Annotated in this window: 102 protein-coding genes; 67 read left to right on the top strand and 35 right to left on the bottom strand. The window is 46.8% G+C overall.

Annotated elements, in window-relative coordinates; translation table 11 throughout:
• Positions 1-257: 257 nt before the first annotated feature.
• From F458_RS0109315 to F458_RS0109285, 7 genes are all read left to right on the top strand, one after another.
• Complete coding sequence (locus tag F458_RS0109315) at positions 258-2,582, top strand: efflux RND transporter permease subunit (protein WP_018983141.1); 2,325 nt, start codon at positions 258-260, stop codon at positions 2,580-2,582.
• Positions 2,560-3,366, top strand: a complete 807-nt coding sequence (locus F458_RS0109310) for an outer membrane lipoprotein-sorting protein (RefSeq protein WP_018983140.1) — start codon at positions 2,560-2,562, stop codon at positions 3,364-3,366. The genes F458_RS0109315 and F458_RS0109310 overlap by 23 nt, the downstream gene beginning before the upstream one ends.
• Before the next feature lie 4 nt (positions 3,367-3,370).
• The gene (locus tag F458_RS0109305; RefSeq protein ID WP_018983139.1) at positions 3,371-4,567 is read left to right on the top strand and encodes a hypothetical protein; all 1,197 of its coding nucleotides are present in this window, start codon (positions 3,371-3,373) and stop codon (positions 4,565-4,567) included.
• 26 nt (positions 4,568-4,593) lie between these two features.
• Positions 4,594-5,136, top strand: coding sequence for an outer membrane beta-barrel protein (locus tag F458_RS0109300; RefSeq protein ID WP_018983138.1), 543 nt, complete (start codon positions 4,594-4,596; stop codon positions 5,134-5,136).
• A 95-nt stretch (positions 5,137-5,231) separates the two neighbouring features.
• Positions 5,232-5,489 (top strand): DUF3081 family protein, encoded by a 258-nt coding sequence (locus tag F458_RS0109295; RefSeq protein WP_018983137.1) that lies wholly within the window; start codon positions 5,232-5,234, stop codon positions 5,487-5,489.
• Between the two features lie 140 nt (positions 5,490-5,629).
• On the top strand, positions 5,630-6,556 hold the full coding sequence (gene lpxL / locus F458_RS0109290) for an LpxL/LpxP family Kdo(2)-lipid IV(A) lauroyl/palmitoleoyl acyltransferase (protein ID WP_018983136.1): 927 nt from the start codon (positions 5,630-5,632) through the stop codon (positions 6,554-6,556).
• A gap of 81 nt (positions 6,557-6,637) precedes the next feature.
• Positions 6,638-7,231 carry a TcpQ domain-containing protein gene (locus F458_RS0109285; RefSeq protein WP_018983135.1) on the top strand — a complete coding sequence of 198 codons (594 nt, stop codon included), beginning with the start codon at positions 6,638-6,640 and terminating at the stop codon, positions 7,229-7,231.
• A gap of 41 nt (positions 7,232-7,272) precedes the next feature.
• Here the strand turns inward: F458_RS0109285 and glnE are convergent, their stop codons facing one another.
• The gene (gene glnE, locus F458_RS0109280; RefSeq protein WP_018983134.1) at positions 7,273-10,125 is read right to left on the bottom strand and encodes a bifunctional [glutamate--ammonia ligase]-adenylyl-L-tyrosine phosphorylase/[glutamate--ammonia-ligase] adenylyltransferase; all 2,853 of its coding nucleotides are present in this window, start codon (positions 10,123-10,125) and stop codon (positions 7,273-7,275) included.
• A 137-nt stretch (positions 10,126-10,262) separates the two neighbouring features.
• On the opposite strand from glnE, the gene F458_RS0109275 reads away from it, so the two are divergent.
• The gene (locus F458_RS0109275) at positions 10,263-11,174 is read left to right on the top strand and encodes a DUF350 domain-containing protein (protein ID WP_018983133.1); all 912 of its coding nucleotides are present in this window, start codon (positions 10,263-10,265) and stop codon (positions 11,172-11,174) included.
• Here F458_RS0109275 and F458_RS19335 read toward each other — a convergent pair.
• Positions 11,166-11,528, bottom strand: coding sequence for a GIY-YIG nuclease family protein (locus tag F458_RS19335; protein ID WP_018983132.1), 363 nt, complete (start codon positions 11,526-11,528; stop codon positions 11,166-11,168). The two genes, F458_RS0109275 and F458_RS19335, sit on opposite strands and share 9 nt — an antisense overlap.
• 23 nt (positions 11,529-11,551) lie before the next feature.
• Here F458_RS19335 and hldE point away from each other — a divergent pair, with 23 nt between their 5' ends.
• The 3 genes from hldE to F458_RS0109255 all read left to right on the top strand — a co-directional run bounded on the left by hldE (position 11,552) and on the right by F458_RS0109255 (position 15,184).
• Positions 11,552-12,982, top strand: a complete 1,431-nt coding sequence (hldE, locus tag F458_RS0109265; RefSeq protein ID WP_018983131.1) for a bifunctional D-glycero-beta-D-manno-heptose-7-phosphate kinase/D-glycero-beta-D-manno-heptose 1-phosphate adenylyltransferase HldE — start codon at positions 11,552-11,554, stop codon at positions 12,980-12,982.
• A 111-nt stretch (positions 12,983-13,093) separates the two neighbouring features.
• Positions 13,094-14,176 carry an XrtA/PEP-CTERM system-associated ATPase gene (locus tag F458_RS0109260; RefSeq protein WP_018983130.1) on the top strand — a complete coding sequence of 361 codons (1,083 nt, stop codon included), beginning with the start codon at positions 13,094-13,096 and terminating at the stop codon, positions 14,174-14,176.
• A gap of 132 nt (positions 14,177-14,308) precedes the next feature.
• Positions 14,309-15,184, top strand: coding sequence for a hypothetical protein (locus F458_RS0109255; RefSeq protein WP_018983129.1), 876 nt, complete (start codon positions 14,309-14,311; stop codon positions 15,182-15,184).
• Between the two features lie 815 nt (positions 15,185-15,999).
• Here the strand turns inward: F458_RS0109255 and F458_RS0109250 are convergent.
• Positions 16,000-17,412, bottom strand: a complete 1,413-nt coding sequence (locus F458_RS0109250; protein ID WP_018983128.1) for a TIGR03013 family XrtA/PEP-CTERM system glycosyltransferase — start codon at positions 17,410-17,412, stop codon at positions 16,000-16,002.
• Positions 17,413-17,565: 153 nt separating this feature from the next.
• On the opposite strand from F458_RS0109250, the gene F458_RS0109245 reads away from it, so the two are divergent.
• The 5 genes from F458_RS0109245 to F458_RS21195 all read left to right on the top strand — a co-directional run bounded on the left by F458_RS0109245 (position 17,566) and on the right by F458_RS21195 (position 22,751).
• Positions 17,566-18,198 (top strand): XrtA/PEP-CTERM system exopolysaccharide export protein, encoded by a 633-nt coding sequence (locus tag F458_RS0109245; RefSeq protein WP_018983127.1) that lies wholly within the window; start codon positions 17,566-17,568, stop codon positions 18,196-18,198.
• 20 nt (positions 18,199-18,218) lie between these two features.
• Entirely contained in the window at positions 18,219-19,787 is a 1,569-nt protein-coding gene (locus F458_RS0109240) for an XrtA system polysaccharide chain length determinant (RefSeq protein WP_018983126.1), read from the top strand.
• A complete protein-coding gene (locus F458_RS0109235) occupies positions 19,784-20,704 on the top strand; it encodes an XrtA-associated tyrosine autokinase (protein WP_018983125.1) in 921 nt (306 codons plus the stop codon). The genes F458_RS0109240 and F458_RS0109235 overlap by 4 nt, the downstream gene beginning before the upstream one ends.
• Positions 20,643-22,325 (top strand): porin family protein, encoded by a 1,683-nt coding sequence (locus F458_RS0109230; RefSeq protein WP_169334835.1) that lies wholly within the window; start codon positions 20,643-20,645, stop codon positions 22,323-22,325. The genes F458_RS0109235 and F458_RS0109230 overlap by 62 nt, the downstream gene beginning before the upstream one ends.
• Before the next feature lie 330 nt (positions 22,326-22,655).
• Positions 22,656-22,751 carry a hypothetical protein gene (locus F458_RS21195; protein ID WP_408640335.1) on the top strand — a complete coding sequence of 32 codons (96 nt, stop codon included), beginning with the start codon at positions 22,656-22,658 and terminating at the stop codon, positions 22,749-22,751.
• 527 nt (positions 22,752-23,278) lie between these two features.
• On the opposite strand, the gene F458_RS0109225 is transcribed toward F458_RS21195, so the two are convergent.
• Complete coding sequence (locus F458_RS0109225; RefSeq protein WP_018983123.1) at positions 23,279-24,280, bottom strand: polysaccharide deacetylase family protein; 1,002 nt, start codon at positions 24,278-24,280, stop codon at positions 23,279-23,281.
• Positions 24,281-24,686: 406 nt separating this feature from the next.
• Here F458_RS0109225 and F458_RS0109220 point away from each other — a divergent pair, with 406 nt between their 5' ends.
• Complete coding sequence (locus tag F458_RS0109220; protein ID WP_018983122.1) at positions 24,687-25,571, top strand: XrtA system polysaccharide deacetylase; 885 nt, start codon at positions 24,687-24,689, stop codon at positions 25,569-25,571.
• Positions 25,572-25,679: 108 nt separating this feature from the next.
• Here F458_RS0109220 and F458_RS0109215 read toward each other — a convergent pair whose 3' ends face one another.
• Genes F458_RS0109215 through F458_RS0109200 form a run of 4 tightly spaced genes read right to left on the bottom strand, consistent with a single transcriptional unit; the run spans position 25,680 to position 30,294 of the window.
• The gene (locus F458_RS0109215) at positions 25,680-26,750 is read right to left on the bottom strand and encodes a GNAT family N-acetyltransferase (RefSeq protein WP_083928611.1); all 1,071 of its coding nucleotides are present in this window, start codon (positions 26,748-26,750) and stop codon (positions 25,680-25,682) included.
• Entirely contained in the window at positions 26,684-27,979 is a 1,296-nt protein-coding gene (locus tag F458_RS0109210) for a FemAB family XrtA/PEP-CTERM system-associated protein (RefSeq protein WP_018983120.1), read from the bottom strand. The genes F458_RS0109215 and F458_RS0109210 overlap by 67 nt, the downstream gene beginning before the upstream one ends.
• 3 nt (positions 27,980-27,982) lie before the next feature.
• Positions 27,983-29,152, bottom strand: a complete 1,170-nt coding sequence (locus F458_RS0109205) for a DegT/DnrJ/EryC1/StrS family aminotransferase (protein WP_018983119.1) — start codon at positions 29,150-29,152, stop codon at positions 27,983-27,985.
• Positions 29,149-30,294: a glycosyltransferase family 2 protein gene (locus tag F458_RS0109200; protein ID WP_156824209.1), complete on the bottom strand. Its 1,146-nt coding sequence runs from the start codon at positions 30,292-30,294 to the stop codon at positions 29,149-29,151. Before F458_RS0109200 ends, F458_RS0109205 begins: the two co-directional genes overlap by 4 nt.
• A gap of 350 nt (positions 30,295-30,644) precedes the next feature.
• On the opposite strand from F458_RS0109200, the gene xrt reads away from it, so the two are divergent.
• The 11 genes from xrt (at position 30,645) to F458_RS0109145 (ending at position 43,667) form a co-directional block, all read left to right on the top strand.
• Positions 30,645-32,099: an exosortase gene (gene xrt / locus F458_RS0109195; RefSeq protein WP_018983117.1), complete on the top strand. Its 1,455-nt coding sequence runs from the start codon at positions 30,645-30,647 to the stop codon at positions 32,097-32,099.
• A complete protein-coding gene (locus F458_RS0109190) occupies positions 32,096-33,184 on the top strand; it encodes a glycosyltransferase (protein WP_083928610.1) in 1,089 nt (362 codons plus the stop codon). Before xrt ends, F458_RS0109190 begins: the two co-directional genes overlap by 4 nt.
• A 50-nt stretch (positions 33,185-33,234) precedes the next feature.
• A complete protein-coding gene (locus F458_RS0109185) occupies positions 33,235-34,272 on the top strand; it encodes a glycosyltransferase (RefSeq protein WP_018983115.1) in 1,038 nt (345 codons plus the stop codon).
• Positions 34,262-35,200: a glycosyltransferase family 2 protein gene (locus F458_RS20125; RefSeq protein WP_018983114.1), complete on the top strand. Its 939-nt coding sequence runs from the start codon at positions 34,262-34,264 to the stop codon at positions 35,198-35,200. The genes F458_RS0109185 and F458_RS20125 overlap by 11 nt, the downstream gene beginning before the upstream one ends.
• 48 nt (positions 35,201-35,248) lie before the next feature.
• Positions 35,249-36,376: a glycosyltransferase family 4 protein gene (locus F458_RS19325; RefSeq protein ID WP_018983113.1), complete on the top strand. Its 1,128-nt coding sequence runs from the start codon at positions 35,249-35,251 to the stop codon at positions 36,374-36,376.
• A gap of 35 nt (positions 36,377-36,411) precedes the next feature.
• Positions 36,412-37,125 (top strand): sulfotransferase family 2 domain-containing protein, encoded by a 714-nt coding sequence (locus F458_RS0109170; RefSeq protein ID WP_169334834.1) that lies wholly within the window; start codon positions 36,412-36,414, stop codon positions 37,123-37,125.
• Positions 37,126-37,182: 57 nt separating this feature from the next.
• On the top strand, positions 37,183-38,997 hold the full coding sequence (locus tag F458_RS0109165) for an ABC transporter ATP-binding protein (protein WP_018983111.1): 1,815 nt from the start codon (positions 37,183-37,185) through the stop codon (positions 38,995-38,997).
• Between the two features lie 4 nt (positions 38,998-39,001).
• Entirely contained in the window at positions 39,002-39,871 is an 870-nt protein-coding gene (locus F458_RS19320) for a glycosyltransferase (RefSeq protein WP_018983110.1), read from the top strand.
• Positions 39,849-40,784 (top strand): glycosyltransferase family 2 protein, encoded by a 936-nt coding sequence (locus F458_RS20120; RefSeq protein ID WP_018983109.1) that lies wholly within the window; start codon positions 39,849-39,851, stop codon positions 40,782-40,784. The genes F458_RS19320 and F458_RS20120 overlap by 23 nt, the downstream gene beginning before the upstream one ends.
• Before the next feature lie 698 nt (positions 40,785-41,482).
• The gene (locus F458_RS0109150) at positions 41,483-42,322 is read left to right on the top strand and encodes a glycosyltransferase family 2 protein (RefSeq protein ID WP_018983108.1); all 840 of its coding nucleotides are present in this window, start codon (positions 41,483-41,485) and stop codon (positions 42,320-42,322) included.
• A 517-nt stretch (positions 42,323-42,839) separates the two neighbouring features.
• On the top strand, positions 42,840-43,667 hold the full coding sequence (locus tag F458_RS0109145; RefSeq protein ID WP_018983107.1) for a hypothetical protein: 828 nt from the start codon (positions 42,840-42,842) through the stop codon (positions 43,665-43,667).
• Between the two features lie 306 nt (positions 43,668-43,973).
• On the opposite strand, the gene F458_RS0109140 is transcribed toward F458_RS0109145, so the two are convergent.
• Positions 43,974-44,957: a polysaccharide deacetylase family protein gene (locus F458_RS0109140; RefSeq protein ID WP_018983106.1), complete on the bottom strand. Its 984-nt coding sequence runs from the start codon at positions 44,955-44,957 to the stop codon at positions 43,974-43,976.
• Between the two features lie 6 nt (positions 44,958-44,963).
• Positions 44,964-46,187: a carboxylate--amine ligase gene (locus tag F458_RS0109135; RefSeq protein ID WP_156824208.1), complete on the bottom strand. Its 1,224-nt coding sequence runs from the start codon at positions 46,185-46,187 to the stop codon at positions 44,964-44,966.
• A 433-nt stretch (positions 46,188-46,620) separates the two neighbouring features.
• Between F458_RS0109135 and F458_RS19310 the strand changes: the two genes are divergently transcribed.
• Genes F458_RS19310 through F458_RS20115 form a run of 5 tightly spaced genes read left to right on the top strand, consistent with a single transcriptional unit; the run spans position 46,621 to position 51,851 of the window.
• On the top strand, positions 46,621-47,757 hold the full coding sequence (locus F458_RS19310) for a glycosyltransferase (RefSeq protein WP_169334833.1): 1,137 nt from the start codon (positions 46,621-46,623) through the stop codon (positions 47,755-47,757).
• Positions 47,758-47,759: 2 nt separating this feature from the next.
• A complete protein-coding gene (locus F458_RS0109125; protein WP_018983103.1) occupies positions 47,760-48,311 on the top strand; it encodes an arsenate-mycothiol transferase ArsC in 552 nt (183 codons plus the stop codon).
• 1 nt (position 48,312) lies between these two features.
• Positions 48,313-49,596 (top strand): O-antigen ligase family protein, encoded by a 1,284-nt coding sequence (locus tag F458_RS0109120; protein ID WP_018983102.1) that lies wholly within the window; start codon positions 48,313-48,315, stop codon positions 49,594-49,596.
• Positions 49,593-50,882: a phenylacetate--CoA ligase family protein gene (locus tag F458_RS0109115; RefSeq protein ID WP_018983101.1), complete on the top strand. Its 1,290-nt coding sequence runs from the start codon at positions 49,593-49,595 to the stop codon at positions 50,880-50,882. Before F458_RS0109120 ends, F458_RS0109115 begins: the two co-directional genes overlap by 4 nt.
• A 30-nt stretch (positions 50,883-50,912) precedes the next feature.
• Positions 50,913-51,851: a glycosyltransferase gene (locus tag F458_RS20115; RefSeq protein ID WP_018983100.1), complete on the top strand. Its 939-nt coding sequence runs from the start codon at positions 50,913-50,915 to the stop codon at positions 51,849-51,851.
• Positions 51,852-51,853: 2 nt separating this feature from the next.
• Here F458_RS20115 and F458_RS0109105 read toward each other — a convergent pair whose 3' ends face one another.
• Positions 51,854-52,918 (bottom strand): hypothetical protein, encoded by a 1,065-nt coding sequence (locus F458_RS0109105; RefSeq protein WP_018983099.1) that lies wholly within the window; start codon positions 52,916-52,918, stop codon positions 51,854-51,856.
• An 863-nt stretch (positions 52,919-53,781) separates the two neighbouring features.
• Here F458_RS0109105 and F458_RS0109095 point away from each other — a divergent pair.
• Positions 53,782-54,747 carry an acyltransferase family protein gene (locus F458_RS0109095; RefSeq protein ID WP_018983097.1) on the top strand — a complete coding sequence of 322 codons (966 nt, stop codon included), beginning with the start codon at positions 53,782-53,784 and terminating at the stop codon, positions 54,745-54,747.
• 97 nt (positions 54,748-54,844) lie between these two features.
• Here F458_RS0109095 and F458_RS0109090 read toward each other — a convergent pair whose 3' ends face one another.
• From F458_RS0109090 to F458_RS0109040, 10 genes are all read right to left on the bottom strand, one after another.
• Positions 54,845-55,936 carry an acyltransferase family protein gene (locus tag F458_RS0109090; protein WP_018983096.1) on the bottom strand — a complete coding sequence of 364 codons (1,092 nt, stop codon included), beginning with the start codon at positions 55,934-55,936 and terminating at the stop codon, positions 54,845-54,847.
• 29 nt (positions 55,937-55,965) lie between these two features.
• Complete coding sequence (locus F458_RS0109085) at positions 55,966-57,099, bottom strand: glycosyltransferase family 4 protein (protein WP_018983095.1); 1,134 nt, start codon at positions 57,097-57,099, stop codon at positions 55,966-55,968.
• Between the two features lie 121 nt (positions 57,100-57,220).
• A complete protein-coding gene (locus F458_RS0109080; RefSeq protein WP_018983094.1) occupies positions 57,221-58,006 on the bottom strand; it encodes a hypothetical protein in 786 nt (261 codons plus the stop codon).
• Positions 58,007-58,030: 24 nt separating this feature from the next.
• Positions 58,031-58,942, bottom strand: coding sequence for a glycosyltransferase family 2 protein (locus F458_RS0109075; RefSeq protein ID WP_018983093.1), 912 nt, complete (start codon positions 58,940-58,942; stop codon positions 58,031-58,033).
• A 103-nt stretch (positions 58,943-59,045) separates the two neighbouring features.
• Complete coding sequence (gene prsT / locus F458_RS0109070) at positions 59,046-61,613, bottom strand: XrtA/PEP-CTERM system TPR-repeat protein PrsT (RefSeq protein ID WP_018983092.1); 2,568 nt, start codon at positions 61,611-61,613, stop codon at positions 59,046-59,048.
• A gap of 218 nt (positions 61,614-61,831) precedes the next feature.
• Positions 61,832-62,587, bottom strand: coding sequence for a flocculation-associated PEP-CTERM protein PepA (pepA, locus tag F458_RS0109065; protein WP_018983090.1), 756 nt, complete (start codon positions 62,585-62,587; stop codon positions 61,832-61,834).
• A 282-nt stretch (positions 62,588-62,869) separates the two neighbouring features.
• Entirely contained in the window at positions 62,870-63,625 is a 756-nt protein-coding gene (gene pepA, locus F458_RS0109060; protein WP_018983089.1) for a flocculation-associated PEP-CTERM protein PepA, read from the bottom strand.
• Positions 63,626-64,118: 493 nt separating this feature from the next.
• On the bottom strand, positions 64,119-64,874 hold the full coding sequence (gene pepA, locus F458_RS0109050; protein WP_018983087.1) for a flocculation-associated PEP-CTERM protein PepA: 756 nt from the start codon (positions 64,872-64,874) through the stop codon (positions 64,119-64,121).
• Positions 64,875-65,381: 507 nt separating this feature from the next.
• Positions 65,382-66,149, bottom strand: coding sequence for a flocculation-associated PEP-CTERM protein PepA (gene pepA, locus F458_RS0109045; RefSeq protein ID WP_018983086.1), 768 nt, complete (start codon positions 66,147-66,149; stop codon positions 65,382-65,384).
• 172 nt (positions 66,150-66,321) lie between these two features.
• Positions 66,322-67,179: a ThiF family adenylyltransferase gene (locus F458_RS0109040; protein WP_018983085.1), complete on the bottom strand. Its 858-nt coding sequence runs from the start codon at positions 67,177-67,179 to the stop codon at positions 66,322-66,324.
• Between the two features lie 193 nt (positions 67,180-67,372).
• Between F458_RS0109040 and F458_RS0109035 the strand changes: the two genes are divergently transcribed.
• From F458_RS0109035 to F458_RS0109025, 3 genes are all read left to right on the top strand, one after another.
• Positions 67,373-68,143 (top strand): S1 family peptidase, encoded by a 771-nt coding sequence (locus F458_RS0109035; protein ID WP_018983084.1) that lies wholly within the window; start codon positions 67,373-67,375, stop codon positions 68,141-68,143.
• Positions 68,144-68,225: 82 nt separating this feature from the next.
• On the top strand, positions 68,226-69,500 hold the full coding sequence (gene tviB / locus F458_RS0109030) for a Vi polysaccharide biosynthesis UDP-N-acetylglucosamine C-6 dehydrogenase TviB (protein WP_018983083.1): 1,275 nt from the start codon (positions 68,226-68,228) through the stop codon (positions 69,498-69,500).
• A gap of 13 nt (positions 69,501-69,513) precedes the next feature.
• Positions 69,514-70,530, top strand: a complete 1,017-nt coding sequence (locus F458_RS0109025) for an NAD-dependent epimerase (protein WP_018983082.1) — start codon at positions 69,514-69,516, stop codon at positions 70,528-70,530.
• A gap of 193 nt (positions 70,531-70,723) precedes the next feature.
• Here F458_RS0109025 and F458_RS19300 read toward each other — a convergent pair whose 3' ends face one another.
• The 4 genes from F458_RS19300 to F458_RS0109005 all read right to left on the bottom strand — a co-directional run bounded on the left by F458_RS19300 (position 70,724) and on the right by F458_RS0109005 (position 77,013).
• Positions 70,724-71,611, bottom strand: a complete 888-nt coding sequence (locus tag F458_RS19300) for a PEP-CTERM/exosortase system-associated acyltransferase (RefSeq protein WP_211213192.1) — start codon at positions 71,609-71,611, stop codon at positions 70,724-70,726.
• 331 nt (positions 71,612-71,942) lie between these two features.
• Complete coding sequence (locus F458_RS0109015) at positions 71,943-74,135, bottom strand: malate synthase G (RefSeq protein WP_018983080.1); 2,193 nt, start codon at positions 74,133-74,135, stop codon at positions 71,943-71,945.
• Between the two features lie 82 nt (positions 74,136-74,217).
• Positions 74,218-75,174, bottom strand: a complete 957-nt coding sequence (locus tag F458_RS0109010; protein ID WP_018983079.1) for a LysR family transcriptional regulator — start codon at positions 75,172-75,174, stop codon at positions 74,218-74,220.
• 243 nt (positions 75,175-75,417) lie between these two features.
• Positions 75,418-77,013, bottom strand: a complete 1,596-nt coding sequence (locus F458_RS0109005) for an isocitrate lyase (RefSeq protein ID WP_018983078.1) — start codon at positions 77,011-77,013, stop codon at positions 75,418-75,420.
• A 262-nt stretch (positions 77,014-77,275) separates the two neighbouring features.
• On the opposite strand from F458_RS0109005, the gene F458_RS0109000 reads away from it, so the two are divergent.
• Positions 77,276-78,229: a chemotaxis protein CheV gene (locus F458_RS0109000; RefSeq protein WP_018983077.1), complete on the top strand. Its 954-nt coding sequence runs from the start codon at positions 77,276-77,278 to the stop codon at positions 78,227-78,229.
• 102 nt (positions 78,230-78,331) lie between these two features.
• Entirely contained in the window at positions 78,332-79,756 is a 1,425-nt protein-coding gene (locus F458_RS0108995) for an alkaline phosphatase (RefSeq protein WP_018983076.1), read from the top strand.
• Between the two features lie 235 nt (positions 79,757-79,991).
• On the opposite strand, the gene F458_RS0108990 is transcribed toward F458_RS0108995, so the two are convergent.
• From F458_RS0108990 to F458_RS0108950, 9 genes are all read right to left on the bottom strand, one after another.
• Positions 79,992-80,699, bottom strand: a complete 708-nt coding sequence (locus tag F458_RS0108990; protein ID WP_018983075.1) for a VC0807 family protein — start codon at positions 80,697-80,699, stop codon at positions 79,992-79,994.
• Positions 80,700-80,841: 142 nt separating this feature from the next.
• Positions 80,842-81,402, bottom strand: a complete 561-nt coding sequence (locus F458_RS0108985) for a rhomboid family intramembrane serine protease (RefSeq protein ID WP_018983074.1) — start codon at positions 81,400-81,402, stop codon at positions 80,842-80,844.
• Positions 81,399-82,562 (bottom strand): glutathionylspermidine synthase family protein, encoded by a 1,164-nt coding sequence (locus tag F458_RS0108980; RefSeq protein ID WP_026294596.1) that lies wholly within the window; start codon positions 82,560-82,562, stop codon positions 81,399-81,401. The genes F458_RS0108985 and F458_RS0108980 overlap by 4 nt, the downstream gene beginning before the upstream one ends.
• A 5-nt stretch (positions 82,563-82,567) precedes the next feature.
• Positions 82,568-83,182, bottom strand: a complete 615-nt coding sequence (locus F458_RS0108975) for a DUF1190 family protein (RefSeq protein ID WP_018983072.1) — start codon at positions 83,180-83,182, stop codon at positions 82,568-82,570.
• Positions 83,183-83,197: 15 nt separating this feature from the next.
• Complete coding sequence (locus F458_RS0108970; RefSeq protein WP_018983071.1) at positions 83,198-83,614, bottom strand: DUF350 domain-containing protein; 417 nt, start codon at positions 83,612-83,614, stop codon at positions 83,198-83,200.
• Between the two features lie 10 nt (positions 83,615-83,624).
• Positions 83,625-84,275 (bottom strand): YjfK family protein, encoded by a 651-nt coding sequence (locus F458_RS0108965; protein WP_018983070.1) that lies wholly within the window; start codon positions 84,273-84,275, stop codon positions 83,625-83,627.
• Position 84,276: 1 nt separating this feature from the next.
• Positions 84,277-85,329 (bottom strand): potassium channel protein, encoded by a 1,053-nt coding sequence (locus F458_RS0108960; protein WP_018983069.1) that lies wholly within the window; start codon positions 85,327-85,329, stop codon positions 84,277-84,279.
• A gap of 121 nt (positions 85,330-85,450) precedes the next feature.
• Positions 85,451-86,131: a PspA/IM30 family protein gene (locus tag F458_RS0108955; protein ID WP_018983068.1), complete on the bottom strand. Its 681-nt coding sequence runs from the start codon at positions 86,129-86,131 to the stop codon at positions 85,451-85,453.
• A gap of 22 nt (positions 86,132-86,153) precedes the next feature.
• The gene (locus F458_RS0108950) at positions 86,154-86,543 is read right to left on the bottom strand and encodes a DUF2170 family protein (RefSeq protein WP_018983067.1); all 390 of its coding nucleotides are present in this window, start codon (positions 86,541-86,543) and stop codon (positions 86,154-86,156) included.
• A 205-nt stretch (positions 86,544-86,748) separates the two neighbouring features.
• Between F458_RS0108950 and F458_RS0108945 the strand changes: the two genes are divergently transcribed.
• The 8 genes from F458_RS0108945 to F458_RS0108910 all read left to right on the top strand — a co-directional run bounded on the left by F458_RS0108945 (position 86,749) and on the right by F458_RS0108910 (position 94,189).
• Positions 86,749-86,991 (top strand): DUF6471 domain-containing protein, encoded by a 243-nt coding sequence (locus tag F458_RS0108945; protein ID WP_051085011.1) that lies wholly within the window; start codon positions 86,749-86,751, stop codon positions 86,989-86,991.
• 208 nt (positions 86,992-87,199) lie between these two features.
• A complete protein-coding gene (gene queA, locus F458_RS0108940) occupies positions 87,200-88,234 on the top strand; it encodes a tRNA preQ1(34) S-adenosylmethionine ribosyltransferase-isomerase QueA (protein WP_018983065.1) in 1,035 nt (344 codons plus the stop codon).
• A gap of 133 nt (positions 88,235-88,367) precedes the next feature.
• Entirely contained in the window at positions 88,368-89,480 is a 1,113-nt protein-coding gene (gene tgt / locus F458_RS0108935) for a tRNA guanosine(34) transglycosylase Tgt (protein ID WP_018983064.1), read from the top strand.
• Positions 89,481-89,504: 24 nt separating this feature from the next.
• Complete coding sequence (gene yajC / locus F458_RS0108930; protein WP_018983063.1) at positions 89,505-89,840, top strand: preprotein translocase subunit YajC; 336 nt, start codon at positions 89,505-89,507, stop codon at positions 89,838-89,840.
• Between the two features lie 60 nt (positions 89,841-89,900).
• Positions 89,901-91,745: a protein translocase subunit SecD gene (gene secD, locus F458_RS0108925; RefSeq protein WP_018983062.1), complete on the top strand. Its 1,845-nt coding sequence runs from the start codon at positions 89,901-89,903 to the stop codon at positions 91,743-91,745.
• A 12-nt stretch (positions 91,746-91,757) separates the two neighbouring features.
• Positions 91,758-92,699 (top strand): protein translocase subunit SecF, encoded by a 942-nt coding sequence (gene secF, locus F458_RS0108920; RefSeq protein WP_018983061.1) that lies wholly within the window; start codon positions 91,758-91,760, stop codon positions 92,697-92,699.
• 186 nt (positions 92,700-92,885) lie between these two features.
• Positions 92,886-93,788: an aspartyl protease family protein gene (locus F458_RS0108915; protein WP_018983060.1), complete on the top strand. Its 903-nt coding sequence runs from the start codon at positions 92,886-92,888 to the stop codon at positions 93,786-93,788.
• Positions 93,789-93,928: 140 nt separating this feature from the next.
• The gene (locus F458_RS0108910) at positions 93,929-94,189 is read left to right on the top strand and encodes a hypothetical protein (protein ID WP_018983059.1); all 261 of its coding nucleotides are present in this window, start codon (positions 93,929-93,931) and stop codon (positions 94,187-94,189) included.
• A 42-nt stretch (positions 94,190-94,231) separates the two neighbouring features.
• On the opposite strand, the gene suhB is transcribed toward F458_RS0108910, so the two are convergent.
• A complete protein-coding gene (gene suhB, locus F458_RS0108905) occupies positions 94,232-95,008 on the bottom strand; it encodes an inositol-1-monophosphatase (RefSeq protein ID WP_018983058.1) in 777 nt (258 codons plus the stop codon).
• A 187-nt stretch (positions 95,009-95,195) separates the two neighbouring features.
• On the opposite strand from suhB, the gene trmJ reads away from it, so the two are divergent.
• From trmJ to der, 20 genes are all read left to right on the top strand, one after another.
• Positions 95,196-95,921 (top strand): tRNA (cytosine(32)/uridine(32)-2'-O)-methyltransferase TrmJ, encoded by a 726-nt coding sequence (gene trmJ / locus F458_RS0108900; protein ID WP_018983057.1) that lies wholly within the window; start codon positions 95,196-95,198, stop codon positions 95,919-95,921.
• Between the two features lie 2 nt (positions 95,922-95,923).
• The gene (cysE, locus tag F458_RS0108895; RefSeq protein ID WP_018983056.1) at positions 95,924-96,748 is read left to right on the top strand and encodes a serine O-acetyltransferase; all 825 of its coding nucleotides are present in this window, start codon (positions 95,924-95,926) and stop codon (positions 96,746-96,748) included.
• Between the two features lie 104 nt (positions 96,749-96,852).
• A complete protein-coding gene (gene iscR, locus F458_RS0108890) occupies positions 96,853-97,329 on the top strand; it encodes a Fe-S cluster assembly transcriptional regulator IscR (protein WP_018983055.1) in 477 nt (158 codons plus the stop codon).
• Positions 97,329-98,498 (top strand): IscS subfamily cysteine desulfurase, encoded by a 1,170-nt coding sequence (locus tag F458_RS0108885; protein ID WP_018983054.1) that lies wholly within the window; start codon positions 97,329-97,331, stop codon positions 98,496-98,498. The genes iscR and F458_RS0108885 overlap by 1 nt, the downstream gene beginning before the upstream one ends.
• Before the next feature lie 289 nt (positions 98,499-98,787).
• The gene (gene sufB / locus F458_RS0108880) at positions 98,788-100,224 is read left to right on the top strand and encodes a Fe-S cluster assembly protein SufB (protein WP_018983053.1); all 1,437 of its coding nucleotides are present in this window, start codon (positions 98,788-98,790) and stop codon (positions 100,222-100,224) included.
• Positions 100,225-100,226: 2 nt separating this feature from the next.
• Positions 100,227-100,988, top strand: a complete 762-nt coding sequence (gene sufC / locus F458_RS0108875; protein WP_018983052.1) for a Fe-S cluster assembly ATPase SufC — start codon at positions 100,227-100,229, stop codon at positions 100,986-100,988.
• Positions 100,985-102,244 (top strand): Fe-S cluster assembly protein SufD, encoded by a 1,260-nt coding sequence (gene sufD / locus F458_RS0108870; protein WP_018983051.1) that lies wholly within the window; start codon positions 100,985-100,987, stop codon positions 102,242-102,244. Before sufC ends, sufD begins: the two co-directional genes overlap by 4 nt.
• Positions 102,241-103,458 carry an aminotransferase class V-fold PLP-dependent enzyme gene (locus F458_RS0108865; RefSeq protein ID WP_018983050.1) on the top strand — a complete coding sequence of 406 codons (1,218 nt, stop codon included), beginning with the start codon at positions 102,241-102,243 and terminating at the stop codon, positions 103,456-103,458. Before sufD ends, F458_RS0108865 begins: the two co-directional genes overlap by 4 nt.
• Before the next feature lie 12 nt (positions 103,459-103,470).
• A complete protein-coding gene (locus F458_RS0108860) occupies positions 103,471-103,827 on the top strand; it encodes a HesB/IscA family protein (RefSeq protein ID WP_018983049.1) in 357 nt (118 codons plus the stop codon).
• 8 nt (positions 103,828-103,835) lie between these two features.
• A complete protein-coding gene (sufT, locus tag F458_RS0108855) occupies positions 103,836-104,372 on the top strand; it encodes a putative Fe-S cluster assembly protein SufT (RefSeq protein ID WP_018983048.1) in 537 nt (178 codons plus the stop codon).
• A gap of 24 nt (positions 104,373-104,396) precedes the next feature.
• Complete coding sequence (locus F458_RS0108850; protein WP_018983047.1) at positions 104,397-104,810, top strand: SufE family protein; 414 nt, start codon at positions 104,397-104,399, stop codon at positions 104,808-104,810.
• Positions 104,811-104,960: 150 nt separating this feature from the next.
• Positions 104,961-105,392: a nucleoside-diphosphate kinase gene (gene ndk / locus F458_RS0108845; protein WP_018983046.1), complete on the top strand. Its 432-nt coding sequence runs from the start codon at positions 104,961-104,963 to the stop codon at positions 105,390-105,392.
• Positions 105,393-105,608: 216 nt separating this feature from the next.
• Positions 105,609-106,727: a bifunctional tRNA (adenosine(37)-C2)-methyltransferase TrmG/ribosomal RNA large subunit methyltransferase RlmN gene (locus tag F458_RS0108840; RefSeq protein WP_018983045.1), complete on the top strand. Its 1,119-nt coding sequence runs from the start codon at positions 105,609-105,611 to the stop codon at positions 106,725-106,727.
• 23 nt (positions 106,728-106,750) lie between these two features.
• Positions 106,751-107,920, top strand: coding sequence for a type IV pilus biogenesis/stability protein PilW (gene pilW / locus F458_RS0108835; protein WP_018983044.1), 1,170 nt, complete (start codon positions 106,751-106,753; stop codon positions 107,918-107,920).
• 8 nt (positions 107,921-107,928) lie between these two features.
• The gene (locus F458_RS0108830) at positions 107,929-108,951 is read left to right on the top strand and encodes a RodZ domain-containing protein (protein ID WP_018983043.1); all 1,023 of its coding nucleotides are present in this window, start codon (positions 107,929-107,931) and stop codon (positions 108,949-108,951) included.
• A 2-nt stretch (positions 108,952-108,953) separates the two neighbouring features.
• The gene (ispG, locus tag F458_RS0108825) at positions 108,954-110,075 is read left to right on the top strand and encodes a flavodoxin-dependent (E)-4-hydroxy-3-methylbut-2-enyl-diphosphate synthase (protein WP_018983042.1); all 1,122 of its coding nucleotides are present in this window, start codon (positions 108,954-108,956) and stop codon (positions 110,073-110,075) included.
• A gap of 76 nt (positions 110,076-110,151) precedes the next feature.
• Positions 110,152-111,429, top strand: a complete 1,278-nt coding sequence (gene hisS, locus F458_RS0108820) for a histidine--tRNA ligase (protein ID WP_026294594.1) — start codon at positions 110,152-110,154, stop codon at positions 111,427-111,429.
• 46 nt (positions 111,430-111,475) lie between these two features.
• Positions 111,476-112,096 carry a YfgM family protein gene (locus F458_RS0108815; RefSeq protein WP_018983040.1) on the top strand — a complete coding sequence of 207 codons (621 nt, stop codon included), beginning with the start codon at positions 111,476-111,478 and terminating at the stop codon, positions 112,094-112,096.
• A 19-nt stretch (positions 112,097-112,115) separates the two neighbouring features.
• Positions 112,116-113,375 (top strand): outer membrane protein assembly factor BamB, encoded by a 1,260-nt coding sequence (bamB, locus tag F458_RS0108810; protein WP_018983039.1) that lies wholly within the window; start codon positions 112,116-112,118, stop codon positions 113,373-113,375.
• A 108-nt stretch (positions 113,376-113,483) separates the two neighbouring features.
• Positions 113,484-114,929 carry a ribosome biogenesis GTPase Der gene (gene der, locus F458_RS0108805; protein ID WP_018983038.1) on the top strand — a complete coding sequence of 482 codons (1,446 nt, stop codon included), beginning with the start codon at positions 113,484-113,486 and terminating at the stop codon, positions 114,927-114,929.
• Positions 114,930-115,343 lie beyond the last annotated feature (414 nt).

Below are 115,343 nucleotides of genomic sequence, written 5' to 3'. Positions count from 1 at the left end.
ATTAACTCATCCGCTCATCTGACCAGTTGTTTAAATGAAGTTTACATCAAATTTTGCAAAGATCAAATCAGGGTAAGAAAAATGTTAATAACTAACGCAGATGTAATCTTCATCGGTATAAACAGCGACAGTAAGAGGTGGGGCAGGGCGCAGGCTCATACCTATTGATAGGAATAAAAACCTCACTGCGGCTTATACTCGAGCGTGATTCTCGCTACACTAGGCAATGTTTTCTATTAACAAGAGCTCGCCTGTTCATGCAAAAACTGCCCGAATGGATGAAGTGGTGCCTGCACTCACCAAAACTTGCGATTCTGATATTTATTCTGCTTTGCTCTGTTACCGGGTGGGGCGCACAGAATCTTTATTTCCGCGGTGACTATAAAGTCTTCTTTGAACCAGATAATCCTCAGCGTAAAGCTTTTGAGGATATGCAGAACATATTCAATAAAAGTGAGAATGTCTCATTTTTGATTGTCCCCAAAGAGGACACGGTTTATCAGTCAGACACCTTTGAGCTGATTTATCAGCTTACTGAAGATGCCTGGCAATTACCGCTGTCAACGCGGGTGGAGTCTATCTCTAATTATCAGCATACCTATGCTGAAGATGAAGATCTGGTGGTAACGGATCTGGTGCGTGAGGGCCAATACGACAGCGACCATGTAAACTGGGTTAAAAATGTGGTGCAGAGTGTACCGGAAATTGACGGCCGCCTGGTCTCTGATACCGGCGACGTGGCAGTAATCAATGCCACTATCCAACTGCCAGACGGGGACCAGACCAAAGAAGTTATCGAAATAGCTGATTATGCCCGGGAGCTGCAGACCAAGTATGAGCAGGCTTTTCCTGATCATGAGATATACCTGACCGGCATGGTCATCATGAATGATGCGTTTGCGGTAGCTGCACAGGATGACGCGCAAACCCTCATCCCGTTAATGTTTGTTGTCATTACCATCATGATTGCGCTGCTTACCCGCTCTGTGGTCGCAGCACTGGCTACCCTGCTAATTGTTGGTTCCTGTATTGTAGTAACGATGGGGCTGGCCGGTTGGGCGGGTATCTTCCTAAGTACGGCAACCGTCAATGTGCCTACCATGGTCATGACTCTGGCAGTGGCCGATTGTATTCACGTCATCGTCAGCTTCCGCCAGTACGCCCGCCAGGGCATGGCTAAACACGAGGCGCTCACAGAAAGCCTGAGGGTGAATACCAAGCCGGTATTTATCACCAGTGCCACCACCGCCATCGGTTTTTTGATGCTGAATTTTTCAGCGGTACCGATTTTATCGGACCTGGGAAACATGACGGCCGTGGGTGTGATGTTTGCCTGTTTGTTTTCGCTGACCGTGCTACCAGCAATTCTAAACCTTGCGCCGTTGCGCGTCCCGACAGAAGCCGACACCACACATTCAAAATACTTACAAGCCAGTGAATGGATTTGCCGGCATTACCGCCGCATTCTGCCCATATCGGTTTTTGTGGTGGTGGTGGCGATGGTGGCTTCAACCAACAATGTGTTAAACGATATTGCGGTAAAATATTTCGATGATTCCAGCACTTTCCGTCAGGCGGTAAATGTGCAGGAAGAGACCATGGGCGGCATGTCTAACATCGACTTTGTGATTTACACCGAACAAGAGTACGGCGTTACTGATCCGGATGTGTTGCAAAAAGTAGACGCGTTTTCCACCTGGCTTAGCGTGCAGCCAGAAGTGCATCACGTTACCAGCTTCAGCGATACGATGAAGCGCCTCAATATGAACATGAATAACGATGCGCCTTCTGCGTACCGGCTTCCCGACACCCAGGAGGAGGCATCTCAGTATCTGTTATTATATGAAATGTCATTACCCTATGGGTTAGACCTCAATAACCAAATTGATATAAATAAATCTGCCGTCAGGGTCATAGCCGTATTAGATAACCTGGGTAGTAATGAATTTACGGAGTTCGAGCGTCGCGCCAAGGCCCAGTTTAAACAACTGGCACCGCAATTGCGTGTCGAAGCTGCCAGCCCACCGCTGATGTTTGCCCACATCGGCGCCCGCAATATGAAAAATATGGTGTGGGGTACGATACTGGCGCTGGTGTTAATTTCCGGTCTCATTATTATTGCCCTGCGCTCATGGCGACTGGGTCTGGTTAGTCTGATGACTAATCTGATCCCTGCCGGTATAGGCTTTGGTGTCTGGGGTATTTTGTCGGGGCAGATTAATATGGCCTTATCGGTGGTGCTGAGTATGACGATGGGAATTATCGTTGATGATACGGTACACTTTCTTTCAAAATACCAGCTCGCCAGGCATCGGGGGCAAAGTGTCAGAGAAGCGGTAGGTTATACTTTTGCCACTGTTGGACAGGCACTGGTAACCACAACTATCGTTCTGGCCGCAGGATTCGGTATTTTAATGTTATCCAGTTTCAGGTTAAATTCTGATATGGGTACATTAACCGTCATTATTATTGTTGCCGCATTGCTAGTAGATTTATTATTCCTGCCAGCATTTTTAATGTGGTTAGATCGCAAAAAAGAGCAGTCCAGAGGTGAGAAAGATGCAATATCTGAAACAAATTAACACCTGGTTTTTGTGTGTGGCGGTGACACTGGCCGCTCCGGTGTGGGCCGATGAGAAATCACAGAAGCAAGGTTTGAAAATTGCGCAGGAACGCAAAGACAGAGACCGTGGCTGGCAAAACAGTGTGGCAGAGATAACCATGATTTTGCGCAACGCCAGTGGTCAGGAAGCGACCCGCGAAATGCGCGTGGATAGTCTGGAAATGCAAGAGGACGGGGATAAGGCCCTCACTGTCTTTGAATCGCCCCGGGATGTCAGCGGCACTGCATTTTTAAGCTTTTCCCATGCTATGGAGCCGGATGAACAATGGATCTACCTGCCAGCCATTAAACGGGTAAAACGAATCGCCTCACGCAATAAGTCCGGCCCGTTTATGAGCAGCGAATTTGCATTTGAGGACATGACCTCTTTTGAGGTGGAAAAATTTAATTATGACTTCCTGCGCGAGGACACGTATCAGGGTGATAAGGTTTATGTCATTGAGCAAATTCCCCAGGATGAATTCTCTGGCTACTCAAAACAAATTGTGTGGATCGATCAGGAACATTATCGCGTGCGCAAGGTTGATTTTTTCGACCGCAAAGGCGATGAGCTGAAAACCCTGGAGTTTGAAGACTATGAAAGTTACGAGGTCGACGGCAAAACATTCTGGCGGCCCAAACGCAGCTACATGTTCAATCACCAGACTGGCAAATCGACGGAACTTATCACCGATGAATTAGTGTTTAAACAAGACCTTGATGAATCGGATTTTGATAAAAACAGTTTACGCAGAGCACGTTAATCGCATGAGTAAACCAAAGATAACCCTATTGGCAGCGCTGGTCGCTGCCTCTTTTTCTTCTCAGGCCGAAGTGGAGCTTGGCGGTAGTACTGCGTTTGAAGGCCGTTACTTCCTGCAGGATGCCGCGTATCCGGGCCAGCCCCGCACACAGGTATCCGTTGCCATCGAGCCAGAAGCCTACACCGAGTGGAATGATGGACAGGATAGTCTGTTGTTCAGGCCGTTTGCCCGGCTGGATAACCGGGATGACGAACGTACTCACTGGGATATCCGTGAGCTACAATGGCTTCATGTAGCCGATGAGTGGGAATCCCGAGTGGGTATTGGCAAAGTGTTTTGGGGGCAGACCGAATCTTTACACCTGGTGGATATCATCAATCAGACTGATATGGTTGAGCATGTAGACGGTGAAGACAAACTCGGACAGCCTATGGTCAACTTTACCACCTACGGCGACTGGGGTACGGCATCTGCTTACATCCTTCCCTATTTTCGTGAGCGGACCTTTCCGGGGATGGATGGCCGGTTACGTCCACCCATTCCCATAGTCAGTGATCGTGCTCAATACGAATCGGATGCTGAACAAAATCATATTGATTATGCCCTGCGGTACCAGAACAGCTTTGGCGCGTATGAAGTTGGCTTGTCATATTTTAATGGCACGACCCGCGAGCCCGAGTTAAGTGTTGCCCAGGACGACATTACTAATCCGTTCGTGGTGCCTTACTATGCGCAAATTCAGCAGTTCGGTGTCGATCTGCTCAAGGTTCAGGGCGCCTGGCTGCTGAAGTTTGAGGGGATTTATCGTGAGGGCCAAAGCGAAGATTTTGCAGCTGCGGTGGCAGGCTTTGAGCGCACCACTGTCGGTGTGCTGGGCACCAATCACGATCTTGGCTTTCTGATGGAATATCAGTACGATGAGCGGGAAAACAATTTTTTCAGCACCGGTCAGAATGACTTAATGGCAGGGGTGCGGTGGTCGTTCAACGATATCGATGGTACCGAGGTACTGGCAGGCTTTGTTCAGGACCTGGATGAAGCCAGCACCTATAATGCGTTTTTAGAAGCTTCCAGTCGCATCACTGACAGCTGGCGCTGGAAGGTCGATGCCTATTTGTTCTCTTCGGATGATAATATGGACACCTTCTTTTTTATGCGTCGTGATGACCATCTGCAGGTTACGCTCGAATATTTCTTCTAACTCTACTTCACGCGGTAAAATGAGCCATGAAAAAAATAGGGATAGGCGCATTGCTAACAATCGCCAGCCTGAATGTACAGGCAACGGAAAAGCTTTATGGCATAGCCGGGGCTGGTTATTCTGAAGCCGACTATGAAAATGCCGAAGCCAGTAGTGAAAACTTTTATCTGGCACTAGGCCACGAGTTTGCGCCCAAATGGTATGTTGAGGCGGGCTATAAAAGATTGTTTGACGAGCAAACTGAGACAGCGGATATTAAAGGCGATGCTTTGTATCTGGCTGTATTGGGAAAAGCCGGTAGCAGAAGCGGTGAATTGTTCTATAAGCTGGGTGTGATGCGCGCTGATATCAGTGGTTTTCGCACGCCGGAAGGGGACTGTGAGGGGACCATGACGGCCCCTGGCCGGTGCATGTTCGACGAAGGTGTAATTGCGGGTATGGCCGGTTTAGGCTTTGATTTTCATGTGGGCATAAATAGCATGATTCGCGTGGAGTACGAGTATATTCACGGCGAGAAAGATCTGTCCGCCAACATGATAAATATCGGTTATCGCTATAATTTTAATTAATCGCCCGGGCACACGGCGCTAATATTGTGAAAATTAAACTTTACCTGAAGCTATGTGGTATCAATAGGTAAACCAAATAAGGGGTACTGATATACATGAAGAATGAGTTGGATAATACGTTTATACTTCGCGTGTTCGACAAAATTCGTCAGTTCGGGACTAAACAGGATGACCGGTATGAACTAAACGGTATCACGGCGTTCACCGATATGGATGGGTATACGCTGTTCATTGAAGATATTAAAGTAAAGTTGCAATACGGGTTTCACAACCAGTATCACTATGACTACGAAGACGACGAGCACGTTAAACAGTTTACAAAAAAGCTAAAAGAAATAGACGAAGAATATTGATTTTGACCGCGTTATGACAACGAAACAAACAACCCGCCATCAGGCGGGTTGTTTGTTTCCGGGCCTGGTTATGTCACCTATATTGGTATCCGCAACAAGTATGGGTACAATAGCCAAAAATTTTTTCAGGTAGTTAAGCGTTGTCGGCAATTAAACCTCCCTCTTTCAAGCTTGCGTTTCTCGGGCCCCGCTACTGGCTGGTGTGGGTCGGTGTGGTTATCTTATATCTGCTGATCTGGTTGCCTTTTCCGGTTATTCGCTGGCTGGGCAGTGGCGCGGGCCGGTTAATAGGGCTTATCGTACCTAAGCGGGTAAAGGTGGCGCGACGAAATATTCAGCTTACCTGGCCATCCATGTCAGACGAGGACATCGAGCGACTGACTCGCGAGAATGTGCGCCGTGCCGGTATGGCGCTGTTTGAAACTGCCATGGGCTGGTGGTGGCCAGGCTGGCGTATCAAACGCCATTTTACATTAGAAGGTTATGAACATGTTGAGGCCGCGCTGGCCCAGAATAAAGGGGTTTTTGGTCTGGCCCTGCACAATATGAATCTTGAGTTTGCCTGCCGGGGAGTCGGCTACACCCACCCTTCCATTGCATTTTATCGAAAGCACAACAACCCGCTTATTGATTATCTGCAATATCATGGCCGCGCGCGATCGAATAAATACATGATCCACAAGCGCAATGCCCGTGCTCTTATCAACGCCCTGGACGCCCGGGAATTGTGTTTATATTTGCCCGATCAGGATTACGGACGTTCACAGAGTATTTTCGTTCCGTTTGGCGGCGTAAAAGAAACAGCGACATCCACGGCTACGCTTATGTTTGCCCGTCGCGCGAACTGTGTACCTATGATTTTTACATCGCAGTACACAAAAAAAGGCTATAAAGTAAAAATATATCCGGCCATGCCGGAGTTAGCGACGCTGGATGAACGGGAGGCGCTGACCCGTTTGAATCAAAAGGTGACCGAAATTGTCAGTGAGCAGCCCGAAAGTTATCTGTGGATGCACAAACGATTTAAAACACGTCCCCATAAAGATGATCCCTCGTTGTACAATTAATCAAGGTTAGAGGCTTTGATAGCATCAGGCACAATGAATCTTTTACTATCAAGGTGCAACATGCCCACGGAAGAAGTATAAATGGCGAAGAAAACGTATTCGGGTAAACGATTCTGGGCCCGCCAGTTCGCGGTGGCAGTGGTGCTTGTGCTACTGGCAGCCGCGCTTATTTACTGGCAGCAAAACAACGTTGATGAAACCGAAACCCGTAGTGTTTCAAAAGGTCTCAGTGATTTTTATGAGCAGTTCAAGCAGGGACCCGAGATTGAGGAAGAACCCACGGAGGGTGATTTTGTTATAGACCTCAATGGTACTGACACACCGCTTGAAACACGTCTGGAGACCATGGCCAGCGAACTGCGGCCGGTACAGCGCAACTGGGTAGGAGAGCACAGACACCGCTCGTTTAAAGCCGGCAGTACCCTGCGCGAGGCTATCTCCGGTTATGCTGAAAAAGAGGGCGTTCAGATTATCTGGGATTTAAATCAGGATTTTGTTATCAAGCATCATTTTCAGATGGACGATACCCTGGTAGGGTCACTGGAAAAAATAGCCGCTGCTATCGACAGTAATTTCAGCAATGATGTGCAGACCTTTGTTTGCCCCGGTGAACGTACTATGGTTATTACCGCTAAGTCATCTGAATATCTTGATGAAAATTGTCGGCAGCGCTAGCTGCCCACGTCATGAAAGATGTTACCGGCTGTGAGCGTCAGCTATGACTCCAGCACGTCCTGCCAGATCCGTTTCACGTTCGCACGGAGGGTTTCCAACTGTTCAGATTGCTCAGCAAGTTTGTCATCGGCTAAGGTTAGCTGATGGTATTGCTCACGTAGTGACTGATACGCGCTCACCAGCGCCTCACAGCGCCGCGAATCAATAAGCCCAAGATTCATAGCATTGTTAAGTATTCGGGTATTATCCGTGTAGTCTGTCAATGCAGTATATTCACTGGCATACGCCAATACCCAGTACTGACTGAGAAACTCGATATCCGCAATCCCCCCTACACATTGTTTCAAATCAACGGTATCACGGGTCCCGGCGTCCAGGTGCCCGCGCATTTTTTCGCGCATAGATACGACCTCACTGCGCAATGCCGCTTTATCCCGAGAGCGGGTAAGAATATCGTGACGCACCCGATGGAAAATAGTTAACAACTGTTGATCACCGGCTACGCCCCGGGCGCGCACCAACGCCTGATGTTCCCAGGTCCATGCCTGTTGCTGCTGATAACTTTCAAAACCGTCGATATGGCAGCACAACAGGCCGGCAGACCCGGACGGGCGCAATCGTAAATCGGTTTCGTACAGCTGTCCGAACAGCGTATTTGTATTGAGCAGATGCATAATGCGCTGGGCAAGTTTGATATAAAACTGCTGCGCGCCGACTTTACGCGCCCCGTTGGTAGAGGAGGTTTTTGGCGCATTGTGCACAAACACCAGGTCCAGATCAGAACCATAGCCCAGTTCGTAACCCCCTAACTTTCCATAGCCAATTACAGCAAACCCCCGGGCGTCGCCGGTCAGGTGTTCGGGCACGCCAAAACGCTGGGAGACTTGTTCCCAGGCCTGATAAATGATGGTATCCAGCATGACTTCAGCCAGCACCGTAAGTTTATCGCTGACTTTGACCACCGGCAGAGAGCCGCTGATATCCGAGGCGGCAATACGTAACTGCTGACAAAGCTTAAACTGGCGGCAGGAGTCCATTGTCAGCTCAACATCGTCCGGATCAATACGCAAAAGCTGCTGACGCAACTCATCTTCGTATTCACGGCGGCTTTCCTGCAAGCTGGTATTTTGTTGTTCAAGGTATAACGGTGTTAACAACTCATCCAGCAGTAACGGAAAACGCTGAATCTGTTTGGCAATCCATTCACTGCGTTTGCACAATTTTACCAGCTGATTGAGTACATCAAGATTTTCCAGCAGCAAGTTCAGATAGGTGGTGCGACCGGTGATTGCTCTGATCACATCCAGTACCCTGGGCATCACCCGATGAATATGATTGGGGCTGGTTTCTATCAGGGTATGCAGCAATTCGGGCATCAGTTCATCCAGCGTTCGCTGGCCGCGCTCACCAATGCGAAACTGTCGCAGATTGGCGCGAAACTCCATCAGCTGTTCATAAATGGCGTTGGCGTTCTCATCGTCCATATAGGGCGCCAGCAATCCACATAACTCTTGTCTGTCCATATCTACCTGCCAGGCATCGTTACACAGATGAAACAGGGAGTCTTCATGGGAATGGGTTTGCTGATGCTCCTCTACCAAATCATTGAACTGCGCGTGTACTTCCTCCATACGCTGCAGCAATTCCGCGTAAAATGTGTCATAACAGGCAAAGCCCATGACCTTGCAAATGACCGCCTGCGACCAGTCATCCTCCGGCAGGGTCTGGGTTTGCTCATCATTGAGCTGCTGGAGGGTGTGCTCAAGCTTACGCAGGAAACAGTAATGACCATAGAGCTGGCGAATGGTATCTGGCTCAATAATCTCCAGATCCCCCAACGCATGCAAAGATTGTTTCAGGTTGGGTGACTGCAGCGCGGGTTCGCGGCCGCCATGGATCAGCTGAAAACTCTGGGTGAAAAACTCTATCTCGCGAATACCTCCCGCACCCAGCTTAATATTATCCTTTAAGCCCCGGCGTCTTATTTCCCGGTTGATCAGCCCTTTCATGTGACGCAGCGCATCAATAGTGGTGAAATCCAGATAACGGCGAAAGGTAAACGGCCGTAAAATATCTGACAGTTCATCCACGTAAGGCGAGGCAGGGGTAATTGGCCGGGCCTTTATCATGGCAAAGCGTTCCCAGCTGCGACCCTGTTCCTGATAATAATCTTCCAGGGCCGCAAAATGTGTAACCAGAGGCCCGCTGTCGCCAAAAGGACGCAACCGCATATCCACTCTGAATACTTGTCCGTCGGCGGTAACAGTGTTCAGGGCAGAAATTAATTTTTGCGCCAGCCGGTTAAAAAACTGCTGGTTTTCAACCTGCTTTCGGCCGCCTTCTGTTTCGCCCCTATAGGGGTAGCAAAAAATCAGGTCGATATCCGATGAAAAGTTCAGTTCCCGGCCACCCAGTTTACCCATACCCAGGATGATCATCGGTTGTGGGCCGTGAGGGCCGGCGGGTTTGCCGTAGCGTTCGCTCAGATGACTATAAAGCCAGTCATAGGTACCCAGAATTAACGCATCTGCCAGGGCTGAGACCCGCGTTACAGAAGTTTCAATATCCTGATTATTCAGCAGATCAGCAATGGTGATTGCCGCCATCTGAGCATTTCTGAAAGTGCGTAATACCCGCATCAGTTGCTCTTCAGTTTTAACCTGAGCCAGTTGCCCGGCAAGTTGGGCTGGGTAATCTTCACCGCTAACTTCGCCGTCTATAATTGTTTGGGGCGCGTCGTTTTCAAAACAGCGCTGCAAAAACTCACTAAGCCCGGCTAATTTGTGCGCAGGTTCATTTGTGTCGAGGACTGCATCATTGTTAACGGCATTTTTCTGCCAGAAAGCCTCGGCTTTTTCCCTGATAATCCTGTTCATCTGCTCTTGCGTAGGCATAATACACGACCTGTGAGTGACAGCCTGTTTTTTATTATGCAGGCTGATTGCTAAAAAATAATGAGTCCGAGTCTGTCATATCCTGTGACGAGGCTCCAGCGACATACAATTAGTACACGCTAAGAAAGGGAACCGAGATGGATACGCTGGTCAAATTAGTGCCGCTCCCCCGGGATTTATGGGTTTACCTGGTAATTGACCTGGCTCTGGCCCTGCTGTTACTGGTACTGCTGAAATGGGTGGCAGGTTTATTACGCAAAGGGTCAGTCACCGATGAACTGGCGGTCAAAGATAATTTTGCCTTCGGCATCAGCATTGCCGGTGGCATGCTTTCGTTATGTATTGTGCTGGGCTCAGTGGTAGGCAGACACGTGGGGCAGGGCTTTGAATCCGCAGCCTCCGGCATGGTGAGCTTTGGTATAATCGGGATTGTGCTGGTTAACTTCGGGCGCTTTGCCCACGATAAGCTGGTTCTGAACCGGGTGGATACCCGCGCGCTCATTAGCGACCGGAGTGTCAGCATCGCCATGGTGGATGCGGCCAGTCTGATAGCCAGCGCCATTATCTTGCGCAGTATGGTGTTGTGGGTTGATGGCAGTGACATGAACGCCATGATAGCGATAACCACCGGATTCACCGTGGTTCTCACTATTTTGATCTTTATGACCCGAATCTATGAGGTACGCTACGCCCGGGACAATCAGAATGACTCATTTCAGGGCGCGCTGCAAAAAGGACAGTTAGCCCTGGCTGTAGAGCATGCCGGTAATCTGCTGGGAACCGCACTTATTGTTGCATCAGCCCGCCATCTGCTTAATTACCACCCTGACGGATATGTCAGTAATGTTACCGGCTGGCTGATTGTCAGCGTAGTATTGTCACTGGCGCTTTATATTCTGGTTAATGCCAGTAAAAAACTGATTTTGTGGGGCCTGGATTATCGGCAGGAAGTCGATAAACAACATAACATTGGCGTGGCCTGCCTGGAGTTTTGTCTGACCCTGGGTATCGCACTGATTGTTAATGGTATTTTAGAGTTTTTATCCTAACAAAAAATCGCGGGTAACAATTTTGACCGCAGGCTGACCAATAATCTCGAAGTGCCCGGCAATGACCGCCAGTTTGTCGCTGCGGGGCAGCTTTTTTATGGTTCGCTCCAGCTTTAGTGCGGTGGAATGGTCAGCAACCTGTAATACCAGTCTGAACACCAGCGGCCCTTTACCTTTTAATGAACGGGCCCCGCCACTTAGACTACCGCTGTGCTGACGCAGGCGTCGCGCGGGATCGGTGGTGATGCCGGTATAAAGCTGATTGAGCCGGTTTTGCACAATGTACACATGCCATAGCGATGGCGGGCTGTCCTCATTTTCCCTCAAGGCTGATATACTCGTGGCCAATTTCATTTCTTACTGCTGAACGTCTTACCATGATTCTACCAGATTTTAAAAATGCCAATGTGTTGATTGTCGGCGATCTCATGCTCGATCGTTACTGGGGCGGTAGTACCGGCCGAATCAGCCCCGAAGCCCCTGTCCCCGTGGTCAATGTAAATAGCAGCGAAGATCGGCCCGGTGGCGCGGCAAATGTTGCCATTAATGCAGCGATGCTGGGGGCCAGGGTGAGTTTACTGGGCTTATGCGGTGACGATGACAACGCCACGATTTTAAGACAGCGCCTCGACTCGTTCGGGGTAAACTGTCATTTCACCAGCGTAGCCGAGCGTGACACCATTACCAAACTCAGGGTGATGAGTCGTAATCAGCAACTGCTGCGTCTGGATTTTGAAAAGTCTTTTGCTGATATCGATAAATCTGCCATGGTGACGCAATTCAATACCTTACTGGCTGACGCCGATATCGTCATTTTATCGGATTATGCGAAAGGCGCGTTGGCCCAGCCAGAACCTCTCATAGAAGCGGCCCGGGCGGCAAAAAAAGTGGTGGTAGTAGATCCTAAAGGCACAGACTTTGCTAAATATAAAGGCGCTACGATGATCACGCCGAATATGAGTGAGTTCTGTGCGGTGGCTGGCGAGCCCGGCAATGAAGACGATCTGGCCCAACGCGCCCATCAGATGAAAAATGACCTGATGCTTGATGCGCTTTTGCTAACCCGCTCAGAAGCGGGCATGACGCTGTTTGAAAGTCACCGTGATGCCTTTCATCTGCCGGCCAAAGCTAAGGAAGTGTTTGATGTAACCGGTGCCGGCGATACCGTCATTTCTACACTGGCAGTGGCCTATGCCGCAGGAGCCAGCCTGCAAGACGCCTGCAGACTGGCGAACATTGCAGCCAGCATTGTGGTGGGCAAACTGGGCACCTCCACCGTGACCGCCACTGAGCTGGCAGTGGCCATGCAAGAGCAGCATAAAAATAACGACGCCGGTGTGATGAGTGAAGACCAGATGGCCATCGCCATTGAACAGGCGAAAAAGCGGGGTGAGCGGGTGGTTATGACCAACGGCTGTTTTGATATTCTGCACGCCGGTCATGTGTCCTATTTACAGGCTGCCGCGAAGTTAGGCGACAGGCTGATTGTGGCGGTTAACGATGATGCGTCGGTGACCCGACTTAAAGGCCCTGGTCGTCCGGTGAATAATGTTCAGCGCAGAATGGCAGTACTGGCAGGGTTGGCGGCGGTAGACTGGGTTATTCCATTTAGTGAGGATACACCGCAGCGCGTCATAAGCCGCCTGTTGCCGGATATTCTGGTTAAAGGTGGCGATTATCAGGTAGAGCAAATTGCCGGCGGCGAAGAAGTGATAGCCAATGGCGGCAGTGTGAAAGTGCTGCACTTTGAAGAGGGTGTCTCAACGACCGCGATCATCGAACAGATTGTGGGTCACAACGGTGAATAACCTAAGACATCGAATACATAATTAGTTGAGTGCAATATATAGTCGCCGGCCAGTGTTTACGCTAAGCTAAGACACGTTCGTGCACTTAACCAGAAGTATAGCGGTAATTCCATGTATGAAAGTTATTACGGGCTGGATTCCAAACCTTTCCAGCTAACACCGGATCCTGATTTTTTCTTTGCCAGTCGCTGGCACAAGCGCGCTATGTCTTACCTGCAATATGGTTTGTCACAGGCCGAAGGCTTTATTGTAATCACCGGCGATATTGGTACCGGTAAAACAACCATTGCTAATTCTCTGGTGGCCGAGATTGAAGATGACATTGTGGTGGCCCACATTGTGACACCCAAACTCTCGCCGGACGAGCTGGTTAAAATGGTGGCTTCTAAATTTGGCCTGGATGTGGCTGGCCAAACCAAGGCAGATATTCTCAAAGCACTGGAAGTCTTTTTGTACGACCTGAGTAAAACCGGCCGGCGTGCGTTGCTGCTGGTGGACGAAGCACAGAACCTGCCGCTGGAAACCATCGAAGAGCTACGCATGCTCTCCAACTTTCAGGAATTTGGGAAGCCTTTGCTACAAAGCTTCTTGCTTGGACAGGAAGAGTTGCAGCCGATTTTGCGGGCGCCCAATATGGAGCAGTTCCGTCAGCGTATTGTGGCCTCTTGCCATCTGGCCCCACTGACCCTTGATGAAACTAAAGAGTACATTGAGTTTCGTTTGCATCATGCTGGCTGGAACGGCAGTACGCTGTTTAATGATGATGCATATAGCCGCATCTATCATTTCACCCGGGGTGTACCGAGAAAAATTAATACACTGATGGATCGTATTCTGCTGTTTGGATTTCTGGAAGAGCTGGAAACGCTTGACGGTGATGCGGTCGATGGCGTTATCAACGAAGTCAGTGAGGAAATGTTTTTACCAGAAACTGACAGTGAAAATGAGCAGGAAGAGGATGCTGATCAGTATGAAGCGTCTGTAGGTACCGGCGTTCCTCATAAGCCAAAGAAAAAGCTGGTAACCCCCAATGGCAATGAAATCCAGGATGCCGAATATTATAAAGCCATGTTGGGTGAATTGGTGGACGCACTGGATGATGCTATCAGTCACAAAGTGAAGCTGACCCAATATATCGACAAATTGCTAAAGAAAAAGTACCAGACTTATGTTCGTCTTAAAGAAGACGATTAGTGTCAGTATAATTTACAGTCGATGTAGTAATAAATATAAAAGCGCATATGAAACAATGGGTTAAATGTTGGCCCGTCTTATGCTGAAGAATTTCTGACCATTGTTAAGGTAATAATGGAGTAGGAGTTTTTTATGAGACTAATTAATAAAGCGTTACTCAGTACAGTATTACTGTCCGGGGCCTGGGGTGCGCAGGCTGCAATGTGCTCTACCAGTGATGTGAAGATAAACGAAGTTCAGGTCCTGGACGGTAGTCCCGTGACGGTGCTTTCTACTCCATATGAAGCAACATCTTGTCTGGGGGCGTTCGATGGCAATAATAGCGCCTTTTCGCTACCTCAGGAAAACCTTGGCTACAAGGATGATGGCTGGTTAAACATCGACAGCTACAATAGCTGGTGGAACACGCCAGGCGCCTTTGTTGAACAAAACGAATTACAGGACTTACAGGGACTGGGTGACATTGATCCGGGCTGGATTTATGTAGGCAAGGCCGAAGGCGACTTTTCATTTGAAGGCGCTACAATGAACGGTCAGGACACCTCATACACATTTATAGACAGTTTGCTGAGCATTTCTAACTGTCAGGATAAGAATGGTAGCGTTACAAGTTGTGGTAATGATGCGGTCAAAGGAGAATTCAGCTGGAATCCACCTGCGACGAATCCGGATGCACTGATGGAACTGCTTGGCGGGGAATTTTTTGACAAAGTAGGGATCATTTTTAAAGCTGCTAATCAATTCGCGATGTATGAATTTGATTTAAAAGCATTGGGACTGGACCCGGTCTTTGAAGATGATTTCAACTATGCATTTAATGGTACGTGGGATCTCAGTGGAACGCTGATAAATAACGGGGGAAATCCTGCCGGGCTGTCAAACGTTTCTGTGTGGGCCAGAGATCCTATTGCAGTTGCCTCTGTTCCGGCACCTACTACTTTTCTATTAGTTTTATTTGGTTTAGTACTGGTAATGAGCAGACGGTTATTGCATAATGCCTGCGAGTAATAAAAAGTCTCAGGAGTGAGGCTTAAGAATTATAAATTCCATATTCCAAATATTTATAGCGGGCAATAGCTCGCTATTTTTTTATGTGTAGGAAACCCCGGCTATCATCCTTAAGAACCAGGGTCACACACAATCCCATATTCCAACCAAGTACTTGCAAGCACCAGGCCAAAATAGTCAAATCTCAAAAAATCTGAGCTATTTTTCTAACTCACTGTTTTTATTTCAATATATATGTTTTCTTAGAAACCATGATGATGAAAGCACTGCTACAAAAGCATGGTGTGTGATTCTTATACTGCAAAAGATGCAGTGCACTGTAATAATTACACGACACCACTTTTGAATATCAACATTCTAATGAGATAAGACTCAGCTTTCGGAAACTATCAGGGCCCTGGCGGCCAACGCTTAGCTAATTATCTTAAAATGCAGATGATTACGGGCGCATGCATTTACATCGATGTACATTGTGTAACCCGATGCAGACAGTCGCCGATAACAGGCCCGCTGAATAATGTCACCCACGATCACGTTTACTGGAAAGTGGCGCTGTTAAGAAAATAACCAACTACATGGCGGAGCAAACCACACGGGATCCATGCATTTCGGCAAAGCCAACGGCTCACTGTTACTAATCTTATGGTGATTACTGATGATATTTCGGCTGGGGCACTGGCAGGTCGGAATAGCCGCCTGAACACCAGTACGCGACGGCGTGGATGAAAGCACGACAACACGCACTATTTATTAAACAACCACCTGCATTTACAGGTGGTTGTTTTTCGAGCGATCCGGGGTGGCGAGAAGCTAGCTTAGCGGCCTTTACCAAACAAAACAATTTCGACGGTACGAATAAGAATAAGGATATCCAAAAGCATACTCTGGTGTTTAACGTAATACAGATCAAACTTCAGCTTTTCCATGGAATCTTCAACACTTGCACCGTAGGGATAGTTAAGCTGCGCCCAGCCAGCCAGTCCCGGCTTAACATTATGGCGCTGATTATAATAAGGTACTTCTCTTACCAGCTTTTCCACAAACTCAGGGCGTTCCGGGCGGGGGCCGATAAACGACATTTCCCCCTTAAATACATTAAATAGCTGAGGCAGTTCATCGATACGGTACTTACGAATGAAGTGGCCGATTCGCGTCACCCTGTCATCATTTTTGGTAGCCCATTTGGCACCGTCTTTTTCGGCGTCCGGGCGCATGCTGCGAAACTTGATGATTTTAAACAGCTTGCCATTAAGGCCTACCCGTTCCTGTTTGTAAAACACGGAGGTACCGGTACGGCGTCCATCATCCAGCCAGATAATGGCAGCGGTTAACAGCATAAACGGCCAGGTAAACAGAAATACAAAGGTTGCCAGAAGGGCATTGATAACATAATCGAGAGCATCGCGCAGATAGTTCTGGCTGTGAAAACCATTTGAGTAAATAACCCAGCTTGGATACATAAGATTGACCACAATCTGGCCGGTTTCCCGTTCCATAAAGTCTAACAGGTCAGTGACCTCAATGCCGCGCAGACGGCATTCGAAAAGCACCTCGATAGGCAATGTGCCGCGGCGCTGATCGCAGGCAATCACAATTTCCTCAATATCATTGTCGGCGATAAACTGCTGAAAATTTTCATCCACTTTAACGTGAATAATTTCTTCCTTACGAATGCCGTCTTCACGGTTATCGCCGGGAATGGGAATAAAGCCGACTAAATCAAAGGCAATGCGATCGACATCGCGGCGCATCCGTTTTTCAATAATTGACGCCCGCTCTCCGGCGCCTAATACCACAATGCGTACTTTACCCAGCCCCAGTAAACCAAGACGATTGGTAAAATAACGAAAGACCACCAGGGTGATAATAATTGAAGCAACTGACGCGGGCAGGTAATAGGGGTGCATCATCATTTCATCAAAAAATGCCCGGCTGATGATTTCGACAAAGAAATAACTTAATCCGACACTGACGAAGATGCGCCGGATAATGCCACGGAATGTCTCCCTGAGTTTAGCTTCATATAATCCGACGGATAAGGAACAAAGCAGAATAGAAACGGTTAATAATCCAACGTTTACGACAAGTTTTTCGATAGATACCGAGTTTGTCAGTCCCAACTGAACCAAAATGAAATGCGTAATGTAACCCATATACGCTATAAGTAATGCTTCCGTTGCAACTAATATGTTGGAACGTTTACTTTGATTGTGCCTGTTTAATGCCACTCCTGGCCCCCTGATACTGCAACGTCGAAGTACATCGTAAAGCTATTCAATGTAATAGACTATAAATGATGTTGGCATTATAGTGCTATTTACCGTAGGGTAAATTGCATTACTTAAAAAAATTTCACCATAACGAGTTTAGGAAGATCTCTTATGTACAATTCTAAAAGCATCATTCCGGTTGTTTTAGGAGCAGCAGTATCTTTGTTATGCGGCTGTACCAGCACTTCCGAACTGCCCCAGGCAAAAACTCGCCAGTCATTGACCACCAGTGTGGATGATTATCAATACCTCATTGGTCCAGGCGATACGTTAAGCATTTTTGTATGGCGCAACCCAGAGATCTCAGGCCAGTACACTGTTCGGCCCGATGGTAAAGTCACAACGTCACTGGTTGAAGATATCGACGTTGCCGGGCGAACACCTTCGACGCTTGCCCGGGAAATCGAAGAAAAACTATCCACGTTCATCAACAATCCTCGTGTTACGGTAAGTGTTAACAACTTTTCCGGACCACTTAGCGAACAGGTTCGTGTTATTGGTGAAGCCACTAATCCGCAAGCTATCAGTTATTCAGAGCATATGACTCTGCTTGACCTGATGATTGCGGTGGGTGGACTGACAGAGTTTGCCGCCGGTAACAGCGCGAAACTGGTGCGTGTGGAAGACGGTGAGCAACAAACTTACAATATAAATATCGATGATTTAATTCGTGACGGCGACATTTCACAGAATGTTGATATTTTGCCTGGTGATATTGTTATCATCCCTGAGGCCTGGTTCTAGTAGTAGCGGAACAAATTTACATGCAGGATTTACAGCCATCTATTGCGCAGTTCTTTGACTTGCTCAAAGGCATATGGATAAAAAAGCGCATTATAATAATATGCTCATGGATTATTTGCCCCATCGGGTTTTTCTATGTAGCAACACTACCCAATCAGTATGAATCATCTGCTGAGGTATATGTAGACACGGGCTCCCCATTGCAACCAGTCTTAACAGGTATCACCATTCAGTCTAATCCGCAACAGGAAATACAGATGATGGCGAGAACCTTATTAAGCCGTTCAAACCTGGAAACGATTGCTAGGGAGAGTGATCTGGATATTACAGTGTCTTCCGATGAAGAATTTGGCGAGCTTATCAATGAATTGAGTAGCGGTATTTCACTCAAGGGGACGAGCAAAGATAATATTTACAATATTGCTTATGAAAATGAAAATCCGGTGGTAGCCCAACGTGTTGTACAGGAAACATTATCCCTGTTTGTTGAAGGCTCACTGGGCAACAACCGCAGAGATACTGATACTGCCGGCCGATTTCTGGATGAGCAAATTGCTGATTATGAAGCCAGGCTTGCGGAAGCGGAACAGCGTTTAGCGGCATTTAAGCGAAAATACAGCGAAATATTGCCTATGTCTGGCTCATTCTATAGCGCGATTGGTCAATTAAGAGATAAACTGGATTCGACGCAATTACAGATACGTCAGGCAAGGCAAAAGATCGATGCGATGAAAGGTCAGATTTCCGGCGCAAAAGTTGCCGACAGTTTTGGCGTTAGAAATGAAGACTCAGCCGCGCTACAAACCCGTTACGATGAACGCATTAAATCGCTGGAAGATCAGCTTGATACTCTTATGCTGCGTTATACCGACCAGCATCCGGATGTTATTGAAACAAAGCAATTACTGAGCAGTCTGGAAGACGCCAGACAAGATGAAATTGATCAATTTATGAGTGAGCAGGGTGCTGAAGACGGCGAACCGGTGGGCGCTTATAACAGTCAGATCTCTTTGGAAGTCAGTCGTTTGCAAAGCGAGATTGCCGCTTTGCAGGTGCAGGAAGAAGACTTACAGAATAAGATAGCTGATTTGGAATCGAAAATTGATTTGATTCCGCAAATTGAAGCGGAGCAGGCCTCGCTAAACCGTGATTATGGTATTACCAAACAGCGTTATCAGGAGTTGTTGAATCGTCGTGAGTCAGCAGATTTAAGTCGTCGGGCAGATGTTTCTGCTGAGGAATTCCAATTCAGAATTATCGAACCTCCTCTGGTGCCAAATCAACCCTCCGGGCCACAGCGTTTGATGCTATACACCACAGTATTGCTAATCGGTTTTGGTGGTGGAATTGGTATTGCCTTTCTGCTGAACCAACTGTCACCGGTTCTGGTACGGGCTCGCCAATTGCAAGATCTGACGGATTATCCAGTGTGGGGAACAGTGACCCATCTTGACTTTGAGACCATAGCAAAAAATAACAAGCGCCATTATATGGTCTTTGCGGCAAGTTCTTTAGCTCTGGTGGTGATTTATGGAGCATTGGTGGCCGCAGAATTGATGAATTTCAACCTGCAGGGTGTGTTGTCATGAGCAGTACAATTGAAAAAGCCCTTCAGCGGCGCCGTGAAGCTATGGCGGCCGAGAAGGCAAAACAAGAAAATACCAGCACCTCTGAGCCTGCGGCTCAGGCCGCAGAGCCAGCATACAGAAGTGCTAAACAACGGGTTAAGGCGAAGGGCCCGGCGACACAGCTGGAGCCATTTAATATTGATCTGGATAGGCTAGAGCGCAATGGCCACGTATCACTTTCCAGTGCACGGAAAAGTATTAACGAAGAATACCGTGAAATAAAACGTAAATTGTTAGCCAATGCGTTCGGGCCATTATCGTCTACCATGAAAAATAGCAATATTATTATGGTAACCAGTGGAAGGCCCGAGGAAGGTAAAACATTTTGTGCCACCAACCTGGCGCTTAGTATCGCGTCAGAGCAGGACAAAACGGTTTTGCTGGTAGATGCCGATGTGTTAAAGCCAAATGTACTCAATACCTTCGGACTGGAGCGCCGTAAAGGTTTGATGGAGTACCTGACCGGTGAAGCCGATGATATAGCGGAAGTGTTATACCCTACCAATGTGGATAAACTAAAGATTATTCCGGCAGGGAAAACTCATCATCTGTCTACCGAATTACTGGCCAGCCAGAAAATGCATGAAACTGTTGATGAGTTTGCTAATCGCTATCCAGATCGTATCGTGATCATTGACACGCCGCCGCTTATCGGTATTACGGAAAGTGCCATTCTGGCAAACTTTGCAGGTCAGGCAGTGGTCGTGACTGAAGAAGGGCGCTCAAAGCTGACTGATATTCGTCTGAGTGTAGAGCGTCTGAATCCTGATATGGCCATTGGTTTTGTGGTAAACAAGGTAGTCAATAAGGATGCCAATGACCCCGGTTACTATGGATATTATTATGGACAAGAACAAGATACAGCTAATGGGGCGTAAGCTGAATGTCTCTCGCTTAGCATTGTTCACCTGTACAGCGCTGGTAGCAGCTAATGTCAGTGCTGGCGATCTGAAAATTGAGCCGCGCATATCGGCTGATACGATCTTTCAGCAAATCGACTCGGACGCCAGGGGTGACAGAGATGTGACAACTCTTCGGCTGGTTCCATCGATTGACGCAATTTATACCGCGAAGCGCGCCAAAGCATCAGTAGATTTATCCGCAACTCACCTGGAACGAGATACGGATGTTTTTTCCACCAAAAATGATTATATCGAGTATCGTTATGACGGTGAGCTGGATGTCATTGAACGGCTGCTGACCTTAGGCGTGCGGGGTAGCTCTCGGTATCGAAATACCAATACTAATAATTTCTTGATTTCAGATAAGCTTACCAATTCAGCGGATCTTGCCCGAGTTCAAACCGATACGATTAGTGCAACAACCGATTTTACCCGTAACCCACTGCTGGAAACTACTGCTTCTGTTTCCTACAGAAAGGTCCAAGCAGAACAAAGCTCCTTTATTAATTCTCAACAATTAAACAATGAGACTTTTTCTGCAATTGGGTCTATCAAAGACGGCCAGGCTGTGGACGGCTTCAAGTGGAACATCTATGGTAACTATAGTGATACGGATCGCTCTGAAGCTAATCTGGGTACTTTTGAAACCCATGAAGTTGAAGGTTTTATTGATCGATTGATTAGCGGGCGTTGGGCATTGCGCTTAGCGGGCAAATCTGAGTCCTACGCATTTAACAGTCAAGGCGATTTTATTCAGGATGAGCGGGCGTTTGATAGTGTTGGGGCAGGCTTCACCTACTATAAAGCCGATGATCGCTATATCTCGCTTACTGCCAATAAAGCTAACTCTTCCAATGAAGAAAATGACGGCGATGTGTTTCCTGGTTTGGATGTAAATTGGGCGTTTACCAGTCGCACAAGTTTTAGCGCAAAACTTAGTAAGCGGTTTTATGGTGATTCTGCCAATCTGAGCATTAAGCACGCCACCCGCAAAATACGTACCTCTGTATTTTACTCAGAAGATGTACGAAATTCCTCGCAGTTCTTGGGCATCGATAACACAGAGGGTGTGTTAGTATGTCCTGGCGCCGGTTTTTCCCCTAACTGCTTTCAGCCTAATTCGTTATCATACGAGCTCACTGGTGGGCAGCAATTCATCCAGCTAGGTGAAGACAATAATGCTATTGATGACAGTATTGTACTGCGAAAAGCTGGCGGTTTTGAAATGAGCTATCAGTCACGTGTTCTGACATTGGGATTATTTGCCCGTTATAATGATAACGAGTTTTTAGGGCAGGAAAGACGCTTGAAAACCGAAACCCTGGGCACGAATGCCGCCTATCGAATCGGTGCATTTACTCGCTTAAACGCTACTCTGAGCTTTGCCGATATCGACCGTGAAGAGCAGACTGGAGTATCAAGTACCGGTGAAAATATGGTTTTTGACGTAGCGCTGAATCATACCTTTTCTCCCCACCTTAACCTCAATGCTGGATATTCCTACACGAAGCAAGATGGGGAAGCCCGGGTGGGAGCATTTGGAAATAATTACACCGAACACCGTCTGCAACTAGGGGTTACTTACACCTTTAGATAGTATGGGGCTGTTTACCATCAAGCCAGCTTGTTCACGCTGGCTTAATTAAATTGTCCGCCTCACTCCTAAGCTAAAGAGTTAGGCAGTGAAGGAGGCGCACCATCACGTCTACTATTAGAGTTCTTGGTATCGATTTAGGCAAATCATCTTTTCATGTGATAGGCTTTACTCATTCTGTTAACCAGATTACCCGCAAAAAACTTTCGTGCTCAGCATTGCTTCAATATCTTCACCAATTAGTTCCATGCACAATAGCATTTAAAGCTTAAGACACTGATAGAAACTGTTCCGCTCGGCCAGTTTCTGAAGCCCATTTTGGCTATTGGCGATATGACTGCCAATCTTTGCCTTGGCAATATCAGCAGTGCAACGGACGTTAAAAACGGCAGGAATTTGACTGCATGGTTGGGCCTTGTGCCAGCGTAATACTCAACAGGAGGGAAGCCAAGATTATTGGAAGTAAGTAAGTGAGGTAATAAGGAACTGCGAACCTTGTTTATCCATGCTGCCAGAGCAGTTATGTCGAGGCAGGGTAAGACCGGGAAGATTTAGGGAGAGTGGCTGATTAACCTGCGAGCCACTAAGCCATTCAATGTTGTGACTGTCGCATTGGCAAACAAATTAGCCCGCCTAGCATGGGCAGTTGTGAAAACGAAACAAGCATTCGACAGCAAATCATTAACACCGGGTTTGCAATGAGAATAGCGCTGACGTACAGGGTAGAACCACTGGATTAAAATCTGACACCAAAAAACAGCTCACAGAAGCTTTTGGCATTAAGAGGATAACCTAGCGTGGATCTCATCGTGGAGTGGGTTGCGAAAGCGCCTAATCAGACTCCGAATACATTAGCGCATAACCAACCCCGTTATTGAAAATTATCATTATAATAACGAGGCGGACCATACATTTTGTGCCCGAGGCTAGATAGCATGGGTAAAGTGCATTGTGGCTTATTGCACGGCTCTGAGCTTTTCCATCCAGGAGGTATAGCGCACTGCGGTATTCGTGGTAGCTGGCAGGCTAAGGCGAGGCACGGCAAAAGGGTTTTTCTCTACCGCGTCTGATACGAAGTAGCCAGGCTCAGAAATCAATGCGCCGATAAATCCCTGATTTTTAATGATATCAGCAGCACGCTCATCAAAATCTTCTTTCATTCCCACCGGATAGCAAAATATTTTAGAAGGCGAGGGAATATTCTTTTTTACCACTGCCAGGCTGTCACTGAGCTCCTGGCGGATGTCGTCTTTGGATAAGGTGGATAACGGACTGTGGCTGCAGGTATGCGTTCCCACCGTCAACCCTTCTTTATGAAGCTCGTTCAGGCGCTGCCAGCTGGTAGGCTCAAAGTGCCGGGTGTCTATGTCGGCCTCGCCACACAGCGTGTGCTTAAGACGATCTGTAAATGCCTGACGGGCATTACGCTCAAGTCGCTTTGCGTGCAAAGACAAATAGCGTCTCGCGTGGCGTTTATCTTTTAACGATAGTATGCGCTCACCCGGAACGCCCAGTGCGCCAGCGTCCAGTTCGCTATGATCGGTAGCACGGATAGTGGTGGCAATCTGTGCATCCCACGGCAGCGTTTGCTTATCAATCAAGTCTGTAATAATAAATAAGGTCGGTCGGGCGTCATATTTTAGCAAGATTGGGATTAATGACTCCGACTGGTCCTGATAACCATCGTCAACCGTGAAGCATACATAATTCTTTGCCGGGTTAAGATGATGGCGTTTGGCAAACAGGTCATCGACGCTGATAAATTCGCAGCCATGGCGGCGAAGTAGTCGAAGAAAACCTTCCAGCATAGTTAAATCTACGCCGTTCAGACCATGAGGCCCAACGGGACGATGTAACGTAAATATGCAAATATGCTGACTCAGCGCCTTATTTAACAGCCAGTTCAGTCCTTTGCTCAGAAACAGCGAATGTATCAAACTTTTTGTCCAACTTTTCAATTAACTACTACGCGCCAGAAGGCTGCGCTCCTGCGTCTGTCTGATGCGTTCGTGTGTACGGGCAATAACCCAAAAAAGCAGTATTTATGTTGCTGATGTTCATGTTTGTCAGCACCACATAGCGTTCTCTGCATAGGATTTAATTTCTGAGCCAATGTTTGTGACCTGCATCTGTCAGGCAATAACTGTATTTTAACCAGCTTACACGGACTCTGCATTACCCCGGTTAACACGTTTAATAAAACTATCATATAAGATACAGCAAGCCCACATTTCCTTTTTACTGTGGTTGCACGTAAAATAAAATAAGATTACACCGTGAAACGATCTGTTGTAGTCATTATTTACTATAAGTTGTTATTTATAATCATGCTCATCAGAGCAGGTCCGAAGGTATTAATTGAGTATGGCAAATGTGAATGCGATGACAGTAGACGTGGAAGAATATTTCCAGGTTGAAGCTTTCGCCAGTGATATCCCCGTTAATGAGTGGTCGAAGTATGAGTCACGTCTTGCCATCCAGATGGACAAGCTACTGGGTACCTTTGCCGATACCAATGTTAAAGCAACGTTTTTTACGTTGGGCTGGATTGCCCAGGCCCACCCGGAGATTCTCAAACGGATTGTGGCGCAGGGGCATGAAATTGCCAGTCATGGTTTTATGCATCAGCATTTGTCCAAACAGAATGAAGATGTATTCTTTGAAGATATCACCAAAGCGAAGGCGTTGATTGAAGACATTACCGGGGTAGAGGTAAAGGGTTACCGAGCTCCATGCTTTTCGATTAGCGCAGATAATGACTGGGCTCACGATTTAATAGCCAAAGCTGGCTACCAGTACAGTTCAAGCAGTTACCCCATTAAACACGATTTATACGGTGTACCACTGGCGCCCAGAGATGCCTACCGGTTGTCTAATGGCTTGCTGGAAATACCGGTAACTACCACTATCTGGCGGGATCGGGTTTTTCCAGCCGGGGGCGGTGGCTATTTTCGCTTACTGCCGTTCTGGGTGTTTGATTTTCTGTTTGGCAAAGGGCAGGAGGGGCGTACGGCGAATTTTTACACCCACCCATGGGAGTTTGATCCGGAACAGCCGCGGATTGAAAGTAATTTTAAATCCCGTTTTCGTCATCATGTCAATCAGAAGTCAGCCTTGAAAAAACTGACCAGGCTGTGTGAGAAATATGACTGGACCACCATGGATGAGGCATATCTTACTCAGGATCATCCGATATTAGGTGACTGGTTAAGTGTGGCCAGTGGCAAGTTTGCTTATAAGGCAAGCTAGGCACTGCAAGTCAGGCTGTCAGGTAAAGGTGTATATTTTCGCCTTTTTGTAAATACGGCGTGGCAAAATATAGTGGAAGGTCGCAGGTTGAAAGTTAAAGCGCATCCCTCAAGGGTTGCGCTTTAACCAGATATATATCAAAAACCGCTGTAGCAGATTAACCCCGGCGTAGCGCGGAACCAGTAAGCCTGAGCGCTTCTTACGAACATTGCCCCAGTCTTTTTTGTAGTTTTCGTCACCCCGTAAATAGTCGATGCTATTTAAGCCTTCGTCAGATAGATCCTGCATAATTTCATGCAGCATTATGATCCCCGGCGAATGGTGCCGTTGTTTTTCATCGGTAACCGGTACGTAATACAATAGCGACTGTTCGTGGATAAACCCCAGGTGGGCGGCCATGCAATCACCATTGCGGCGCATATAACTTAAATGCAGCTGGTCTTTATAGGTTGTCAGCAAGGTTAATATGGCTTCACGATCTGATGCCCTGGTCAGGGCATTTTCACCGTGACGACGAGCCGATGTTTCTAAAATCCAGTCTGCCAGTGACACATCAAAGTCGGCATTGACGACGACCTCAATATCTGAGCTGTCCTGTAATTTGCGCAGGCGTCGACGAGCTTCCCGGGCAACCTTTGCTTTAACCCGCTTTCCGGATAGCCGGTATAATGTATGCCGCCATGTCTGACAGGGCTTACAGCCAGGCTGCTTGCGCAGTAACGCTGCCAGCCTGTTATCCGGGTAGGGAATATACAGTGAGTGATGGGCAAAGTCAGAATCATTAAGAGCAGTCATCATGGCATCAAATACCTGGCCGTCTTCCACTTCGTTATCCACCAATATCGACTGGTAATCGGTAAAACGCTGGCACAGATGAGACAGCACCGGCACCCTGGCTTTTGCTGACAGGTGACGCGCGACCAGTGGCAGAATGCCTATACACTGATTATCGTTCCAGGCGCTGAGCACCACCGGTGTATTGTCCATAGAAGCCTGGTACAGGCACCACTCATACCGAATGAAAACTGCAGCGTCTGTACTTTCTTCCAGCGCTTTCCAGTGTGTTTTCAGACCCTCCAACGCGGGCAGGCCAATGTCTATGCGGGTAATCATCAGGGTAACTGACGGGATAAATAAGGGCCAACCTGGCGTGTCAGCCAGACCGGCAAACGTTGCCATACAGCAATAGCCAGTTTGAACTTAGGGTTGTCCGGGTTCAGCGACTCACTGGACTCAGCCTGACTAAAGTTATACCAGTAATGCTGCTGTGGCTCTGCGCCCCACTGTTTTTTAAACCGGTAGGTGCCGGCGTCTCTGGTGGAGCGGCCGAAGTCAAACCAACGCATTTTCTTTTCAATAGCAAAGTGCAGGATCTGATGATACAGCCACATATTCATATTCATCTTATTGGCATCGCGCACCGTGGATGCCCAGGGAATTTCCATCATATTACCATTGACCAGTAAGAAGCCGGTGGCTACTGGCTGGTTGTTCACATATGCCACGGCAATAAAGGTATGTTCTGGCAGTGCATCCATCAGATCTGTGAAAAAGCGTTTACTGTTTACCGGCGTGCCCAGATCCCGCATGTTACGGGCAAACACCTGATAAAAATCGTTCAGTAATTCCTGCCCGCCGACTTTAAACGTGGGTCGATGGGGCGCTGCCTTTTTCACCTGGGCGCGAACTTTTGCGCCAATGTCATCATCAAACTGAGCGGTTGTTGCCGGCAGCGCGCGCAACATGGATACTTTCTTAGTGGAGGCCGTCAATGCAGTCTTTGTCGTGGTTCTTATCTCGATATATTTGGCGTCGTTGTTGCGTGCATCTTGCTGACACACCTCAAGAAGCGCTTTGAATACATTTGCAAAGCGGGTAACCGGACCGCCATAGTTGAAAAAGGGCAGAGACACGCCAAAATTACCCAGCAGCGGGGTAGTTAAAAATACCAAAGGCATTCCCCCAATAATCTTGTGGTGGTCATCTTTTACAAGCAGAATCTCACCGGCGGTATATGGCTGTGCGGTGATAAAGTCCCAGACAGGCTGCTGATGATATACCGACGCTTGTTTATGCTTTGCTACAAACTGCCACCATGCTGATAAGTCGCCATCAGCGGGAATGCGGCTGATAGAAAAATTACCGTTAAAATCTTCACTGACCGGCGTAAACTGACCGGGTAAGGAAACGGTGTCAGAAGTGGCATTTTCAGCATTTTGCGCCTTTAGCAGTGCTTTTTGTTCCGCTTCCAGACGTTTTACTGATGCACTGACATCCTGCATACGTGCAACCAGGTCCTGGTGTGCCTGACTGCCAGTGTCGACCTCTTTAAATTGCCGGGCAATTTTACCCTTTTCCGCTTTCAGTGATTTGAGCTGTTGCTTTACTTCTTTAATATCCATACTCATTTATTAGTCGTTCATAGGCGTATCGGCGAACCATTGACGGTGATCATCTGCAATATTAATCATGCGCTGCACATGACGTCGACTAACATTGCTGTGCAAGGGCAGGGTCAGTAATCGCTCCCCCAGGCTCTGGCTTACCGGCGTCTCAAAAGGTACGTGACAGTCAGCGGCTACGCCGTCGATATCCTTCAGCGCACGGGCATACATAGGTGAAGCGCCAAGACCGGCATTATTAAACAACTGCAGCAGATGATCCCGGGCCGATGCGTTTTGCAACAGCAGCGGAAAACGCAACAGCCGCTTGTCGGTAGCCTGCGCACACCACAGGGGCCTGATAGCTTCCTGTAAGCGGTGCTGGGTGTGTATCGACTGGCGCAGATAGGCAAGAATACTGGCGGTCAGCCGCTCCGCCCTGACACTGTCCATGCGGTGAACATCATCAAGGGGATGATAAACCGTGGCGCCCAGGTGTATTCCGGGCATGCGGGTTAAGCCCCCATAAAAAACCGGTTGGCAGATAATATTAAACAGCCGGGCTTTAAGATCAAAATAAGCCGGCGCTTGCGTAGCTGCCGGCACATGCGGCGCAAAATCCGCCACCCGAGCGGTATTCCAGGCCACAAGCCCGCCACCCATCAGGTTCACTGGCTTGCCCCGGCCGAAAGAGGTAATGAAAAAATCCGCCTGATGGGTATTGCCCGGCAACGGATAATTCTTCAGTGAGGCCACCTGATTGGTTATGCGGCCTTCAGGAAACCACTGGGCATTATCCTCAATAATTCGGGCCTGACGACCTGCAACTTCGCGGATCTGACTGAGATCCATACTCATGCCAAACAGGGAGGGACAAATTATGGCATCAGGGGGCTCATCCAGCGCCGCCAGTTGCTGTAAATTAAGCTGATAGTGGCTGGCGGCAAGGTCAATGATGACAGGTTTTACACCGGCGTAGACACAGGCAGCCACAACGTCAGGGCACGTATACCCCGGGATGACCACGGTCATAGGCTGAGTATGCTGGCTTTGCAGCCACTTTAATACAATGCCCAGGGCTGCTGTTCCGGAACTGACCAGTAAGTGATCGAACCCGTTAAATGACAACGGGCTTGAAACATAGTCGCGGGAGTGGGGCAGCGCTTTGGTCCCTACCGGCGGTAACTGGGACCATTTCATCGCGCAGAGGGCTGCCAGACAGTCATACGCTTACCGGATAAAAACTGAATGCCGGCATCCAACAGCGCAATATTAACCTGCACAAAGAAATAAATAATTTTTGCCCAGGACTTTTGTCTTAACGGCGCTGACCAATGGGCTGCTAGTGCGATGCCATAAAAAGCCAGCTGGGCCAGATAAGCCAGCACATAAACTGCCCCTTCATCCATACAAAACGGCGTAATCACAAATAAACCCAGTAATGTCCAGGGTACAGTCCAGCGCAATAATTTATGGGCAGCCACCTGATAAGCAAACAGGCCGAATTTGCCCGGATTCAGCACCTCTGTATGGCGCTCCAATGCTGTCATACCACGAATGACAGTGCGGATCTTGCGGGCATATTCTTTGCTCGGGTCGGCCAGGTCAGTATAAAAACCAAGCACATCCGGCGCTGTAACTGCTTTATAGCCAGCCTGAGCACAATTTAATGCTGTATTGAAATCGCTGGGCGAGTGAATATCCCATTGCTCACACACTTCGACCCGAGCCGCAAAAAACGATCCGCTCAGCCCTACCAGGCCAGCCAGTTTGGATTCCTGCTTACGCAACCACATTTCATACTTAACATAGGCCCCTTCTCCGGCTACTGAGCCATCTTTGCTGACAAAACGGTCCTCACTGGATATCGCGCCCACGCTGGGGTTATCAAAATACCGTACCAGTTGCATGATACCGTCAGGCTCAATGCGTGTAGCCACATCTGAAAATACGATAATGCCATGATCGACAGTTTTAATTGCGGCTAACTGGGCGTTTTCTTTACCCAGTCTTTCTTCGGCGCGCACCAGCCGTACATTCTGGTCAGCATAGGTCTGAACGATATTGTCAGTATCGTCGGTGGAGCTGTCTGAGGCCACCACCAGGGTCAGTTTGTTATCCGGATAATCCAGCGCCAGTGAATTTTCAATCTTGTCCTTAATGCGCTTTTCTTCGTTATAGGCGGTAACAATCAGCGTTACATCAGGGTAGGAGGCCGGCTCATCCGGTGGGTTGATGGCAGCGTCGTCGGCTTTGAACTTGTTTAGCAAAAGCAAGGTAAAAGGGTAAATAAAGTAGCTAAATACAGAAAGTAGTAAAAGTATCCAGAATAAAAACGTCATATCCATTATGTCTTAGTTGGCCGCCAGAGATGCTTTACTTTACAGAGAAAATTCAGTGAAGTACACGCATACAAAATGGCTGTTTACAGCAAAAAAAAGCGCACAGAAGGTGCATGTTGCACTAATATACGTAACGAGTAAGATAAGGCTCATTCGCACACAAAATTGTTGTGCACACTGTTTTATAAACACCGGGTATCGCGCTGTGCAGCGTAATGAGCTGGCTGTGACGAAGCGCAAAGAATAAAAATGTAAACACTTACCAACCCAAGTTGTGCGGTTAATATAAAAACAAAACGCTAAAATAAACAGCGCAGCGTGCCGCGGTTGTGACAGGATTAGAAGTAAATATGGACACATCTGGTTTTTTCTCGGCGGTCAGTGGCAAAGCGCTGGCTATTATTATCGCGGTGTTGGTCGTCATGGGGCTGGCTGTACCCGATACCTACCAGACTCTGCATACCCTGTGGAGTAAAAATAACGAAACATACTCCCACGGCTATATTCTGCTAATGTTTGTGGTCTATGTGCTGGTGACGGATTTTCGCTGGCAAAAATTCTCGCCCTCGTTCTGGCCGGTGCCCCTGGCGCTGGCGGCAGGGCTGGTATGGCTGGCTGCCAACGCCGTACAGGTTATGCTATTGCAAACCCTGGTGCTACCCGGTGTGCTGTGGTGTGCACTGGCTGCCATGGTTGGCCTGCGTAACAGCCTGAAAACCCTGGTGCCGGTGTTGGCGCTGTATCTTGCTTTGCCCATCATGGATGTACTGGTGGTGCCGCTGCAAAACCTGACGACCTGGGTGAACACTCAGCTGATTCACGCTATTGGTATCACCGCTTATATTGATGGCTACGATATTCACATGCCCTATGGTGTGATGCGAATTGCCAATGGATGTGCCGGGCTAAATTACTTACTGGCCGGCGTGTGCCTGGGCGTATTCTATGCCTATCTGAACCTGCAGCGCCTATCGTTACAGCTTAAAGCTGTAGCCCTGATTGTCCTGTTATCACTGATTGGCAACTGGATTCGGGTATTTTTACTCATTCTGATTGGTTATGAGTCAAAGATGCAAAGTGAACTGGTTTACGAACATGGATTCTTTGGCTGGGTCATTTTTGCCATTCTGGCTGTGCTTTTCTTCTTCTATGCAAAACGGCTGGAAAAACAGGACGGCGAATTTGTCGGCAGTGGCGCCAAACCCGAGCTGAAAATCACCGGCCGTATGACCACTGCCCTGGTCGCGACTATGGTTGCCTTTGTAGCGTTTCCGGTGTGGTGGGCGCAAACAAACAGTCAGCAAAACGCCCAATCGCTGAACGTAACGTTACCCGGCCCATTGCAATCTCTTTCCCAGAGCGACGGGGAGTTAAGTCGAATCGGCGCCACCTACGAAGGCCATGATTTCAGTCAGCTATACAACGGACAGCAAGGCGCCTATCGTACGACACTGGCGGTGGTGTCTTATCGCACCCAGGCGCAGGGCAAAGAACTGATTTATTATGCCAACCAGCCAGCGGCGGGGCTTACCGGTAGTGCAACAATGACGGTGGATGGCGTTACGGTTAATGCGGCGATGACCCGGCGCGGCCAGGCCGTATTCTGGCTATATAAAATTGGCGACAGTGTGGTTACTTCTGATGTAGATGCAAAACTGGCGCAGCTTAAGCAAATATTCAGTACACCCGGTGCCAGCGCTTTTATCCTGCAGGTGGATTGTCGCGGCAACTGCGCCGGACCTGAAGAAATTGCACAGGCTTTAGGCAAGCAAATCGGCGCCCTGAAAGATATCGAGGTGAAATGATGAAAATCCTGCATATCGCCTCCGGTGACAAATGGGCCGGTGCCGAAGTTCAGGTCTGGACATTGTGTACAGAGCTGGTCAAACAGGGGCAGACCGTACACGCAATTGTTCTTAACCCCGGCCGGCTGGCAGAAATGCTTGGTCATTCAGGGGTTACCGTTACAGTGCTGGATGAATCACGCTTTGGTTTTAGTAAGTTGCTGGAAAAAATCAAGCTGGAATTGCATCGCTGGCAGCCCGATGTCATTCACACCCATCGCCAGAAAGAAAATATTCTGGGCGCACTGGCCAATAAAATGACTATCAGCGCGCCCAGCTTTCGCACAGTGCATGGCGCGCCAGAGTTTGCCCCCAGTTTTAAGCAACGTTTGCAAATCAGCGCCGACCGGTTTGCCGGAAAACGCCTGCAAAACGGGGTTATCAGTGTGTCTGATGATCTCACCGAAAAACTCAAAGTAATTTATCCGGCTGAAAAAATACATACAATCGCTAACGGAATATGTGCCGCTACAGTGCGCGCAGATAGTAAAAAAGCATTAATTGAACCATTAAGTAAATCTTTCGTACACATTGGCTTGGTAGGGCGTATAGAAACGGTAAAAAGAGTAGATATTTTTCTGGATACTGCGGCAAAGCTACTTCATGAAAGCCGGCTGCCTAAACCTCCGTATTTTCATATTTTTGGTGAAGGGAGCTTGTTGCCGGAGATGCAGCAGAAAGCTAGTCAGCTCGGTATCGCCGAACAGGTTACTTTTCATGGCCACACTCACAATGTACGGGGATGGATAGCCAATATGGATCTATTGATGATGACATCCGACCATGAAGGTTTGCCAATGACCGCGCTGGAAAGTCTAGCGTTAGGTGTTCCCATGGTGGCTCACGCAACTGGTGGACTGGTACCATTGTTAAAAGGCGGAGCTAAGGGGCAGGGGTTGGTGTATGAACATTCGGCTGCTGGCTATTATAATACGGTTGTGGATGTACTGACATCCCCTCATCCTGTATCCTTACCTGAGGAATACAGCTCAGCAAATAATGCCAGTCAAATCACCGCGCTCTATAGAAAAATGACCGGGCTTTAAGCGGCCAATATTTATCTGAACGATGATGAGAGTAGTACACAGCAGTTTTTATGAAAATATTATTAATTTTTCCAAATCAGGTTGAGCGCAACATTCGTGACATTGAAGCTGGTAAAGCGCCCCGGGAACGGCTTTACGGGTTTTATGAACTGCTGAACCGTCCAGGTTTTACGTTTGTTAATGCTGACTCGCGCTTCAAAGGCTTCAGCAACAGGATTGTCTCTTTATTTCGTAGCCGTGGCATCAATCTCGTAGATATTAAAACATTATTTAAAATCTACCGCAGCGACGTTGTTGTGGTTAAAGATAATGTGTCGTTTATGGTCAGTTTGACCGCGGCCCTCTTCGGCAAGCCGGTTGTTTACTATGACTCATTGTTTCCCATTCCCAAAATGCGAATAAAACGTTTTTTCCTAAAGCGGTGCCTGTCAATGTGCAGTCAGATTGTGGGCTATAACAATCAGCAAGTTGCTGATTATGAGCACGCTTTGGGTCTTGAATTGGCGCACAAGTATACGCACCTGGATTTCCTGCTTGATGAGCAGTTTTATAACAGAGTTTATAGCGATGCGCCTGAACCTACCTCAGGCGGATATATTTTAAGTATAGGCAGGGATGTTGGGCGCGATTTTTACACCCTCATTGAAGCCGCGCGGGAGATAAAGTGTGAGGTGAAGATTGTTACACTACCTTACCTGCTCAAAAACATTGACCTGCCTGCGAATGTTGAAATTTTGCAGGATATCAGCTACGAAGCGCTTTTCACGTTGTACAAAGGGGCAAAGGGCGTGGCTGTGCCTTTAAAAAAAGGTTTATCGTATGCATCCGGTATACGGGCAATTATGGAAAGTTTGGTTCTAAAAAAGCCGTCAATTGTAAGCAGTACGCCGTTCGTTGAAAATAATTGCAGTGATTATCCTAATATCATTGTGGTAGAGCCTGAAGATGTAGCAGCAATGAAAAATGCTATTCAGACGGTACTGGCAGACGAAGTGGATAATCAGGATTTTTCCTCAACGCTCCCTGCGTATAGTACAATTCCCCAAGCCATCGAAAACATGCTGATAAGGCTCACAGATGCGAAATAGTGAGGTTGTGGTTACCGTAATTATGCCTTGTTATAACTATGGGCGATATATTCAGGCAGCGGTTGACAGCGTACGTCAACAAACCTTGCAGGATTGGCGCTTAGTCATTGTCAATGATGGCTCTACAGATGATACCGCAGAAAGGCTAACAAAATTTGAGAATGATCCCAAAATAACCGTAATTAATAAAGCTAACGGTGGTGTGTCGTCAGCACGCAATGCTGGTCTTGATGAAGCCACCAGTGAGTTTGTAGCATTTTTGGATGCTGATGATATATGGTTACCGGATAAGCTTGAACGTGTTGTTACGCAAATGCAGGCCCATGATGCTAAATTTGGGGCATCTAACTTTAGTCGTTTTTCTTCGACCAGTGAAGATTACGGTAATTTTTTGAGCTATTGTAAGCAGTTGCAAAACAAACAGGGGGGGGCACCCTGTCTGGTGGTCGACCCGGCTCTCCCTCTTTTTACTCAAACGTTGGAAATGCCCTGGTATCCCTCAGCGAATATTGTTCATAAAGATTTCTATTCAACTGAACGATTCGATACGTCAATGAAAATTGGGGAAGATCTGGATTTCTTTGTACGATGCTGGGATCGTTATAAAGGCATATTTGTATTTGACGAACAGCTCAAGCTTCGCGTGCATGATGCTAATGCCAGCAAGGACAGCCCTAATCATGTATTGTTGGTACTGAAAATTTTTACTGGCCACTTGCACCGGTGTCAATCAGCGGTTAGCAAAAAGGCATTAGAAGAGCGTATAGACCAGTTACTTTGTCACCAGGGCTTGTTGGATAAAGCTATCAATCACCAAGAAAAAAGCTGGCTAAGAAAGTGGATGAAAGACCGGCTGTTCACGTCAGGCTTTTCAGTTAAAGAAAGAATAAAGTTATACACGAATTTTTTGAGGCTTTCCCGACGTTAAACGGTATCGCTGTCAGATTTAATCAGGGAAGGGCCTGGACATTCAACTATGAATATTTTGATTGCTGTAAAAAAAGATGAAGGTTATCTCAGCCCATCAGAAACATTTTTAAAACTTCATATTAGCAAGATCGATGGGGTAACCGAAGCATTGATAGGAAACCCTGGGCGACGTAGATTTCATTTTTCCGGAAAGCCTTTGATACCGGACAATATTGCCTACAAAGCAATTAAAAACGTTAGTCGAAAAGTTATAGGAGAAACGCACCCGTTCTCAGATACACAGGTGCTGACCCGTTATCTAAAGAATAATAATATTGACCTGGTATTGGCGGAATACGGATCTACGGCGGTTGAAATAATGGAGGCCTGCAAGCGCGCAAGCGTTAGACTAGTTGCCCACTTCCATGGATGGGACGCCTATGCTGATGAAATGTTAGATGCCTACCAGGACCAGTACAAACAGCTTTTTAAACAAGCTGCAGGCGTGATAGCCGTTTCAAAACATATGAAAGGACAATTGCAAAAACTTGGTTGTCCTGAAAGAAAAATAGCAGTCATTCCCTGTGGGGCAGATATCAACACACAGTTGACGCGAACAGGCCAAAGCAAACAAATTCGAAACTTTATCCTGGTAGGCAGACTAACCCCTAAGAAAGCACCGCTGGTATCACTGAAAGCATTTCATGAAATTGTTAAAACTACGCCGGATGCGAAGCTGCACATAGTTGGTGACGGGCCGTTGAAAGCTGAGCTAGACGATTATATCGCTCAGCATAATCTCGCTGACAGCGTGGTATTTCACGGTGCTCAGGCGCATGACTACGTTATCAACCAGTTGCAGCAGGCTGACTGTTTTTTGCAGCACTCTGTTGTTGCGCCTAATGGTGATCATGAAGGCACTCCTGTATCGGTTTTAGAAGCGATGCTGTTAGGACTGCCGACAATAGCAACGCGGCATGCCGGTATTAACGATGTGATCATCCACGGAGAAACAGGCTTCATGGTTGATGAACATGACATCGAAGAAATGGTTACGCAGATGCGGTTTGTTGTGGCTCACCCTGAAACTGCTTTTAAAGTAGGCAGTAAAGCACGCGAACACATAAAAAAGCATCATACCGCTGCAATGAATATTAGTAATATTGAAACAATGTTATGTTCTCTGGTGGACTAGATGACAATTATTGTTTTGTATTTATTGGGGGCCTAATGCCGGCATTTCAGCTGCTTAAAAAAAATGTTGTGTTTGTACACATACCGAAAACCGGGGGCAGTTCGATTGATGACTGGCTTTATAGTTGTAAAGGTTGTAAACGTATGTTGTTCAGTGGCAAGCCGCTGCCGGATATGAAGGTTACGCCACAACATATTTCTTACCAAACAATCATCGGACTACTCGGCAAGGAGTTTTCCATTGACTATGCGTTTGCCATTGTGCGCAATCCGTTTAAACGTCTGGAAAGCGAGTATAAATACAGGCTTAGCCTGGGGTTATTGTCCGGTCATAAAAAGCCAGAGTCGTTGTTTGCATCTTGGGTTAACTATGCACTCAACCATGAGACAAAGACTCCCGGAACATTAGACAACCATCTTCGTCCTCAGAGTTTTTTTGTGGCACCAGAGGTGAACGTGTTGAAATTTGAAGACGGGCTGGTCGATGCTGCTCAAACTGTTTGTCGTGAATTGCATATAGATTTTACTGAATTCACCCAATTTCCTCACAAAAAGAGCAGCAGAAAAAGTCAGCTGCAGTGGACAGATAAGACAATAGCGCGGGTGCAGAGGTTTTATGAAAAAGACTTTGCCGAGTTCGGTTATGATATTGCAGCCAGCGAGTTGGACAGAACAGGAAAAACGGGTGTAATCAGTTACGCCCGCCAGTTATACCATTTCGAACGTAAACATAAGAGAATCAGTGCTTAAAAGGCAAAATTCACCGTTGTAAGCTACAAAAGCTACTTTTAAAGAGATAAATACCACATGCTCGACCATCTAAAATCCTTGTTTTCGCTGTTAAACAAGAAACAGAAACGGCGTATCTATATTCTTCAGGTACTGTTTTTAATTTCAGCTGTTGCGCAAATCGCTACAATTGGCAGTGTGGCGCCTTTTATTGCCTTGATTTCCACACCCGAAATTATCGAAACCAGCGACACATTTAAGTTGATGTATGAGCTTTCACCGGCCGAGTCTTATTATCAGTTTTTGATTTTTTACTCAGCCATGGTTTGCGTTGTGATATTTTTGGGTAATCTTATTTCAGCGGCAGTACTGTGGTATTCCTTCCGCGTTACCATTAATACCGGCGCAGAGCTACAGCGACAACTGTTCAAACAGTATATGGCGAATCAGTTTATCTATTTTATGCGCAACAGCGGCAGTTTTATGATTGCAAAAATAAACGGACAAATACCGCGGATTATTTATATGGTACTGCAGCCTCTCATGCAGCTAATTTCGCAGTTTTTTATTGTTACGTTGATCATTATTACGCTTTTCCTCGTGGATCCAGTGCTTTCTTTAATAACCGCGGCTATTGTAGCCATTATGTATGGCGTTATCTTTTTCACTGTACGTAAAAAGACCATGGAAGCAGGTGAAATTACTACCATGGTCAATGAAAAGAAATTGGCTATCTTGCAAGAAAGTATTAAAGGTATTCGTGATGTGAAGCTGTTGCATGTCGAAAAATGGTACGAAGAACAGCTGGATGAAACCACGCGGGCGGGGCTGAGTGCCAACTCGTATGTTGCTCTGGCAGGTGATTTACCCCGTTTTATAGTTGAAACAGTGATATTTCTCGCAATTATCGGTCTTGCCTTGTATTTACTTGTTTCTGAAGGTTCTACCTCTAATGTTGTTCAGACTTTAAGTTTTTACGCTATGGCGGGGTACAAGATTCTACCTGCTGCCCAGCAAATGTATAAATCGATAACAGCGCTTCGAACTCATACAAAAGTTGTCGATCGCGTGCGGGATGAATTTATCGCGTCAGAAAAAACAGCCATTTATGATGACCATGCTACCGCCAGCACTAAAGGTAAGCGTTTGCCATTTAACGACAAGTTCATTATGCGTAATCTCACTTACACCTATCCTGGCGAATCCGTACCGGCCATCAAAAACCTGGATATGACCATTAATGCTAATACGTTGGTCGCGTTTGTCGGCGAATCAGGTGCGGGTAAATCAACGGTAGCAAATCTGGTGTGTGGACTTATTACCAAAGATAGCGGGGAACTGCTCATTGATAATGTGCCACTAGAGCAAAGTAATGTTCGCCCATGGCAACGTAACATCGGTTATATTCCGCAAAGTGTATTTTTAATCAATGATAGCATTACTAAAAATATTACCTTTGGTATTCCAGATGATGAAATTGACTTAGAAGAAGTGAAAATAGCTGCGAAGAAAGCCAATATCGATGGGTTTATTCAGACACTTGAGAATGGCTATGAGACGGTCGTGGGGGAGAATGGCGACTTGTTATCCGGAGGGCAGAAGCAACGTCTTGCCATCGCGCGTGCGCTGTATAAAAACCCCAGCGTGCTTATTATGGATGAAGCCACCAGTGCACTGGATAACATCACCGAACGAAACATTCTGGCTGAGATTCAAAAGTTGTCCCAGTCGATGACTGTAATTATGATTGCCCACCGCCTATCGACCGTTGAAAAATGCGACAATATATTTATATTCGGTGAAGGTAAGGTAAGCGAGCAGGGTACCTATGAAGAGTTGTTAGTTAAATCATCTTACTTTCAAGAATTGGTTTACGGTAAAGAACAGGCCTGATGCAATGATCTCCGTAGTTATTTGTACCTACAACCGGGCAGAGGCTCTTAAGCTTTGTCTGGAATCATTTACCCATATAGATTTCGCTAAACCCTGGGAACTTATCGTCGTTGATAATAATAGTTCTGATGCTACCCAGAAGGTGATTGAAAAAATTCAACATTCTACAGATTTGCCGGTCAGAACAGTATTGGAGCAAAAGCAGGGACTGGGCTATGCCAGAAATCGTGGCCTGGCTGAATCGCAATATCCGATTGTTGCGTATACCGATGATGACTGTTATCCCCAGGCAGATTATCTTACCCAGATAAGTAAAAACTTTTCAGAGCATGATATAAGTTTTGTTGGCGGCAGAGTGTTACTTTTTGACCCCACCGATTTAGAACTGACGGTTCAGTTTTCTACAGAAACGGTATTTTTTGAGCCGACAACTTATATGCGGGCAGGGGTTATTCACGGCGCCAATTTTGCCTTCAAACGTGATTTGCTGATTGAAGCGAACGGTTTCGACCCGAATCTTGGTGCGGGCTCACCTTTTAAAGCGGGTGAAGATACCGATCTGCTTGCTGAATGTCAGCGATTAGGTGCAAGAGGAAAATATGCCCCTGAAATCGTTGTTTCGCATCACCATGGCAGAAAGTCACAGGAAGACTTCATCAGTTTGAAGCATTCCTATGATATCGGACGCGGTGCGTTTTATGCAAAAAGGTTGTTCTTTTGCTCTGGTGGAAAACTTCGTACCTTTAAGAACTGGTTTTTCTGTATTCGCAATCAGCCTTGGTCGATGACAAAAACCGAACTTAAATATGCGTCGCGATACACCCTGCAACGTTTACAGAATAAGTTGGACTATGAACCCCGCAACCTTGCCTGAATACCCCCTTGTCTCAGTAATTATACCTACCTACAATGGCGCGGATTCCATCCATCGCGCCATCAATAGTGTTCTGGCGCAACAGTGGGGCAATGTAGAAATACTCGTTGTGGATGATAACGGCCAGGACAGCAATGCACAGCAAGATACTCAGAATGTCATCAACGACATTGCAGATGACCGCATCCTCTACATCCCTCATGAGCTAAACAGCAACGGAGCGGTAGCCCGTAACACCGGAATTGAAGCCGCTCGGGGAGAGTTTGTCGGTTTTTTAGATGATGACGACGTGTATCTACCCGAGCGCTTGTCGCGTTCAGTTGAATTTTTGTCAGAGCACCCAGAATGTATTGGCATGTGCACCGCAGTTGATGTTCATTACTCGGCGACTCACACCACTATCGTGCCAATGAAAAAGCCTGTTACTTCCTCCAGGCTACTTACTGATGAAATGTGTATCGGTACGGGCAGCAACTTATTTTTCCGCCGCGTTTTGTTTGATGAAGGTTTTCGCTTTGATACTGCATTTAAGCGCCACCAGGACTTAGAGTTTTTGCTAAGGGTGTTGCGAGAATACCGGGTTGGCAACCTGGATGAAATACTTATCGTTAAAAAAACCAATGCCAACAGTAATATCCCTGACTATGAAAATTTTCGTGCTGCTAAGAAGATGTACCTGCAAACGTTCTCGCCGGAAATCAAGGCATTGCCAGGGGGGGACCGATATCAGTTTTATAAAAACCATTATCGCCTGCTTTTAGACATCGCTGAAATTGAAGGGAAAAAGAGTAACATAATCAAGGCTTACATAGATTGTCTGACCCACGGTGTTTTTTATGCCGGCGATGTTATATCTCTTATTTTAGGCCGCCAGAATTATCTTAACATCAAAAATAAGTTTAACAGGGGATAGTGTGCTTACGTTGAAGCACGCTAAGCTTAAAAGCAATGCCGATGCGTTAATGCTTTCTACTACGAAGCGGCTTGGAAAAGCTAAATGTCGCCAGTGTAAAGATGATACCGAAGTGTTCTTGAATTAAGTGCCCTACAGCGTTCGGTATTGCTCTGTATGAGCACAAAAATTTAATATTTAAAAAATCATAGATTTAAACACCCTTTAGTCGCGTTATTGACGTGATGGCTACCTCAAATTTATCTGCTTAATAATGATGGACGCAGATTTTCTGCGCGCATTGTTGTTGAGTGGGGCGAAAAACTATTACTAAAATCGTTACGTATAGATAATTACTGAGCGATCTTCCCTTACGAATATGCACGATTCAAGAATGTGCCAGAACAAACTTTTCGTTTAAAGGGATCTTTTAATTAAGGTGGATGGTACTGATCAAAACCTGGAGTAGGGAAGTTTGTTTAACTCTGTCGAAGATACAGGTATTTTGGCCAGATACGGCAAGTTGGTGCTTAGAATAGATAGGCATTAAAATTGTTTTTCTCATTACTACCTTAGTGAATCAAAAAAAGACTATTTCTGTCTAGTGCGCACTGATGATATTGGCTAAGGCGGCTTATCCTAATATTTATTGTGTTTATGAAATCGACTTGGCGAATGATTAAAGGAATGAAAAACAGTAAAAAAGGGGCAAGTACTAAATGATTTCAGTCGTGATATGTACATACAACAGGGAAAAAGCCTTAACGAAATGTTTGAATTCCTTTTTAGCAGTTGCGTTCACTGAGGCGTGGGAACTCATCATTGTTGATAATAACAGTACCGACAACACAAAAAACGTTATTGAGGCATTTAGTTCTGAGGGTAAGTTACCTATAAAGTCAGTGTTGGAAAAGAAAAAAGGGCTAGGAAATGCCAGAAACAAAGGCATTGCTACCGCCAGTTACGAGATCGTGGCATTTACCGATGATGACTGTTACCCGCAACCCGACTATTTAACACAACTCTATAATGCGTTCACTAACGAAAATATTGATTTCCTTGGTGGACGGGTACTGCTTTACAATAAAAAAGATTTAGGCTGGACGATACAGCTGAATGAACGAGAAAAATATTTTGAATCGAACAGTCTGATAAAGCCTGGCGAAATTCATGGTGCGAACTTCGCCTTCAAAAAATCTGTGTTAACAAAGGCTAAGGGCTTTGACCCCCTGTTCGGTGCAGGTGCATATTTTCCATGCGAAGATGTGGATAGTCTCGCCGAGTGCTTGTGGGTGGGAGGAAGAGGCAAGTATTGCCCTGCCGTTGTTGTCTCCCATGACCATGGTAGAAGAACTGAAGCCGACAAAAATGAACTGATAGAAAGTTATAGTATTGGCAGAGGAGCCTTTTTCACTAAGAGGATACTGTTTAAAAAACGTCAACGATTTATATACGCAAAATGTTGGTTTTTCTTTATCAGAAATCAGAGTGTTAGGGAAACCTGGATAGAAGTAAAGTCATCAGCAAATTACCTCAAAATCAAGACCTTTGGTAAGTAGCTTGTGTTTAGCATCTATCTCAAAGGAGTCGGCGCGCTTAAAGCTGTGATAACGCGCCACAATCTATATTCGGTGATATCTCTGAAATGTTTGATACATTAAATATTGCTCGCTACCATCGTGGTAAATATACAAAAAATATCGTTGTAGAAACCTGTCCGAAGACCGATTTTAACTCCTGGTTGTGTGAAGGCTACCAAAACGTTGACCAGTCTTCAGTCAGTAATATTATTAAAGACTTCTCTCTTACTATGTCTCCAGTGAAGAATCGCGCTAAGTCTCTTCCACTCAACACCATCGTTATTACCCTTTTTAAAGATATGCTCTATGAACAAGCTAGCAGTGCTGTTGAGAGATACCACGGGGTTGTAATTTGTTCTTGCTTAGTAAGTTGCAAACTGCTCGGGATAATAACGCTTTATCCGGTAGCAAGCTTGGTATGCTTATACGTAGCTACCGTCTGCACTGGGATTATATAGAAACACCTTTTGATGGCTGTGTGGCTTGGAGCGACTAAATGATTGAAGATACTTGCTTTGTTTTATTTTCAGGAGACTGCAACCGTTATGCTCAACGTACTGTCAAACGGCTGTCAAAACACCTGCCTTGTTATATTTTAAGTTATATAGAAGATGCGCAAGAAGAGATTATAGAATACCCGAACTTTACTCATATCATTGTGACCAGGGATAGTTTAAAAAGCATTTTTTTTGATTGCTCACCGAAGTTTAACAATAAAAACTGGCAAATAATGCCAGGCAACCTTGATTTAGCCCAACTGTGTATGTGTGAAAAATTTAGCAAGTATAACTACTATTGGTTCTGTGAGGATGACGTGCGCTATACAGGAAACTTGTCGTCTTTCATTGATAAAATGCGACAGTATCGCCATGATTTAATTGCAACCAACTACCGTAACATTCTTAGTGGCTGGGCACATATTGATAGTTTCCAAAGTCCGATTGATATACAGCCAACTAAGACGGTATTTCTGCCTTTTTTCAGGGTTTCACAGGACGCTGCACAAACGATCATAACGTCTTACAGAAAAGGCTGGGCCGGGCATCATGAAGTATCCTGGCCTACGATACTTGAGTTCCATCGTAAGCAGGTTATAGATTTAAAGGAGCTACTGCCAAAAGCCTATACAAGTAACACAGATGCTATGGGGATGGGGCCCGGAACCTTTATCTACGAACCTTCAAAACTGATAGCCGGCTTTAGAAAAAACACATTGTACCACCCGGTCAAAACCGGAGATGTTTACTATAAACGACGAATAAAGCCTCGTCTGTATAAATACAAAGTAAAGTTGTACCGTCTTTTTAATAAAAATTATACTTGATGGTAAAGGCGAGATAAGCTGACTTTTCACTCAGGCTGAACCTGTTCTGACAGGTACAGGGCCTCGCTTACTGGCGGGGTTAAATACTTATCGTCCCCACCTTACATCTGCCTTAATAAAAATACACAAAATGTATATTGCCTAATGGCTGATCTTTCGATCAAGACCGAAGTAGCGATGCTTGTCTATCTTGTTGCACTGTTACGGTATGATTAAATTGTCTTGAAGCTGGTATCGGTAGTGCTTATTTATCCAGAAGCTGAAAAAAGTAAAACTGTCACTGTTAAGACCCAACACTGAGTGGCGTTAGAGTAAGCCAGACAATTTCGCCTTAAATTTCATTGGTGTATTGCTAATATCATTGTGTACACCAATACGAAGTAATTTGTGAGGATTTAAATTACGCGCGCTGTTGATTCCACGCCTGGTGGTCACCGCCGCGCTATAGTGTGCTTTTACCATATCATAGGCATCGTCAGAAAAATCGCCGTTAGGGAAGCAAAAAGTCGTTACCGGCCCGCCCGTTTGCTTTTCTAAAATAGTTTTGGCCTGGATAATTTCCTCATGCAGTAAGCGACTGTCTAGCCCTTCTTTGAGTCGATAGTGCCTGCGCGTATGGCAGCCTATCTCCACCCCCATCGTCGCCTTAGCATCCATAAGCTGTTCAAAAGAGATCATTTCAACCGCAGCATTTTTACTTAAGGGAATGTGGGATAAAGCGGTGTAAATCGCATCATCAGAATACTGTTTTAAATCATCAATTATTTTAGCCGCATCATCCCTGCTCATGGGTACAGAAATGTTTTGCCCGATTAATTCAAGCAAGGGTTTCCAGGCGTCCGTCATACGGACATTGTCAGCAAGTAGCAATGATAAAACGCGATTAGGCCAGAATGGCGCAGGTTTGCCCAAAAAGTCTGTAACCACGTAAAGCGTTGAAGGAAAGTTGAACTTCTTAAGTACCGGGAAAGCATATTGGTAATTATCCAGCCAGCCATCGTCAAAAGTAATTGCAATTGTCAGTGGTGATCGGCTGGTTTCAGGCTGCTCGAGCCAATCACTTACCCTCATCACCGGCCATTTTTCGTCTCGAAGTGTTTGCATGTGCATAGCGAAGGTTGAATCTGACACTACCATTCCTGGCTCTTCGCGTTGATAGCGGGCATCATCAACCGGCATGACACGATGATACATCAGCACAATCAGCTTTTTTTCACCGCGCTTAATCACAGACAAACCTAACGTCCCGGCTGTCATTGTAAGAATATTTTTTATCAGTCGCTTTACCATGCTTACCTACAAATAGTTTTTAAGCTCAAACCAGAATGGGCCCATGTCATCAAGCCTGTTAACTTCGTGTCGTCGACCAGAAAATTTAGGCCGAAAAAACGTACTTATCGCATTGATTTTTTTTGCAACAGACACATCATTATCTTTCAGTTGAAGATACAGATTATCAACATCACCGAGCAACCACCTAAGCTGTATTCTCTCTTTAAAGTCAGTAACTTCACAGATCGGCTGAAATTCACCGTCGAACAATAAGGCGGGGAAATTAACACCTGCATCGATAGCCAGCTGTAACGACCCCCAAAGCCGGGTATTTATCTCCATCAAATAAGCAGTTCCGTCGCCGGCAACTCTGAATTCCACCATGGCAACGCCGTGCCAATCTACTTCATCAAGTAAGGCTTTTGCATAACCTTTCATCATGCTGTTCACCGGCGCACTTTCACTGAGGACGCTGACACCACCCGATGGTGGCTTTTCACGAATGCGTCTGTGGGCAAAAAACGCTTTGGCTTCACCGCGTTGGTAATAGCAAAAAATACCGGCACCATGCCCATCTATAAACTGTTGTACCATAAATGGATGCTGGTTGAAGTACACTTTATCGCTAAGCAGTGCGGTCATTTCTTCCTGAGAGTGAACAATATGCACTTGGGTCGCTATCCACGACTTATCGACCAACACTTTTGATAAGGCGGGTTTGAGTACACAGGGAAAGTGGACTGCATCCCATTTTATATCATAGGGTGATTCGCAATATTGCGAGTAGGGCACCGGTACATCCAGCTTCTGGGCTAGCTGAGTTAACGCTGTTTTGTTGCTTAAATTCAGCAGTGTGGAAAAGTCGCTGAACGGGAGTTTGCACGCGGGCAATTCATTTTTATGTTCTACCAATGTGCGACTGGTCACTTCGGTTACAGGTAGCAAAAAGCTGATACCGTATTTTTCTACAGTATTTTTTACCCAGTTCAGAAAAATATCGGTGTCTGCGTTTGGATCCGGGCACTGTAAATAGTGTGAAGAATACTTTGAACTGCCTGCCAAGGCTTTGTCGGTGCTATCTGTGGTATAAACGATAGTATCATCTCGCCTGCCCAGCGAACGGGTGGCAGCCAGCGCGCTTCGCTGGGCCGCATCAAATATCAACACCGCTTTTTTTTCCATAGGGATACTACTTTTCCTGTTATACCAGGGGCTATTAATACCCGTGGTCTGAATTATCATGGTCATACTCTGATAACTGCATACATATTAGCAATCTATCCCTTAGCCGGTTTATTGGGTCACCGGCTCAATACTATGCTGATTAATAATACGTAGCAGTGAAGCCACCAGCATTTTGGCACAGCGTAACTGAACCGACTCACCGGCGAAAGTCTATTATACGCATTCTGGAATATTGCTGACCAAAACATTAAGTCTTTTTTTGTAGGTGCTAACCCATACGGATGTACGATACGTACAAGCACCCCGTGAGTTAACGTCATGGAATATTGTCTGCGTAGTCATGCGCAGTATTTAGTACGTTACAATAGTCACAAAAAGACCGGGTAACTACATACCTTGCCTTTTAAATGTTCAGTATGCATAACGGACTTTGCTTGGTATCCTTGTCCTAAGTAGTAATTGTTGAGAAGTTTTGGCGAATGCCTTACACATGTATATGACGTACAAAATCTTGCACCTGATTGATACCACCGGCCCTGGCGGCGCAGAAGACGTATTTATCACCCTTGCGGCCAAATTGCGTGAGTATGGCACTGACTCTATCGCAGTAATTCGCGGTGAAGGCTACGTAGCCAGAACATTGCGTAGCGCCGGTATCGAACCGGTGATCATTGATTCCAAAGGTAGCTTTAACGTGGGCTTTATTTATCAGCTGTGTAAGTTGATAAAAAAGCACGACGTCAAGCTTATCCAGTCTCACCTGTTGGGCTCGAATGTATACGCGAGCATTGTGGGGCTTATCAGCAGAACGCCGGTAATCGCGACCTATCATGGTATGGTCGATGTTTCACCTAATGAGCGGTTTAAACAACTGAAGTTATGGTTTATGCGCAATGGTATAAGCCGTTTTGTTGCAGTTAGCCATTCTTTGCAACGTAAAATTCAGGAACAAAATCTGCTGGTACCCGAAAGAACCAGTGTCATCTATAATGGCATCAATACCAGCTTGTATAAATCACAGCGTAAGACGCGCCTGAAGGACGAACTGGGTATCGCTCACAATACATTTTTATTGGGTGCATTGGGTAATATACGAAGCTCAAAGCGCTACGATTTGCTGATAGAGGCGGTGAGTAAGGTTAACCAGTCCGGGCTCGATATTGCGGTGGTTATTGCCGGCGATCCCAAAGCGTCGCTCAAAGCAAAGCTGAATGAAAGTATTGCTAAGCTGGGTATCACGAATATTCACTTTGTTGGCTTCATTGACGACACGCCAGACTATTTGCAAAATCTCGACGGCTTTGTGCTGACTTCTGACGCCGAAGGGTTTTCAATCAGCACCATCGAAGCAATGGCAACGGGGTTACCGGTAATAGCCACAAAGTGTGGCGGGCCGGAAGAGATTATTCAAAATGATAAACAGGCCACGTTGGTAGAGATAAATGCAGAGGCTATTTGTCAGGCAATTATCCAGACAGTGAAAGCGTATCAACCGGCAGATATTAACAAAGATGCTATAAAGCGTGTGCAGGATACGTTTTCTGAAAAAGCGATGGTTGAAGCCTACGTCAATTTATATAAACAAACAAACACCTACGCTGAACAGACTATTCGTTCAGCTCCGGAGCAGTAATCGTGAGCGTAAGCCAATATATTGCAGATACCTATGGTTCAAAGCGCGGCCTGGCCAGGTACGTCAAGTTTAATGCCAGGCGCTGGTTAGGTGCCTATAAAGGCAGTTGTGGGGAGCAGATAAAGGGCACGAAACGACTGATCTTCATATGTAGCGGAAATATCTGCCGAAGCCCGTTTGGTGAGTATGTCGCCCACCGGGCCAACTTCCCCGCAGATTCCTATGGATTACATTGTCGTGGTGGTGATGAAGCCTTTGCCAAGACATTGGATTACGGCCGTAGACATGAATATCCTGTCGAAGAACACCGCTCCAAACATATTAATGACTATACTCCACAGGAAGATGATTTGTTGGTGGTGATGGAGCCTGCCCATCTAGACGAATTAGATGCGCTATTCCCGGAAACAAAAAAAGTGTTGCTGGGACTATTTGCAGATCCACCTACCGTTTACCTGCATGACCCGTTTAATACCAATGTCATCTTTTTTAATAAGTGCATGAAAAAAATTGAACTGGCCACACGTTCCCTGATTGAGGCGATAAAGAAGTAAAATGAAAACCCAATCTCAAACTCTGCGTGATTCAGATTTTATGTTTTTAAGGGTAAAAAACCTATGGACATACTTTAAGTCTGAATCCCTCGCCTTTAAAAGTATCTGCGCGTACATGTTCGTGGAGATGTTTCGTCCTCAGTCAATATTTACATTCTTAGATTTCCTGCCTTGGGCCCAATTATTTCTTGGTCTTAGCTTGTTAGGAGTTTTTTCTGACAAACAGGCTAAGGTACGGATTACCGGCATGCATGTGCTGATTCTACTTTTTGCTATTGTTATACATCTGTCTTTTATTACTGCTTATGATATTGGATGGTCTACAAGAAACTACATTGCATTTAATCAATGGGTCGTTATATTTTTTCTAATAACAGCCATTGTTACGACCAAAGAGCGGTTTTACGTTTTATTCCTAGTGTTTTTTCTGTGCGCGTTAAAAATCGCTGTTGGGACCGCACGAAATTGGGCTTTTAGAGGATTCAGTTTTACCGATTGGGGTCTGCGGGGGCCGCCAGGTTTTTTTGCTAATTCAGGCGAACTGGCTGTATTAATGCTAATGCTATTTCCTATTGGCTATTATCTGTATTTTGCATATAAAGATGATGTTAGAACCTGGGAAAAATTTATTTTATTAGCGGCGATGATCTGCCCGGTGTTGACCATTTTGGGTGCAAGTAGTAGGGGCGCACAGGTAGCGCTTGTAGTACAGCTTGCGGTAATGTTTTGGCGAAAAATCTTTAATGTTAAATCTTTATTGGTCATAGTTGTGGTTGCGGCAATAGGATGGCAGGTTTTACCAAAAGAGCAAAAGGAACGGTTTACAGATATTGGTAGCGACAAGACCTCAATACAGCGTCAGCTGTATTGGGAAAACGGCTGGGAAATGATGAAAAAATATCCTGCCCTTGGTGTCGGCTATTTTAATTTTAGCCCTTATTTTAATGATTTTTATCCTCAGGATATGCTCTACAAGCGTGTAGGGCTGCCGCACAATATTTTTATACAGGTGGGTACAGACGCTGGTTTTATCGCTTTATTTCTATTTATGATGATTATCGCTCTCGCTCTGCTAAAAAAATATAAAGTGAGAATAAGTAATCAAAATATCGATAAAAATAAATTGCACAAGTTTTATGAAGAATTATGGAAAGCTTTTAAAATTGCTATTATCGGTTTTACTGTCGCTGGTCAATTTGTAACTATTGCTTATTACCCCTTTCTTTGGATATCTATAAGCTTTATGGCTGCAATCTCCAATCTAAACTATAGTGAAATAAAATGAATAATTTCTTGTCTTCGATTATTTACAAATTGGGTGCAAAAAGTAGAAATCCATCACTATTTAATATTTATAGAGAATTTAAAAAAAGCGAAACACTGAGCCTATCCGAGTTAGAAGATAAGCGATTCAGTAAGTTGAAGGGCTTGCTGATTTTTGCATATAAATATAGTCCCTATTATAAAGAGCTTTTTGACAGTGTTGCTTTTAATCCAGAGCAATTTTCTGACATTAGCGAAATGCAGAAAATACCTGCTACAGATAAATCGATTCTTATCAGTCAAAATGAACATATACATTCAAATTTCAATTTTAAAAAAGTTAGAAAAGCAATTACGTCAGGCACAAGCGGTGAATCTTTAAGTTTTATGCGATCTGAGGAGTGGGACTCAGCCAATCGTGCGGGAGTGATGCGTGGGTACTCCTGGTACGGGGTCAGAGTTTCGGACAAAAATGGTTATTTTTGGGGGTTCAATATTGACCAAAGCGCTTCTCGAAAAGTGAGGTGGTTAGATTGGGCACAGAATAGGTATCGGCTTTTTCAATATACTAACAAAGAAATTCGAGAATTTTGCAAAAAGATTGATAACGCTAGCTATTTATCTGGCTACTCCTCAATGATTTACAAAGTAGCACGTGAAGTTAATAGGTTAGGTTTAAATTTTAAAAACGTTAAAATGGTGAAAGGCACGTCAGAAATGATTCTGCCAAAGTACCAAGATGAGGTAAGACAAGCGTTCGGTGTTAAAATGATTAGCGAATACGGCGCCGCGGAGACTGGCCTCATCGCATTCGAATGTCCACATGGAAATCAGCATATCAATACGGATGCGGTTTTCGTAGAAACAGATGAGAATAATGAGATTTTGGTTACTAATTTATTTTCTCATTCTTTTCCTATTATCCGCTACAGACTCGGTGATATTGTAACGTTCTCAGAAGAGACCTGCACCTGTGGAATGAAAAGCCCATTAATTAAAGACATTGTGGGAAGGAAAGGTACGAACGTCATGGGTAATTCCCAGGAATACCCAAGCTTCACGTTTTACTACGTGTTCAAGAACCTCGCGTTGGAAGACGACATTAATCTTAATTATAAAGCTTATCAAAAAGTTAAAGGGCAAGTCGTAATGCAGATAGAAGGCAAGTTTGATGCTTCTGTTGAGTCAGCGATTAATAAACATTTGAATCAATATTTTGGATCCGATGTTGCATTTGATATTGAATATTTGTCGGAGTTTTCTTCTGAAAGGAAGAAGCAGCAATCTTTTGTTAGCTATTTGTCTTGAAAATTCAGTACATGGAAATAGACTTCTAATATGAAAAATAGTCAACCATTTATCTCCGTCGTTATACCTGCATATAACGAAGAAAAGTTTATAGGACCGACACTCGAAGCGTTAAATAATCAAGCGTATCCACGTTCTAAAATGGAAATCATCGTTGTCGACAACAACAGTATCGATTCAACTGTAGAAATTGCAAATCGTTTAGCTGACAAAGTTTTACATTATCATGATAAGCCAGTTGGAAAGGTAAGAAATTTTGGGGTTGCGCATGCTCAAGGAGAGGTTCTTTTCTTTATAGACGCTGATTGTGTTGCACCCTCTGATTGGGTAGAAAATGGGGTTAGGTTAATTAAAGAGCAAAATGATCGGGTCCTAGGCGGGGGCATTACGTTGAGGAAAAACCCTACTTTTATAGAAAAATACTGGTTGTTACAGGGAAGAAATCATGAGGTTTTACCGAAGGAGCTACTTGGCGCTTCTATAGCGGTCAATAAAAGTGCATTTTTCAAAGTTAACGGGTTCTCTGAAACATTAACTGCTGGCGAAGACTCAAAGTTTCACCAAGATTTAATTGAAAAAGGGTATAATGTTCAACTATACCACGATTTATCCGTAGAACACTTAGGCAATGCTCGAACAATATACGAATTTTTTTGGCGTCAAGCATGGCATTCAGAAGGCTACAGTTCTAGGATTAAGAAGTCCATTAAAGAGCCAGTTTTTGTATTTACATTAGGATATCTTTTAATGCTTGTATTGATTCCTGTGACAGGATTTAAATACACATTCGAAATTATTATAGCACTAGTTTTTCTCGTTACTATACGTTCAGTAGATAGAATAAGAAAAAGTAAAAACTTAAAAAACTGCAAAAATATTATTAATATATTTGCAGTAGATTTAGTTTACTTTTCGGGCAGAGCATTTGGTTTTTGTAAAGGCATTTTTAAAAATGGGTTTAAGCTTTAGTATTATAAAAAATTAGGTCTTTCATTCCATAAACCCCAACTTAAAAGATAAAAATCAGTATCTTCTTTAAAACCGCTATTTGACCATCCAAAAATATATCCCGCATCGAAGTGATTGTTTTCGCTTTGATAAGCTGGGATTTTATTGTTATGATAAATAGCATGCCAATCAGTCGTCGCTGTGCGTTTCCAAATAGTGTAAACACCATCAGGGTTCTCTAGGTTTGTCGCGCGCTTTCGCTCAATCACAAATTCAACCACATTTCCATTATCAGCTACGTCAAAACAAATGGGAGGAGCAAAAGAATGTATTTTATTACTCTTAGTTCCGAAAGTACCATGGTCTCGTGATTTGCTTCCCAGTGCCTCGCAATATCCGATCCCAGGGGCACCACCTGAGTCGCGTGATACACCGACCGTTCCCACAATCATCGCTGCATTAGAATACTTACCCTGCCACATTGCAGAAAGTTTATTATTGGAACCCAAAAATTTACTATCTTTGCTAAAAAACTGTATGTCGTTATTCGTATTGCGAATGGCTCTCCCTTCGCCCCAGAACTTTCTATATATTGAGGTAGGAGCTTCTATGAAAATACGATTTTCAAATGCCTTTGCTACAGTCGCTGTGCTTCCTTTATCACTGATTATACGGTCACCAAATTTCCAGTTTTCTGGATTGAGAGCTGTTTCAGGTGTGATCTCAACTATCAATCTGTGATAAAAGTTTTTCGGTTGATATATTCGCATATATTCCCAAACGTGTGATTGGGGTTGTAAAATTTTATATCTTAACTCGCTTGAAGAGTCACCGTTTGGCCATTTACCTTCAAACCTGAAACGTAAACCTTGATATGGAGTATCTGGGACCTTAATAATCCCACTATGTCTGCTACCAAGTCTGACTGCGCCGTTAGTTAAGCTAATCGATTCATTTTTGTTAAAATCCCAGAATGCAATAGCTGCTGTTTTTTCAGGGACTTCACATACTTCATCGTACCCTGCAATAGCAGCCCCCCCTATTAGAAAATAACTAAGCGCAATAGAAAATTTAAGATATAAATGCATCAAATAGCCTTAATGTTCTTGTGTAAATTATTAAAAATAAAGAATAGAGATTTGCCAAAATGAAGTTGTAATTTAAGTAAATTATAATAAATAGATTTGATGACTTCAAAGAATAATCTTATGATAAAATTCCGTTCATACCTAATAATAGATAGCTGTGTATTTCCAGTTTTACCATTATCGGAAAAAGTATCAAATGAATCCGTATCTTCGTGGTAATGATAGTTGAAAAAGAGAGATACTTGCAAAGAAAACATAGGTTGTATTATTGAAACATAGGTAAAAATTTTCATATCTAAAGGTTTTTTAAAAAATATCGCTAAATATCATGTTCTTACACTTGCTCGAGTTGAGAGTGTCGGTAAGTTGATACTGATTACATTACTCTAAAATTTTTGCTGGTAACTTACAGTTATGAAACCTACCAATAAAATTTTGGTCAGGGTACGTAACATGTATCTTCATAGGTTTCAAAACCTTGTATTACACTTAGAATATTAAAACGTGCAGCCTTACAGGATTAATGGCGGTATTAAAAAATTTGTTATTTCATCGCCTATAGATTGCAAATCTTACTGAAAATATATAAATGACACTATATGTGCAGCTAGATCCAATATCAGTTAGAAGTTTTCTCTGAAAATAATGGTAAAGAGAGTAATCTCTTGTCAATTGCACATTGAATTTCGCTTCAGCAATCCGAACCATAAGTTCTCAGGGGTCTCATAGTTCTAGCTGCAGCACACTCTCCTGCCATAATAATGTTTAGGTTTTCTATGCACCTAAGCATATACTATTAAAAATTAATGCTCCCATCTATACCTTTATTTTCTTTAACGATACTACAAAGACACGATTAAATTATGGAAAATAGTTTTAAGCCACTTCGAGAAGATTGGGCTGATATAGCCAAAGCGTTTAGTATTATTTTATTAGTCTCTTGGCATGCAGAAGGATTTCACTGGTTATTTAGCTATTTACGTATGCCGCTGTTTTTTCTTGTCTCAGGCTATTTTGCTCGCTCGGCCATTTACCGTGCTGATCAGACGAAGTTTTATCGCGATAAGCTGGGTAATATGGTGTATCTCTATGTTTTATGGTCTTTCATTATTACTGTTTGCCTTTATATCTTCGCGGACAAGGGCAGGGTGGCCTACCACATGGAGAACCTGCTGCAGATTTTCTGGCAGCCTTTGCCAACGTTATGGTTTATATATGCTCTAGCGTTAGCATTTTTAATTAGTCGGATAATCCGTTCAATGCCCTTTGTGCCTGTGCTGGTTGTTTCGCTTCTTCTCTATTTCGTTGTAGAAATTAACCTCTCCGGCAATGTGGGGTTTGCTGATAAACTTGTGAAGTTATTTCCATTTTTTTGGATAGGCTTAAAATCCCAGGAACTTATCAGTAAAGCGGTAGGTAAGATCGAATCTCTGTTTCCTTTTGCGTTCGTTGTTTATTTTATTGCTGCGTGGTTTGGACAGTACCTTTCCGAACCGTATTTCGGGCCATTTTATTTTTTAGTCGCGCTGATTGGCATATTCGCCATCGCAGGTATGTCTCAATTCCTCTGCCGCTTTTCTTTTGCTGCATTGTTATCGGGTATTGGTGGAGCCACGGTTTATATTTACCTGATGCATCGCCCGGCGTTGTATTATTTTAATGGTGTAGTGAAAAAGCTAGGTTTGGACTTTGTTGGTTTGGGCGTTATCAAAGTAGCTGTAGTGGTACTGGCGTGCTATTACTTGGGCAAATGGATGCGTAACACTAAAGGTCTGCGTCACCTGCTCAGTGCACCCTGGGCAGCGCGTAAAATACGGGTTATGAAGTAATTAAAAGAACGCTGATATATCAGCGCTTTTTTGCTGCTACGATAACGGGCTACTGTACGCTAGCCACCTCTATAGATGCGCGAATACTTACATTATACTATTTACCATTAAACAGGTAGCTTAGCACAGCGACCTTTTTGATCAGTAAAACGTGAATCAGATAAGTAACCGCAAACACAATTACGCAGCTTAGTGTGAACCCTAAAAGCGCGGGCAACGCCAGCTTTACCAGAAAGACACTCAGCACCATCAGCGCCAGAAAGTGGAACAAGTAAACGGTATAGGAGGCATCTGATAACTTTGCACTTAGGTGCGAATGGTTGCCCAGAAAGCGCGAGAAAAAGTGAAAACAAAGTGAAATGCTGCACCACTGCGCCAGTATATAGGTATATTCGCTTACCACTTCATCCAGTATGCCCTGGCCTTGAGGAATCACCAACGGGAGCAACAGGGCCGCTGCGAGTATACCGCCACTTATAATCGGACTTAGCTGGGTGAATGAACGGTACAACGCTCTGTGCATTGACATGGCGTAGCCAAAGATAAAAAACACGAAGTTGTATAAAATACTGTAGGGCGCAAACACGCCGTATTTTTGTACATAAATAGGAATGCCTACTTTATTAAGAAACATGATGCCCAACGTTAAAAAGGGCAGCACAAATATCAGCGACCACAAGGGGATTTTTTTAAACACCGGCAGTGATGTAATAACATTGGTTATTTTCTGAACTATTCCGACATGATGCAATAATGCGGTAATAACAAAAAAGTAAATCAGATCAACTAAAAACCACAGATGATTAATATAACGGCCGCTTACGAAAAATTCCGTCAGCGACATATCGCGCCATCCTGTGGCGGTTAATACGTAGAACATCGCAACATTCAACGTAAAAATACATGTGACCAGTGGGATAGCGATGCGCGACAACCGGACTTTGAAAAACTTGGCGACACCATACTTTTCCAGCGTGAGATAGCAAAAGAAGCCGGATACCACAAAGAACGCGGGCATTCTGAACAGATGGATGCTATCGACCAGGTACTTCATCAAGATACTGGTATCAGGGTTGACTACTCTGAGCACTGCCTCTGGGCTATAAATTTGAGCAGAATGAATAACGATGCCAAGTATCATCAAGATCCCTCGCATGGCGTCCAGATAAAATATACGTTCTGCTTTCATAATTTGTTTACTTTTATTTGAGGCGTTTATTAATGATTAATTTCTTGCGAAATGACGTTCCACACTTCACCGTAATAATTGGCCAGCGTGTAGCGATTGGTGACATGGTGATAAGCACCCTCTGCAATCGTATTCCACTTCTCAGGGTGCGTGAGTAAATGCAGTATTGCGTCGGCTAACTCGTTAACGTCACCAGGCTGAACCAGCATCGCATTATCTGGCGACCCCACAATCTCAGGGATGCCGCCGGCTTTTGTGGTAATAAGTGGTCTGCCAGACGCCAGTGATTCTGTAACGGCACTGGGAAAAGCATCGCCCCAGGCCGACGGCATCACCAACACGTGGGCATTATGGATCTCCTGCTCCACGGAAGGAAGCTGGCCAAGAAATGCAAAATTAGGAATGCTATGTTTTTCAACCAGGGCTTTATACGCGTCGATCTCCGGGCCGTCACCTGCATATCTGACAGTAAAGGGGATAGCGGTACGCTGATTTACAATCGCCACTGCCTCAATAAGCTCTCTGATTCCTTTATGTGCAGTTGCCCTGCCACTGGTGAAAAGGGTTATTGGCTCTCCATTGACAACTGGTCTGGGCTCACTGTAAAAGCGCTTTGTTTCCACACCATTTGGCACCGTCACCAGTCGTGACGCAGGCACCTTTGCTTTATGTTGCAAGCGGTACTTTACAAAGTCAGATACGCAAATCACTTTATCAACGGTCATCGTGGGTAACCGGGAATAAAGAAACTTAGCCGTTTGCTTAACTATACTTTCCGGTTCGGGATAAAATGGGTTTGCCACAGAAACACGGCAATGCGATAGAATCTTTTTTACTCCGGCTTTTCTTAGCTTTGCATAGGCCGGCGATGTGGATGGTTGGTCAGTCAGGTATATATACTGGATATTGTACTGCTTGACGTACTCAATCAGCCGGTCAACGTTCTTAGCCTGGGATAAATCCGGGTCAAGCTGCAGTTTTTCAGCAAAACTATCAAAATAATCATTGGCTGTGCCTTCTATCTGCGCAAACGATACAAGAGGCGTCATACCGTTGTTTGCTACATTTTTTGAGATATCTTTAAAAAGGCGATAAATGTTGTGCCAGGCATAGCCGGTGTAATCTGAAAAGTTAGCGACAGCAAGAAATGCTGGTTGAGTCATAAAGCTACCTGTTTATCATATCGTTAATTCAAAACCACTCTCACCCGACGATAAAAGCAATAAGTTTTTTGCAGCCAAAAGCAATACCGGATCTACTCAATCCGCGTCAAAGATGTATACCTCACCAATTGGCGATAAACTGTGTTTCCTCTGTGCTTAGCAATTCTCGATTTGTCGTAATTAGCGCACGCATACGCTCAGGCCATTCAACGCAGGACCATCGTTGCTCGTTGGTCATAGATGTAGCATCCAGCTGATTTTGGCCGTGAAACGTACTCCCCCCGCCCTGACTGCTCATCCCCGGCGTAATATCTTTACTCAATTTAAAACGCGCCAGAAAGTCAGTTCGCCACTGCTCATCAGTTAACCATTTTTCTAGATCCCATACATGTTGTTTTGTTCTGATAAGGCTGACCAAATTAAAGGTATTCTGATCGATATTCATATCCCCACGATCGATGCCCATTTTTGCTCGCTTGATATTATATGCTAAGCGAGAGGCCATCGTAGATAACACGGAACGGGTAATGTAAATAACGTCCGAACCTTTCGGGAAATAAATACAATGTGTGTCATTGGGAACAAGATCTTCAAGGGAAATAAAAATTGTATGTGCAGCGCTAATTTTGTCTCTGTGTTTTCGAAGGTAACTTACATAGTTCAACGGCGAAACGATATTTACTTCATTAAGGTGTAGCAGTTTTTTACATGTCGACTGAAAAACCATGTAGTCGGCTTTGTCCAATACGGTAGGTTTTTGCAACACCGCATTAGCGAACCAGTTAATACAAACGTGGTTTCCACTGCGCCTTAAGCCTGAGAACACAAAAATAGTCTTGTTTCTTAAGGTAAAGCGGATGTATTTCTTTAATATCCACAGATAGACTTTGGTTAATAATGTCAACATGTATGTGTTCCTAAACAAAACATCCTATTTTCTAAGCGCCTTGTTGATGACTGCCTTGACCATAAGCTTTCTGTAAGCGCTGTTGCTCACCAATGAACTGGCCATTGCTCTGTACTGTTTTTTTTGTCTGTGGGAGTTCAGCAAAATTGACGCATTGAGTCGTTTTAGCGCAGTAGCTCTTTGTTTTAATAACGATACGAGCCTGTCATCGTTTTTAACACTAGACTGATGGCATAGTTTGAGCGTCTCATCTGCCATTTTCGGGTAATCTGGGATTGTCTGACTAAAACCCGAGTCACGGGTAGTATAAAGATAAAGGGGGGCTTTTAAGACTACCAATTTTGCATCGCACAACAGCAAGTTAACCAGCAGTGAAAAATCTTCTCCATGACGAATATCAGTAGGGTAACGCAACTGATTCTGACGTAGAAAAGACGTGCTGAATACAGGTTGTAATAAGCCATAGTCGGCTTCTTCTGAGTAAGGGCGGGCCCCCTTTACAAAATCATATTTATTGACTTCTTTGACTTTTTCAGATTGAGCTAAACCTTTTGCAAGTGGCTCACCCCGGGCTATATCATACCAATAGAAGTTAGTGGCATAGACGTGGGCCGGGTATAATTCAATTGCATTAACAATGCTGTCAATGAAGGAAGATTCGATAGCATCATCGGCATCTAATATGGCCAGATAATCACCGGTTGCAACGTCCAGCCCTATGTTTCGTGCTGCCGCAGGGCCACTATTCACTGCTAAATGATGTACGCTGACTAATTCGCTTTTACGCGCAAATCTGTCCAAAACATCAGCGGTATCATCAGTTGAGGCATCGTTTACAATGATGATCTCATGAGGTAGTACTGTTTGGGCCAAAGCACTTTCAATTGCTCTGGCAATAAACTCCTGGGCATTATAAGCCGCAATTAAAATACTCACCGTAGGCAACGTATAGTCCTTCTTACCTGAGTTATAGCGTTAGGTAGTGCTGTTACAATGGTGACAGCACAAGTCAATAGTGATAAGTCTCTTCGCTAGAAAATTACATTTTCGCTTCAATATCGGCTTTGGTATCCAGCAGCGTTTGATTACGTGGAGACTTATCAAGCGCTTCCCTAATAACGTTATAGGCTCTATCCAGCTGGTTTTGTTCACCCAATAGCCATGCAAGATTGTTCATAGCAACCCAATTATCAGGATTTTCATCAACCAACGACTGGTAATAGTTTATGGCCTTTTGGGGTTGCGTCTTCGCCATTACGCCGGCTAACAACATTTTTACCTGGGGATCATTGTGTTTTTCAACATGCTCAACAAGCATTTGCACGCCATCATCTGATTGTCCATTTGCTTCCAATGTCTGATAGTAATACTGAGCGGTACTTGCAATTGGACTTGCTTCATATGAACGACGTAACTGGTCTACGGCTTTCTCTGTCTCGCCCAAAGCTAGATTTGTGCGTCCTTCAAGCTGCAGGTATTCTGAACTAGCACGACCTTCCTCTGTCACCTCGGCAAGTGCAGCTTTGGCATTGCTTGCAGCGTTTTTGCCTAAATACAGTCGTGCTTTGGTCAGTGAGGATGCATTGCTTATCTGTGGGCTGGCACTTTGTACCGTCTGTAATGTATTAAGTGCTTTATTAATTTGTTTATTCATTGCATAAGCTTTAGCAAGTGCGAGCCGTACCTGGTCGCCTCCCTGATTATCTCTCAGCATGCTCTGTAATTTATCAATTGCTGGTTTAGGTTGATTGGTTTGCAAGTAAGCGTCGCTTATCAGGTAATTTGCCATCGTCCGGTCAATATTGTTAAACGCTGCGCCCTGTCCAATTTTGATTACGGCGGGGTAATTACTTGCTAAATAGTTTGCGTAAAGGCGTGTAAAGCTGCTCACCTGGGCGTTGCTCGATAGATTTTCAACAAGCTCACTGAGATCTTTTTCCAAAGCGGCTGCGCTCTTAAAACGACCTAGAATTGCATTTCGATTATTAGGAGCTTGCTCAATAACTTGCGTGAACAGCTTGTTGGCTTGCGCGTAATTTCCGCTGTTAAAAGCCTTGGCTGCTTTAAAGTTGAGTGCTACCGCGTTGTCAGGTTGAAGCTCTAAAACTTTTGCATAAATCTCAGGCAACTTATCCGGGTTGCCTAAATACTTTTCAAGCTCGGCTGATAACAGATAGTTCTGCACATTGTCCGGTTGTTGTTCTGTCCATTCGTTCAAAAGTCGACGGGCACCTTCCGTATCACCAGATGAAGCTTTCATAGACAATAAAAGTGTTTTCGACTGGGCCGAGTTGGCATTATCGTTGACGGATAATATAGCTTTGCTGGCATCTTCAATTAACTTAGTTCCAGACTCATCGCCGGCAAGCGCTTTTAACATGCCCAGCTGTTGTCGTTTCCGATCACTGTCCAGCGTTGATTCGTCCACAGCATCCATTATTTTACGGGCTTCTTGTTTCTTACCACTTTCCAACAAGCTAAAACTTGTATTAACCGCCAGGTTTGCATTTTGAGCTGTTATCTGGGGGTTGCTTGAAAGTACCTCAAATGCTTCGGAAGACGAACCAACCTGTAATTTTGCAGCGACATACATTTGTTTGGCTGGATGGTCGGCGGGAACCTCGTTCACTATGCGGCCCAGGTTCTGTATTGCTCTTTCGTAATTATCTGTCCTGAAATTTGTCAGCCCGGCGATATAAAACGTAAGAGGCGAACTCATACCATTTGCCATTGCACGCTCAATCAGCGTATTTGCTTTAACAAAATCTTTCTGAGAAATTGCAATCAATGCTTTTTGTTGATTAGCAAGAGGTTGATTTTTCACTCGCTTTAGAATGGCATCAACATGAGGTGTGGCATTTTCAAATTCGCCTAATTTGATATAAGTCTGCGCTAAATTAAGGTTTAACCTTAAATATAGAGGTTTTTCCTCCAAAGCGCGTTCATAAGCGTCTTTAGCAAGCTTAAAATTCTGTAAACGATAGGCGATCTCGCCGACCAACGAGGTTATTAAAAAGTCATCTTTAAATTGCTGGTTAGCTCGCTCGATAACAACCGTGTTTTCGGTATCACGATTGATAAAATATGTATCAATCAATTCGCTTAGCATTTTGATGGCCGGATCATTGATTGCAAGGGCTTTTTCAAAAAGAGCTTCTGCCTCACTTTGTTGATTATTACGTGCTGCTACCAAGCCTGCAATCGCTTGTGCTTTGGCTAACTGCTCAGCGGATAAGTCATTTTGATAGTCTTGAAGGATAGTATCCACCTGGTCTAATTTATCGCTAAAATAGAGAGCAGTAAAATAGCTATCCGAGAAGTCTGACAGCCTGCTGCCCATCTGAAGCGCTTTTTCAAAGGTGGTGACGGCGCTTTCCATATCACCTGACGCGAAGTAGGATTCCGCCAGGAGGGAGCGAGCCTGGGTATTAGAAGGAGAGGATTGTAAAACACTACGTAAAGTTACTACCGCTTCCTGGTAATTCTCCGATTCCAAAGCCTTAGTGGCGGTTGCGAGTCGTTCTTCATCAGAAGGTTGACTACAACCCATCAACAGCCCAAGCGAGATTACACCGATAGCGCCAGTCTTTAAAAATGTTTTATCCATAACCTACTACTAACCTATTATAAAGTGATGGTCTACTGTAAGCCTAATACTTACAAAAAGAAAGGTTACGAAGAATGTCTCAAGGCGGTTTAACGCAACAAAAAATAAACTATGTACAAAGTCGCTGGAAAAGCCGTTTTCTCAGGATTTTCGATAAACCAGTGGGGGTTATACAAAAAAGGCGGCCAATGGCCGCCTTTTGAACTATCAATTAATGATTAAGATTTGCGACGACCTGTTGCGCCAAGACCTAACAAACCAAGACCTAAAACAGCCAGGGTTGAAGGCTCTGGTACATCAACAAACTGAGCGCTTACATCACCACGGGTAATTTGCTCACCACTTGTGTTAAATGTATCGAAGTCACCGTTGACTGTCACCATCATAGAAAACGGCATAGGCGAAACAAAGTATTGGTCACCTTCAGCTGTTAGTGAAAAATCCATGAAATCAAAGTCAAAAGCAGTAACGGTCTTGCCGTTTATAGTAGTGCTTGTACCAAGATTTTCACCGATCATATCCGACATACCTAAAAGCACGTCATCACCAGTGTTAGAGATCGAATCAATGTCGTCTTCAACAGCCAGGCCGGTATCGTTGTTTCTGTCTAAGAAAATTTGGAAACCACCAGTGTTGCCTTCGAAGAATTCAACATTGCCCTGAGTACCAGTAGTACCTTCTGCTTGGAACGTTGCATACAAAGAGTATTCGTTATTCAGACCAGAGTTCAGTGAATTGTTACCACTAAAGAACTGACCAAATGTAGCAAATGCTGAAGCAGTAAAGTTGCCTGCACCATCGAAAGTAAGACGTTCTACATACCCGCCATTGATTTTATCAGCAACAACAGTTGAACCGTTACCTGATGCATAGCTCTCATCGACAGTAAATTCAACGAAATCTGCATAGCTTGAGAAAGAAGCCGCTAAACCAGTTGTTAGCGCTAAAGATTTTACCAAGTTTTTAATTTTCATAACCATCTCCATATTCCAATAAATGAGCTGAGTAACTCATGTAAGATAGTATGCAGCTGTGATGCCAGCTTTTTAAGTCACTGAAATAGACCAAGAATAGTTGCGTGAAGCTAAGTGAATAATTGACACTGTAAAAAAAACTGACAATCAACTGGCCTTTTATTGAGCAGATTTGGAGGGCGGGCCACCATAATTAATAGAGTAGGCTTGTATAAGTGAGAAAATCACTTAATTTAACAAGGCGACCAGACGGTCGCCTTAAACAGTTAATATATCTAATAATTACGCTTTACGGCGACTAGAAGCACCAAGACCTAACAAACCAAGACCTAAAACAGCCAGCGTTGAAGGCTCAGGTACGTCGTAGAACTGCGCACTTACGTCACCACGAATGATCTGCTCTCCAGATTGTGAAAAGGTATCAAAGTCTCCATTCACATTAACCATCATTGAGAATGGTTGGGGGGACACAAAATATTGGTCGCCATCGGCAGTAAGTGAAAAATCCAGAAAGTCGAAATCAAATGCTGTCACCGTTTTGCCCTCGACCGTCGAGCTTGTTGCCAGGTTCTCGCCAATCATCTCAGACATCCCCAGCAACACGTCATCACCCGTGTTAGAAATCGAATCAATATCATCTTCTACGGCCAGGCCAGTATCATTGTTTCTGTCAAGAAAGATTTGGAAGCCACCCGTATCACCAACAAAAAATTCAACATTACCTTGTGAGCCAGCGGTACCTTGCGCTTCGAAAGTAGCATACAGTGAGTACGTACTGTTTAAGCCAGAGTTCAAAGAATTGCTGCCGTTGAAAAATTGGCCGAATGTAGCAAACGCAGACGCTGTGAAATTACCGGCACCATCAAAAGTAATGCGCTCTACATAACCACCATTAATTTTATCAGCAACTACTGTAGAACCAGAACCTGCAGCATAATTTTCGTCTACAGTGAAGTCTACAAAATCTGCGTGACTGGAAAAAGACGCAGCGATACCAGCTGTGAGAGCTAATGACTTTACTAGTTTATTTATTTTCATATTTTATCTCCATATTCCAATTTGAGCGGCTGAGTGGACCGCAGATGTGACTGAGTAGGCCACATTAGGGAATAAGCATTTGTAATGCCAACTTTTTAAGCTGTTGATTTCAAATGTTTATATGTTGCTGATGAAAAGTGTCAAATAAAATCGTAAAAAATCCTGACAATTGCTAATTTACTAACTTTTGCATTAGTTTTGTTGGAGGCTCAGGTTTATGGCACTTATCTTATGAGTCTTAGACCGACTCAATAATTTTGTAAAACCTGGTGGCGATGCTGCATGACGTGTGATACAGCCGAAGGCGGGTTAGAGCAGACCAAAAAAGGTGAAAGGACATCTTCAGGAGAAGGGGGGGGCATATCAACAATACCATCATAGCTTCGAATATAAGCAATCATTGATGATAATCCCATTCGATGAGAGTTTGTAGCCTAATTAGCAATAAAAAAGGCGACCTGATGGTCGCCTCAATAATGAATATACCTAATAATTACGCTTTACGGCGGCTAGAGGCACCAAGACCTAGTAGGCCAATACCTAAAACAGCTAGCGTTGAAGGCTCTGGTACGTCGTAGAACTGTGCACTTACGTCACCACGAGTAATCTGCTCACCAGTTTGCGCGAACGAATCAAAATCACCGTTCACATTAACCATCATGGAGAATGGTCTAGGTGAAACGAAATACTGGTCACCTTCACTTGTCAAAGAAAAATCCAGGAAGTCAAAGTCAAACGCAGTAACTGTTTTGCCATTGATTGTGGTGCTGGTACCCAAATTTTCACCAATCATGTCAGACATACCCAACAGTACATCGTCGCCTGTGTTAGAGACAGAATCGACATCATTTTCATCAGACAGACCAGTATCGTTGTTTCTATCTAAGAAGATCTGGAAGCCGCCAGTATCACCAACGAAAAATTCAACATTTCCTTGTGAATCAGCAGTACCTTGCGCTTCGAATGTTGCATACAATGAATAGGTGTTGTTAAGACCAGTATTCAAAGAGTTACTACCGTTGAAGAATTGACCGAACGTGGCAAACGCAGATGCTGTGAAGTTACCGGCCCCGTCAAAGGTTATACGTTCTACATAGCCACCGTTAATTTTATCAGCAACTACCATAGAGCCTGAGCCCGCAGCATAACTTTCATCAACAGTGAACTCTACAAAGTCTGCATAGCTTGAGAAAGACGCAGCAATACCAGCTGTTAATGCTAAAGATTTTACCAATTTATTCATTTTCATATTTATATCTCCATATTCCAATTTGAGCGGCTGAGTAGCCCGCGGATGTGACTGAGTAGGTCACTTGAATTGATGTATGCATCATCAGTGCCAATTTTACAAGTTATTGTTATTGATAGCTATTTTATTTTGATTAGAAGGGTTGAGTTACTTGGTCGTAAAGTTTCCTGACACACACATCATTGCAAACTTTTATTGTAGGGGAAGCAAGATAAGTTAATAAGAGTATCTGCTCGAGCAAATATAAATTTGATTACAGTGTCAGGCATCTCACTCAAAGAAAACCGCCAAAACACCTCAATTATTTTATGGTTCCAGCTGAAGTTTGTTTGTCAGCAACTCGTGCCGACAAAATTGTTTGAACCTGTTTAAAGTAGTGGTTCGACCAGCGCTTATTTGTTTAATTTGCAGTGTTAATTACCCCAAATATATCTTACGCACTCAGTGTCTTTTGGTAGTAAAAAAGGCGGCCAAATGGCCACCTTTATAATGTCATGTGATTAACAGTTAAGCTTTACGACGGCTGGACGCGCCCAAGCCCAACAACCCAAGACCCAATATTGCCAGTGTTGAAGGTTCTGGCACTTCATAAAATACGGCGTCTAAGTCGCCACGGATAATTTGTTCGTTACCCTGACCAAACTCATCGAAATCACCCGTTACATTAACCGCCATTGAGAATGGTTCAGGCGATACAAAGTACTGGTCACCCTCAGCTGTTAATGAGAAATTCCAAAAATCAAAATTGAATGCTGTTACTGTTCTATTACCAATGGTGCTACTTGTTGCCACATTGGGGCCTAAAACATCAGCGCCGCCTAACAAAATATCGTCACCGGTGTTTATAACTGAATCAATATCGTCATTCGCTGATAAGCGAGTGTTGTTGTTTCTGTCTAAGAAGAGCTGAAAACCGCCGGTCTCACCAATCAAAAACTGCGTGTTATCATCCTGGCCGGTGTAACCCTGCGCTTCAAACGTTGCGTAAAGTGAGTAGGTGTTGTTTAGACCGATGTCGCTCCCTTTCAATGATGTAGTTCCATTGTAAAGCAAGCCGAAGGTAGCAAAGGCATTCGCAGTAAAGTTACCAGCTGCATCAAAGGTAAGGCGTTCTACATACCCGCCATTAATTTTATCAGCAACGATAATTTTGCCGTTGCCACCAGATGCGTAATTTTCATCGATTGAAAATTCAACAAAGTCTGCATGACTAGAAAAAGATGCCGCGATACCCGCAGTTAGTGCGATGGACTTTACCAAGTGTTTAATTTGCATGATTACTTCCAGTTATCTGTAAACTTTAAAACGCTTTCATCTTTGAAAGCAAAAGGTACAAATGATGTAGCACCTATCATGCCAAAACAATAAGATATTGATTTTACGGTGTTTGTTGTTTTTATTGGGGTAATGAAATAGTACTATGTAAAAATTCCTGACGAATAAATGCTTAATTATCCGCCACAATTTTTGCTGCAATTTTAAATTTCAGGCGTTGCAAAGGCCCGCGGTTACCTTTGGGGCACCAGGTACGGGTAAGCTTATTGCGGTAGGCGTCAAAGTGCAGCCCGTAAGGCGCGGTGAGCACTTCACCGCGCTTAAGCAGGATCTTCAGCGCGTAGGTTTCAGCCATACCGGCACACAGGTTCACTGCCATGCCGGTTGATGGTCCGCGGCGCTCTTTAAAGCTGACGGCCGAATCATCCATGAGGTAATTACGCTGTAACATCGCCGGCGAAAGACCGATAAGAAACTGAATGAGCTGGCTTTCTTCGTCGGCTTTATCCTCAAACCGGAAATATTCCTCAAAGGTCATCTTGCCGGGCATAAAACACAGCAGCGCGCAGCCCATACCCAGCGGGGCGGCAGTAACCACCGGAATATTCTTTTCATAGCACTTCTGAAAAACCAGCTTGCGGGCGGCAAGGGCAAAAAAATCCAGGCTATCTATATAAAGGTCGACATCCTGCAGAAAATCATCCACATTGTGCTCATTAACACCATCGCCAAAATCGCGGATATCCATCTCAGGGTTGATGTCTTTTAGCATGTTGTGCATCACCTGCATTTTGTTTTCACCTACCGTAGATAAAAACGCGCCAGCTTGCCGGTTAAAATTATGCACATCGTATTCGTCAAAGTCTGACAAATTCACTTTTCCTATGCCAAGGCGGGCCAGGGTAAGCGCGTGCAGACTCCCCACGCCGCCGCAGCCGGCAATAGCAACCCGTTTTTGCCGTAACTGGGCCTGTTCATCGTGGGTTACCCAGCCGATGTTTCTGGAAAATGCGGTATCGTAATCAAACACTGCTTAATCTCTCTTACTTTTACGCGTTAACGCTGGTTCGCCTGTGGTACATGAAGCCTGTAATTTCATTCCAGAGTATAGAACAGAGGCATCAGTATGATAGTGCTCAGGATGATATTGATGCATACTATTATATACACAGGCAATATAAAATAAGTGCCGTAAAAGGATTTCATTTTTAAAGGTGGTAACAATGCGTTTGAGAGGCGGCCTGCTGGTTGTTTTAGCGGTTATGATGGTAAGCAAGGTTTATGCAGCTTCACTGGCTGATACCGTCAGTCAGGTTAAGCCCTCCGTGGTGGGCATAGGGTTAGTGGCGCCACTGGCCACGGTAAGTCATCAGTTAAAGGGTACCGGCTTTGTGATTGGCAATGGCCAGTATGTGGTAACCAATACTCATGTTATCGATATGCAGGTGCCGGATGATGTGAAATATCAGCGCACCGTTTTCGTCGGCCATGGAAAAAAGGGCGATATACTGCCCGTGCAGGCAGTATATAAAGATGAGGAGCATGACATTGCCATCCTGAAAATTGGCAAAACGCTGCCAGCGCTGCCCCTGTATCGTGACGGCACGCCCGTTAATGACGGCACCCGCATCGCCGTTACCGGCTTTCCCATCGGTGGTGTACTGGGGCTGTATCCGGCTACTCATGCCGGCATTGTGGCGGCTTTCACGCCCAATATTATCGCGGCTAAAAACAGCACGCAGATATCTGAACAATTCATGCAACGTTTGCGTAATCCTTTTATGGTATATCAGCTGGATATTGTTGCCTATCCGGGTAACAGTGGCAGCCCGGTGTACCGGGCCGACACCCGTGAAGTGTTTGCAGTGATTAATAAAGTATTTGTAAAAGAAACCAAAGAGTCGGCTATCACCCGCCCCAGTGGAATTACCTATGCCATTCCGGCCAGCCACATTATTGCGCTGGCCCGTAAGCATAACATTCCGTTGCAGTAGGCCTGGTCTGCAGGCAAGATAGTCGTTTTCATGCTAAACAAGATGTGCAAACATCATTACAAAAAATGAGCGTTGTAATTGTATGTCAGTAGAATTTAACAAAATTGCCGTCATTGGCCTGGGTTATGTAGGTTTACCTCTGGCTGTGGCGTTTGGACGTTATCGTCCTACCGTAGGCTTTGATATTAACTCGCAACGGGTTAAAGAGTTACAGGGAAACAAAGATCACACACTGGAAGTCACCCCGGATGAGTTAAAAGCCGCGTCTCAGCTAAGCTTTACTGACGACACATCTGCTTTGTCGGGTTGCGATGTCATCATCGTAACGGTGCCCACTCCCATCGACAGCAACAAGCAGCCGGACATGACACCGCTGCATAAAGCCAGCGAGATGATTGGTGAGGTCATTTCGGCCAATACTGTGGTGATATATGAATCCACCGTGTATCCGGGCGCCACGGAAGAATACTGCATCCCGCTGATCGAGAAAAAATCCGGCCTGACCTTTAATAAGGATTTCTTTGCTGGCTACAGTCCCGAGCGAATCAATCCGGGCGATAAACAGCACCGGCTGGAATCTATTGTAAAAGTCACCGCTGGCAGCACGCCGGAGATCGCAGATAAGGTAGATGCGCTGTATCGTGAGATCATTACCGCCGGCACCCACCGTGCTTCCTCCATTAAAGTGGCTGAAGCTGCCAAGGTAATTGAAAATACCCAGCGGGACCTGAATATCGCGTTAATCAATGAGCTGGCGATGATTTTTGCCAAAGCCGGTATTGATACAGAAGAAGTATTAGAAGCGGCAGGCAGCAAATGGAACTTCCTGCCATTTCGCCCAGGCCTGGTGGGGGGCCACTGCATTGGTGTTGACCCGTACTATCTTACCCATAAAGCTGAAGAGCTTGGTCACCACCCGGATGTCATTCTGGCCGGTCGGCGCATCAACGATAGAATGGGCGAATATGTGGTGTCCCGGCTGGTTAAAACCATGCTGAAAAAGCAGATTATGGTCAACGGCGGCAATGTGTTGCTGCTGGGTATCACCTTTAAGGAAAACTGCCCGGATATCCGCAATACCAAGGTGGTGGATATTGCTACGGAACTGAGCGAATACAACGTTAACCTGGATATTTACGATCCGTGGGCTGACCCGGAAGAGGTTTTGCATGAGTACGGCCTGACACTGGCAGACAAGCCTGAGCAGGGTAAGTACGATGCCATCATCGGTGCGGTAGCGCATAACCAGTTCAAAGTCTGGTCGAAAGAAGATTTACGTAGCTTCTGCAAAGACGATGCGGTAATTTTTGATTTGAAATACATGTTTGATAAATCTGGCGTAGATATACGCTTATAAGGAAACGCTTAAAATGAAAGTGCTTGTTACCGGAGCGGCGGGTTTTATAGGTTCGCACGTATCAATGTACCTGCTGGAGCGGGGCGATGAAGTAGTCGGGCTGGACAATCTTAACGATTACTACGATCCAACCTTAAAAGACGCACGCCTTGAGCGTATTAACGCGTTACCCGGCGCCGATAAATTCCGCTTTGTGAAAATGTCGGTAGAAGATCGTGAAGGTATGGAAACTCTGTTCGCCGAAGAAAAGTTCGACAAAGTCGTGCATCTTGCTGCCCAGGCCGGGGTGCGTTATTCCATCGAAAACCCCCATGCGTATATCGATTCCAATATTGTCGGCTTTATGAATATTCTGGAAGGGTGTCGCCACAATGCAGTGAAGCATCTGGTTTATGCCTCTTCCAGTTCAGTCTATGGCGCCAACGAAAGCATGCCATTTGCGGTGGAAGACAATGTCGATCACCCAATGTCACTGTACGCTGCCAGCAAGAAAGCCAACGAGCTGATGGCCCATACCTACAGTAACTTATATAACCTGCCGACCACAGGCCTGCGCTTCTTTACGGTATACGGGCCGTGGGGGCGGCCGGATATGGCGCTGTTCCTGTTTACCAAAGCGATTTTGGAAGACGAGCCCATCAAAGTATTTAACCACGGTAACCACCGCCGTGACTTTACCTATATTGACGATATCGTCGAAGGTATCATCAGTACGCTGGATAACACCGCCCAGGCAGATCCTAACTGGACCGGCGAGAAACCCAACCCGGGCTCGAGCAAGGTGCCATGGAAAGTGTATAACATTGGTGCACAAACGCCGGTACATCTGCTGACCTATATCGAAACGCTGGAAAATGCACTGGGTAAAAAAGCGGAGAAAGAACTGCTGCCATTACAGCCTGGTGATGTGCCCGATACATTTGCCGATGTTGAGGCGCTGGTAAACGATACCGGTTATCGCCCGACCACCACTATTGAGACGGGCATTAATAACTTTGTGCAATGGTACCGGGATTATTACAAGGTGTAATACTCCTTTATCACACAAAGTAAAAAGGGCGTTGTTTACGCCCTTTTTTTTGTGCCCGATTTTTTTTGATAATGCCGCGCGAACGGCGCTTTATGGGTATAGGTAGAGAAACTGCTTTTAACTGCCTGATATTGGGGCGTTAAATTGTGTCGAATTTCTTTACACCCGTGTTATCAACGCTTTTTTGTGCTTTTCAGTGGGCCTTACGTTGCAGCGGCTCAGCAGATAAAGCGATTTCGTTTTGATAGAAGGTTTCTACACTGGGTAACTGTTCACGGATATTGCCGCGGATGGTATCTAACATTGACCGGAATCCGGGTTTCAGGTTATCCATCAGCAATTCTTTGTTGATGTAATAAGGGGCACGCTTGCCGTGATAATCGACCACCGGGCCGATTTGTTCAAAGCGAATACCCACAAAACTCATACTGCGTGCCAGACGCGGTTCCATCATGACAAAGGCGTGGCGAATGTCGCCTTCAATGGCAGTGGCTGCGGCAGCAAAGTACAAACCAATCGCGATAAATGGAAAGCAGCGCAATTCGGTTTCTGAGTAGGCCTCGCGGTTAATCACACCCGTAGCGGCACCGGCGAAACGGTCCATCTGACGGCGACGGAACTCAGCAGGTACGGCCAGCCGGGATATTTCACATACATCTTTGCGGTCAAAATTCTGCGGGTTTAAATCATGCCGGGTAATCGAAGACAGACAATACTTTTCAATAGGAAGTAACTCATGATCCTGTAACGGGCGGACCGTGCGCACGGTGCCTGCCAGGCTGCTGCTGTTAAGGTGGCGGATCAGGCAGTGTCGTGAGTACTGATCAAATTCGTCCATTTCCAGACCATCGGGAGCCAGCGGCTCGAATTTAAGTTCTTCACAATACACATTGTGACGGATCTTAAACGCTGCATTGCGCAGTTCGTGGTCGTTAGCCATCAGTGGCGTCAGATAAGTACCAAAGTGTGATGAAATATAATTGGCTTCGCGAAGCTGCTTATAGCCTTTAATCATTTTACCAATTCTGGTGCTATTTACTTTGCGGGAAAGGTTTCCCATAAATGTTTGCTTATTGGGCATATGCAACTACTTCTCTGATTCACGCCATATCTGCGCTTACGGGCAGACTCGTTTGTACTGTATGGAGCTTGAATACCAAACCGCTCGATAAGTGTTGCATCAGTTTGCATAATTTCCAAGCAGTAAATGGTCTGTTATAGACCTTACGGGTATCGGCGTCGATACCTACGGTTGAATTCTGGTGAGCAACAAACCGATGGATAAACAATATCGAAGTCACAGCGAATGGCCGGCATGGCCGGCCATCGCGTATTGATGAATAAAACCTTACCGGGGTGGCCTGAGCGTTGACGCCGCAGGCTGCTCAGTAGGTCACAGGTTTATGTTACGCTCACTCAATCGCAAGCCCGGCTTTCATTTCTCGGCGACGGGCATGTAACAGCGGTTCGGTATAACCACTGGGCTGTTCGGTCCCCTTAAAAATCAAATCCCGCGCGGCCAGATACCCTGTGGCGTTGTTATAATCAGGGTGCATGGGAATGTATGCACTGTCACCGGCATTTTGTTCATCCACCAGCTTGGCCATACGCGCCAGTGTTTCTTCAACCTGGGTGTGGGTCACCACGCCGTGCACCAGCCAGTTGGCAATGTGCTGGGAGGAAATCCGCAGTGTTGCCCTGTCTTCCATTAACCCGACATTATCGATATCCGGTACTTTCGAGCAGCCTATGCCCTGATGAACCCAGCGCACCACATAACCCAGAATACCTTGTACATTATTATCCAGCTCGCGCTGTATGGTCGCTTCATCAAGCGGCGCAGAAGTATCCATAAGCGGGATTGTTAAAATATCTGACAGTCCATCGAAATCACTGTTTTCCAACGACTTTTGTATTTCAAATACATCAACCTGATGATAATGCAGAGCGTGCAGTGTGGCCGCTGTGGGCGAGGGGACCCAGGCGGTGGTTGCCCCGGCTTGCGGATGACCAATCTTGGTCTCCATCATTGCCTGCATGTGATCAGGCACAGGCCACATCCCTTTACCAATTTGCGCTTTACCCGACAGCCCACATTCTAAACCGGTCATCACATTGGCTTTTTCATATGCGGCGATCCAGGGGCGCTGTTTCAGCTCAGCTTTGGGCGCAAACGCGCCGGCCAGCATTGAGGTGTGTATTTCATCTCCGGTGCGGTCTAAAAAGCCGGTATTAATAAAGACCACGCGTTCCCGGGCCTGCGCAATACAGGCTTTCAGGTTGACGCTGGTCCGACGCTCCTCATCCATGATACCCATTTTGAGCGTATTTGCCGTTAACCCTAAAGCCTGTTCAACGCGCTGAAACAGGGTATTGGCAAAGGCCACTTCCTCAGGCCCGTGCATTTTGGGTTTTACGATATAAATGCTGCCCTTGCGGGAGTTAGTATACTCGCCGTTTCCTTTGATATCGTGAATACCGATAAGGGCCGTCACCATGGCATCCATGAGGCCTTCATATACCGGTTCATCATCCACCAGAATAGCATCGTTTTGCATCAGGTGGCCCACATTCCTGACAAACATCAGGCTGCGGCCATGCAGCTTAAAGGGGTTGTGAGACGCGGGGCTGAGATAATCACGATCCGGGTTCAGGGTGCGGGTGGATTGCTGCCCATTTTTATTAACCGCTACCGCCAGCGTGCCTTTCATCAGCCCCAGCCAGTTCTGATACACCAGGGTTTTATCTTCAGCATCCACTGCCGCCACAGAATCTTCACAATCCATAATGGTAGACAGGGCTGCTTCCATCAGAATATCGCTGACCCCGGCGGTATCATTTTTGCCCACCGGATGAGTGCGGTTGATTTGTACTTCGAAATGCAGCTGATTATGCAAAAAAAGCAGGGCATCAGGTGACTGCTGCTCGCCACGGTAGCCTGCAAAAGCGGCGCTGTTACAAAGACTTGTCTCGGTATTGTCAGCAAATTTTACAGCTAGCGCGCCGTCCTTAATCCAGTAGTTTGTAACCTTGTGATGGCTGCCTGTTTGCAACGGGAGCACGCTGTCGAGCCAGTCTTTGGCTTTGGTAACCACCGCCTGGCCGCGAGTCGGGTTATAATCTTTGCCCGGCGCAAGCTCACCTTCCTGGCCAATGACATCAGTGCCGTAAAAGGCATCATACAAGCTGCCCCAGCGGGCGTTAGCGGCATTAAGGGCGTAGCGGGCATTATTAATAGGTACCACCAGTTGAGGCCCGGCCATGGTGGCGGCTTCTTCATCTACACGGTCGGTACTTACGGCCACCTCTTCAGGCGCGCTGACCAGATAACCAATATCACGCAGAAAGGCCGCATACGCTTCGCCACTGGCGGGTTGGCCGGTCCGGTGGTATTCGTCAATCTGGGTTTGCAATGACTGGCGCTTTTCCAGCAGTGCTTGATTGGTGGGGGTCAGGTCCAGCAGGATAGATTCAAATGACTGCCAGAAATGCGCGGGCTGAATGCCAGAGCCAGGCAGCGCCTGCTCGTTGATAAAGTGGTGTAGGGTAGAGGCGATTTTAAGGCGGCCCTGTTGGGTATACTGTTCTTTTTGGTTACCAGCCATAGAGTTCTCTCCTTTGTTTTTTAACCAGTGTAGAGAGATAACCGCCTTATTTTTAATTTATGATTTGTATCCTTGTCATAAATTAGCTGAATGTCTCTCCCTCGTTCATACGTTGTGCTACCTCTCCTATTAATCGCCGCAGCCAGATATGACCGGCATCGTGATGAAGCAGGGCGCTCCAGGCCATTTTCAGCGCGATAGGCGGAATATCAAAGGGGGGCGCTTTAAGCACTACGCTGGAGTCATCGGCCAGCAGGCGCGCTGATTTGGTGGGCAGGGTGGCAATCAAATGCTGTGTTTTGGCAATTTGCAGGGCCGCGTGATAGTGCCGGGTAAAAACCCGTATATCACGATGCTTGCCCAGCTTAACCAGCTCTGCATCTACCCAGCCCAGTTTCTGCACTTCGTTGGGATCAATTCCCACGCCCACCCCAAAGCCGGTTTTACTGACCCAGACATGACGGGCGTTGAGGTAGCCATCCAAGTCCCAGTTATCCACCAGCGGATGCTCTGCACTAAGCACACAGCTGAACGTATCGTACCAGATGACCTTTTGATGAAACGATAAAGGCAACTCTTCAAAACGGTTAATGGCCATGTCCACTTTGCCCTGTTCCACATCGTGAAAGGTAACATCCGATGGCGTGATTAAATCCAGCGTGATATTGGGCGCGTGAACCGCCAGCTCATTCAACAGCCCCAACAGCAGCGTGCTTTCAGCATAGTCACTGGTCATAATTCTGAAGGTACGCCGGCTGGTGGCTGGCTCAAAATCGGTTTCCGGCTGAATGGAGCTTTCCAGGCGACTAAGCACATCGCGGATAACAGGTTGTAATTCCAGAGCTCGTTTGGTGGGTGTCATGCCATCACTGGTTCTGACCAGCAGCGGATCTTTAAACAGGTCGCGCAATCTTTTCAGGCCATTACTCATGGCTGGCTGCGTGATACTGAGCTGATTAGCCGCGCGGGTCACAGACCTCTCGCGCAGCAATACATCCAGATAGACCAGAAGATTGAGATCCACTTTGGCGATATTCATTCTATAAATGCCTTGTGACAACAAAATGTAAAGGCTGAGTATAAAGATAATGGAAGCGCTTGTCAGATAGTCATTTAGTCTTATAACTGCATGTAGCATTAACCGGGTTGAGGGAATATTGGACTGGTTTACAGAGCCCTGTGGGAAAGGCTGACGGGCCGGGGAGAATAGCCGCGGCAAGTCTGCAATAAAAAAGGCTCCTTAAAGGAGCCTGGTTGGGAAATGCCAGTGACCTATTGTCCCTCAGACATCAAACTGGTTCATGGTATTGTCTTCACCGGAAGCTTTAAGCGCAGCTTCACCTGAGAAGTATTCCTTGTGTGTATCCCCCAGATCTGAGCCCGCCATCGCCTGGTGTTTAACACAGGCCAGCCCTTCGCGGATTTCTTTGCGCTGCACACCTTTAACGTAAGCCAGCATGCCTTCATCGCCGAAGTAGCCTTTTGCCAGGTTGTCAGTAGACAGCGCAGCGGTATGGTAGGTTGGCAATGTAATCAGGTGGTGGAAAATACCGGCTTCGCGGGCTGCGTCGCGCTGGAAGCTCTGGATTTTCTGGTCGGCTTCGCTTGCCAGCGCCGAATCGTCATACTCGGAAGACATCAGGCTGTCGCGATTATACGCTGATACGTCCTTACCTTCCTGCTGCCATTGATCAAACACCTGTTGACGGAAATTAAGTGTCCAGTTGAATGACGGCGAGTTGTTGTAAACCAGCTTGGCATCGGGTACTACTTCGCGGATTCGGTTCACCATATCGGCAATCTGGCCCACGTGAGGTTTTTCTGTCTCAATCCACAGCAAGTCAGCCCCATTTTGAAGCGACGTAATACAATCAAGTACCACACGATCCACACCCGTATCCGGTTTAAAGCGAAACAGACCATTCGGCAAACGGGTAGGCTTAACCAGTTTTCCATCCTGCTTGATGACCATATCGCCATCATTTAAGTCGCTGGCATCATTAACATCGGTTGAATCAAGATACGCATTGTATTGCGATGCCAGGTCACCTGGCTGCTGTGAAACCGGGATTTTCTGGGTAAGGCCTGCACCCAGTGAGTCAGTACGTGCCACAATAACACCATCGTCCACCCCCAGCTCAAGAAATGCATAACGCACAGCATTGATTTTGGCCAGAAAATCTTCGTGGGGAACAGTGACTTTGCCGTCCTGGTGACCACACTGCTTGGCATCTGACACCTGGTTTTCAATCTGAATACAGCAGGCACCGGCTTCGATCATCTTTTTGGCCAGCAAATACGTTGCTTCCTCGTTACCAAAACCGGCATCAATATCAGCAATAATCGGTACCACATGGGATTCAAAATTATCAATCTGGGACTGAATGTCGGTAGTATCCTGGCCTTTATCTTTGGCATCATCTAACTGCTGGAAAAGCTTGCCCAGCGCCTGTGCATCAGCCTGGCGAAGAAATGTGTATAATTCCTCAATTAATGCCGGTACCGATGTTTTTTCGTGCATGGACTGATCAGGCAGCGGACCAAATTCAGAGCGCAGGGCTGCAACCATCCAGCCGGAAAGGTACAGATAGCGTTTGCTGGTGTTGCCATGGTGTTTTTTAATCGCCAGCATCTTTTGCTGACCAACAAACCCATGCCAGCAGCCTAAAGACTGCGTGTACTGAGCACTGTCGGCATCATAATCGGCCATATCCTGACGCATGATAGCGGCTGTATAGCGGGCAATGTCCAAACCTGTTTTAAACCGGTTCTGCGCTTTCATTCGCGCGGCGTATTCGGGGCTGATACTATCCCATGTGCCTTTTTGCGTTGATTTTAACGTTGCGATGGCGTCGATATCTTGTTGGTATTGCGACATGCTCGTTCTCCATTATTTTATTTGTAGGGTTCTTGCTGGCCGTTGTGCGGCAACAAATTTTGTAAGGTCAGTTTTATCCTAGGCGGGTTTTTAAGATAACGTAAATATATAATTTGGATTGTCGCCATTTATCTTGTGAATGCAGGGGTGTTCAAGCAAACATCTGAAGATGCAAGGCAGGAGGCATATTCGACCATTGGTAAATTGTATTTTACTGCGAAATTATCTATAACCATCTCATCGAAGCCGGAAGTATCAGATTATGAGTAATGTTTTAGCGTCAGTAGATCAGCGCACAAAATTGGTTGGCGAGAACCGCCTGGAGCTGTTGATGTTCAGGCTTGGGTCGCGCCATGCGTTTGCCATGAATGTTTTTAAAGTCAGAGAAGTCATTCAGGTTCCCCCGCTGAACACCTTGCCCGGCGCCCATGGTAACTTACGTGGAGTGACCACTTACCGCGGTTCCACCATCCCGATCATCGATTTGCGGCAGGCCATAAAAATGCGCCCCAAAAACGACGGCGACTACCCGTGTAATGTCATTATTACTGAATATAATCGCAGCGTGCAGGGGTTTTTAATTGGCGAAGTGCTGAGCATCGTAAATACGTCCTGGCAGGATATTGAGCCACCGCCACGCTCTATCGGTAAAGCAAACTATCTGACCGCCATCACGCAAATGAATATAGATGATCGAAATGAGTTGGTTGAAATCATCGATGTGGAAAAGGTGCTGGCTGAGATCATTGAATACGACGCCACCATTTCTGATGCGCTGCTGGCTGAAACAGATGTTAAACGGCTAAGAGGCCATACAGTGCTGGTGGTGGACGACTCAGGCACAGCCCGCAAACAGGTAAGAGATACCTTAGGGCAGGTTGGTATGCAAATTATTGAAAGTCGCAACGGCGCGGACGCGCTGGCCCTGTTGAAAAAATGGGCCGATGAGGGCCGCTGTATTAATGATGAAATATTACTGATGTACACTGATGCCGAAATGCCTGAAATGGACGGGTACAGACTCACCGCTGAGGTGCGCGCCGATCCGCGGATGGAAGATTTGTTCATCGCCCTGAATACCTCGCTAAGTGGCAGTTTTAATGAGGCGATGGTACAGAAGGTTGGTTGTAACCGGTTTATTTCCAAGTTTCAGCCTGACATGCTGGTGGAAGTGGCCTTGCAACGGCTACGGCAATTGTCGCAAGATGCACCCTGACGGGTATACATCGTTGAAAATAAGTCACTTACAGCAAATTCTTTGGTGACTGCTGAGGCGGTGCTTTACAATTTACGCAGACTTTTTTGATGGAACTACAGCATGTTTAAACGAGTATCTCTTTTGTCTCTGGCGAGCGCCGTGGCGCTGACCGGATGTATGTCTGTCGCGCAGCCATCTGGCAAGCAGACAGAAGCCAGGGTGAGCACCCCTAAGAATATTATCATGGTGGTAGCCGACGGCATGGGCCCCGCCTATACCACAGCCTATCGTAATTTTATGGATGATCCGTCTACCCCGCAGGTCGAAACCGTCGTGTTCGATGATATCCTGACGGGCAACGCCTCGACCTATCCGCATCATGTCTCCGGCTATGTAACAGATTCTGCGGCATCAGCCACCGCACTTGCCAGCGGCGCAAAATCGTATAATGGTGCTATAGGTGTAGACCATAATAAGGTCAGGGTTGAGTCTGTGCTGCAGTTGGCTAAGAAGCAGGGCATGCGGACCGGTGTGGCGGTCACTTCCCAGATTAACCATGCGACACCGGCCTCTTATATTGCTCACAATGAAAGCCGTAAAAACTACAACGCCCTTGCCGATAGCTTTTTTGATGATCGCATAAATGGTGAAATTGTCGCTGATGTTATGTTGGGCGGAGGCACCCAATATTTCGAACGGGACGACCGTGATCTGGTTGCTGAATTTATCGATGCTGATTATCAGTATGTCGATAGCTACAATAAACTGGCTACAATACCGGCGGGCTCTGACGTACTGGGTTTATTTGCCCCGGTAGGCCTGCCGCCAGCGCTGGATGATAAGCGCGCACACCGTTTATCCTACCTTACCGAGCATGCAATTAAGCACCTGGAAAACCCCGAAGGATTTTTCTTGTTGGTTGAGGCCAGTCAGGTCGACTGGGCTGGTCATGCGAATGACATCGGTTCGGCCATGGCGGAAATGGATGATCTGGCCGCAACGATCAGCTATCTGAAAACCTATGTTAAAAATAATCCTGACACCCTGGTCGTACTCACTGCCGATCACAGCACCGGCGGGCTGACCATTGGTGCCAAAGGTGATTATCGCTGGGCGCCTGAATTTCTAAAAGATATGAAGTCGTCAGTAAGTACGGTGGCGCGTAATATTCCGGACATGGACCAGCCGCTTGCTTATATCAGTCAGCAGTTTGGTTTTGCTTTTACCGAGGATGATCACAACATGCTGAACAAGGTATTGGAGCAGGATAAAGCCGCCGACCGTGAAGTTACCCTTAAGAAATTTCTGGATATGAAGAGTAATACTGGCTGGACCACATCCGGTCACACTGGCGTAGATGTTGAAGTGTTTTCCTTCGGCGCGGGGAGTCACGCGTTTGTAGGCCAAATGGATAACACAGATATTGCCCATCGCATGAAAGCCTTTGTGACCGAATCTACCGGCAACATGAAAACAACAGATACGCCGGTGGCAATGCCGGCTGAAGATGACTGTGATTTTCACGAAGACTTTCATTGCGAGTAACAACTCGTAACCGACGGGGGCATTCAGGCCCCCGTATTATTTTTGCGTTTGCGTTTGCGTTTGCGCCTACCCACAGCTAATCACGTCGAATCTCATCGTGGTCAGCGACCATTATCATCCTCGCCTCAACGATATTGCAGACACCATGTGTCAAGCTTATGCCATTTGGTAACATTGAAAGCACAAGAGGCTGGGGAGGGCGACGTTATCTTCTGATAACGCCGTTAGTACAGGCTTACTGATGATTCAGGAAGTTATCCAGGTCCTCACCGGTGATTTTGCCAATCTGGTTGAACAGGTACCACAGCGCGGTGACCAGCAAAATCATGCTGGGAATGACAATTACCGGATAGCTTAGCGCTGTCATACGCCCCAGCTCTTCTGTATAAGCCGTTGTGCCAGGCTCGCTGACCAGAATAACCTTTGCCAGAATATAGTTAAGTGCCGAGGAGACAAAAAATGAGGTGGCAACAATGTAGGAACTATTTGCTACCTTGCGGCGAAACTCTTGCTCTTTGCCGGTACGCTCAAGGGCATCGTTAAGTGCATTCCAGTTGATAATCTGATCGTTCAGAATAAGCATCTTAACCAGCGGCTTTTTAGTATATTGTGTTACCAGCACCGCAATACCAATAAGTGCCGGTATCGCTGCCTCTTTAATTGCAATATATTCAGCGGGTAGCTTTAACAGGCTGATGCCGCCGGTCAGCAGAACACTGATGATGCCCAGCACCGAAAAGCCATTCACTTTACCAGATTGTTTTAAGTCCCATAGCCCATAGCCAATAGGAAACACCAGCGCTGCCACAATGCTCCAGGCAGGGCCTAGGAGGTCATCCGAACTGGTATAGCTCATGATGACCACAGGAATAATAATATTAAACGCCAGGTTGCCGAAAAAGCCCTGGTTCTGTTTTTGAGCCGATTGGTTGGTGGAGGTCATGAATACTTCATATCACTTATCTTAACTGCATTATAAGAGTCTGATGGTCACTGCCAACGTCTGCAACACACTTTTTCTGTATCAATTTGTGAAGATACTGAATTTTATGGAGATTAAGTCAGCAGTGATAAGACACAGCGCATTACACGGTGCTGGTGGCACCCCAGCGCCATGCAGCCAGTAAACCGGCCAGGAATCCAAACAGATGATATTCATAGGACACAAATTCGCGCCCCGGAAGCACACCTAAAATTAACCCCCCATAGACAATCGCCACTAACACGGAAATGATCATATACGGGATTTTTTTGGTCTTGAATCCTGCCCACAGCAAAAAGCCGAAGTACCCATATACCATGCCGCTGGCACCAAGATGAATCGCCGAGCGACCAAACAGCCACACGCCAAGTCCGGCAACCACAAATACCGTCAGGGTAACCTTTACGAAAGTTTTGTTGCCCCACTGCAGGGTCAGCCAGATAAACAGCAACAGCGGCAGCAGATTGGCAATCAGGTGCGCCGGTGTCTGATGCACCCACGGTGCCGTAATTATGTTCCACAGCGAGGGTAAGCTGCGCGGCTCAAGGCCCAGGCTGATTAAACTGTTTAGGGTAATGAGATTGATAATCTCAAGCAGAATTAACACAGCGCCAACGATGGCGATGAGGCGAAATTGTGAACGTAGTCTGGGTAATTGGCTCATAAAATTATATGCGGGAGATACCGCGACAAATCCTGTGTGACTAAAGACGAATCCTCTCTGACAGAGATCCCAGCTGGTAAATTATCCACCAGCCAGCTTCCTATCAATGTGTAATTACGTTCAAATCGTGGAAGTGGATGAAAAGCCTGAACAATAAATCCTTCTTCGCCATAGGGGCCGTCAGATAACGCTTTCTCCTGCTGGTCTTCGATCATTGAGATATTTGCACCTTCGCGTGAGAACAGCGGCTTTTTTACCCATTTGCCGGTAGATAGCGCCGGACAGTCGTTGGCAAAGTAGGCTTCCAGCAAGTTGGGATGCCCGGGAAACATCTGCCACAGCAAAGGCAGGATAGCTTTGTTGGAAATAATCGCTTTCCAGATAGGTTCAATCCAGTCTACGTCTGCCTCTACCAGTGCTTCGCCGTATGGGTCGGCCAGCATAAACTCCCACGGATAAAGCTTAAAGCAGTCAGTGATAGGCGCATCCTGCAAATCGGTAAAGACACCGGTATCAGCCAGACCAATATCTTCAATAAAGACAAAATCAGTATCTAACCCGGCTTCGGCGGCACAATCCTGCAGATATTGTACGGTGCCGCGATCTTCATCAGTATCCTTACAGCAGGAAAAGTGCATTTGAGTAAGGTGTTTTTGCCGGGCAATATCGGCAAAACGGTGGATGAGCTTTTCCTGCAGAGAGTTAAACTGATCAGACTGGCGGGGGAGCGCACCCTTATCCACATTTTGCTCCAACCACAGCCATTGCCAGAAGCCGGATTCATACAGCGAGGTCGGTGTATCGGCGTTATTTTCCAGCAGCTTAACCGGATGCTTGCCGTCATAAACCAAATCGAGACGCGAATACAAAGACGGCTCCCGCCGGGCAAATGCTGTCCGAATCAACCCCCAGTAAGGCGCGGGAATGCTGAACCGGGCCAGAAGCGCATCACTGTTCACCACACGTTCGGTGGCGGCCAGACACATCTGATGCAATTCGGCAGTGGGCGCCTCAATGTCCTGCTCAATTTGCTCAAGGCTGAACTGGTAATAGGCACTTTCATCCCAGTAAGGCTCGCCATACATGGTATGGAAGTGAAAGCCAAACTCAGCCGCCTGTTGCTGCCAGTCTGGCCGTGGCGCTATTCGGTGGCGGAACAAAAGGGTTAACCACCCCAGCCGCTGGAACGAGAGCGACTGCCCCAGGCGGATTTTGCTCTGACCGAGCTGCCAAAACCACCACGGCTGATGGTGCGTGACACTGTGGGTTTGGGTTTAAAGGTTGACGAATTCACCCGGTAGTTACGCTTTCTTACATCGCCGCTGAAAATGTGCCCATCGGCAGTCACCCAGCGTGACCGAAAGGGCGAGTAGCGTGATGATGAGGTAAACAGGGGCTGTGAATAGTAAGAACGGGGCGACAGCAGTTGACTGACCATGTATCCGGCCATGAAAGGCATAAAGAAGCTGCCGTTGTCGGTGGACACCTGGCGGCACTGATTATCACCAAATTCATATTCACAGTCTGAAACCGTCGAAAATTTAGGACTGGTGCGGGCTGCTTCTTCCACCGCCTGCTGATACGCCGCCTGACATTCTTGCGTGGCATCAGGATTAGCACTGGTGCAGTCTTCTACCGATGTGTAAATATCAGCCTGCTGGCGGTTATCGGTACAGGCGCTTAAAAACATACCGGCCACACCTACTGCCAGCGGTTTAACCGCTACAGATTTGCGCATCCGGCTAAGGTTAATTTGTTTTGTGCGTTTTTGCGTAGACATCGTTACCTCGCAGGCTCAGTAGGTCATGCAGGCGGCGTTAAGCAAACCAACAGCCACAGACATTGCAGCCAGAATAACACCGGCTGACACTTCATTATTATTAATACGCTCAGCAATGCGGGGCATAAACGTAAACCGCAACAGGGCAAATGCCAGCGACTGAGCGATAATGGCGACGATGCCCCAGATAGCAAAATCTATTACTGACAGAGAATTTGCTGCTGCACCGGATAAGGCCAGTGCAAAGCCTACGATAGCACCACCAAACCCCACCGCTGCTGCGACATTTTTCTCTTCTTTTACCAGTTTCCACTCATCGTGAGGTGTTACCAGTGCATAAACAAACTTAAAGATGAACAGAAATATAATTGAGAGTAAAAAGTACAGAGCAAAATTATCCAGCCCTGCCAGCGACGCCATTATTGAATCCATGCTTAATCCTCTAGCCATTGATTTGTATATCGGTAGGTAAAACGTCAAAGCCTGTGCTGATCACCAGGCAACGATCTTTATTGTTATTCACTATCTTTTCTTCGCCCGCAACGAGCAATGACTCGAAGCGGTCATCTTCTAACGGACGCTCGTAGAGCATCATGAACTGGTCGGTTTTACTGACGTCACCGTCCTGTTCGTACGTGGTTTCGGTCACCGCCACCGGCGGCGAGTTATCGCCCACCGCATCCCATACCCGTGTGTAGGTATGGCCTTCCAGTTCGTAGGTGGGCTGAGAGATGAGATTATCCAGGCAATCCTGCCATTGGGCATCACTGCCAATGGTTTTGGTATCATAAAAATGCCACAGTTTAACGTCTGTAATGTGGTTTTCAGTCAGTCCGCCATCGGTGACCACCTGTAAAAAGCCCTCATCATCTGTGTAAAAACGCAGCAAATTTCCCCCTGAGTCCAGCGGGGCATCGCCGACAGCCTGAATAAGCTGAGATGGCGTGCAGGATTCAATGACTAAACCGGGGATCAACATTTTCAGTTTCAGCTCGTCCAGTTCGAACGAACCGCCCAGATAAAGCCCCATAATCTCCGGCGCTTTGGGTTTGTCCGGTGCTGCTGGTTTACGGCCAAATAATTTGCTAAACATATCAGCTCCCCAGTTTTTGCCAGTCGATATTTTTTACCCGGGCACTGGCAATGTAATAAACTTTATCGTCAGGCGACAGTGTGACATCAAAATCAGGATTAACCACCATGTTTTTATACACACCACCGGGAGCAAAGCCTATAAAAATGGCGTCGTAATGCTTTTTCATATTGATAAACAACTGGCCCACGGTCAGTTGTCCGCAATCTTTTGGCAGGGCCACAGAGAACTGGGCCTGTCCCTCATCCACACTCAACAAATCGTGATGCAGCATGCTGGAGCCCGGGTCAAAAACTGATTTTGCCAGCATTTCCACAGCCACGCTGGGCGTACATTCTACGTTGGGACAATGAGTTTGCAGTAAGGTGACCAGATTATCATCGGTAAAATAGGCGACCTGGTGTGCCTCTGGGTTGCGTTTTGTGCAGTACAGGGCTGTGGTCAGCGTCAGGTCATCGGACGGATTATCAATCAAAATAACACTGGCTTCGCTGATACAGGCCCGATCCATATCGGTATCCTTGTTAAAAGACTCAACGTGCACAAATTCTATCTGGCCGGGCAGGGGGTTGGTAATGTCAGCTTTGACACAAAGAACAATATCAGGTTTGCTGGCAAGATCTTCACGTTCTTTTAGCAATAACTCCAGCAGTAATAAGGTTTTCTGTTCATTCCATCCAATGACCAGAATGTGATTTGATACATGCAGCGTTTTCATACCTGTTAATCCTTTCTTCCACTGATTGTTTACCCACCCGGCGATACGCCCAATGACCATGGCAAAAATGCTTAGCCCGGCCGGAATAACGAACAGCGCAACAATCATTTTGCCGGCGGAGGTTTGTGGTGATAAATCGCCATAACCTACCGTTGATGCTGTCACAGCCAGCCAGTAAATAAAGTCGACCTGATTGATAAGTGCCTGCTCGCCGGCAGCACTTAGCAATGACCAGCTCATCAGCGAGTAAAGCAGAGTAACCAGTACAATTGTGTACCATCGAGATTCGCTGAAGTAGCGAAGCATGAGTCTTCGAATCTGTATCCAGGAGGCCATGAGCCGATTAACATCCTGTTTCTATTATCGTTATAGCATCAGTATGCCTTTCACGGCGGTGCCGGGCAAGCTGTGCGAACTATCTGTTACGATCAAAAAAGGGCCGTACGGCCCTTTTTGCTTAACTGCCCATAATTCTGCTGAGCTCATCGTCGGCGGAAGATTTTCCGCCCTTGATACCGGCTTTGGAAAGCCGCGCCTCTAAATCTGAATTGCTGTCTTCGCTGGCAAGCTCTTCAGCCGCTTCCAGTTCGGCATTGCGCAGCTTTTGCTTTTCCTGAATACGGCTTAGCGATTCAGTAGCAGTCTTCATTTTGCTGTTCGCACCCATATGACGCGATGAGACTGACACCTGCGCTTTTTGCACGCTCTCAGTAGCCTTAACCATGTCGACCTGTTGCTCAAGCCGACGCAAATTCGCTTTGGCCTGCTGAATGTTGCCAGCAAGCTGCTTCTCAGATTTTTTAAACTGATCAAGATAAGCCTGTTCCTGGTCTCGCTCTTCTTTTAAATCAGAGACCTTCTGAGCACAATCCAGGGCCAGCTGCCGATCAGTATCTACTGCTTTTCTGGCATGGGCTTCATATTCGCTGATGGATGCATCGTAACTGTCAATCTTCTGTTGCGACAGTTTACTTTTGGCCAGAATCTGCGTACGGGCATGGTCTGACTTTCGCAACTCTTCTTTGGCTTCGCGGATTTCCTGCTCCAGAATTCGGATCGCCTGGCTATCGGCAGCTGCCTGCGCTGCCTCGGTAGCGCCACCTTTAACCGCTGTAATTAACTTTTTCCAAACAGACATTCGCTTCTCCTGTAATTACCGATTATTGAAGATGGGTTTCGTAAGCATCTAAGAACGATGCGACATTTTGAAACAGGGTTTCCACTTCAATGACAATACTCTGTGCTTTTGATTGCGCGCTGAGCGCACCAAATGCGGTATAGTATTCCTGACCGTTGATGGTAGAGATGCCCACTGTGGTCAGCGGAAACACCATATGTGATGACAATATCTCATGATCCAGCGCGGCTTTGTCTTTCACCTGATCGGCAGAAAATAACAAGCTTTCTACCAGAATCTGCTCACCACTTATGGCCAGCCAGGCATCAATACCTTCAGCGTTGGCGATAAGCAGACAATCTTCCTCGTGGGTAACCACAAAGTCCTCGTACTGCGATAAAAGGGATTCCAGTTGCGCAAGATCCCATGTCATAGTGTTTCTCCTTTAACCTGTTAAGCGAATAAATAGGCAGTCACTTTACCCATAAAGCAGCGCTGCGCCAACATTCGCAGAGTCAGTGTAGACATACACGCTGACTCGGTCAATAATAAAAGGCGTGCAAATGTGTAAAAAAGTGTGTTTTTGTAAACTATAACTCACAAATGGTGATATTTTGAATGAGCAAACTCAGTGGCGTATGGTCGTGCAGCGTCTGGTGAAGTCGCAAATGTCGGTTCGTGGTGTGAAATATCAGGCGCTGAGTGACCGCCTGGCCCATATTGGCGTTATTCAAAGCGCAGACAATCTGCGTAATAAGGTGAACAAGGGGATTATGGGGGCAGATTTACTGCTTGCAATCATGATGGTGTTAAATGGGAAGGGGATGGAGGCTGAAAATATTGCTGAGATCCTCGCTGATCTTCAGGACAAAGACGGGTAAACTGTGGCGCATAAAAAAGCCCGGACAAATGCCGGGCGAAAGTATCAATAGAATAACATGGGAGAACATCATCACTATCCGGCATAGCTTAACCGATTAAGTTGAGCCCGTGGGCATTATTAGGTATGCAGATTAATAGCCACGTATAGCGCAGATGACTCGTTTTTCCAATCACTGATTTTTTGCAACTTTAGTAGTGTCTGACCTCATGAAACTTAGCGACTTTAATTTTTCATTACCTGAATCCCTTATCGCCAAATACCCCACTGAGCGACGCAGTGCCAGCCGCCTGATGCATCTGGATGGGAAAAATGGTGCCGTGGCTCACCGGATGTTTGCTGACATGCCCGATTTGGTGGAAGAAGGAGATTTGCTTATTTTCAATAACACCCGGGTTATACCGGCGCGTTTGAAAGGCAAAAAGCTCACCGGCGGGCAGGTGGAAGTGCTGGTAGAGCGTATTTTAGAAGATAACTACGTGCTGGCCCATGTCAGAGCGAGTAAGGCGCCCAAGCCTGATACCCGGCTGATCCTTGAGGATTCTGTGCAGGTGACTGTTACCGGCCGGCAGGACGCACTGTTTATTTTGCATTTTGACCATGACGAGACGGTGTTGTCGTTACTTGAGGCCCACGGTCATATGCCATTACCGCCCTACATAGACCGGCCTGATGAAGCCACTGATAAAGAGCGCTATCAAACTGTTTATAATGAAAAGCCAGGGGCGGTAGCGGCGCCCACCGCCGGCCTGCATTTTGATGATGCGGTATTGGCACAACTGGCAGAAAAAGGCGTTAACACTGCATTCGTAACATTGCATGTGGGTGCAGGTACCTTTCAGCCGGTCAGAGTAGACAACATACTTGAACACAAGATGCATGCAGAATATGCAGAAGTACCCCAGACGGTGGTAGACCTGGTCCGTCAGACCAAAGCGCGCGGCAAGCGGGTTATTGCCGTAGGAACCACCTCCGTGCGCTCACTGGAGTCTGCGGCAAAAGCGGCACAGGATGAGCAGATTGTCCCGTTTTTTGATGATACCGATATATTTATCTACCCGGGTTTTGACTTTAAAGTGGTGGATGCCATGTTCACTAATTTTCATTTGCCCGAGTCCACTCTCATGATGCTGATCAGTGCCTTTGCCGGCCACGAGAATGTGTTGAATGCCTATAAAAAGGCAATTGAAGAGCAATATCGGTTCTTCAGTTACGGCGATAGTATGTTCATTGAGAGGCAGTAAAAAACGACAGAGCGCACATTTTTACCGTTACTGACTTTTTCGGGCATGATCTGAATTGCAGAACTGGTATAATCGCCGCCAAATTAATTTTAGAGCCTGCGCGTGAGCGCGCCTGATTAAGGTTATCGAATTCATGCAATTTGAGTTGTTAAATACACAGGGCAAAGCCAGACGTGGCCGTCTGGTGTTTGATCGTGGTGTGGTGGAAACACCAGCCTTTATGCCAGTAGGTACGTATGGCACCGTAAAAGGGATGACCCCGGAAGAATTAGAAGACAGTGGTGCGCACATTTGTCTGGGTAATACATTTCATCTGATGCTGCGTCCGGGTACCGGTATTATCCGTCAACATGGCGACCTGCACGATTTTATGCACTGGGATAAGCCTATTCTGACCGACTCCGGCGGCTTTCAGGTTTTCAGTTTAGGTGATTTGCGCAAGATTACCGAAGAGGGCGTAACATTCCGTTCACCAATAAATGGTGAAAAGATTTTACTGACCCCGGAGAAATCCATGGAGGTGCAGCGGGATCTGGGCTCGGATATCGTGATGATTTTCGATGAATGCACGCCGTTCCCGGCCACCGAACAGGAAGCCCGGGTTTCTATGGAGATGTCCTTACGCTGGGCCCAGCGCAGTAAAGAAGCGCATGGTGACAATCCTGCCGCCCTGTTCGGTATTATTCAGGGCGGCATGTATGAGAATCTGCGCGATGTCTCACTGGCCGGGTTAGAAGAAATTGAATTTGATGGCTACGCCATTGGTGGTTTGTCGGTAGGCGAACCTAAAGAAGATATGATTCGCATTATTGACCATACTGCCCACCAGATCCCGGCGCATAAGCCGCGTTATCTGATGGGCGTCGGCAAACCCGAAGATATCGTCGAAGCGGTTCGCCGCGGGGTAGATATGTTCGATTGCGTGATGCCAACCCGAAATGCGCGCAATGGCCATTTGTTTGTTACCGATGGCGTGGTGAAGATTCGCAATGCAAAACATCGCAACGATACAGCGGCGCTGGATGAAAATTGTGACTGTTACACTTGTAAAAACTATTCACGGTCTTATCTACACCACTTGGATAAATGTAACGAGATTCTGGGTGCGCGCTTAAATACCATTCATAACCTGCGTTATTATCAGCGTGTTATGCAAGGGCTTCGCGATGCACTGGACGCGGGCGATCTGGATAGTTTCGTCAACGAATTTTACGCACAAAAAGACATGCCGGTACCGGCATTATAACAACAACGAAGATAGAGGAAGATTATGAGCTTATTCATTTCTAACGCATACGCACAGGCAGCGGGCGGCCAACAGGGAGGCGGCTTTGAAATGCTGATTATGCTAGGCGTTTTTGGTCTTATTTTTTATTTTTTACTGTATCGCCCGCAGGCCAAGCGTGTAAAAGAGCATAAAGCACTGGTTGCATCGCTGAGTAAAGGTGATGAGGTTCTTACTCAGGGTGGACTGGTAGGACGAATCACCAAAGTATCCGAAGAAAAAGACTTTATTGAAATTGCACTGAACGAGACCAACGAAATCGTCGTGCAGAAGTCTTCAGTCACAGCTGTTCTGCCTAAAGGCACAATGAAAGCAATCTAAACAGTTCTACGCCGGAGCCGGATATTCATGTTCCGGCTACCGGCTAAAAGGAATTTGTCCGTGTTAAACAAGAATTCTGTCTGGAAGGTACTTGTTGCAGTCCTGCTGGTGGCAATGTGTACGTTATACGCCCTTCCTAATCTTTATGGCGAAGACAACGCCGTTCAAATCTCTGCTGGCAGAAATGCTACTGTAACCGAAGCGATGGTGGACCAGGTTCGGGAAACCCTGGAAGCTAATAACATTGATGCCAAGCGCATAGAATTTGAAGACGGTCAGATCCTGGTTCGTCTGAGAGATTCTGAAGCACAGCTTAAAGCGCGCGAAAACATCGAACGTGCGTTAAGCGATGACTATGTTGTGGCTATGAACCTGGCTGCTGATACACCTCAGTGGCTCGAAGATCTGGGAGCTTCTCCCATGAAACTGGGTCTTGATTTGCGTGGTGGTGTGCACTTTCTGATGGAAGTGGACATGAGCGAAGCAATTGCGAAGTCCTTAGAAGATGCTGAAGGTGATTTTCGTACAGCACTGCGCGAGGAAAGTATCCGTTACCGTTCAGTGAATGTGCGCGATGGTCATGTAGATATAAAATTCCGCGATGAAGAAACCCTGGAAAGTGCACAGTTCTTTTTACGTAATCGTAATCGCGATCTGTCGTTTACCGAACAGGAAAATCTGGTTTTACGTGCATCATTCTCAGAAGATAAGCTAAAGGAAATTCGCGACTACGCAGTGAAGCAGAACATTACTATCTTGCGTAACCGGGTAAACCAGTTGGGGGTTGCTGAGCCGTTGATTCAAAAGCAGGGCGCGGATCGTATCGTCGTCCAGCTGCCGGGTGTACAGGATACTGCCCGTGCTAAGGAAATTCTTAACGCCACTGCAACGCTGGAATTCAGACTACTGGATCAGACCCATGATGTGCGCGATGCGGTTAGCGGTCGGGTACCACCTGGTACCCAGTTAATCAATGATAAAGAGGGCCGCCCTCAGTTACTGGAAAAGCAGGTTATGCTAACGGGTAACCACATTATTGATGCTAACAACAGTGTGGATGAATACGGGATCCCACAGGTAAATATCTCGCTGGATTCGGAAGGTGGCAACAAAATGTCCCGCGGCACACGGGGCAACATCGGCTCTCCCATGGCAACGGTGTTCATTGAGTACAAAGCGACAGGTGAGAAAACTGACGAAGGAAAACTGGTTTTTGAAAAACACGAAGAAGTGATTTCAGTGGCCACCATTCAGGCGCAGTTGGGCAGTAGCTTCAGAATCACCGGTCTGGACTCGCCCAAAGAAGCCCGCGATTTGGCGCTGCTGCTGCGTGCCGGTGCGTTGATTGCGCCGATTCAGATTGTTGAAGAACGTACAGTTGGTCCCAGCCTTGGACAGGAAAATATTGAACTGGGCATGCAGGCGATTATCTATGGTCTGGTAGGTGTGCTGCTGTTCATGCTGATTTACTACAAGGCGTTTGGTGTTGTTGCCAACATAGCCCTGGCATCAAACCTGGTCATGATTGTTGGTATTATGTCGATGATTCCTGGTGCCACACTTACACTGCCTGGTATGGCGGGTATCGTGCTTACGGTAGGTATGGCAGTTGATGCCAATGTTCTTATCTTTGAACGTATTCGCGAAGAATTACGTGATGGCAGAAGTGTTCAGCAGGCAATCCATCAGGGTTACGACAGTGCATTTTCCACCATTATGGATGCTAACGTGACGACCTTTATTGCCGCACTGATCTTATTTGCTGTGGGAACAGGGCCTATAAAAGGGTTCTCGATTACGCTGATGATCGGTATCGCCACATCCATGTTCACCGCTATTCTGCTGACACGCGTTATTGTTAATGCTGTCTGGGGTGGCCGCCGCGTGAAAAAGCTGGCGATTTAAGGAGCGTTATCTATGCGATTAGTTAAAGTATCTGAGACGATCAATTTTATGAAGCTGCGCACCGTAACGATGGTGCTCTCAGCGTTGTTATTGATAGGCTCTGTGGTTTCCCTTGCCGTGAACAGCCTGAACTGGGGGCTGGATTTTACGGGTGGAACTCTGATTGAGGTCGGTTATGATAAACCGGCTAATCTGTCAGAGATTCGAACCACCCTGAACAATGCAACTTTTGAAGATGCCATTGTCCAGAACTTTGGGTCCAGCGACGCGGTGCTTATCCGTATCGCACCCAGAGAGGGCGTAAAGTCTGCGCAAATTGGTAACCAGGTGGTAGCTGCATTGCGCGCCACCGGCGATACGGTGGAAATGCGTCGAATCGAGTTTGTCGGCCCGAATGTGGGCGAAGAGCTGACCGAGCAGGGTGGTCTGGCTATGCTGGTGGCGTTGCTGTGTATTTTGGTCTATGTGGCGATGCGGTTTGAGTGGCGCTTTGCGTTAGGGTCAGTATCGGCTTTGATGCATGATGTAATTTTAACGCTTGGTCTGTTTTCAGTATTGCAGATTGAATTTGATCTGACTGTACTGGCCGCGGTATTGGCTGTTATCGGTTACTCACTGAATGACACCATCGTGGTGTGTGACAGGATCCGCGAAAACTTTCGCAAAATCCGCAAAGGTTCACCCACTGAAATTGTGAATATTTCACTTACCCAAACTCTCAACCGGACTATCATCACCTCACTAACCACGGTACTGGTGTTGCTGGCACTGTTTTATAAGGGTGGTGCATTGATTCACGGGTTTGCTACCGCCCTGCTATTTGGTGTGGTTATTGGTACATACTCTTCAATTTATGTGGCAAGTTCAGTGGCGCTTGCGCTGGGTATCAGTAAAGAAGACCTGATGCCGCCGCAAGTAGAAAAAGAAGGCGCTGATATGGATCCTATGCCATAAATCTATTGCTTGATTTGAAAAAGGTCACCATTTTCGGTGGCCTTTTTTTATGTTTGTGATTTGAATGGTCCCTGACTATTTGCATAACAACGATTATAAAATTTCCTGCTTGCTGACATGTTTATGGTTGCTGAAAACATGTTATTGTTTTGCACAATGGATTAAATCAGTAAGCAGGAAGCTGTTATGCAACAAATCATTGCCACGTTATTCATCTACTTAGTAGTATCGTTGCCGGCACAGGCAGGGGCGACAAAATGGCTGGATTTTAAATTAAGCGGCGGCCATATTGTTCTGCCAGCCGAAGTCAGCGGTATACCAACTTCAGCGATTCTCGATAGCGGTTCTCAGTTTAATGCTATTAATACAGCGTTTATGGGGAAGCATGATCTTGATTATAATCGTGTTGGCAAAACCAGAATCAATGGTGCGTTTGGCGAAAAGACGACAGACCGATTATCTGGCATCCCCATTAAACTGTTCGATAGTGAAACGTCCTTCGATCAGGTAATCGGGCTATCACTGGGGCACCACACCACAGGATTACTGCTGGGTGCGCCGCTGTTTTATGGCAATATTATGCAAATTGATTACCCTGCTAAGCGGCTTCGTATCATCACCCGGGATGCCATGACACTCAGCGAATTTGAAAACATCAATATCGTCGATCAGCGGGGCAGCGGTATGCCGCTGGTCAACGTTAATATAAACGGTAAAAGTGTCTGGCTGATTCTTGATACCGGTAACAGCGGTGGTATTCTGATTGAGCGTTCCCTGGCCGAAGAACTGGCGCTGATTACCAATAACAATGCCGTGACTGGGGCGATGGGCGCGACACGTTCTGCATATATAGAATCTACCCGCGTTGACAACGTAACCTTCGGGCCCTATACGCTGGAAAATGTACTGATTTCGTTCAATGCCGAAGGCAATAGTATCAACCTGAAAAGTCAGTATTCCAGAACGGGCACACGAATCAAGGGTAAGCGGGTTGCCGGGCTTATCGGCTATGACATATTGAAGCATTTTATTCTGACCATGGATTATGGACGGGGACAAATGCACGTTGGTCTGGAGCAAAGTGATTAGTGCCGCTGGGAAGTAACGTTAATAAAAAAGTACGGGGCCGACGATCTGTCACAAATACGCAGTGTTTTGCACGTAACCTGCAATCCGATAAAAACTACATGGCGTAATCAACAGCGCCTATATCGGTCAGGAGAAATACTGTGCTGTGCAATCCACTTAAAACTCACACTGTTGTACTGCGTGCCAGTAATCAGGAATTGGGGCATTTTGATGCTACCTTTCAACAAGATCACGTGTCTGTCTGGGTGTCGCCGGACATTGTTCGTCATCACAAGGAAATTTCTGTAGAAGTGGGTGGTAAGGTGTTGGTCTGCTTATCGACCAAGCAGATAAAATGCAATCGTTCTATTTATTTGTGGCCCGACTGTATTGAAATGCCGTTGCCACATCAGACTCACTAACAAAACAAAAACGGTGCCCTGGGCACCGTTTTTTTCAGCACATTATTTTAAGTGTTTTAGCAAGGCCTGCACAACTTTTGGGCTACCTGCAACAATCTCGCCCTTGTAAAGCGGATCGTTTTCACCTTTAAAGTCGGTGGCCAGCGCGCCGGATTCACGAACCATCAGTTCGCCGGCCGCAATGTCCCATGCCTTTATACCGCGCTCCCAGTAACCGTCGTGACGGCCGGCAGCCACATAGGCTAAATCCAGTGCTGCACTACCAGCCCGACGTATATCACCACATTCGTGGAAAATTTTGTTCAGACTGAGGGCATATTCACTATACTTAGTTTTGTCTTTAAACGGTAAGCCGGTGGCCAGAATGGTGTTGGTCAGGTCACGGGGCTTGGAAGCCCGGATACGATAACCGTTTAACTGGGCACCTTTACCCCGGCTGGCGGTAAATAATTCGCCGCGAATAGGATCGAAAATGACGGCCTGGTCTAAACGTCCTTTGTAAAGCAACGCAATAGACACCGCAAAGTGGGGAATGCCTTTGATAAAATTGGTGGTACCATCCAGCGGGTCAATAATCCATTGAAAATCCGGGTCCGCGCCTTCTGTTTCACCGCTTTCTTCACCTAAGAAAGCGTGATCCGGATAAGACTGACGAATCTTATTGATGATCGCTTTTTCTGCTTCCTTGTCGATTTGGGTAACATAATCATTGTCGCCCTTAGATTCCAGTTGTAAATCGTCGCGATATTCAAAACCACGAACAATAACAGAGCCAGCAACGCGCGCAGCGCGCACCGCAATATTAAGCATCGGATGCATAGATAACCACCAATTGTAAAAGATCGAGTGCCGCAGAGAGGAGCCCTGGGCTAAAAAACGCGCGAAGTGTACATTGTCAGCATCAAATATGCAATCAGTGCGACAAAGCCATGAGCACTGTCGGTTATAGCCATCTAGAGCTCTACTGTGATAGTATTGCGCGCAAACAAACACGCTGACGTGAATTATGCTGGAAAATATAAAAATCGTTCTTGTGAACACTTCTCACACCGGAAATATTGGTTCTGCCGCCCGGGCGATGAAAACCATGGGGCTGAGTAATCTGTGTCTGGTTGACCCGGTGCAGGCGCCTGATGGAAAAGCCAGTGCGTTAGCCGCAGGGGCTGGAGATGTGCTGGGTAACGCCACTATCGTAGATACCCTGGAAGAGGCCGTTGCCGACTGTGGGCTGGTGGTTGGAACTTCCGCCCGCTCACGCACCCATTCCTGGCCCATGTTAGCGCCCCGGGAATGCGGGGAGAAAATGATTAAAGAAGTGGCGAAATATCCTGTAGCACTGGTCTTCGGTCGGGAAAATAACGGGCTGACAAATGAAGAATTGCAGCAGTGCCATTATCACGTATGTATTCCGGCAAATCCTGAATACAGCTCCCTTAATCTGGCGATGGCCGTACAAACGTTAAGTTACGAAGTTCGTATGGCCTGGTTGGCTAAGCAATCCATTGAGAGCGAAGCAACCGACTATCCACTTAACCAAGATCTTGAGCGATTTTATGCACACCTTGAATCGACCCTTCAGGGCACCAATTTTATCATACCGAATCATCCGGGTATGGTAATGACCAAGCTGCGCCGACTGTTTAATCGCGCCAGACCAGAAGCTCAGGAGCTGAATATTCTGCGTGGTATTCTCTCATCCATCGACAAGGCCACGCAGTCTAACAAGAGCTAACCATGTTCGAACGGATTAAAGACGACATACAGGGCGTGTTTCACCGCGACCCTGCGGCCCGAAATACCTTTGAGGTATTGACAAATTATCCCGGTCTGCATGCCATCTGGATGCATCGACTCAGTCATCGGTTATGGCGAGCCAATCTTAAATGGCTGGCGCGCTCGGTCTCTACTTTCAGCCGCTGGCTGACGGGTGTGGAAATCCATCCTGGCGCTAAACTCGGCCGGCGTTTTTTCATCGATCATGGCATGGGTGTAGTTATCGGTGAGACCGCAGAAATTGGCAATGATGTCACCCTGTATCACGGCGTGACCTTAGGGGGGACATCCTGGACATCAGGCAAGCGTCATCCCACCCTGGAAGATAATGTGGTTATCGGCGCCGGGGCCAAAGTGCTTGGGCCCATTACGATAGGGGCCGGCGCCAAGGTTGGCTCTAACTCGGTAGTGGTTAAAGATACGCCTGCAGGGGCCACGGTGGTGGGCATCCCGGGGCGTGTGGTGACTTCTAATGCCAATCAGCAAAAAGCTACTGAGAATAATGATAAGCGCCACTGTATCGCGCAGAAGTATGGCTTTGATGCCTACGCAATATCGCCGGATAACCCCGACCCGGTAGCCAATGCCATGGGCATTATGCTCGAACATATGCATCAAATGGATCATAAGGTCGAAGAGTTGTGTGGAGTGATTCGCGGTATGGGCGGCGATGTATGTTCTGACAACCTGAGCTCATTGCGCAAAGAAGACTTTGCCGACACCGGCATCGATCCCGTCATCTACGATGAAGGCGGGGACCAGGAGTCATTTGACCCGAAGATCTGAGACAGCCGCAGTACAAATACCTGACTAAACTTTAAGGTTTTATAGTTGACCGTTTTAGTCAGGTATGGAACAATTTTGCTCTCAGAACTTCCCGGGGGAGACTTATGAAGCTTACGTCTAAAGGGCGATACGCGGTGACCGCGATGCTCGATGTTGCTCTGCATTCTACGCAGGGGCCTGTGCCTCTGGCCGATATCTCAGAACGTCAGGAAATTTCGCTGTCCTACCTGGAACAATTATTTTCCCGTTTGCGCAGAGCAAAACTGGTGGATAGTGTGCGTGGTCCCGGCGGGGGGTATTTGCTGGGCCGCGCACCTACAGATATCGCTATCGGTGAGGTAATTCGCGCGGTGGATGAAACCGTCGATGCTACCCGATGTAGTGGTCAGGCTGATTGCCAGGGCGGCGAGCGCTGTCTGACGCACAGTTTATGGCAGGACTTAAGCGATCGTATCAGTGTATTTTTAAACACTATTACACTGGGCGAGCTGATGGCACAGCGCGACGTGTTAGAAGTCGCTGACCGTCAGAATAAAACTACCCGCAAAATTGCCGATATCTCAGTGAGTGTGCAGCTATAATGACACGATCTTCACTTCCCGTTTATCTAGATTATGCCGCCACCACGCCGGTGGATCCGGTAGTGGCAGAGCAGATGATGCAGTGTCTGACCCTGGATGGAAACTTTGGTAACCCCGCGTCGCGCACTTACCGGTATGGGTGGGTGGCAGAAGAGGCCGTGGATGTTGCCCGTAACCAGGTTGCCGACCTGCTCAATTGTGACCCCAGGGAAATCGTATTTACCTCGGGCGCGACAGAATCAAATAATCTGGCCCTCAAGGGCGCTGCTGAGTATCACAAAGATAAGGGCAGGCATATTGTTACTGTGACCACCGAGCATAAAGCCGTGTTGGATACCTGCGAATATCTGGCCACCCAGGGCTTTGAAATCACCTATCTGGAGGTGGATGAACAGGGGCTGGTCAGCAAAGAGAATGTTGAGGCTGCGCTTCGTGATGACACCATCATTGTATCGGTGATGCATGTGAATAACGAAATCGGTGTGATTCAGGATGTCGCTGAAATTGGCGCGCTGTGCCGTGAACGCGGTATTGTTTTTCATGTGGATGGTGCGCAAAGCGTGGGTAAGCTCCCTGTAGACCTGGGTGAGCTTCCGGTGGATTTGTACGCCGTATCCGCACATAAATTTTACGGTCCTAAAGGTGTCGGCGCGTTATTCGTACGGCGACGTCCACGGGTTAAAATTGCCGAGCAGATTCACGGCGGCGGGCATGAGCGCGGAATGCGTTCAGGCACCCTAGCCACCCATCAAATTGTTGGGTTGGGCGCTGCCTGCGAGTTGGCCTCCATTCACCTGGAACAGGACAGCCGACGAATTGCACAACTGCGCGACCAGCTTTGGGACGGCCTTAAAGATATCGATGATGTAAAGCTGAACGGTCATCCCACCCGGCGTGTAGCCGGTAATCTGAATGTTAGCTTTGTGGGCATCGATGGTGAAAGCCTGATGATGGCGCTAAACGATATTGCCGTTTCCTCGGGGTCGGCGTGTACATCAGCCAGTCTTGAGCCATCTTATGTGCTAAGAGCTATAGGCTGTGATGCAGAAACCGCTCATAGCGGTATCCGATTTTCCGTGGGTCGCTATACCACTGACGAGGATATTGCCTATACCGTCAGTAAAGTAAAAGACGTGGTAGAGCGATTGCAGCAGGCAAAAGGAAGTTAATAATTCTCCACCTTGGGTCATCGGTGCGTTGAATAACGCAGCCGGTTGATGCATGATGCGCCGCAATCCTCGCCAGACGGCATTATCACAGCGATTGCGGTAAGCTGGTTGCACATTTACCAGCCCGGGCGAAATACTTGAGTGAAATACTCAGGTATTATACAATAGCACGAAGATTTACAGTGTAGAGCAGCTTTTCAGGTGGCTTTGAAAAGTAATGCGTGGCAAGACCGTGATGGCCGCGTAGACAAATGCTCCGCTTTGACAGGCAAACTAGTGAGATCCAAACATGAGTGAACAGATCGAACAGGCGTTATCGAGAAAATACGATGCGGGGTTCTATTCAGAAATAGAATCAGAAACGTTTGAAAATGGCCTGGACGAGTCGGTAATCCGCCGTATCTCAGCCATGAAAAACGAACCGGACTGGATGCTGCAATGGCGTCTTAAGGCTTATCACGCGTGGCTGAAAATGGATGAGCCAGAATGGGCGCATGTGGATTATCCGAAAATTGATTTTCAGGAAATCGCCTATTATTCCGCGCCCAAGAGCATGAAAGACAAGCCACAGTCTCTTGACGAAGTTGATCCTGAACTGTTGCGGACTTACGAAAAGCTGGGAATTCCATTGCACGAGCAGGAAATGCTTGCTGGTGTGGCCGTTGATGCGGTTTTTGACTCTGTGTCAGTAGTGACAACATTCCGCTCAAAACTGGAAGAAGCCGGCGTTATCTTTTGTCCTATCTCAGAAGCTATTCAGAAGTACCCTGAACTGGTTAAAAAATACATGGGTTCAGTGGTGCCGCGTAGCGATAATTTTTATGCTGCATTGAATAGCGCCGTTTTTACCGATGGCTCTTTTGTTTATATTCCCAAGGGCGTGCGTTGTCCGATGGAGTTGTCGACCTATTTTCGCATCAATGAACAAAACACCGGTCAGTTTGAGCGTACATTGATTGTTGCCGATGAAGGCAGCTATGTGAGCTACCTGGAAGGTTGTACTGCGCCCCAGCGTGATGAAAATCAGCTGCACGCAGCGGTGGTTGAGCTGGTGGCCATGGATGATTCGCAGATCAAATATTCTACGGTTCAAAACTGGTATCCAGGCGATGAAAACGGTAAAGGCGGGATCTACAACTTTGTGACCAAGCGCGGCCTGGCACATACCAATGCCAAGATTTCCTGGACTCAGGTTGAAACCGGCTCGGCCGTCACCTGGAAGTATCCAAGCTGTATTTTGAAAGGTGATAACAGTGTTGGCGAATTTTATTCAGTTGCACTGACCCGGGGCCGCCAGCAGGCTGATACCGGGACAAAAATGATTCATATCGGTAAAAATACCCGGTCTACCATTATTTCAAAAGGCATTTCAGCTGGTCGCAGTAACAATGCTTATCGCGGGCTGGTTCAGATGGGACCCAAAGCCGATGGCGCGCGCAACTTCACCGAATGTGATTCGCTGCTTATTGGTGACCAGTGCGGCGCGCATACCTTTCCTTATATCGAAAGTCGCAACCCCAGCGCTATCGTGGAGCATGAGGCGACCACGTCGAAGGTTAGTGACGACCAGCTGTTCTTGTGTCAACAGCGTGGTATGGATGCAGAAAAAGCAGTATCCATGATAGTTAACGGCTTCTGTAAAGAAGTATTTAAAGAATTACCGATGGAGTTTGCGGTAGAAGCAGGCAAACTTCTCGAAATCAGTCTTGAAGGTTCAGTGGGGTAATAATGCTTAAGATTAATAATTTACATGCAAGCGTTGAAGATAAATCCATCATTCACGGGCTGGAAATGGAAGTCAAACCCGGTGAGGTTCACGCGATCATGGGCCCTAATGGGGCCGGTAAATCCACACTGGGCTACGTGTTATCCGGCCGCGATGGCTATGAAGTCACCGAAGGCAGTGTCGAGTTAGATGGCGCAGATCTGTTGGATATGGAAGTGGAAGAACGGGCCCAGGCTGGTTTGTTTCTGGCATTCCAGTATCCGGTGGAGATCCCCGGTGTCAGCAATATGGAATTCATGAAAGAGTCGGTAAACGCTATCCGTGAGCATCAGGGTAAAGAGCCATTATCGGCGGCTGAATTTTTGAAAAAAGCCAAAGCCGCCGCCAAGCAGGTTCAGCTGCCGCTGGACTTTTTAAAGCGCGGTGTGAATGAAGGCTTCTCTGGCGGCGAGAAAAAGCGCAATGAAATCATGCAAATGATTCTAATCGAGCCGCGTGTGGCAATTCTTGATGAGTCGGATTCTGGTCTTGATGTGGATGCCTTGCAAGTGGTGGCTGATGGCGTTAACAGTCAGCGAGACGGTGAGCGAAGCTTTATAGTAGTAACGCATTATCAGCGTCTGTTGGATTACATTAAACCTGATTTTGTACACATTCTTGCTGATGGCAAGATTGTGAAAAGTGGCGATGCGTCACTGGCTCATGAAGTTGAAAAATCAGGTTATTCATTTTTAGGTAAAAAATACGAGGAGGCAGAAGCATGAGTCAATGGCTAAATGAGGTCATTGAGAGCGCGTCTGCAACATCGGATTTTCTGGCTCCGTTTCGCAAGCAGGCGTTGAGCTCTCTAGAACAGGCAGGCTGGCCGGGGCGCCGCAACGAAGCATGGCGCTTTACGCCGCTGACATCGCTGGAAAAACGTGAAGTTAAGCATGTGCAGCAGGCTGCAAGTGCGCAGCCCCCTTCCATTGAAGGGTTGAGTGCTTTCGAACTGGTGTTTGTGGACGGTAAACTTGCCACTGACACGTCGCAGTTAGCAACGCCTGAGGGGGTCACTATTGCGTCTTTTGACCAATTGGATGACACGCAGAAACAGGCGGCCAGCGAAGTATTCGGCCAGATAAAGCCTGCGCGTCATATATTTGGCCTGGTGAACGATATTGCCAGCACGCAGGGTATTTTTATCGATGTGGCTGACGGTGTTCAAATGGACCAGGTTATCCGCGTAGCAAACCTGGTGACCCAGGATGTGGATGCGCACACCCGTATTCTGGTACGTGTGGGAAAAGGCGCATCAGCAAAGATTTTCGAACATGCCGAAGGCACGGTGGCGAGTATGTCCACTGCATTTTCTGAATATGCGATCGCTGAAAAAGGCCATCTGGAACATTATCGTTTTGCGATGATGACCGGCCAGGCGAAGCAAATTGGTGGCACTCATTTTCAGCTGGGCGACGAATCTACGCTAAATAGTACTGTCGTCGGTTATGGTAGCGAGCTATCTCGTCTTGATGTGGATATCATCCACGCTGGTGAACATGCAGACGCTAAAATGAATGCAGTGTATCTGCTTGCTGAAGGTGAGCTGTTCGACCTGCATTCAAATATCGAACACACGGTACCCAACGGCACCACCGAAGAAAATGCCAGAGGCATCGTGGGCGACCGGGCTCGCGCGGTATTTAACGGCCGGATCCATATTCACCGTGATGCGCAAAATACACTGGCTGAGCTTAATAACCGTAACTTGCTGTTATCCCGGCGTGGTATCATCAATACCAAGCCTGAGCTTGAGATTTATGCTGACGATGTGAAATGCGCCCATGGTGCAACGGTGGCAGAAATTGACGAAGAAGCCTTATTTTATCTGTTAACCCGTGGTGTGAACCGCAGCAAGGCATTGGTAATGCTGAACTTTGGGTTCATTCAGGAACTGGTGAATAAAATGCCTGACGCGGCGATCCGTCAATGGTTATTACCAAAACTGAATGATCGGTTTGCCCAGATGGAGGTTAAATGAGCTTCGACGTAACGGCACTGCGTAAGCAATTTCCTATTCTTCAACGTGAAATTGATGGTAAGCCGCTTGTTTATCTGGATAACGCGGCTACGACACAAAAACCGCAGGCCGTACTTGATGCTATTATTGATTATTACACCACGTGTAATGCCAATGTGCATCGCGGGGCGCATCAGCTTTCCGACGAAGCGACCCGTCGCTATGAGGGCGCGCGCGATACGGTCGCCAGCTTTATCAATGCCCGGGCCCGCGAGGAAGTTATCTGGACCAGTGGAACCACCGAAGGAATTAACCTGGTGGCCAATGGTCTGGGTAAGTTATTAGGCGCCGGTGATGAGGTACTGGTCACTGAGATGGAGCATCATGCTAATCTGGTTACCTGGCAGCAGGCTTGTCAGTTCGCTGGTGCAACACTAAAGATCGCGCCAATCAAAGATAATGGTGAGCTGGATACGGCTGCCTTTATCCATTTACTAAGCGATGCCACAAAATTGGTGGCCATGCCCCATGTGTCGAATGCGTTGGGTACCGTTAACCCAATCAAAGCGTTGACCGCAGAAGCTAAGAAAGTCGGTGCCTGGGTCCTTATCGACGGCGCGCAGGGCATCGCCCATGGTAATGTCGATGTGCAGGATATTGGCTGTGACTTTTATGTGTTTTCTGGCCATAAGATGTTTGCGCCTACCGGTATTGGTGCACTGTGGGGTAAACAGTCGGTGTTGCAGGACTGGCCTGTCTGGCTGACGGGGGGGGAGATGATTCAGGAGGTCACCTATCAAAGTGCCACCTGGGGTGTCTTGCCCAACAGACTGGAAGCGGGAACGCCAAACATTGCCGGGGCTATTGGTTTAGCCGCTGCGATTAATTGGTTCAGCGCGTTAGACACGCAGGCGTTGCAGACGCACGAAAGAACATTGCTGGCAAGTGCCCACGAACAAGCCCATGCCTTTAGTGGCATGAAACTGATTGGAACAGCCCCTGATAAAATAGGGGTATTAAGCTTTTTGCTGGAAGGCGCGCATCCGGCCGATGTAGGGTTTATTCTGGATCGCCAGGGCATTGCCATTCGCACCGGCGATAATTGTGCGCAACCGTTAATGAAACGGCTTGGCATTCCCGGCACAGCGCGGGCATCCTTCTCAATTTATAATACCCTGGATGAAGTCGATGCCTTGTTTAGTGCTTTAAACAAAGCCAAGACTATGCTGGCATAGCAGGAGAATCGTATGAGTGTAGAAACGTTTGTACCCAGTGCGCAGGTTGTATCGCTGACTGACTCTGCGTTAAAACATTTTTCTAAAAAGCTGCAAAGCAGTGACAAGAAGTGGATTCGTTTATCCACCCGGGTTAGCGGATGTACCGGTTATGCTTATGTTATCGACTTTGCGGATGGCCCGGCCGAGGGTGATGAGACCATAGAAGCAGGTGAAAATGTGATGGTGGCAGTAGACCATAAAGCAATATCACTTATCCGCGGCACCGAGATCGATTATGTCACCGAAGGGGTGAACGGTATCATTAAGTACCATAACCCCAACGTTGTTGATGAATGTGGTTGCGGCGAAAGCTTTAACATCGGCTAAGGAAATCCATGGCAGCACAAAAAATGGTGGTTACCGAACGCAAATGTACAGCGCGTTTGGTGCCAGCCGGCGATATTACAGTGGTCCCGGAAGGGGAGTTTGTCACGATTACTCAGGAGCTGGGTGGAAACTATACCATCACATGGCATGGCAACATGTATCGCATTGATGGTACCGATGCCGATGCCATTGGGCGAACTGCCAAGGTTTTGGATTTCCCCGAACCTGAAGACGGTAAAATCAGTGAACAGCAAATCTGGGATGCTCTGGAAACTATTTATGATCCCGAGATTCCCATCAACCTGGTCTCCTTAGGGCTTATTTATAAAGTAGACGTCGATCAGGAGAGACAGGCAGTCAGTATCGAAATGACGCTTACTGCTCCAGGTTGTGGCATGGGACCGGTGCTGGTGGGCGATGTAGAGTATCGCGTGGCGATGGTGCCGTTTGTTAAAACTGTGGATGTTGAGCTGGTGTTCGATCCGGCGTGGTCCAGAGATATGATGAGCGAAGAGGCGCAACTGGAAGCCGGTTTATTTTTTTAGCATACAGGTGGATTGACTAACCCAATGGAATTACCAGAAAGTCAGGAAATTGTAGATGATTTAGCGTTCTTTGATGACTGGGAGCAGCGCTATCAGTACATTATTGATTTAGGCAAAGCAATCGACGGATTGTCAGATGAGCAAAAAACTGATGACCGCCTGATCAAAGGTTGCCAAAGTTCAGTGTGGCTTATCGAACGCATTGAAGATGGCAAAATTCGTTTTGAAGTGGACAGTGATGCCGTTATTGTTCAGGGGCTACTGGCACTGGTACTGGCCGCCTATGATAATAAGACACCTCAGGAGATTCTGGCGTTCGATATCAACGGCTATTTCAATGAACTGGATTTAGAGCGTCATATCAGCCCAACCCGCGGTAATGGTCTGCGCGCTATTGTAGCCAGAATTCAAACACTGGCCAGACAATCAGCTGCCTAAATTGTCAGTGTAATCGGTCTTTCACAATCGCTGTGTTAGACTGCTTTTGAAATCAATTCCGCGTTCGGGTAAAACGCCTCTGGCAAATCAGTGTTTTATTGCCTATAATTCGCGGCCAAAATTTTTAAACGAATTATCGGAGACTAGAACATGGCTCTAGAGCGTACATTCTCTATTGTTAAGCCTGATGCGGTGGCAAAAAACGTTATCGGCGCTATATACAACCGTTTTGAAACAGCAGGTCTGCGCATTGTTGCATCCAAAATGGTGCACCTGAGCAAAGAACAGGCTGAAGGTTTTTATGCAGAGCATAAAGAGCGTCCTTTCTTTGGCGCGTTGGTAGATTTCATGACATCTGGCCCGGTGATGGTTCAGGTGCTTGAAGGTGAAAACGCGATTGCTAAAAACCGCGAGATCATGGGTGCTACTAATCCTGCAGATGCTGCAGCTGGCACGCTACGTGCTGACTATGCAGCGTCTATTGACGAAAATGCGGTTCATGGTTCTGATGCGCCAGAATCTGCATCACGTGAAATTGCCTATTTTTTCTCTGAAGAAGAAATCTGCCCGCGTACTCGTTAAGTGTGAGTTAACATCGCATAATGAAAAGGAGAGCATTAGCTCTCCTTTTTTGTATGAAAGCGAATAGCTATCCGCAAACTTCTGTAACAGCAAAGCTGCTTTTACCAGGGGGCGCGGTGTGGTAAAATTCGCGCCCAATTTTTGTACAGAACTGCCCCTGTTCCCGACATGCGCTGTACAGCTTTTTCACCCGGTAAAGGTAAGGTCATTCATCCTATGGCAAAGACAAATTTGTTAAATCTAAATCGCGAAGGGTTGCGTGGGTTTTTTAAGGAAATTGGCGAAAAGCCATTTCGCGCTGACCAGTTGATGAAATGGATTTATCATCATGGTGTCAGTGACTTTGCGCAGATGTCTAACCTGAATAAAAACTTACGGGCTAAGCTGGAAGAACACAGCGAAATCCGCGCCCCGGAAATTGCTTATTTTCAGGAAGCCAGCGATGGCACCATTAAATTTGTGCTGGCGTTGGAAGGAGGCCAGGAAGTGGAGAGCGTCTGGATCCCTGAAGCAGATCGGGCCACGCTGTGTGTTTCTTCGCAGGTCGGGTGTGCTTTGGAATGTACGTTCTGTTCTACCGCGCAACAGGGCTTTAACCGTAATCTTACCTGCAGCGAAATTATTGGCCAGGTGTGGCGTGTGGCAACCCATCTGGGGCTGTCTAAAGATACCAGTCAGCGCCCCGTAACCAATGTCGTGATGATGGGCATGGGTGAGCCCTTGCTGAACCTTAAACATGTTGTTCCGGCCATGGATATTATGCTGGATGACTATGGTTTTGGTCTGTCTAAGCGCCGGGTAACACTAAGCACCTCTGGGGTGGTGCCGGCACTGGACAAGCTGGGCGATATGATTGATGTAGCGCTGGCGATCTCGTTACACGCGCCCAATGACGAGTTGCGCAATGAAATTGTGCCCATTAACAAAAAGTATAATATTGAAGAGTTTCTAGCCGGCGTTCGTCGTTATCTGAGTAAGTCTAAAGCTAATCAGGGCCGCGTGACTGTTGAATATGTCATGCTCTCCCACATCAACGATAGCACTGAGCAGGCACATGAACTGGCAAAAGTATTGAAAGATACGCCCAGTAAAATAAACCTTATTCCGTTTAATCCTTATCCAGGTTCTCCTTATACCTGCTCGTCTAATTCAAGAATGGACCGGTTTGCTAAAGTGCTGATGGAGTATGGCTTCACGGTAGTCGTGCGCAAAACCCGGGGTGATGATATTGACGCCGCGTGTGGCCAGTTAGTCGGTGAAGTGGCCGACCGCACGAAAAGAATGTTGAAAAAACAGATGAAGGGCGAGCAGATTTCGGTAAAAATGGCGCAGTAACTGATGCATATGGAGATCGTAGCGTGATACGCAAAGGCCTGATTGTCTGCTTTTTTATACTGACAGGATGTGTCAGCCAGTCCCAGCCTGGTATGCTGGGTGATAATTTTGATACTGAACAAGCGGCAAAAACCCGTATGTCGCTGGGGCTGACTTACCTGAAAAACGGGCAGTATTCTCAGGCCAAGAAAAATCTAGATAAAGCGTTGGAGTTTGGTCCGCGCCAGGCGCAGGTTCATTATGCTATGGCGTATTATTACCAGGCTGTTGAGGATAAAGCCCGCGCAGTTGAGTATTTTGAAAATGCTATGGATCTGGCGCCCCGGGATGCCGATATCGCCAATAGCTACGGCGCCTATTTGTGCGCACAGGGTGAATACGAGCAGGCCAATAAATATTTCACTCAGGCCATAAAAAACCAGCGGTATTCCAATGCGGTTCTGACTTACGAAAACATGGGCATTTGCGCAGCCGAGCGCGGCTTTCATGATGATGCTATCAACTATTTTAATGATGCGTTAAATCATCAGCCTTCCCGGGCTAAAACCCTCTTTTTACTGGCCCAGGAATATGTCGCAACGGCGCGTTGGGAAAAAGCCTCTGATGCCCTTAAACGCTATGAAAAAGTCTCCAGTATCAGTCCCGATTCATTGTGGCTTGCGGTAGAAATCGCCCGAGGACAGAAAGATCTGGAAAGTCAGCAGGCCTATGGAGCCATGTTGGTGAGTATGTATCCTGATAGTGCACAAGCTCGCGAGTATGAGATTATCCGCACCGACAAACCCGTGCTCAAGCGTAAGCAAAAGGCAAAATCCAGGCGTATTGAAGCGCCGATGCAGCGCGAGGCAGGGCCGGATAGCGAGGCATCCAGGCAGCCCCCCGATCATGCAGCCGAAAATAGTAATGTACAGTCCTCAAGCCACAGTGATAAACACAGGGGCACAGAGACAAAGTCAGAGGCGACTGAGTCCAAACGGACTGAAAAAATGACTAAAGTGCGTTCAGGTAGCGAAGAATCAGCCCGACAGCAGCGTATACACGTTGTTCAGGAGGCTGAGAACCTGTACCGTATATCTGTTACGTACAATATCAAAATGTCGACACTACAAAAATGGAACCAACTGACAGATAGCGATTTGCTGGAGGCGGGAACCCGATTGTGGCTGGTTCCACCTGAGCAACAAACAAACTAGGTAGTTGAATGAATTCAGAAGATGTACATCACCAGGCCACAGCTCAGGATGCTCCTGAACAGTCGGCGTTGTCACCAGGTACGATATTAAAGCGGGCACGTGAACAGCAAGGGCTGAGCCAGCAGGATATCGCCGCGAAGATTTTTGTCAAAGCGACCACCGTCGAAGATATCGAAAATGATAAAATCGACGACAGCATGTCGGTGACGTTCACCAAGGGGTACGTACGTAATTACGCCAAACACCTTGGATTGGACGACGCTAAGATTATTCGTGCGTTTGAAAACACGCATACGACTACCGAGCCGCCGGCGGAATTACAAAGTTTCTCGCGTAAGGTCTCCAAACAAGCCCACGACGATCGTTGGATGATGGTTACGTACGTTATTTTCTTTTTGCTGGTAGCTGGCGTCGTGGCCTGGTGGTATCAGCAGGATGATAACCTGGACGATGGTGTCACCGCGTCAATGGATGAGCTCAGTCCTTCCGATGCCGGGGTTACCGCATCGCCACGTACTGCCTCACCAGCCGGTCAGACACCTAACAATGATGAGCGCTCTGCCTTAGAACCGACAAGCTCTGTCAGTACCGGTAGCGCGCCCACACAAAACGATTCCCAGGTTCAAGCGCTCACTCAAGAAACAACAGATGATGTGACAACCGTATCGTCTACAGTTGCTGATCAGCCCGACACGACGGTAAATTCAGCCGGCGATATTGATGACCCGATATCGCGGCAGACGCCTGACTCAGGCGTGGCAGAACCCAACAATGCTGACGCCGGAACCGCACAAATGACGTTTTCATTCGGGGAAGATTGCTGGGTAAATATTGAAGATGCTTCTGGCGAGGTTATTGCCACCGGCGTAAAACGTGCAGGTCGGGTTATGCCGATTACTGGTCAGCCGCCAGTCAGTGTCACGTTAGGTGCACCTGACAATGTTGAGATTACCTTTAATGGTGAATCTGTAGATATATCAGAATTTCAGAATGGCCGCACTGCGCGCTTTTCTTTACCGATGCAGGAATAATCATGTTTGCAGAAAGTCCGATAAAACGCAGAAAATCAACCCGAATCAACGTGGGTAGCGTTCCGATCGGTGATGGCGCGCCCATTGCGGTGCAGTCAATGACCAATACTCAGACCACCGATGTAGAAGCTACTGTTGCTCAAATCAACCGCATCGTCAGTGTGGGCGGTGAAATTATCAGGGTCTCAGTTCCCACCATGGATGCAGCTGAAGCGTTCAAGGAAATTCGCCGTCAGGTCACGGTACCGCTAGTGGCGGATATTCATTTTGATTATCGCATTGCGCTTAGGGTGGCAGAGTATGGGGTCGACTGTCTGCGCATCAACCCCGGCAATATCGGTAACATGGACCGCATTCGATCGGTAGTGGACTGCGCTAAAGATAAAGGCATCCCCATCCGAATTGGCGTTAACGGCGGTTCGTTGGAAAAAGATCTGCAGGAAAAGTACGGTGAGCCGACGCCCGAGGCGCTGGTAGAATCTGCCATGCGGCATGTAGACATTCTCGATAAGTTGAATTTTGACCAGTTTAAAGTGAGTGTAAAAGCGTCTGATGTGTTTTTAGCGGTGGGTGCGTACCGCGGGCTGGCCCAAAAAATTGATCAGCCTTTGCATCTAGGTATTACCGAGGCAGGCGGCTTAAGAGCTGGCGCAGTAAAAAGCGCTGTGGGGCTGGGTATGCTGTTATCCGAAGGCATCGGCGATACATTGCGCGTATCGCTGGCGGCCGATCCCGTAGAAGAAATCAAAGTAGGTTTCGACATCTTAAAGTCGTTGCGTGTTCGTTCCCGTGGCATCAATTTTATCGCCTGCCCCAGCTGCTCGCGTCAGGAGTTTGATGTTATCGGTACGGTTAATGCGCTGGAACAACGCCTGGAAGATATTCTCACACCTATGGATGTGTCTATCATTGGCTGTGTGGTCAATGGTCCCGGGGAAGCAGAAGTGTCCGACCTGGGTCTGACAGGAGCCAGAAATATGAGTGGCTTCTACGAAGACGGGAAACGGCAGAAAGTACGCCTGAAAAATGGTGAGCTGGTGGATCAACTGGAACGTCGTATCCGGGCAAAAGCTACTCAGTTAGACAGCGCGCAAAAAATCGCAGTGTCTGTGAAAGACGAGTAACAGGCAACGATTGTTGTTTATCCGCAATGTCCCTATAATACCGGGCTTTTATTTATCAGCAGTATGAGAAATTCAGGTGGCTAAAACAATACAGGCTATTCGTGGCATGAACGACTGCCTGCCGGACGTTTCCGGTATCTGGCAGCAAGTTGAGTCGACCTTGCGGCAGGTGGTGGCCAGCTATGGCTATCAGGAAATTCGCACGCCCATCGTAGAAAGTACCGAGCTTTTCAAGCGCTCTATCGGGGAAGTGACCGATATTGTCGAAAAAGAAATGTATACCTTTGAGGATCGTAATGGGGACAATCTGACCTTACGGCCTGAAGGCACGGCAAGTTGTGTGCGGGCTGGAAATGAGCATGGCTTGTTGTACAACCAGCAGCAGCGTCTGTGGTACATGGGGCCGATGTTTCGACATGAGCGTCCGCAGAAAGGCAGATATCGTCAGTTTCATCAGTTTGGCGTTGAGACGTACGGGCTGGATGGCCCTGATATTGATATAGAAGTCATCATGCTAAGTGCCAGGCTATGGAAAGCATTTGGCATCAGCAATCATGTCAGACTGGAAATCAATTCGCTGGGCTCTAATGAAGCGCGTCAGGCGTATCGAGAGGCATTAATCGCATTTTTGAAATCCCGTGCTGACCAGCTGGACGATGACTCAAAGCGTCGCCTGGAATCCAATCCATTACGGGTTCTGGATAGCAAAAATCCGGATGTTCAGAAAGCGCTGGAAGGTGCACCTTCACTGCTTGATCATCTTGATGATGCCTCCGCCCAACATTTTTCACAGTTGTGTGAACGATTACGCCAGGCGGGCATCGAATATGAAGTTAATCCACGGCTGGTTCGTGGTCTGGATTATTATAACCGCACCGTATTTGAATGGGTTACTGATAGTCTTGGTGCGCAGGGTACGGTATGTGCCGGTGGGCGTTATGATGGCCTGGTAGAACAGTTAGGCGGAAAATCCACGCCAGCGGTAGGCTTTGCGATGGGAATGGAGCGCCTGGTTTTATTACTGACAACGCTGGACGCACAAACACAGCATAATGCCAGCGCGGATGTTTATGTCACTGCACTGGGTGATGAAGCTGCTGTTTATGCTATGGCCGTGTCAGAGCAACTGCGTGATGCGCTGCCACAAACCCGAATTACCATGCATTGCGGTGGCGGAAATATGAAGAAGCAGCTCAAGCGCGCGGATAAAACCGGCGCGCGGGTCGCGTTGCTTATCGGCGAAGAAGAAGCTCAGAATAAGCAGGTCACAATTAAACCGTTGCGCGGGCAGCAGGAGCAGGTCACCATCGCCCTGGCAGAGGTGCCTGGCTCACTCGCAACGATGATGGAATAAAAATAACAGTGTCACGATACACTGATACATACAGTAGAGGTTGGTAATGGAACAGTTCGCGACAGAAGATCAGCAGGTCGAAGCGATAAAGCGGTTTTGGAAAGACAATGGCACCGCCATTATTGTTGGTGCTGTGCTCGGCCTTGGTGGCTTATGGGGATGGCGCTATTACAGCGAAAGTCAGCTCGAAGCAAAAGCACAAGCGTCTTCTGAGTATCAGACAGTCATCGAAAACGCTACTGAACAAGGTAATGTGGAGAGCGTCAGGGAATTCGCTAAGACTAATGCTGATAATGGTTATGGCGATATTGCTGCGCTAATTGCCGCCCGTCAGCTGGTGGAGCAGGGCGACCTGGAAGGTGCAGCTGCTCAGTTTAAACTCTTGTTAGACAGAGCAGAAGACTCCCACCTCAGCGCGTTGGCCGGTGTGCGGCTGGCCCGGCTGCAAATCGAAATGGATGCCGCAGATAAAGCGCTGGTAACACTGGATGGGATTAAGAGTGAGTCCTTTGCAGCGCTGGTTGCTGAAATCCGTGGCGATGCCTACGTAAAAAAAGGTCAGGCTGATGACGCCAGGATGGCCTATACAAAAGCACTGGAAAGTGACACCGCCAACCAGCTGGTAAAAATGAAGCTGGATAATTTATCTGTAGCCACAGGCTCGTAACGTCCAAGAGGTAGCTGAATTGTCACAAGTAACACAAGGCCGCATAAGCCGGGTATCACGGGCATTGGGCCTGACGTTAGCGCTATCAGTCACGCTGAGTGGCTGCACAACCGTATCAAACTGGTTCGCAGACGACGAAGAAGTTGAAATTCGTACGTTAAAGCCCATCGAGGAAAAGTTTCAGCCTCAGGTTATTTGGGAAACCTCTGTAGGCGATGGTGTTGATGATTATTTTTCGCGTTTGCGCCCTGTGACTAACGGCGATGTGGTTTATATGGCCAGTCGCCATGGGCAGGTGGCCGCCATTGATGTAACAAGCGGTGACAAACTCTGGGAAAAAGACTTCGCCGCGTATGATAGTGATGGCATGCTAAGCAGCCTGACCCAACTCTGGGAGTCAGGAAAATCAGCACGTATCGCGGGGCTGACGCTAGATGACAATATGTTATATGTTGGCACTGAAAATGGTTCCGTTCTGGCACTGAATAACAATGATGGCAGCTTAGCGTGGAGTACTTCGGTACCCGGCGAAATTCTGGCACCACCTGCGGTAGCTGAGGGTTTACTGGTGGTAAACACTGGCGCCGGTTCTCTGTTTGCTCTGGACACCGAAACCGGTGAGCAGCTTTGGCTTAATGAAGGCGATGTACCGCCGTTAAGTTTACGGGGTATCTCAGCGCCGGTAGCCGCCAATGGTGGCACGTTAGTAGGCACGCCCACCGGTAAGATTCAGGTTAATATTCTTGAGTCTGGCATGGTTGCGTGGGAAACCGCAATCACAACCCCTTCTGGTGCCACGGAACTTGAGCGTATCGTTGACGTCGATGTCACTCCTCTACTGTATGGAGGAATTGTCTATGCTATTTCCTATAATGGTTCATTAGCAGCAGTAGAGCTGCGCAGTGGGCGCGTTATCTGGAAGCGCGAATATGGCGCTTACCGAGATTTATCTATGGATGGGAATGAGTTGTTTTTAGTTGATAAGAACTCAACCGTTTACGGACTTGATCGCCGCAATGGTGTTGAGTTGTGGTCACAAAGCTCACTAAAGCGCCGCAACCTTACCGAAGCGCAACCAGTGGGCAATCACCTTGTTGTGGGTGATAACTGGGGGTATTTGCACTGGCTTGAGAAGGACAGTGGTGCCATCGTTGCGCGTTATAATCTTGGCGGAGACGATGAGGACGAGTCAGTGTATGTTGCGCCGATTCAGGTTGGTGACAATATCATCGCTGTCACCCAGGATGGCACCATCGCCATGCTGAGCAGCGAGCAATAGTACTGGCTGACGAATAAGGCCAGAGCCGCTATAATATGTACTTAAGGACAGGCCGCGTTGTGACGCGGCCTGTTTGTTCTTAACTCTTTTTTCATGTAGGAATACATCATGTTGCCTGTAGTTGCACTGGTGGGACGCCCGAATGTTGGTAAGTCCACTCTGTTTAACCGATTGACCAATACCCGGGACGCACTGGTGGCGGATTTTCCTGGCCTCACCCGCGACCGCAAGTACGGCCAGGCAACTTATGACAATAAGCAATTTATCGTTGTGGATACCGGTGGTATTACCGGCGATGAAGAAGGTATTGATGAACACATGGCCCGACAGTCGCTACTGGCGATTGACGAAGCAGATGTTGTTTTGTTTATGGTGGATGCCCGCGCTGGCTTGCTACCGGCCGATCAGGGCATTGCTGAACATCTGCGAAAAGTGGATAAAAAGGTTTATCTGGTTGCCAACAAAGTAGATGGTATCGATGGCCACAGCGAAAGTGCTGAGTTCTATCGACTGGGCCTGGGGAATGTTTACCAGATAGCTGCTGCACACGGCCGGGGGGTGAGCCAGCTACTGGATACCTCAATGGCCTCGTTAAGTGAAGCATTTCCTGAGATGACCAGGGTAGAAGACGACGAAGGTGAGGAATTATCAGCAGAACAACAGCTCGAACGTCTGCAGAATTTACCAATCAAACTGGCTATTGTGGGCAAGCCCAATGTCGGTAAATCAACCCTGACTAACCGTATTTTAGGTGAAGAGCGGGTTATTGTTTATGATTTGCCGGGAACCACCAGAGATAGTGTTTATATACCCCTGGAGCGTGATGAGCGTGAATATGTCATCATTGATACTGCGGGAGTCAGAAAGCGTCGCAAGGTTTCTGAAGCAGTAGAAAAGTTTTCGATTGTTAAAACATTGCAAGCCATTGAAGAGTCGAATGTTGTGCTGCTGGTGGTAGATGCCCGAGAAGGTATTTCTGATCAGGATCTTAGCTTACTGGGCTTTGTACTAAACTCAGGTCGCTCGTTGGTTATCGCAGTAAATAAGTGGGATGGTCTGGACACCGATGTCAAAGACGAAATCAAACGTGAGCTCGACCGCCGCCTTGGATTTATCGACTTTGCCCGACTTCACTTTATTTCTGCACTACACGGTTCCGGCGTTGGTAATCTGTTTGATTCAGTGAATGAAGCGTACGAAAGCGCCACTAAACGAATCAATACCGCAATGCTTACGCAGATCATGGAGATGGCCCAGGATGAGCATCAGCCGCCGTTAGTGCGCGGTCGTCGGGTTAAAATGAAATATGCTCATGCCGGTGGTTATAATCCTCCTGTTATTGTTATTCATGGCAATCAGGTGGATGACTTATCTCAGGCGTATAAACGCTTCTTAATGAATTACTTCAGGCGTGCGTTGAATGTTATGGGTACGCCAATTAAAATTGAATTCAGAGAAGGGGCAAACCCGTTTGAAGGTAAGAAAAATCAGCTAACGCTTTCCCAGCAGCGAAAACGTAAGCGGATGATGTCGTTCCACAAAAAACGTAAATAACAGATACAAATAAAGGGGCGCCAGCCCCTTTTTTGATCCCGGGTGGTACTTTCCCAGCCTGTCAGGGGTATTTAAGCATTCAACGGGGTTGCCCGGCAGCAACCAGAGGGGAAAGGGCGCTATCCCTTTTTTTATCCCGGGTGGTATTTTCCCAGCCTGTCAGGATTATTTAAGCATTCGCCGGGGTTGCCCGGCAGCAACCAGAGGGGACAGGGCGCTATCCCCTCTGGACACCCCACGCGCCCTGGCAGCTCAAAACGGTTCAACCCTGAACAGGTGAAAGCAACCAGGTCAATAGGGCCATCCGTGGCCCTGTTTACCCTTGTCTCATCGTCCCTGATGAGACTTGCTTTCCCTTATTCTGTTCAGCGTTGAACCTGAGCTGAAGGGCTGTAAAAAGCGCTTTACCGATAC

The sequence above is a fragment of the Salinimonas chungwhensis DSM 16280 genome (genome assembly GCF_000378185.1).
GTDB lineage: Bacteria > Pseudomonadota > Gammaproteobacteria > Enterobacterales > Alteromonadaceae > Alteromonas > Alteromonas chungwhensis.
Note: the sequence above shows the minus strand (reverse complement) of the source record. Positions and strands in the feature narration are given on the sequence as shown.

What these genes read in the sequence shown, in the direction of transcription:
- F458_RS0109315 (WP_018983141.1), top strand. Translation starts at nt 258, where the DNA reads ATGCAAAAACTGCCCGAATGGATGAAGTGGTGCCTGCACTCACCAAAA.
- F458_RS0109310 (WP_018983140.1), top strand. Translation starts at nt 2,560, where the DNA reads ATGCAATATCTGAAACAAATTAACACCTGGTTTTTGTGTGTGGCGGTG.
- F458_RS0109305 (WP_018983139.1), top strand. Translation starts at nt 3,371, where the DNA reads ATGAGTAAACCAAAGATAACCCTATTGGCAGCGCTGGTCGCTGCCTCT.
- F458_RS0109300 (WP_018983138.1), top strand. Translation starts at nt 4,594, where the DNA reads ATGAAAAAAATAGGGATAGGCGCATTGCTAACAATCGCCAGCCTGAAT.
- F458_RS0109295 (WP_018983137.1), top strand. Translation starts at nt 5,232, where the DNA reads ATGAAGAATGAGTTGGATAATACGTTTATACTTCGCGTGTTCGACAAA.
- F458_RS0109285 (WP_018983135.1), top strand. Translation starts at nt 6,638, where the DNA reads ATGGCGAAGAAAACGTATTCGGGTAAACGATTCTGGGCCCGCCAGTTC.
- glnE (WP_018983134.1), bottom strand. Translation starts at nt 10,125, where the DNA reads ATGCCTACGCAAGAGCAGATGAACAGGATTATCAGGGAAAAAGCCGAG.
- F458_RS0109275 (WP_018983133.1), top strand. Translation starts at nt 10,263, where the DNA reads ATGGATACGCTGGTCAAATTAGTGCCGCTCCCCCGGGATTTATGGGTT.
- F458_RS19335 (WP_018983132.1), bottom strand. Translation starts at nt 11,528, where the DNA reads ATGAAATTGGCCACGAGTATATCAGCCTTGAGGGAAAATGAGGACAGC.
- hldE (WP_018983131.1), top strand. Translation starts at nt 11,552, where the DNA reads ATGATTCTACCAGATTTTAAAAATGCCAATGTGTTGATTGTCGGCGAT.
- F458_RS0109260 (WP_018983130.1), top strand. Translation starts at nt 13,094, where the DNA reads ATGTATGAAAGTTATTACGGGCTGGATTCCAAACCTTTCCAGCTAACA.
- F458_RS0109255 (WP_018983129.1), top strand. Translation starts at nt 14,309, where the DNA reads ATGAGACTAATTAATAAAGCGTTACTCAGTACAGTATTACTGTCCGGG.
- F458_RS0109245 (WP_018983127.1), top strand. Translation starts at nt 17,566, where the DNA reads ATGTACAATTCTAAAAGCATCATTCCGGTTGTTTTAGGAGCAGCAGTA.
- F458_RS0109240 (WP_018983126.1), top strand. Translation starts at nt 18,219, where the DNA reads ATGCAGGATTTACAGCCATCTATTGCGCAGTTCTTTGACTTGCTCAAA.
- F458_RS0109235 (WP_018983125.1), top strand. Translation starts at nt 19,784, where the DNA reads ATGAGCAGTACAATTGAAAAAGCCCTTCAGCGGCGCCGTGAAGCTATG.
- F458_RS0109230 (WP_169334835.1), top strand. Translation starts at nt 20,643, where the DNA reads ATGACCCCGGTTACTATGGATATTATTATGGACAAGAACAAGATACAG.
- F458_RS21195 (WP_408640335.1), top strand. Translation starts at nt 22,656, where the DNA reads ATGACTGCCAATCTTTGCCTTGGCAATATCAGCAGTGCAACGGACGTT.
- F458_RS0109220 (WP_018983122.1), top strand. Translation starts at nt 24,687, where the DNA reads ATGGCAAATGTGAATGCGATGACAGTAGACGTGGAAGAATATTTCCAG.
- F458_RS0109215 (WP_083928611.1), bottom strand. Translation starts at nt 26,750, where the DNA reads ATGGCAACGTTTGCCGGTCTGGCTGACACGCCAGGTTGGCCCTTATTT.
- F458_RS0109210 (WP_018983120.1), bottom strand. Translation starts at nt 27,979, where the DNA reads ATGAGTATGGATATTAAAGAAGTAAAGCAACAGCTCAAATCACTGAAA.
- F458_RS0109205 (WP_018983119.1), bottom strand. Translation starts at nt 29,152, where the DNA reads ATGAAATGGTCCCAGTTACCGCCGGTAGGGACCAAAGCGCTGCCCCAC.
- F458_RS0109200 (WP_156824209.1), bottom strand. Translation starts at nt 30,294, where the DNA reads ATGACGTTTTTATTCTGGATACTTTTACTACTTTCTGTATTTAGCTAC.
- xrt (WP_018983117.1), top strand. Translation starts at nt 30,645, where the DNA reads ATGGACACATCTGGTTTTTTCTCGGCGGTCAGTGGCAAAGCGCTGGCT.
- F458_RS0109190 (WP_083928610.1), top strand. Translation starts at nt 32,096, where the DNA reads ATGATGAAAATCCTGCATATCGCCTCCGGTGACAAATGGGCCGGTGCC.
- F458_RS0109185 (WP_018983115.1), top strand. Translation starts at nt 33,235, where the DNA reads ATGAAAATATTATTAATTTTTCCAAATCAGGTTGAGCGCAACATTCGT.
- F458_RS20125 (WP_018983114.1), top strand. Translation starts at nt 34,262, where the DNA reads ATGCGAAATAGTGAGGTTGTGGTTACCGTAATTATGCCTTGTTATAAC.
- F458_RS19325 (WP_018983113.1), top strand. Translation starts at nt 35,249, where the DNA reads ATGAATATTTTGATTGCTGTAAAAAAAGATGAAGGTTATCTCAGCCCA.
- F458_RS0109170 (WP_169334834.1), top strand. Translation starts at nt 36,412, where the DNA reads ATGCCGGCATTTCAGCTGCTTAAAAAAAATGTTGTGTTTGTACACATA.
- F458_RS0109165 (WP_018983111.1), top strand. Translation starts at nt 37,183, where the DNA reads ATGCTCGACCATCTAAAATCCTTGTTTTCGCTGTTAAACAAGAAACAG.
- F458_RS19320 (WP_018983110.1), top strand. Translation starts at nt 39,002, where the DNA reads ATGATCTCCGTAGTTATTTGTACCTACAACCGGGCAGAGGCTCTTAAG.
- F458_RS20120 (WP_018983109.1), top strand. Translation starts at nt 39,849, where the DNA reads ATGAACCCCGCAACCTTGCCTGAATACCCCCTTGTCTCAGTAATTATA.
- F458_RS0109150 (WP_018983108.1), top strand. Translation starts at nt 41,483, where the DNA reads ATGATTTCAGTCGTGATATGTACATACAACAGGGAAAAAGCCTTAACG.
- F458_RS0109145 (WP_018983107.1), top strand. Translation starts at nt 42,840, where the DNA reads ATGATTGAAGATACTTGCTTTGTTTTATTTTCAGGAGACTGCAACCGT.
- F458_RS0109140 (WP_018983106.1), bottom strand. Translation starts at nt 44,957, where the DNA reads ATGGTAAAGCGACTGATAAAAAATATTCTTACAATGACAGCCGGGACG.
- F458_RS0109135 (WP_156824208.1), bottom strand. Translation starts at nt 46,187, where the DNA reads ATGACCATGATAATTCAGACCACGGGTATTAATAGCCCCTGGTATAAC.
- F458_RS19310 (WP_169334833.1), top strand. Translation starts at nt 46,621, where the DNA reads ATGACGTACAAAATCTTGCACCTGATTGATACCACCGGCCCTGGCGGC.
- F458_RS0109120 (WP_018983102.1), top strand. Translation starts at nt 48,313, where the DNA reads ATGAAAACCCAATCTCAAACTCTGCGTGATTCAGATTTTATGTTTTTA.
- F458_RS0109115 (WP_018983101.1), top strand. Translation starts at nt 49,593, where the DNA reads ATGAATAATTTCTTGTCTTCGATTATTTACAAATTGGGTGCAAAAAGT.
- F458_RS20115 (WP_018983100.1), top strand. Translation starts at nt 50,913, where the DNA reads ATGAAAAATAGTCAACCATTTATCTCCGTCGTTATACCTGCATATAAC.
- F458_RS0109105 (WP_018983099.1), bottom strand. Translation starts at nt 52,918, where the DNA reads ATGCATTTATATCTTAAATTTTCTATTGCGCTTAGTTATTTTCTAATA.
- F458_RS0109095 (WP_018983097.1), top strand. Translation starts at nt 53,782, where the DNA reads ATGGAAAATAGTTTTAAGCCACTTCGAGAAGATTGGGCTGATATAGCC.
- F458_RS0109090 (WP_018983096.1), bottom strand. Translation starts at nt 55,936, where the DNA reads ATGAAAGCAGAACGTATATTTTATCTGGACGCCATGCGAGGGATCTTG.
- F458_RS0109085 (WP_018983095.1), bottom strand. Translation starts at nt 57,099, where the DNA reads ATGACTCAACCAGCATTTCTTGCTGTCGCTAACTTTTCAGATTACACC.
- F458_RS0109080 (WP_018983094.1), bottom strand. Translation starts at nt 58,006, where the DNA reads ATGTTGACATTATTAACCAAAGTCTATCTGTGGATATTAAAGAAATAC.
- prsT (WP_018983092.1), bottom strand. Translation starts at nt 61,613, where the DNA reads ATGGATAAAACATTTTTAAAGACTGGCGCTATCGGTGTAATCTCGCTT.
- pepA (WP_018983090.1), bottom strand. Translation starts at nt 62,587, where the DNA reads ATGAAAATTAAAAACTTGGTAAAATCTTTAGCGCTAACAACTGGTTTA.
- pepA (WP_018983089.1), bottom strand. Translation starts at nt 63,625, where the DNA reads ATGAAAATAAATAAACTAGTAAAGTCATTAGCTCTCACAGCTGGTATC.
- pepA (WP_018983087.1), bottom strand. Translation starts at nt 64,874, where the DNA reads ATGAAAATGAATAAATTGGTAAAATCTTTAGCATTAACAGCTGGTATT.
- pepA (WP_018983086.1), bottom strand. Translation starts at nt 66,149, where the DNA reads ATGCAAATTAAACACTTGGTAAAGTCCATCGCACTAACTGCGGGTATC.
- F458_RS0109035 (WP_018983084.1), top strand. Translation starts at nt 67,373, where the DNA reads ATGCGTTTGAGAGGCGGCCTGCTGGTTGTTTTAGCGGTTATGATGGTA.
- tviB (WP_018983083.1), top strand. Translation starts at nt 68,226, where the DNA reads ATGTCAGTAGAATTTAACAAAATTGCCGTCATTGGCCTGGGTTATGTA.
- F458_RS0109025 (WP_018983082.1), top strand. Translation starts at nt 69,514, where the DNA reads ATGAAAGTGCTTGTTACCGGAGCGGCGGGTTTTATAGGTTCGCACGTA.
- F458_RS19300 (WP_211213192.1), bottom strand. Translation starts at nt 71,611, where the DNA reads ATGCCCAATAAGCAAACATTTATGGGAAACCTTTCCCGCAAAGTAAAT.
- F458_RS0109015 (WP_018983080.1), bottom strand. Translation starts at nt 74,135, where the DNA reads ATGGCTGGTAACCAAAAAGAACAGTATACCCAACAGGGCCGCCTTAAA.
- F458_RS0109010 (WP_018983079.1), bottom strand. Translation starts at nt 75,174, where the DNA reads ATGAATATCGCCAAAGTGGATCTCAATCTTCTGGTCTATCTGGATGTA.
- F458_RS0109005 (WP_018983078.1), bottom strand. Translation starts at nt 77,013, where the DNA reads ATGTCGCAATACCAACAAGATATCGACGCCATCGCAACGTTAAAATCA.
- F458_RS0109000 (WP_018983077.1), top strand. Translation starts at nt 77,276, where the DNA reads ATGAGTAATGTTTTAGCGTCAGTAGATCAGCGCACAAAATTGGTTGGC.
- F458_RS0108995 (WP_018983076.1), top strand. Translation starts at nt 78,332, where the DNA reads ATGTTTAAACGAGTATCTCTTTTGTCTCTGGCGAGCGCCGTGGCGCTG.
- F458_RS0108990 (WP_018983075.1), bottom strand. Translation starts at nt 80,699, where the DNA reads ATGACCTCCACCAACCAATCGGCTCAAAAACAGAACCAGGGCTTTTTC.
- F458_RS0108985 (WP_018983074.1), bottom strand. Translation starts at nt 81,402, where the DNA reads ATGAGCCAATTACCCAGACTACGTTCACAATTTCGCCTCATCGCCATC.
- F458_RS0108975 (WP_018983072.1), bottom strand. Translation starts at nt 83,182, where the DNA reads ATGTCTACGCAAAAACGCACAAAACAAATTAACCTTAGCCGGATGCGC.
- F458_RS0108970 (WP_018983071.1), bottom strand. Translation starts at nt 83,614, where the DNA reads ATGGATTCAATAATGGCGTCGCTGGCAGGGCTGGATAATTTTGCTCTG.
- F458_RS0108965 (WP_018983070.1), bottom strand. Translation starts at nt 84,275, where the DNA reads ATGTTTAGCAAATTATTTGGCCGTAAACCAGCAGCACCGGACAAACCC.
- F458_RS0108960 (WP_018983069.1), bottom strand. Translation starts at nt 85,329, where the DNA reads ATGGCCTCCTGGATACAGATTCGAAGACTCATGCTTCGCTACTTCAGC.
- F458_RS0108955 (WP_018983068.1), bottom strand. Translation starts at nt 86,131, where the DNA reads ATGTCTGTTTGGAAAAAGTTAATTACAGCGGTTAAAGGTGGCGCTACC.
- F458_RS0108950 (WP_018983067.1), bottom strand. Translation starts at nt 86,543, where the DNA reads ATGACATGGGATCTTGCGCAACTGGAATCCCTTTTATCGCAGTACGAG.
- F458_RS0108945 (WP_051085011.1), top strand. Translation starts at nt 86,749, where the DNA reads ATGGTCGTGCAGCGTCTGGTGAAGTCGCAAATGTCGGTTCGTGGTGTG.
- queA (WP_018983065.1), top strand. Translation starts at nt 87,200, where the DNA reads ATGAAACTTAGCGACTTTAATTTTTCATTACCTGAATCCCTTATCGCC.
- tgt (WP_018983064.1), top strand. Translation starts at nt 88,368, where the DNA reads ATGCAATTTGAGTTGTTAAATACACAGGGCAAAGCCAGACGTGGCCGT.
- yajC (WP_018983063.1), top strand. Translation starts at nt 89,505, where the DNA reads ATGAGCTTATTCATTTCTAACGCATACGCACAGGCAGCGGGCGGCCAA.
- secF (WP_018983061.1), top strand. Translation starts at nt 91,758, where the DNA reads ATGCGATTAGTTAAAGTATCTGAGACGATCAATTTTATGAAGCTGCGC.
- F458_RS0108915 (WP_018983060.1), top strand. Translation starts at nt 92,886, where the DNA reads ATGCAACAAATCATTGCCACGTTATTCATCTACTTAGTAGTATCGTTG.
- suhB (WP_018983058.1), bottom strand. Translation starts at nt 95,008, where the DNA reads ATGCATCCGATGCTTAATATTGCGGTGCGCGCTGCGCGCGTTGCTGGC.
- trmJ (WP_018983057.1), top strand. Translation starts at nt 95,196, where the DNA reads ATGCTGGAAAATATAAAAATCGTTCTTGTGAACACTTCTCACACCGGA.
- cysE (WP_018983056.1), top strand. Translation starts at nt 95,924, where the DNA reads ATGTTCGAACGGATTAAAGACGACATACAGGGCGTGTTTCACCGCGAC.
- iscR (WP_018983055.1), top strand. Translation starts at nt 96,853, where the DNA reads ATGAAGCTTACGTCTAAAGGGCGATACGCGGTGACCGCGATGCTCGAT.
- F458_RS0108885 (WP_018983054.1), top strand. Translation starts at nt 97,329, where the DNA reads ATGACACGATCTTCACTTCCCGTTTATCTAGATTATGCCGCCACCACG.
- sufB (WP_018983053.1), top strand. Translation starts at nt 98,788, where the DNA reads ATGAGTGAACAGATCGAACAGGCGTTATCGAGAAAATACGATGCGGGG.
- sufC (WP_018983052.1), top strand. Translation starts at nt 100,227, where the DNA reads ATGCTTAAGATTAATAATTTACATGCAAGCGTTGAAGATAAATCCATC.
- sufD (WP_018983051.1), top strand. Translation starts at nt 100,985, where the DNA reads ATGAGTCAATGGCTAAATGAGGTCATTGAGAGCGCGTCTGCAACATCG.
- F458_RS0108865 (WP_018983050.1), top strand. Translation starts at nt 102,241, where the DNA reads ATGAGCTTCGACGTAACGGCACTGCGTAAGCAATTTCCTATTCTTCAA.
- F458_RS0108860 (WP_018983049.1), top strand. Translation starts at nt 103,471, where the DNA reads ATGAGTGTAGAAACGTTTGTACCCAGTGCGCAGGTTGTATCGCTGACT.
- sufT (WP_018983048.1), top strand. Translation starts at nt 103,836, where the DNA reads ATGGCAGCACAAAAAATGGTGGTTACCGAACGCAAATGTACAGCGCGT.
- F458_RS0108850 (WP_018983047.1), top strand. Translation starts at nt 104,397, where the DNA reads ATGGAATTACCAGAAAGTCAGGAAATTGTAGATGATTTAGCGTTCTTT.
- ndk (WP_018983046.1), top strand. Translation starts at nt 104,961, where the DNA reads ATGGCTCTAGAGCGTACATTCTCTATTGTTAAGCCTGATGCGGTGGCA.
- F458_RS0108840 (WP_018983045.1), top strand. Translation starts at nt 105,609, where the DNA reads ATGGCAAAGACAAATTTGTTAAATCTAAATCGCGAAGGGTTGCGTGGG.
- F458_RS0108830 (WP_018983043.1), top strand. Translation starts at nt 107,929, where the DNA reads ATGAATTCAGAAGATGTACATCACCAGGCCACAGCTCAGGATGCTCCT.
- ispG (WP_018983042.1), top strand. Translation starts at nt 108,954, where the DNA reads ATGTTTGCAGAAAGTCCGATAAAACGCAGAAAATCAACCCGAATCAAC.
- F458_RS0108815 (WP_018983040.1), top strand. Translation starts at nt 111,476, where the DNA reads ATGGAACAGTTCGCGACAGAAGATCAGCAGGTCGAAGCGATAAAGCGG.
- der (WP_018983038.1), top strand. Translation starts at nt 113,484, where the DNA reads ATGTTGCCTGTAGTTGCACTGGTGGGACGCCCGAATGTTGGTAAGTCC.